The 112,779-nt window shown below is 70.7% G+C and carries 107 protein-coding genes, 5 tRNA genes, 2 pseudogenes and 1 riboswitch (1 of these 115 only partly in view); of the genes and pseudogenes, 41 read left to right on the top strand and 73 right to left on the bottom strand.

What is annotated here, in order from left to right:
• Positions 1-163: the 5' end (the start) of an SGNH/GDSL hydrolase family protein gene (locus J3P44_RS20035; protein WP_255892242.1), read on the bottom strand. The gene continues 674 nt to the left of window position 1, outside the view; 163 of the gene's 837 nt are visible here — the first part of the coding sequence; it begins with the start codon at positions 161-163; its stop codon lies off the left edge, out of view.
• A 127-nt stretch (positions 164-290) separates the two neighbouring features.
• Between J3P44_RS20035 and J3P44_RS20030 the strand changes: the two genes are divergently transcribed.
• Together J3P44_RS20030 and J3P44_RS20025 are read left to right on the top strand one after the other, a co-directional pair.
• Positions 291-1,505, top strand: a complete 1,215-nt coding sequence (locus tag J3P44_RS20030; protein ID WP_255892241.1) for a DUF2157 domain-containing protein — start codon at positions 291-293, stop codon at positions 1,503-1,505.
• Positions 1,502-1,999 carry a GDYXXLXY domain-containing protein gene (locus tag J3P44_RS20025; RefSeq protein WP_255892240.1) on the top strand — a complete coding sequence of 166 codons (498 nt, stop codon included), beginning with the start codon at positions 1,502-1,504 and terminating at the stop codon, positions 1,997-1,999. Before J3P44_RS20030 ends, J3P44_RS20025 begins: the two co-directional genes overlap by 4 nt.
• A 31-nt stretch (positions 2,000-2,030) precedes the next feature.
• Here the strand turns inward: J3P44_RS20025 and J3P44_RS20020 are convergent, their stop codons facing one another.
• The 6 genes from J3P44_RS20020 to napA form a co-directional block, all read right to left on the bottom strand.
• A complete protein-coding gene (locus J3P44_RS20020; protein ID WP_255892239.1) occupies positions 2,031-2,504 on the bottom strand; it encodes a DUF6174 domain-containing protein in 474 nt (157 codons plus the stop codon).
• A gap of 52 nt (positions 2,505-2,556) precedes the next feature.
• Positions 2,557-2,832 (bottom strand): MoaD/ThiS family protein, encoded by a 276-nt coding sequence (locus J3P44_RS20015; protein ID WP_255892238.1) that lies wholly within the window; start codon positions 2,830-2,832, stop codon positions 2,557-2,559.
• 16 nt (positions 2,833-2,848) lie between these two features.
• Positions 2,849-4,132: a threonine synthase gene (gene thrC / locus J3P44_RS20010; RefSeq protein WP_255892237.1), complete on the bottom strand. Its 1,284-nt coding sequence runs from the start codon at positions 4,130-4,132 to the stop codon at positions 2,849-2,851.
• Between the two features lie 10 nt (positions 4,133-4,142).
• A riboswitch (SAM riboswitch) is annotated at positions 4,143-4,281 on the bottom strand.
• 84 nt (positions 4,282-4,365) lie between these two features.
• Complete coding sequence (otsB, locus tag J3P44_RS20005) at positions 4,366-5,196, bottom strand: trehalose-phosphatase (RefSeq protein ID WP_255892236.1); 831 nt, start codon at positions 5,194-5,196, stop codon at positions 4,366-4,368.
• An 80-nt stretch (positions 5,197-5,276) separates the two neighbouring features.
• A complete protein-coding gene (locus J3P44_RS20000; protein WP_255892235.1) occupies positions 5,277-5,753 on the bottom strand; it encodes a LytR C-terminal domain-containing protein in 477 nt (158 codons plus the stop codon).
• A 136-nt stretch (positions 5,754-5,889) separates the two neighbouring features.
• Positions 5,890-6,195: a nucleoid-associated protein NapA gene (gene napA / locus J3P44_RS19995; protein ID WP_255892234.1), complete on the bottom strand. Its 306-nt coding sequence runs from the start codon at positions 6,193-6,195 to the stop codon at positions 5,890-5,892.
• A gap of 167 nt (positions 6,196-6,362) precedes the next feature.
• Here napA and J3P44_RS19990 point away from each other — a divergent pair, with 167 nt between their 5' ends.
• Positions 6,363-7,805, top strand: a complete 1,443-nt coding sequence (locus J3P44_RS19990; protein ID WP_255892233.1) for an alpha,alpha-trehalose-phosphate synthase (UDP-forming) — start codon at positions 6,363-6,365, stop codon at positions 7,803-7,805.
• 3 nt (positions 7,806-7,808) lie between these two features.
• Here J3P44_RS19990 and J3P44_RS19985 read toward each other — a convergent pair whose 3' ends face one another.
• Complete coding sequence (locus J3P44_RS19985) at positions 7,809-9,356, bottom strand: FMN-binding glutamate synthase family protein (RefSeq protein ID WP_255892231.1); 1,548 nt, start codon at positions 9,354-9,356, stop codon at positions 7,809-7,811.
• 123 nt (positions 9,357-9,479) lie between these two features.
• Here J3P44_RS19985 and J3P44_RS25220 point away from each other — a divergent pair, with 123 nt between their 5' ends.
• The 6 genes from J3P44_RS25220 to pdxY are packed head-to-tail and all read left to right on the top strand — an operon-like array spanning position 9,480 to position 15,873.
• On the top strand, positions 9,480-10,724 hold the full coding sequence (locus J3P44_RS25220; protein WP_305122724.1) for an alpha/beta fold hydrolase: 1,245 nt from the start codon (positions 9,480-9,482) through the stop codon (positions 10,722-10,724).
• Positions 10,721-12,070: an MFS transporter gene (locus J3P44_RS19975; protein ID WP_255892230.1), complete on the top strand. Its 1,350-nt coding sequence runs from the start codon at positions 10,721-10,723 to the stop codon at positions 12,068-12,070. The genes J3P44_RS25220 and J3P44_RS19975 overlap by 4 nt, the downstream gene beginning before the upstream one ends.
• Positions 12,067-13,500 (top strand): pyridoxal phosphate-dependent decarboxylase family protein, encoded by a 1,434-nt coding sequence (locus J3P44_RS19970; protein ID WP_255892229.1) that lies wholly within the window; start codon positions 12,067-12,069, stop codon positions 13,498-13,500. Before J3P44_RS19975 ends, J3P44_RS19970 begins: the two co-directional genes overlap by 4 nt.
• Positions 13,497-14,204 (top strand): uracil-DNA glycosylase, encoded by a 708-nt coding sequence (locus J3P44_RS19965; RefSeq protein WP_255892228.1) that lies wholly within the window; start codon positions 13,497-13,499, stop codon positions 14,202-14,204. Before J3P44_RS19970 ends, J3P44_RS19965 begins: the two co-directional genes overlap by 4 nt.
• 22 nt (positions 14,205-14,226) lie before the next feature.
• Positions 14,227-15,000 carry a dioxygenase family protein gene (locus J3P44_RS19960; protein ID WP_255892227.1) on the top strand — a complete coding sequence of 258 codons (774 nt, stop codon included), beginning with the start codon at positions 14,227-14,229 and terminating at the stop codon, positions 14,998-15,000.
• 9 nt (positions 15,001-15,009) lie between these two features.
• Positions 15,010-15,873 carry a pyridoxal kinase PdxY gene (gene pdxY, locus J3P44_RS19955; protein ID WP_255892226.1) on the top strand — a complete coding sequence of 288 codons (864 nt, stop codon included), beginning with the start codon at positions 15,010-15,012 and terminating at the stop codon, positions 15,871-15,873.
• A gap of 102 nt (positions 15,874-15,975) precedes the next feature.
• Here pdxY and J3P44_RS19950 read toward each other — a convergent pair.
• Positions 15,976-16,048: transfer RNA gene (locus J3P44_RS19950), tRNA-Thr, on the bottom strand.
• Between the two features lie 49 nt (positions 16,049-16,097).
• Between J3P44_RS19950 and J3P44_RS19945 the strand changes: the two genes are divergently transcribed.
• On the top strand, positions 16,098-17,939 hold the full coding sequence (locus J3P44_RS19945) for a glycoside hydrolase family 13 protein (RefSeq protein ID WP_255892225.1): 1,842 nt from the start codon (positions 16,098-16,100) through the stop codon (positions 17,937-17,939).
• 31 nt (positions 17,940-17,970) lie between these two features.
• Positions 17,971-19,179, top strand: coding sequence for a DUF4032 domain-containing protein (locus J3P44_RS19940; RefSeq protein ID WP_255892224.1), 1,209 nt, complete (start codon positions 17,971-17,973; stop codon positions 19,177-19,179).
• Here the strand turns inward: J3P44_RS19940 and J3P44_RS19935 are convergent.
• The 3 genes from J3P44_RS19935 to cysS are packed head-to-tail and all read right to left on the bottom strand — an operon-like array spanning position 19,163 to position 23,035.
• Positions 19,163-20,671: a metallophosphoesterase gene (locus tag J3P44_RS19935; RefSeq protein WP_255892223.1), complete on the bottom strand. Its 1,509-nt coding sequence runs from the start codon at positions 20,669-20,671 to the stop codon at positions 19,163-19,165. The genes J3P44_RS19940 and J3P44_RS19935 overlap by 17 nt on opposite strands.
• The gene (gene rlmB, locus J3P44_RS19930; RefSeq protein ID WP_255892221.1) at positions 20,668-21,633 is read right to left on the bottom strand and encodes a 23S rRNA (guanosine(2251)-2'-O)-methyltransferase RlmB; all 966 of its coding nucleotides are present in this window, start codon (positions 21,631-21,633) and stop codon (positions 20,668-20,670) included. The genes J3P44_RS19935 and rlmB overlap by 4 nt, the downstream gene beginning before the upstream one ends.
• 1 nt (position 21,634) lies before the next feature.
• A complete protein-coding gene (gene cysS / locus J3P44_RS19925) occupies positions 21,635-23,035 on the bottom strand; it encodes a cysteine--tRNA ligase (RefSeq protein WP_255892220.1) in 1,401 nt (466 codons plus the stop codon).
• A gap of 94 nt (positions 23,036-23,129) precedes the next feature.
• Here cysS and J3P44_RS19920 point away from each other — a divergent pair, with 94 nt between their 5' ends.
• Positions 23,130-24,344, top strand: coding sequence for a C39 family peptidase (locus J3P44_RS19920; RefSeq protein ID WP_255892219.1), 1,215 nt, complete (start codon positions 23,130-23,132; stop codon positions 24,342-24,344).
• 14 nt (positions 24,345-24,358) lie between these two features.
• On the opposite strand, the gene J3P44_RS19915 is transcribed toward J3P44_RS19920, so the two are convergent.
• On the bottom strand, positions 24,359-25,876 hold the full coding sequence (locus tag J3P44_RS19915) for a molybdopterin-dependent oxidoreductase (protein WP_255892218.1): 1,518 nt from the start codon (positions 25,874-25,876) through the stop codon (positions 24,359-24,361).
• A 37-nt stretch (positions 25,877-25,913) separates the two neighbouring features.
• On the opposite strand from J3P44_RS19915, the gene ispF reads away from it, so the two are divergent.
• Together ispF and J3P44_RS19905 are read left to right on the top strand one after the other, a co-directional pair.
• Positions 25,914-26,399, top strand: a complete 486-nt coding sequence (gene ispF, locus J3P44_RS19910; protein ID WP_255892217.1) for a 2-C-methyl-D-erythritol 2,4-cyclodiphosphate synthase — start codon at positions 25,914-25,916, stop codon at positions 26,397-26,399.
• Complete coding sequence (locus tag J3P44_RS19905) at positions 26,399-27,097, top strand: IspD/TarI family cytidylyltransferase (protein ID WP_255892216.1); 699 nt, start codon at positions 26,399-26,401, stop codon at positions 27,095-27,097. The genes ispF and J3P44_RS19905 overlap by 1 nt, the downstream gene beginning before the upstream one ends.
• Here the strand turns inward: J3P44_RS19905 and J3P44_RS19900 are convergent.
• Together J3P44_RS19900 and J3P44_RS19895 are read right to left on the bottom strand one after the other, a co-directional pair.
• Positions 27,078-27,506, bottom strand: coding sequence for a 2-C-methyl-D-erythritol 4-phosphate cytidylyltransferase (locus J3P44_RS19900; RefSeq protein ID WP_255892582.1), 429 nt, complete (start codon positions 27,504-27,506; stop codon positions 27,078-27,080). The genes J3P44_RS19905 and J3P44_RS19900 overlap by 20 nt on opposite strands.
• Positions 27,507-27,661: 155 nt before the next feature.
• On the bottom strand, positions 27,662-28,147 hold the full coding sequence (locus J3P44_RS19895) for a CarD family transcriptional regulator (RefSeq protein WP_255892215.1): 486 nt from the start codon (positions 28,145-28,147) through the stop codon (positions 27,662-27,664).
• A gap of 156 nt (positions 28,148-28,303) precedes the next feature.
• Between J3P44_RS19895 and J3P44_RS19890 the strand changes: the two genes are divergently transcribed.
• The 3 genes from J3P44_RS19890 to J3P44_RS19880 are packed head-to-tail and all read left to right on the top strand — an operon-like array spanning position 28,304 to position 30,237.
• Complete coding sequence (locus tag J3P44_RS19890) at positions 28,304-29,002, top strand: hypothetical protein (protein WP_255892214.1); 699 nt, start codon at positions 28,304-28,306, stop codon at positions 29,000-29,002.
• 21 nt (positions 29,003-29,023) lie between these two features.
• On the top strand, positions 29,024-29,497 hold the full coding sequence (locus J3P44_RS19885) for a copper chaperone PCu(A)C (RefSeq protein ID WP_255892213.1): 474 nt from the start codon (positions 29,024-29,026) through the stop codon (positions 29,495-29,497).
• Positions 29,494-30,237: a phosphoglyceromutase gene (locus J3P44_RS19880; RefSeq protein ID WP_255892212.1), complete on the top strand. Its 744-nt coding sequence runs from the start codon at positions 29,494-29,496 to the stop codon at positions 30,235-30,237. The genes J3P44_RS19885 and J3P44_RS19880 overlap by 4 nt, the downstream gene beginning before the upstream one ends.
• Positions 30,238-30,240: 3 nt before the next feature.
• Here the strand turns inward: J3P44_RS19880 and phoU are convergent, their stop codons facing one another.
• The gene (gene phoU / locus J3P44_RS19875; RefSeq protein WP_255892211.1) at positions 30,241-30,891 is read right to left on the bottom strand and encodes a phosphate signaling complex protein PhoU; all 651 of its coding nucleotides are present in this window, start codon (positions 30,889-30,891) and stop codon (positions 30,241-30,243) included.
• 112 nt (positions 30,892-31,003) lie between these two features.
• Here phoU and J3P44_RS19870 point away from each other — a divergent pair, with 112 nt between their 5' ends.
• The 4 genes from J3P44_RS19870 to J3P44_RS19855 all read left to right on the top strand — a co-directional run bounded on the left by J3P44_RS19870 (position 31,004) and on the right by J3P44_RS19855 (position 36,223).
• Positions 31,004-32,242, top strand: coding sequence for a sensor histidine kinase (locus J3P44_RS19870; RefSeq protein WP_372496682.1), 1,239 nt, complete (start codon positions 31,004-31,006; stop codon positions 32,240-32,242).
• A complete protein-coding gene (locus J3P44_RS19865; RefSeq protein WP_255892207.1) occupies positions 32,239-32,916 on the top strand; it encodes a response regulator in 678 nt (225 codons plus the stop codon). Before J3P44_RS19870 ends, J3P44_RS19865 begins: the two co-directional genes overlap by 4 nt.
• Before the next feature lie 125 nt (positions 32,917-33,041).
• Positions 33,042-35,138: an ice-binding family protein gene (locus J3P44_RS19860; protein ID WP_255892206.1), complete on the top strand. Its 2,097-nt coding sequence runs from the start codon at positions 33,042-33,044 to the stop codon at positions 35,136-35,138.
• A gap of 116 nt (positions 35,139-35,254) precedes the next feature.
• Positions 35,255-36,223: a DMT family transporter gene (locus J3P44_RS19855; RefSeq protein WP_255892205.1), complete on the top strand. Its 969-nt coding sequence runs from the start codon at positions 35,255-35,257 to the stop codon at positions 36,221-36,223.
• Here the strand turns inward: J3P44_RS19855 and J3P44_RS19850 are convergent.
• The 4 genes from J3P44_RS19850 to J3P44_RS25625 form a co-directional block, all read right to left on the bottom strand.
• Positions 36,220-36,711 (bottom strand): type III secretion system chaperone family protein, encoded by a 492-nt coding sequence (locus J3P44_RS19850; RefSeq protein ID WP_255892204.1) that lies wholly within the window; start codon positions 36,709-36,711, stop codon positions 36,220-36,222. The genes J3P44_RS19855 and J3P44_RS19850 overlap by 4 nt on opposite strands.
• Positions 36,708-37,964 carry a D-inositol-3-phosphate glycosyltransferase gene (gene mshA, locus J3P44_RS19845; protein WP_255892203.1) on the bottom strand — a complete coding sequence of 419 codons (1,257 nt, stop codon included), beginning with the start codon at positions 37,962-37,964 and terminating at the stop codon, positions 36,708-36,710. The genes J3P44_RS19850 and mshA overlap by 4 nt, the downstream gene beginning before the upstream one ends.
• Positions 37,965-38,041: 77 nt before the next feature.
• On the bottom strand, positions 38,042-38,413 hold the full coding sequence (locus J3P44_RS19840; protein WP_255892202.1) for a hypothetical protein: 372 nt from the start codon (positions 38,411-38,413) through the stop codon (positions 38,042-38,044).
• Positions 38,414-38,451: 38 nt separating this feature from the next.
• Positions 38,452-39,198, bottom strand: coding sequence for an RNase H family protein (locus J3P44_RS25625; protein ID WP_308212283.1), 747 nt, complete (start codon positions 39,196-39,198; stop codon positions 38,452-38,454).
• Positions 39,199-39,223: 25 nt separating this feature from the next.
• On the opposite strand from J3P44_RS25625, the gene J3P44_RS19830 reads away from it, so the two are divergent.
• Both J3P44_RS19830 and J3P44_RS19825 read left to right on the top strand, forming a co-directional pair.
• Positions 39,224-40,000 carry an SDR family NAD(P)-dependent oxidoreductase gene (locus J3P44_RS19830; RefSeq protein WP_255892201.1) on the top strand — a complete coding sequence of 259 codons (777 nt, stop codon included), beginning with the start codon at positions 39,224-39,226 and terminating at the stop codon, positions 39,998-40,000.
• Between the two features lie 20 nt (positions 40,001-40,020).
• Positions 40,021-40,710 (top strand): aspartate/glutamate racemase family protein, encoded by a 690-nt coding sequence (locus tag J3P44_RS19825; RefSeq protein ID WP_255892200.1) that lies wholly within the window; start codon positions 40,021-40,023, stop codon positions 40,708-40,710.
• Between the two features lie 55 nt (positions 40,711-40,765).
• On the opposite strand, the gene J3P44_RS19820 is transcribed toward J3P44_RS19825, so the two are convergent.
• The 5 genes from J3P44_RS19820 to J3P44_RS19800 form a co-directional block, all read right to left on the bottom strand.
• Positions 40,766-41,668 (bottom strand): hypothetical protein, encoded by a 903-nt coding sequence (locus J3P44_RS19820; protein WP_255892199.1) that lies wholly within the window; start codon positions 41,666-41,668, stop codon positions 40,766-40,768.
• Between the two features lie 8 nt (positions 41,669-41,676).
• On the bottom strand, positions 41,677-42,918 hold the full coding sequence (locus J3P44_RS19815) for a class I SAM-dependent methyltransferase (protein ID WP_255892198.1): 1,242 nt from the start codon (positions 42,916-42,918) through the stop codon (positions 41,677-41,679).
• 84 nt (positions 42,919-43,002) lie between these two features.
• Positions 43,003-43,650, bottom strand: a complete 648-nt coding sequence (locus J3P44_RS19810) for a basic helix-loop-helix domain-containing protein (protein ID WP_255892197.1) — start codon at positions 43,648-43,650, stop codon at positions 43,003-43,005.
• Positions 43,651-43,835: 185 nt separating this feature from the next.
• Complete coding sequence (locus J3P44_RS19805) at positions 43,836-45,125, bottom strand: hydroxyacid-oxoacid transhydrogenase (RefSeq protein WP_255892196.1); 1,290 nt, start codon at positions 45,123-45,125, stop codon at positions 43,836-43,838.
• Positions 45,126-45,140: 15 nt separating this feature from the next.
• Positions 45,141-46,046, bottom strand: a complete 906-nt coding sequence (locus tag J3P44_RS19800; protein WP_255892195.1) for an NUDIX domain-containing protein — start codon at positions 46,044-46,046, stop codon at positions 45,141-45,143.
• 32 nt (positions 46,047-46,078) lie between these two features.
• On the opposite strand from J3P44_RS19800, the gene J3P44_RS19795 reads away from it, so the two are divergent.
• Positions 46,079-47,101: an acyltransferase family protein gene (locus tag J3P44_RS19795; RefSeq protein ID WP_255892194.1), complete on the top strand. Its 1,023-nt coding sequence runs from the start codon at positions 46,079-46,081 to the stop codon at positions 47,099-47,101.
• On the opposite strand, the gene J3P44_RS19790 is transcribed toward J3P44_RS19795, so the two are convergent.
• The 17 genes from J3P44_RS19790 to rplJ all read right to left on the bottom strand — a co-directional run bounded on the left by J3P44_RS19790 (position 47,076) and on the right by rplJ (position 69,552).
• A complete protein-coding gene (locus tag J3P44_RS19790) occupies positions 47,076-47,873 on the bottom strand; it encodes a lysophospholipid acyltransferase family protein (RefSeq protein ID WP_255892193.1) in 798 nt (265 codons plus the stop codon). The two genes, J3P44_RS19795 and J3P44_RS19790, sit on opposite strands and share 26 nt — an antisense overlap.
• On the bottom strand, positions 47,870-49,135 hold the full coding sequence (locus J3P44_RS19785; protein ID WP_255892192.1) for a geranylgeranyl reductase family protein: 1,266 nt from the start codon (positions 49,133-49,135) through the stop codon (positions 47,870-47,872). The genes J3P44_RS19790 and J3P44_RS19785 overlap by 4 nt, the downstream gene beginning before the upstream one ends.
• A 120-nt stretch (positions 49,136-49,255) precedes the next feature.
• A complete protein-coding gene (locus J3P44_RS19780) occupies positions 49,256-53,101 on the bottom strand; it encodes a DNA-directed RNA polymerase subunit beta' (protein ID WP_308212282.1) in 3,846 nt (1,281 codons plus the stop codon).
• Between the two features lie 112 nt (positions 53,102-53,213).
• Positions 53,214-56,795: a DNA-directed RNA polymerase subunit beta gene (gene rpoB, locus J3P44_RS19775; protein ID WP_255892190.1), complete on the bottom strand. Its 3,582-nt coding sequence runs from the start codon at positions 56,793-56,795 to the stop codon at positions 53,214-53,216.
• Between the two features lie 274 nt (positions 56,796-57,069).
• Positions 57,070-57,894: a DnaJ domain-containing protein gene (locus tag J3P44_RS19770; protein ID WP_255892189.1), complete on the bottom strand. Its 825-nt coding sequence runs from the start codon at positions 57,892-57,894 to the stop codon at positions 57,070-57,072.
• Positions 57,891-58,517 carry a hypothetical protein gene (locus J3P44_RS19765; protein ID WP_255892188.1) on the bottom strand — a complete coding sequence of 209 codons (627 nt, stop codon included), beginning with the start codon at positions 58,515-58,517 and terminating at the stop codon, positions 57,891-57,893. The genes J3P44_RS19770 and J3P44_RS19765 overlap by 4 nt, the downstream gene beginning before the upstream one ends.
• Positions 58,481-59,773 carry an MCE family protein gene (locus tag J3P44_RS19760; protein ID WP_255892187.1) on the bottom strand — a complete coding sequence of 431 codons (1,293 nt, stop codon included), beginning with the start codon at positions 59,771-59,773 and terminating at the stop codon, positions 58,481-58,483. The genes J3P44_RS19765 and J3P44_RS19760 overlap by 37 nt, the downstream gene beginning before the upstream one ends.
• Positions 59,770-61,182: an MCE family protein gene (locus J3P44_RS19755; protein ID WP_255892186.1), complete on the bottom strand. Its 1,413-nt coding sequence runs from the start codon at positions 61,180-61,182 to the stop codon at positions 59,770-59,772. The genes J3P44_RS19760 and J3P44_RS19755 overlap by 4 nt, the downstream gene beginning before the upstream one ends.
• On the bottom strand, positions 61,179-62,324 hold the full coding sequence (locus tag J3P44_RS19750; protein ID WP_255892185.1) for an MCE family protein: 1,146 nt from the start codon (positions 62,322-62,324) through the stop codon (positions 61,179-61,181). The genes J3P44_RS19755 and J3P44_RS19750 overlap by 4 nt, the downstream gene beginning before the upstream one ends.
• A gap of 3 nt (positions 62,325-62,327) precedes the next feature.
• Positions 62,328-63,290, bottom strand: coding sequence for an MCE family protein (locus J3P44_RS19745; RefSeq protein WP_255892184.1), 963 nt, complete (start codon positions 63,288-63,290; stop codon positions 62,328-62,330).
• A 64-nt stretch (positions 63,291-63,354) separates the two neighbouring features.
• Positions 63,355-64,392: an MCE family protein gene (locus J3P44_RS19740; RefSeq protein ID WP_255892183.1), complete on the bottom strand. Its 1,038-nt coding sequence runs from the start codon at positions 64,390-64,392 to the stop codon at positions 63,355-63,357.
• Complete coding sequence (locus J3P44_RS19735) at positions 64,389-65,663, bottom strand: MCE family protein (protein ID WP_255892182.1); 1,275 nt, start codon at positions 65,661-65,663, stop codon at positions 64,389-64,391. Before J3P44_RS19735 ends, J3P44_RS19740 begins: the two co-directional genes overlap by 4 nt.
• A 7-nt stretch (positions 65,664-65,670) precedes the next feature.
• Positions 65,671-66,465, bottom strand: coding sequence for an MlaE family ABC transporter permease (locus J3P44_RS19730; RefSeq protein WP_305122747.1), 795 nt, complete (start codon positions 66,463-66,465; stop codon positions 65,671-65,673).
• Positions 66,466-66,496: 31 nt separating this feature from the next.
• Positions 66,497-67,282 carry an MlaE family ABC transporter permease gene (locus J3P44_RS19725; protein ID WP_255892181.1) on the bottom strand — a complete coding sequence of 262 codons (786 nt, stop codon included), beginning with the start codon at positions 67,280-67,282 and terminating at the stop codon, positions 66,497-66,499.
• Between the two features lie 6 nt (positions 67,283-67,288).
• Positions 67,289-68,245 (bottom strand): ABC transporter ATP-binding protein, encoded by a 957-nt coding sequence (locus J3P44_RS19720; RefSeq protein ID WP_255892180.1) that lies wholly within the window; start codon positions 68,243-68,245, stop codon positions 67,289-67,291.
• Between the two features lie 181 nt (positions 68,246-68,426).
• Positions 68,427-68,819: a 50S ribosomal protein L7/L12 gene (rplL, locus tag J3P44_RS19715; protein WP_255892179.1), complete on the bottom strand. Its 393-nt coding sequence runs from the start codon at positions 68,817-68,819 to the stop codon at positions 68,427-68,429.
• Positions 68,820-68,895: 76 nt separating this feature from the next.
• The gene (rplJ, locus tag J3P44_RS19710; protein ID WP_255892178.1) at positions 68,896-69,552 is read right to left on the bottom strand and encodes a 50S ribosomal protein L10; all 657 of its coding nucleotides are present in this window, start codon (positions 69,550-69,552) and stop codon (positions 68,896-68,898) included.
• Positions 69,553-69,839: 287 nt separating this feature from the next.
• Between rplJ and J3P44_RS19705 the strand changes: the two genes are divergently transcribed.
• Complete coding sequence (locus J3P44_RS19705; protein ID WP_255892177.1) at positions 69,840-70,829, top strand: DnaB-like helicase C-terminal domain-containing protein; 990 nt, start codon at positions 69,840-69,842, stop codon at positions 70,827-70,829.
• A gap of 87 nt (positions 70,830-70,916) precedes the next feature.
• On the opposite strand, the gene J3P44_RS19700 is transcribed toward J3P44_RS19705, so the two are convergent.
• The 6 genes from J3P44_RS19700 to J3P44_RS19675 all read right to left on the bottom strand — a co-directional run bounded on the left by J3P44_RS19700 (position 70,917) and on the right by J3P44_RS19675 (position 74,721).
• Entirely contained in the window at positions 70,917-71,783 is an 867-nt protein-coding gene (locus tag J3P44_RS19700) for an SCO4651 family lipoprotein (RefSeq protein ID WP_255892176.1), read from the bottom strand.
• 150 nt (positions 71,784-71,933) lie between these two features.
• Positions 71,934-72,656: a 50S ribosomal protein L1 gene (rplA, locus tag J3P44_RS19695; protein ID WP_255892175.1), complete on the bottom strand. Its 723-nt coding sequence runs from the start codon at positions 72,654-72,656 to the stop codon at positions 71,934-71,936.
• A 98-nt stretch (positions 72,657-72,754) separates the two neighbouring features.
• Positions 72,755-73,183 carry a 50S ribosomal protein L11 gene (rplK, locus tag J3P44_RS19690; RefSeq protein WP_255892174.1) on the bottom strand — a complete coding sequence of 143 codons (429 nt, stop codon included), beginning with the start codon at positions 73,181-73,183 and terminating at the stop codon, positions 72,755-72,757.
• Positions 73,184-73,398: 215 nt separating this feature from the next.
• Positions 73,399-74,253 carry a transcription termination/antitermination protein NusG gene (nusG, locus tag J3P44_RS19685; RefSeq protein ID WP_372496661.1) on the bottom strand — a complete coding sequence of 285 codons (855 nt, stop codon included), beginning with the start codon at positions 74,251-74,253 and terminating at the stop codon, positions 73,399-73,401.
• A gap of 98 nt (positions 74,254-74,351) precedes the next feature.
• Entirely contained in the window at positions 74,352-74,606 is a 255-nt protein-coding gene (gene secE, locus J3P44_RS19680; RefSeq protein WP_255892173.1) for a preprotein translocase subunit SecE, read from the bottom strand.
• Positions 74,607-74,648: 42 nt separating this feature from the next.
• Positions 74,649-74,721 (bottom strand) — tRNA-Trp (locus J3P44_RS19675).
• Positions 74,722-74,871: 150 nt separating this feature from the next.
• On the opposite strand from J3P44_RS19675, the gene J3P44_RS19670 reads away from it, so the two are divergent.
• Entirely contained in the window at positions 74,872-75,900 is a 1,029-nt protein-coding gene (locus tag J3P44_RS19670; protein WP_255892172.1) for an adenosine deaminase, read from the top strand.
• Positions 75,901-75,992: 92 nt separating this feature from the next.
• Here J3P44_RS19670 and J3P44_RS19665 read toward each other — a convergent pair whose 3' ends face one another.
• From J3P44_RS19665 to J3P44_RS19620, 10 genes are all read right to left on the bottom strand, one after another.
• Positions 75,993-77,051: a UDP-N-acetylmuramate dehydrogenase gene (locus tag J3P44_RS19665; RefSeq protein WP_255892171.1), complete on the bottom strand. Its 1,059-nt coding sequence runs from the start codon at positions 77,049-77,051 to the stop codon at positions 75,993-75,995.
• Positions 77,044-77,463: a MaoC/PaaZ C-terminal domain-containing protein gene (locus J3P44_RS19660; protein WP_255892170.1), complete on the bottom strand. Its 420-nt coding sequence runs from the start codon at positions 77,461-77,463 to the stop codon at positions 77,044-77,046. Before J3P44_RS19660 ends, J3P44_RS19665 begins: the two co-directional genes overlap by 8 nt.
• The gene (locus tag J3P44_RS19655) at positions 77,460-77,861 is read right to left on the bottom strand and encodes an FAS1-like dehydratase domain-containing protein (protein ID WP_255892169.1); all 402 of its coding nucleotides are present in this window, start codon (positions 77,859-77,861) and stop codon (positions 77,460-77,462) included. Before J3P44_RS19655 ends, J3P44_RS19660 begins: the two co-directional genes overlap by 4 nt.
• Positions 77,862-77,930: 69 nt before the next feature.
• Positions 77,931-78,101, bottom strand: coding sequence for a 50S ribosomal protein L33 (rpmG, locus tag J3P44_RS19650; RefSeq protein ID WP_056602159.1), 171 nt, complete (start codon positions 78,099-78,101; stop codon positions 77,931-77,933).
• A gap of 52 nt (positions 78,102-78,153) precedes the next feature.
• A tRNA-Met gene (locus J3P44_RS19645) sits at positions 78,154-78,230 on the bottom strand.
• Between the two features lie 38 nt (positions 78,231-78,268).
• Positions 78,269-78,341 (bottom strand) — tRNA-Thr (locus J3P44_RS19640).
• An 83-nt stretch (positions 78,342-78,424) separates the two neighbouring features.
• Positions 78,425-79,831, bottom strand: coding sequence for an amidase (locus J3P44_RS19635; protein WP_255892168.1), 1,407 nt, complete (start codon positions 79,829-79,831; stop codon positions 78,425-78,427).
• A 34-nt stretch (positions 79,832-79,865) separates the two neighbouring features.
• Positions 79,866-80,450: a DNA-3-methyladenine glycosylase I gene (locus tag J3P44_RS19630; protein ID WP_255892167.1), complete on the bottom strand. Its 585-nt coding sequence runs from the start codon at positions 80,448-80,450 to the stop codon at positions 79,866-79,868.
• 5 nt (positions 80,451-80,455) lie between these two features.
• The gene (locus J3P44_RS19625) at positions 80,456-81,397 is read right to left on the bottom strand and encodes a pirin family protein (protein WP_255892166.1); all 942 of its coding nucleotides are present in this window, start codon (positions 81,395-81,397) and stop codon (positions 80,456-80,458) included.
• A gap of 85 nt (positions 81,398-81,482) precedes the next feature.
• Positions 81,483-83,894 (bottom strand): FdhF/YdeP family oxidoreductase, encoded by a 2,412-nt coding sequence (locus J3P44_RS19620; RefSeq protein WP_255892165.1) that lies wholly within the window; start codon positions 83,892-83,894, stop codon positions 81,483-81,485.
• A gap of 78 nt (positions 83,895-83,972) precedes the next feature.
• Here J3P44_RS19620 and J3P44_RS19615 point away from each other — a divergent pair, with 78 nt between their 5' ends.
• Both J3P44_RS19615 and J3P44_RS19610 read left to right on the top strand, forming a co-directional pair.
• The gene (locus J3P44_RS19615) at positions 83,973-85,862 is read left to right on the top strand and encodes an ABC transporter ATP-binding protein (protein WP_255892164.1); all 1,890 of its coding nucleotides are present in this window, start codon (positions 83,973-83,975) and stop codon (positions 85,860-85,862) included.
• Positions 85,859-87,775: an ABC transporter ATP-binding protein gene (locus tag J3P44_RS19610; protein WP_255892163.1), complete on the top strand. Its 1,917-nt coding sequence runs from the start codon at positions 85,859-85,861 to the stop codon at positions 87,773-87,775. Before J3P44_RS19615 ends, J3P44_RS19610 begins: the two co-directional genes overlap by 4 nt.
• 11 nt (positions 87,776-87,786) lie before the next feature.
• Here J3P44_RS19610 and J3P44_RS19605 read toward each other — a convergent pair whose 3' ends face one another.
• Entirely contained in the window at positions 87,787-88,242 is a 456-nt protein-coding gene (locus J3P44_RS19605) for a group II truncated hemoglobin (protein WP_255892161.1), read from the bottom strand.
• A 39-nt stretch (positions 88,243-88,281) separates the two neighbouring features.
• Positions 88,282-89,529, bottom strand: a complete 1,248-nt coding sequence (locus J3P44_RS19600; RefSeq protein ID WP_255892579.1) for a homogentisate 1,2-dioxygenase — start codon at positions 89,527-89,529, stop codon at positions 88,282-88,284.
• A gap of 67 nt (positions 89,530-89,596) precedes the next feature.
• Between J3P44_RS19600 and J3P44_RS19595 the strand changes: the two genes are divergently transcribed.
• The 5 genes and pseudogenes from J3P44_RS19595 to J3P44_RS19575 all read left to right on the top strand — a co-directional run bounded on the left by J3P44_RS19595 (position 89,597) and on the right by J3P44_RS19575 (position 94,496).
• Positions 89,597-90,469, top strand: a complete 873-nt coding sequence (locus tag J3P44_RS19595) for a hypothetical protein (protein WP_255892160.1) — start codon at positions 89,597-89,599, stop codon at positions 90,467-90,469.
• Positions 90,466-91,701, top strand: a complete 1,236-nt coding sequence (fahA, locus tag J3P44_RS19590; RefSeq protein WP_255892159.1) for a fumarylacetoacetase — start codon at positions 90,466-90,468, stop codon at positions 91,699-91,701. Before J3P44_RS19595 ends, fahA begins: the two co-directional genes overlap by 4 nt.
• A gap of 51 nt (positions 91,702-91,752) precedes the next feature.
• Positions 91,753-92,978, top strand: a pseudogene (locus J3P44_RS19585) (glycosyltransferase); the annotation flags it as partial.
• Complete coding sequence (locus J3P44_RS19580; protein ID WP_255892157.1) at positions 92,899-93,807, top strand: metallophosphoesterase; 909 nt, start codon at positions 92,899-92,901, stop codon at positions 93,805-93,807. The pseudogene J3P44_RS19585 and the gene J3P44_RS19580, both read left to right, overlap by 80 nt.
• A gap of 8 nt (positions 93,808-93,815) precedes the next feature.
• The gene (locus J3P44_RS19575) at positions 93,816-94,496 is read left to right on the top strand and encodes a histidine phosphatase family protein (protein ID WP_255892156.1); all 681 of its coding nucleotides are present in this window, start codon (positions 93,816-93,818) and stop codon (positions 94,494-94,496) included.
• Between the two features lie 6 nt (positions 94,497-94,502).
• Here J3P44_RS19575 and J3P44_RS19570 read toward each other — a convergent pair whose 3' ends face one another.
• Positions 94,503-95,345 (bottom strand): SCO6745 family protein, encoded by an 843-nt coding sequence (locus tag J3P44_RS19570; RefSeq protein ID WP_255892154.1) that lies wholly within the window; start codon positions 95,343-95,345, stop codon positions 94,503-94,505.
• Positions 95,346-95,431: 86 nt separating this feature from the next.
• Between J3P44_RS19570 and J3P44_RS19565 the strand changes: the two genes are divergently transcribed.
• Together J3P44_RS19565 and J3P44_RS19560 are read left to right on the top strand one after the other, a co-directional pair.
• Positions 95,432-95,635 (top strand): hypothetical protein, encoded by a 204-nt coding sequence (locus J3P44_RS19565; RefSeq protein WP_255892153.1) that lies wholly within the window; start codon positions 95,432-95,434, stop codon positions 95,633-95,635.
• Between the two features lie 63 nt (positions 95,636-95,698).
• On the top strand, positions 95,699-96,622 hold the full coding sequence (locus tag J3P44_RS19560; RefSeq protein WP_255892152.1) for a hypothetical protein: 924 nt from the start codon (positions 95,699-95,701) through the stop codon (positions 96,620-96,622).
• 18 nt (positions 96,623-96,640) lie between these two features.
• Here J3P44_RS19560 and J3P44_RS19555 read toward each other — a convergent pair whose 3' ends face one another.
• The 4 genes from J3P44_RS19555 to J3P44_RS19540 form a co-directional block, all read right to left on the bottom strand.
• Entirely contained in the window at positions 96,641-97,978 is a 1,338-nt protein-coding gene (locus J3P44_RS19555) for an MFS transporter (protein WP_255892151.1), read from the bottom strand.
• Complete coding sequence (locus J3P44_RS19550; protein WP_255892150.1) at positions 97,975-98,934, bottom strand: carbohydrate kinase family protein; 960 nt, start codon at positions 98,932-98,934, stop codon at positions 97,975-97,977. Before J3P44_RS19550 ends, J3P44_RS19555 begins: the two co-directional genes overlap by 4 nt.
• Before the next feature lie 19 nt (positions 98,935-98,953).
• The gene (locus J3P44_RS19545) at positions 98,954-100,195 is read right to left on the bottom strand and encodes an AGE family epimerase/isomerase (RefSeq protein ID WP_255892149.1); all 1,242 of its coding nucleotides are present in this window, start codon (positions 100,193-100,195) and stop codon (positions 98,954-98,956) included.
• Positions 100,196-100,288: 93 nt separating this feature from the next.
• Positions 100,289-100,370: transfer RNA gene (locus J3P44_RS19540), tRNA-Tyr, on the bottom strand.
• An 83-nt stretch (positions 100,371-100,453) separates the two neighbouring features.
• Between J3P44_RS19540 and J3P44_RS19535 the strand changes: the two genes are divergently transcribed.
• The 4 genes from J3P44_RS19535 to J3P44_RS19520 all read left to right on the top strand — a co-directional run bounded on the left by J3P44_RS19535 (position 100,454) and on the right by J3P44_RS19520 (position 102,981).
• Positions 100,454-100,945: a YajQ family cyclic di-GMP-binding protein gene (locus tag J3P44_RS19535; protein ID WP_255892148.1), complete on the top strand. Its 492-nt coding sequence runs from the start codon at positions 100,454-100,456 to the stop codon at positions 100,943-100,945.
• 129 nt (positions 100,946-101,074) lie between these two features.
• Positions 101,075-101,653 carry an NUDIX domain-containing protein gene (locus J3P44_RS19530; protein ID WP_255892147.1) on the top strand — a complete coding sequence of 193 codons (579 nt, stop codon included), beginning with the start codon at positions 101,075-101,077 and terminating at the stop codon, positions 101,651-101,653.
• Positions 101,654-101,783: 130 nt separating this feature from the next.
• A complete protein-coding gene (locus J3P44_RS19525; protein WP_255892146.1) occupies positions 101,784-102,224 on the top strand; it encodes a hypothetical protein in 441 nt (146 codons plus the stop codon).
• Positions 102,225-102,450: 226 nt separating this feature from the next.
• Positions 102,451-102,981: a hypothetical protein gene (locus J3P44_RS19520; RefSeq protein WP_255892145.1), complete on the top strand. Its 531-nt coding sequence runs from the start codon at positions 102,451-102,453 to the stop codon at positions 102,979-102,981.
• On the opposite strand, the gene J3P44_RS19515 is transcribed toward J3P44_RS19520, so the two are convergent.
• Together J3P44_RS19515 and J3P44_RS19510 are read right to left on the bottom strand one after the other, a co-directional pair.
• A complete protein-coding gene (locus J3P44_RS19515) occupies positions 102,978-104,279 on the bottom strand; it encodes an APC family permease (protein WP_255892144.1) in 1,302 nt (433 codons plus the stop codon). The genes J3P44_RS19520 and J3P44_RS19515 overlap by 4 nt on opposite strands.
• Positions 104,276-104,956: a pyridoxamine 5'-phosphate oxidase family protein gene (locus J3P44_RS19510; RefSeq protein WP_255892143.1), complete on the bottom strand. Its 681-nt coding sequence runs from the start codon at positions 104,954-104,956 to the stop codon at positions 104,276-104,278. The genes J3P44_RS19515 and J3P44_RS19510 overlap by 4 nt, the downstream gene beginning before the upstream one ends.
• 71 nt (positions 104,957-105,027) lie before the next feature.
• On the opposite strand from J3P44_RS19510, the gene pdxR reads away from it, so the two are divergent.
• The gene (pdxR, locus tag J3P44_RS19505; RefSeq protein ID WP_255892142.1) at positions 105,028-106,374 is read left to right on the top strand and encodes a MocR-like pyridoxine biosynthesis transcription factor PdxR; all 1,347 of its coding nucleotides are present in this window, start codon (positions 105,028-105,030) and stop codon (positions 106,372-106,374) included.
• 47 nt (positions 106,375-106,421) lie between these two features.
• On the opposite strand, the pseudogene J3P44_RS19500 reads toward pdxR, so the two are convergent.
• Positions 106,422-107,258 (bottom strand): annotated as a pseudogene (locus J3P44_RS19500) (GlxA family transcriptional regulator); the annotation flags it as partial.
• Between the two features lie 134 nt (positions 107,259-107,392).
• Between J3P44_RS19500 and J3P44_RS19495 the strand changes: the two are divergent.
• Positions 107,393-108,028, top strand: a complete 636-nt coding sequence (locus J3P44_RS19495) for an isochorismatase family protein (protein WP_255892141.1) — start codon at positions 107,393-107,395, stop codon at positions 108,026-108,028.
• Positions 108,029-108,055: 27 nt separating this feature from the next.
• On the opposite strand, the gene J3P44_RS25620 is transcribed toward J3P44_RS19495, so the two are convergent.
• The 5 genes from J3P44_RS25620 to J3P44_RS19470 are packed head-to-tail and all read right to left on the bottom strand — an operon-like array spanning position 108,056 to position 112,484.
• The gene (locus J3P44_RS25620; RefSeq protein WP_255892140.1) at positions 108,056-108,706 is read right to left on the bottom strand and encodes a cobalamin B12-binding domain-containing protein; all 651 of its coding nucleotides are present in this window, start codon (positions 108,704-108,706) and stop codon (positions 108,056-108,058) included.
• A gap of 48 nt (positions 108,707-108,754) precedes the next feature.
• Positions 108,755-109,732 (bottom strand): sulfate/molybdate ABC transporter ATP-binding protein, encoded by a 978-nt coding sequence (locus tag J3P44_RS19485; RefSeq protein WP_255892139.1) that lies wholly within the window; start codon positions 109,730-109,732, stop codon positions 108,755-108,757.
• Between the two features lie 11 nt (positions 109,733-109,743).
• Positions 109,744-110,553 carry a sulfate ABC transporter permease gene (locus J3P44_RS19480; RefSeq protein WP_255892138.1) on the bottom strand — a complete coding sequence of 270 codons (810 nt, stop codon included), beginning with the start codon at positions 110,551-110,553 and terminating at the stop codon, positions 109,744-109,746.
• On the bottom strand, positions 110,546-111,424 hold the full coding sequence (cysT, locus tag J3P44_RS19475; RefSeq protein ID WP_255892137.1) for a sulfate ABC transporter permease subunit CysT: 879 nt from the start codon (positions 111,422-111,424) through the stop codon (positions 110,546-110,548). The genes J3P44_RS19480 and cysT overlap by 8 nt, the downstream gene beginning before the upstream one ends.
• Positions 111,425-111,428: 4 nt before the next feature.
• Positions 111,429-112,484 (bottom strand): sulfate ABC transporter substrate-binding protein, encoded by a 1,056-nt coding sequence (locus J3P44_RS19470; protein ID WP_255892136.1) that lies wholly within the window; start codon positions 112,482-112,484, stop codon positions 111,429-111,431.
• Positions 112,485-112,779: the final 295 nt, after the last annotated feature.

The raw sequence follows: 112,779 nt of genomic DNA, 5'->3' as shown, positions 1-112,779 counted from the left end.
GCTTGTCGGCCGACGGCGCCTGCTCGCCCAGGGGCTTGCCGATCGCACGCCGGGCCTGTGCGGCCTGCCGGTGCAGCAGCCCGCGCGCGCCGTACGCCGTCCCGCCGGCGATGCCGCTCACGACGGCCACCGCCACGCCGGCCCGGGTCAGGTGCTTGATCATCACCCCACCCTTCAACCACACCCACCTGAACGCCGCCGCAATCGCGGGCATCGGATGGCCCAACGGCGCGACACACCTGGGTCGACGTACTCACGACAGTCCCCGGCCGAGGGGCCACGCTGGGCCCATGACCGTCTCCACGCCCCGTGCCACCCGTTCGGTCCCACCGCGCCAGCTCGCCTGGCTGCGCTCCGAGGTCGCCGAGTGGGCCTCGCAGGGCATCATCACCGACGACCAGGCCGACCGCATCGCCACTCGGTACAGCGCCGACACCCACGCCCGCTTCAGCGTCGGGCGCGTGCTGCTCTACCTCGGTGGCGGCTTCGTCGGCATCGGCATGATCTGGCTGGTCGCCGCCAACCTCGACCAGCTCTCCCCCACCGCGCGCTTCGTCGCCGTCACCTCGATCTGGCTCGCGTTCCTCCTCGGGGGCGAGCTGATGGCGAGCAGGAAGGTGTCGGCGCCCCTCGTGGGTGCCGTACGCCTCCTCGCCGCCCTCGGCATCGGAGCCGTCCTCTTCCAAGCGGCCCAGTCCCTGCAGGTCCCCGCCTTCGAGCCACGCCTCCTGGGGCTGTGGGCGGCGGCAGCCCTCCTGCACGGCTACCTCACCCGCGCCTACGTGCCCTTCCTGGTCGGGGTCGCGAGCGGCGTGTCGTGGTGGTTCACGCAGCCGATGTGGGACGAGCCCAACGGCCTCACCGTCGTCATGCTCTTCGGTGCCGGCGCCGTGCTGGCCGCGGCGCTGGCCGTGCTCCACGACGGTCGGATCGACACCTTCGCCTGGACCTGGCGCGCCGTCGGGGGCGGCATGGCGCTGCTGGCGCTGTTCGTGGCAGCGATCCCCGACATCGGTTCGGACGGCATCGAGTGGTCCTTCTGGCTGGTGGCCGCGCTGACCCTGGCCGGAGCCGCGGCTGTTGGGGCCGCTGCCACCCGCCCCGGCACCCGCGTCCTCGAGCCGCTCGGCGCGATCGTCGTCCTGGCGGTCGCCACCGTCCTCGGCCTGTGGTCCACCGGGTCCGACACGTCGGACGTCGACACCTCCGACTGGCTCCACGCCGCCGTCTCGGTCGCTGCGTACGTCCTCCTGGCCGTCGCCCTCGTCGCACTGGGCACGGTGCGCGAGCACCCGATGCTCACGTGGATGGCGATGGTCGGACTGGTGGTCTTCACGACCTTCCAGAGCTTCGCGGTGTTCGCGCCGATCGTCACGGGCGCCTGGCTGTTCGTGGTGCTCGGCACGGTCTTCCTCGGCACCGGGTTCCTCTTCGACCGGGCCCGCCGCGAGCTGGCCCAGGCCCTCGACACCGACTCCCCCTCCGATGAAGGAGCACACCGATGAACCGCGCCATCGTCACCGGCATCATCGCCGTGGGCCAGCTGGCCCTGGTCGGCGTGGCTGTCGCCCCGCAGCTCTCCGCGCGCGTCGCGGGAGACACCTACCTCCTGCAGGTCGCGCCGCTCGACCCGATCGACCCGTTCCGCGGCGCCTACGTCGCGCTCGACTACCCCGACCTGCGACACGACGGGTCCGAGTCGTCCGGTGCTCCTGGCCTCGGCGCGCTCGAGGACGGCGAGGAGGGCGACGTCTACATCACCCTCGTCCAGCGGGGCGACGTGTGGGCGGCGGACGGGTGGACCCGCGACCGGCCGGACGAGGGGCCCTACCTCGCCTGCGACGACCGCTCGTGGCAGATCAGGTGCGGCATCGAGAGCTTCTTCCTGCCCCAGGACGCGGCGGCCGAGACCGAGGACCTGCTGCGTGACGGCGCGGTCGCCGAGGTGCGGATCGACGGTCGCGGCAACGCCGCCGTGGTCGACGTACGAGCTCCGTGAGCGCAGGGGCCCGGTCAGCTCTTCCGCAGGGTCAGTCGAGCCGGCTGAGCGAGACCGAGTAGTAGGTCTCCTCGTCGATGGCTTCCTCGATCGGGTCGATCGTGATCGACTTCGGGACTCCGCGGCGCGTGTAGGCGACCTCGACCCGGTCGGCCTCGGCAGAGGCGCTGCGGATCATCGTGAACAGCTCGTCCATCGAGTAGCCACGGCGGGCGGCCAGCCGGCGCTCCCCCTTGGTCACCCGGCGGATGGTGTCGTCGCGGACCACCGTGCGCACCGCCCCGGTGGGCGGGCAGAAGCAGGTGAGCCGCACGGTGACGACGTAGTCGTCGATGTCCTTGGACTGCCACGCCTGCCACGCCTCGGCCAGCGCGGGATCGTCGTCGCTGGCGGGCACGAAGGGCGTGATCGGGTGGGGGTCGGCGGCCGCGGAGGCCGGCGCGGCGCCGGCGCCGATCGTCAGGGGTACCAGGACCGCCAGGCAGGCACGCTTGATCGTCGTCATGGGAGTACGACGTGCAGGGACCCGCAGCCGGTTCCGCTGGCCGTCTCCCGCCTCAGCCGCCGGCGACGGCCGGGATCACCGAGATCTGCGTGCCGTCGGGGGTGGCGGTGGCCAGCTCGTCGAGGAAGCGCACGTCGTCGTTGCCGACGTAGACGTTCACGAACCGGCGCAGCTGGCCGGCCTCGTCGAGGATGCGGCCCTTGATGCCCGAGTAGCTCGCGTCGAGGTCGTCGAGGACGGCCGCCAGGGTGTCGCCCTCGGCGCTGACCTCTGACTCGCCACCGGTGTAGGTGCGCAGGATGGTCGGGATCCGTACGGAGACTGCCATGAGGTGATCTTCCCTCTCAGAGGATGCCGGACGCCAGGAAGGCGTCATAGGACGGGGCGATGGTGGCGACGGCGCCGACCCGGTCGGACACGGCGTCCAGGGTCTTGAGCCCGTGGCCGGTGTTGATGACCACTGTCTCGAGGGAGGTGTCGAGCTGGCCGGTCTCGACGAGCTTCTTGAGCACACCGACCGTGGTGCCGCCCGCGGTCTCGGTGAAGATCCCCTCGGTGCGGGCCAGGAGCACGATCGCCTCACGGACCTGCTCGTCGGTGATGTCCTCGACCGCACCGCCGGAGCGGCGGCAGATGTCGAGGACGTAGATGCCGTCGGCGGGGTTGCCGATGGCCAGGCTCTTGGCGATGGTGTCGGGCTTGACCGGGCGGATCGCGTCGGTGCCTGCCTTGTAGGCGACGGAGACCGGCGAGCACCCGGTCGCCTGGGCGCCGTAGATCTTGTAGGGCTTGTCCTCGACGAGCCCGAGGGCGATCAGCTCCTGGAACGCCTTGTCGACCTTGGTCAGCTGCGAGCCGGACGCGACGGGGATGACGATCTGGTCGGGCAGCCGCCAGCCGAGCTGCTCGGCGATCTCGTAGCCCAGGGTCTTGGACCCCTCGGCGTAGAACGGGCGCACGTTGACGTTGACGAACGCCCAGCCCTCCTCCTCGCCGGCGATCTCGGAGGCGAGCTTGTTGACGTCGTCGTAGTTGCCGTCGACTGCGACCAGGCGGTCGGTGTAGACGGCGGAGTTGACCTGCTTGGGCGTCTCGAGGTTGCTGGGGATGAAGACGACGGTGGTGATGCCTGCCCGGGCACCGGCAGCGGCCACGGCGTTGGCGAGGTTGCCCGTCGAGGGGCACGCGAACACCTTGGCGTCGAGCTCGCGCGCGGCGCTCAGCGCACACGCAACGACGCGGTCCTTGAAGGAGTTGGTCGGGTTGGTCGAGTCGTCCTTGACCCAGAGGTTGTCGATGCCGAGCTCACGCCCGAGGTTGTGGGCCTTGAGCAGGCGGGTGAAGCCCGGCTCCATGTTGGGGTTCTGCTCGATGTCGTCGGGCACCGGCAGCAGTGCCTTGTAGCGCCAGATGTTGGCCGGGCCCGCGGCGATCTCCTCGCGGGTCACGGCGGGGAAGTCGTACGCCACCTCCAGTGGCCCGAAGCACTCCGGACAGGCGTACGACGGACCGAGGGCGACCTCGTGCCCGCACTCGCGACAGGCCAGGGCGCGGGCGTTGCCGAAGGCGCCCTCGCGCAGCCCCTTCGCCGGCGTGGTGGCGGTGTTCTCGTCCAACAGGGTGCTCATGAAGTCCTCCTTCTCATCTGTCCCCGCGACTCTCGCGTGGGCCGGATTTGGCACCTGCTCCCATGACTGCCGGACGAGTCCGGACAGGAGGCTCATGGGTGGTTGCCGGGACTTCTACGGGCCGTTCCCTCAGTCCCTCGTGATGAGCAGGCTCAGCCTAGGCGGGCTGTCTCACGATGCGCACATCGAGTCCACGATGTGGATGTCGGCCGGGTGAGGGTGGATGAGGCAGATCAGCGCCGGAGGAGGAGCTGGCCGAGCAGATCGACGACACCCGCCGGGCCGTCCACCACGACGTCGGCCAGGGCGACCAGGGCGGTCTGCTCCGGGGGGCCCGAGTACACGACCAGCCCCGGCAGCCCGTCGGCGCGCAGCGCGCGGACCGCCTCGAAGGCCTCGATGTCACCGAGGTCGTCGCCCCCGAAGATCACCCCGGTGGCCTCCTGCTCGGCCACGAAGGCCCGCACGGCATGGCCCTTGTGCATCTCGCCCGAGCGGACCTCGAGGACGTTGCGACCGGGTTCGACGGTGAGGTGGTGGCGCTCGGCCAGGGACTCGATGGGGGCGACCAGCCGCTCGAAGGCGCCGGCGGGGTCGTCCATGCGCCGGGTGTGGACGGCGACGGCGAGCCCCTTCTCCTCGACGAAGGCGTCGGCGGCGTCGGCCCCGCGCAGCACCGAGGGGAGCTCGCGCTCGAAGCTCGCGAGACCTGCCGGCGGGCGCGGCGAGCGGATCCGCGGCTCGGTCGCCGACCAGCGCTCGTTGCCGTACTGACCGAACACGAACAGCTCGGCGCCGCGGTCGAGCATGGCGTCGCCGAGCGCGTCGAGGTCGCCCATGGTGATCGCCTGACGGGCGGGGCGGCCGGTGATGACGGCGACGGCGCGGACCGCCTCGGCGAGCTCGAGCAGGGCGCCCGGAGACCCCGGGTGCAGCCGGGCCGCCTCGGGGTCGTCGACCAGGGGCGACAGCGTGCCGTCGAAGTCGAGTCCGACCACGACCCCGTCGAGGACGTCGCGTACGGCGTCGTAGTGGGCGCGCGCGGCAGCGGAGGTGAACTCCATGGGACCACCCAACCACGCGACTGCGACGGCCGCGAACCGCCCCGGGCTACGCCGCGACGGCCCGACGACCACTCAGGCGATCACTGGGGGGCGTCGGTCGTGAGGATGACCGTCAGCCGGTCGCGCTTCATCACGCCGACAGCCGGGGACGTGCGCTTGATGCCGAGGTCGAGCGCGAGCTGCTTGCCGGCCGCCTGCAGACGCGGCGGGAAGTAGACCGTCGTGGTGGGGATGACGCCGTACCAGTTGTCCTCACCGACGACCGCCCAGCCGACCTGGGTGGCCTTGGCCGCCGTGGTGGCGGCCAGGCCCTTGATGCCGGAGTTGTTGAAGACCTCGACGTAGACCTCGCCGCGCTTGACCTGGGGCTCGGGCTTCGCCTCGGGCTTCGGGTCCGCGGGCGCCGGGTCGACGCTGGGCGACTGGTCGGCGCTCGCGATGGTCGCGGTGTCGACCCGGCGCTCGGTGGGCGCCTGGTCGCGGGTGGCGACGAAGGTGATCGAGGCCATCGCGACGGCGATCACCGAGAGCATCACGACGGGGGACGGGAAGGCCACGCCCCGCTCGTCACGGCGGGTCAGGAGGGACGCGAGGGAAGGGAGGCCAGGACTGGGGAAGAAGGCCATGGGGAAGGAGCCAATCGTGAGTGGTGGTCGGATCTCGCTGGGTCAGTGGCTGGGTCGGGTCGCGGGGTCAGACGTCGAAGCCGAGGCGGCGCGCCGAGCGCTGACGCTGGCGGGAGGCGCGGAGGCGACGGAGCCGGCGCACCAGCAACGGGTCGGCCTCGAGCGCCTCGGGACGGTCGATGAGGGCGTTGAGGACCTGGTAGTAGCGGGTCGAGGACATGTCGAAGTTCTCGCGGACCGCCTGCTCCTTGGCGCCGGCGTACTTCCACCAGTGGCGCTCGAACTCGAGGATCTCGCGGTCGCGCCGGCTCAGTCCGGCGGTCTCCTGCTCGGCTTCGACGTGCTTGGCCTCGACGTGCTTGGCGGCGTCCATGTGCCATCTCCTCCTCGACCCCACGTCCACCCGTGACCGAGCGGACTGGCGTCAGTCTAGGCGACGAACAACAACGATGTCATTCGCCTCCGGCGAGTCGTCTGGACAAACCGCAGAGGACACCGTGGGGTGATCTGCTCGCGATGCGTCGTCGTTAGGGTGGCGCCGTGACCTCCCCAGCGCAGGCAGACCTCGTGATCGTGGCCAACCGCCTGCCGGTGGACCGCGTCACCGCCCCTGACGGATCCCCCGCCTGGCGCCGCTCCCCCGGCGGGCTGGTGACCGCCCTCGAGCCCGTGATGCGGGCCGAGGACGGGGCGTGGATCGGCTGGCCCGGCTCCTCCGACGACGACGACTTCGAGCCGTTCGTCGAGGACGGCCTCTCGCTGATCCCGGTGCCGATGAGCGCGCAGGAGGTCGAGGAGTTCTACGAGGGCTTCTCCAACGGCACCCTGTGGCCGCTCTACCACGACCTGGTGGCCAAGCCCGAGTTCCACCGGGAGTGGTGGGAGTCCTACGTCGCGGTCAACCAGCGCTTCGCCGACAAGGCCGCCCAGGTCGCGGCCGACGGGGCGACGGTGTGGGTGCAGGACTACCAGCTCCAGCTGGTGCCGCAGATGCTGCGCCAGCAGCGGCCCGACCTGCGGATCGGCTTCTACCTCCACATCCCCTTCCCGCCGGCCGAGCTGTTCTCGCAGCTGCCGTGGCGTCGCCAGATCCTCGAGGGGCTGCTCGGCGCCGACCTCATCGGCTTCCAGCTGCCGGGCGCCGCCGCCAACTTCGTACGCCTCGTGCGCAGCCGGGTGGGCCACAAGACCCACCGCGACACGATCTACCTCCCCGACGGCCGACCGGTGAAGGCGACCGCGTTCCCGATCTCGATCGACACGGCGGGCTTCGAGGAGCTCGCCCGCTCCGAGGGGGTGGAGCGCCGGGCCAAGGAGATCCGCGAGGCGCTCGGCGACCCGCGCTGCATCTTCCTGGGGGTCGACCGCCTCGACTACACCAAGGGCATCTACTCGCGGCTGCGCGCCTTCGGTGAGCTCATCCGCGATGGCAAGCTGGACCTGGAGGACGCGGTCTTCGTGCAGGTCGCCACACCCTCGCGCGAGCGGGTCGAGCAGTACCGCATCCTGCGCGACGACATCGAGCGGCTGGTGGGCGGGATCAACGGCGACCACGGACGGATCGGGCGGCCCGCGATCTCCTACCTCCACACCTCCCACCCGCGGGAGGAGATGGCGGCTCTCTACCGCGCGGCCGACATCATGGTCGTCACGCCGTTCCGCGACGGGATGAACCTCGTCGCCAAGGAGTACGTCGCCTGCCGCTTCGACAACGACGGCGCCCTGGTGCTCTCCGAGTTCGCCGGCGCGGCGGCCGAGCTCCGGCAGGCGTGGCTGGTCAACCCTTACGACATCGACGGCATGAAGGCCATGCTGCTCGAGGCGTTCGCCGCCGACAGCAAGGAACGCGGCCGGCGCATGCGGGCCATGCGCAAGACCGTCCTGCAGCACGACGTGGCCAAGTGGGCGGAGGACTTCCTCCGCGATCTCGAGGCCGTGCCCGAGCACCACGACAAGTCCGTACGCCGTCCCCGGGCGAAGTGAGAGTCACGCCGGCCGCTGGTCGTCCTTGGGACCCAGCGCGGCCATGATCCGGGTGATCTCTGCCGCCGCCTCCGGCTCGACGGTGCCCCACCCTCGGCCGTAGCCGTAGACGTCGCGCAGTGGCCTGGACGACTGCAGGCCGTCGATCAGGTCGATGTCGTCCGCCGTGATCAGGCCCGGGTGCGCCACCCCCACCGCCTCGGAGACCTTCAGGAGGTCGCGACGCAGCGTCTTGATGTAGTTGGCGCACCGGGCGGCCTTGAGGGTGGGGTCCAGGCCGTGCATCAGCCACGCGTTCTGGGTGGCGACGCCGGTCGGGCACTCGTCCGTGTGGCACTTCTGCGCCTGGATGCAGCCGATGGCGAGCATCGCCTCCCGCCCCACGTTGACCATGTCGCAGCCGAGCGCGAAGGCGACCAGCGCGTTGTCGGGAAGTCCGAGCTTCCCCGCCCCGATGAACGTGACGTCCTCACAGAGTCCGGCCTCTGCGAAGCGCTTGTAGACCTTGGAGAACGCCACCCGGAACGGGAAGGCGACCGAGTCGGCGAACACCAACGGGGCCGCACCGGTGCCACCCTCGCCGCCGTCGATGTCGATGAAGTCGACCGCCCGGTCCTTCGACGTCTGCGCGATCAGGTCGTCCCAGAAGTCCATGTTGCCCACGGCCGACTTGATGCCGACCGGGAGGCCCGTCTCCTGGGCCACGCTCTCCACGAAGTCGAGCATCGAGTCGACGTCGCGGAACACCTGGTGCCGCGACGGCGAGGCGCAGTCGACGCCTGCTGGGATGCCGCGGATGGCGGCGATCTCGGCGTTGACCTTGACCGCGGGCAGCATGCCGCCGAGTCCCGGCTTGGCACCCTGGGACAGCTTGATCTCGATCATCCGCACGGGCGCAGACGCCACGAGGTCCTTGAGCCGGGCCATGTCGAACCGACCGTTCTCGTCACGGCAGCCGAAGTAGGAGGTGCCGATCTGGAAGACCAGCTCGCCACCCCGACGGTGGTAGGGCGACAACGCGCCCTCGCCGGTGTTCTGGAGGCAACCGGCGAGCCTGGCCCCCTCGTTGAGCGCGATCACGGCGTTCTTCGACAGGGAGCCGAAGCTCATGCCGGAGATGTTGACGATCGACATCGGCCGGAACGCATGGGTACGGCCGCGCGGCCCGCCGATGACCTTCGCGGCGGGCAGTGGGGTCTCCTCGCCGGCATGCATACCCGCGGGCGGGGCGATGTCGGAGAACGTCCGCTGCTTGATGATCGGGTAGCCGACGTGACCCTCGAGGTCGTTGTCGGTGCCGAAGCCGAAATAGTTGTTCTGGAGCTTCGCGGAGGCGTACACCCACCGTCGCTGGTCCCGGCTGAAGGGCCGCTCCTCGTCGTTGTTCGTGACGATGTACTGGCGCAGCTCGGGACCGATGGCCTCCAGCATGTAGCGGAGGTTGGCGATCACGGGGTAGTTGCGCTTGAGCGCGTGCGTCTTCTGCATCAGGTCGCGGGCCGCCACTCCGCCGACCGCGGCCACACCCAGCGCGGCGAGGGTCCTCTTCATGAATCGTTCCTAGTCCTTGCCGGTCCGGATGTCGAGGAAACTCGGGCGATCCGACGAGTTCCCCGCGGGGGGGCTCACCCCGGGGTAGGTGGGGTCGCTGCCGGGTGGTCGTAGATTCCTTCCATGGACCTGATCCCCAAGCCCGAGCAGGTGGTGTCGGCGGCCGGCAACGTCGCCCATTCCCTGCTCTACGGCGGGCTCGCCGACCTGCGCCCTATGCCGCGCACGCTGATCGACGACGGGGAGCTCCGCGAGGTCTACCACTACCGGCCCGCTCGCGACGTCCCGGAGAGCGGCGACCCCGTCCTCCTCGTGACCCCCCTGGCCGCGCCCTCCCTGTGCTTCGACCTGCGCAGGGACTGCTCGCTGGTCGAGCACCTCGTCATGCAGGGACGTCCCACCTACCTCGTCGAGTACGGGCAGGTGTCGTTCAAGAACCGCGCGCTCGGCATGGAGCACTGGGTCGACGAGGTGCTGCCCAAGGCGATCCGGACTGTGCACGAGCACTCCGGCGGACGTGGCGTGCACCTGGTCGGATGGAGCCTGGGCGGGATCTTCACGATGCTCGTCGCCGCCGACCGGCAGGACCTCCCGATCGCGTCGATCACGGTGATCGGGTCCCCGGTCGACGTGACGAAGGTGCCGCTCGTCGCCCCCGTGCGCCCGCTGCTCAACCTGACCCGGGGCACGGGCGCGATCACGCGCGCCTACCGGGCCCTCGGCGGCATCCCGACCCCGTTGGTCAACTGGGCGTTCACCGCGGCCTCGGCGCAGAAGATGGTGACGAAGCCGCTCGCGGTGCTCACGCACCTCGACGACACCGACTACCTCGCCCAGATGGAGGCCGTCACCCGCTTCAAGTCGAGCATGACCGCCTACCCGGGCCGCACGTTCGGCCAGCTCTACCACCGCTTCGTCAGGGGCAACGCGCTCGCGAAGGGCCGGATGCAGATCGGCGAGCGCACGATCGACCTCGCCGCGATCTCGGTCCCGGTGCTGGTCTTCGCGGGGAACACCGACGGCATCGCGCCGCTGCCGGCGGTGCGGGCGGTCGTACCACTGCTGAGCGGCTCCCCCCACGTGCGCTTCGAGGTGGTGCCCGGCGGTCACCTCGGCATGCTCACCGGTCGCGCGGCGCGCGGCACGACGTGGCAGGTCATCGACGAGTGGGTGACCGAGTGGTCGGCGGGGGTGGTGGCGGCACCGGCGCGGAAGGCACCGGCCAAGAGGCCCACGAAGAAGACCCCGGCCAAGAAGACCGCAGCGGGGAAGGCTCCCGCGAAGAAGTCCGCGTCGGCCGGCACGATCGGGTCGAACCCCACGCGCCGCTACGGCTCGGCGGGCTCGCGCGCCCTGGGCCAGCGGTGACCACGGCGGTCGAGCCGGCGCGACTGCCGCGCGGCGTACGGATCGGCTACGGCAGCGGCTCGGTCGCGACCGGCGCCTTCGGCACCGTGCCGGGGCTGATGCTCCTGCCCTACCTCACCGACGAGCTCGGCATCGCCGCCCTCTGGGCGGGCGTGGTGGTCTTCCTCCCGAAGGCGTGGGACGTCGTCCTCAACCCCATCGCCGGGCGGGTCAGCGACCGCACCGTCGACCCGGCGGGACCGCGCCGGCCCTGGCTGATCCGCGCCGGCCTCATGCTCGCGGGCGCCTTCGCCCTGATCTTCGCCGCACCCGACCTGGGGAGCTCGGCGCTCGAGGCCGGCTGGGTGCTCGTGTTCTTCGTGCTGGCGGCGTCGGCGTACGCGTTCTTCCAGGTCCCCTACGTCGCGATGCCCGCGGAGATCACGTCGTCCTACGACGAGCGCACACGCTTGATGACGTGGCGGGTCGCGATCCTCGCCTTCACGATCATGCTCGCGGGAGCCACCGCCCCGATCATCCGCGACGCCGTCGGCGGCCGTGACGGCTACCGCGTGATGGGCGTCGTCATGGCGCTCGTGATCGTGGTCGGCGTGGTGAGCGCGTGGTGGGGCACCCGCCGGGCCCCGGTCGGTGCCGTCGCCGCAGGCGCCGGGTCGCTCCGCGAGCAGCTGCGGATCGTCGGGCGGGCACGCGACTTCCGGGTGCTGCTGACCACCTTCGTGCTGCAGGCGCTCGCCACTGGCTGCATGCTGGCCGGCGTCGACTACCTGGCCGGCGACGTGCTGGATAGCACGGGCGCGGCCACCATCCTCTTCGTCTGCTTCGTCGCGCCGGCGCTGCTGCTCACGCCGGCGTGGGCCTCGCTCGGGACCCGGATCGGCAAGCGCCGGGGCTACGTCCTCGCCTCGCTCGTGCTGGCGGCCGGCGCGCTGCTCGCGGTCACGGCCCGGATCGCCCCGCCGGCCGTGGTGTTCGCCGCGACCGCGCTGGTCGGCGTCGGCTACGCCGGGTGCCAGGTCTTCCCGATGGCGATGCTCCCCGACGCCGCAGCGGTCGACTCCGCGCGCACCGGCGAGAACCGGGCAGGCGTCTACACCGGCGTCTGGACGGCCGGGGAGACGCTCGGGCTGGCGCTGGGGCCGGCCCTGTTCGCCGTGGTGCTCGCCCTGGGCGGCTACCTGTCGAGCGAGGGGCGAGAGATCACCCAGCCGGGCTCGGCCCTCACCGCGATCACCCTCGGCTTCTCCGTGCTGCCGGCGGCCCTGACCCTGCTCAGCCTGTGGTGGTTGCGCCAGTACGCCCTCGACGCCGCCGAGGTGGCGGCAGCGGAAGGAGCCCTCCCGTGAGCGACCCCCTCGCCCGGCTCCGGGTGATGCAGGGAGCCGACCTCCCGGTCCACGGGGGCCGCACCCTGGCCTACGTCTACGACGCCGGTGACCCCGAGATCGACCGGATCGGACGCGAGGCCGTGGCCTCCTACGCCGCGTCCAACGCCCTCGACCCCACGGCGTTCCCGTCGCTGCTGCAGATGGAGAACGAGCTGGTCGGCTTCGCCTGCGGCCTGGTCGACGCACCCGACACGGCCGTCGGCACGGTCACCTCCGGCGGCACCGAGTCGATCCTGCTGGCGGTGCAGGGCGCGCGGGACTGCCGGCCTGAGGTCGTCCGGCCACGGATGGTGCTGCCGGCCACGGCACACGCGGCGTTCCACAAGGCCGCGCACTACTACGGGGTCGAGGCCGTCATGGTGCCGGTCGGCCCCGACTTCCGGGCCGACGCCGCTGCGATGGCGGACGCAATCGACGACGAGACAGTTCTCGTCGTGGCCAGCGCGCCGTCGTACGCCCACGGGGTGGTGGACCCGGTGACCGAGATCGCGGCCGCCGCTGCCGCGCGAGGCGTCCGCTGCCACGTGGACGCGTGCATCGGGGGCTGGGTGCTGCCCTACGCGGCCCGACTGGGACGGGAGGTGCGGCCGTGGACGTTCGCCGTCGAGGGGGTCACGTCGATCTCCGTCGACACCCACAAGTACGCCTACGCACCCAAGGGAACCTCGCTCCTCCTGCATCGCGACGCCGCGCTGCGCATGCCCCAGTTCTTCGCCTCTGCCGCCTGGCCTGGCTACACGATGCTCAACGCGACGACCCAGTCGACCCGGTCCGGTGGACCCGTCGCCGGCACCTGGGCGGTGGTCGAGCACATCGGCGACAGCGGCTACATCGAGCTGGCGCGGCGTGCGTTCGCGGCGGTCGACGCGATCATCGCCTGCATCGAGTCGGAGCCGGGGCTGCGGCTCGTCGCGACCCCGGACTCGACGTTGGTCACCTTGGCCACGGATGACTCGCTCGACCCGTTCACGCTGACCGACGAGCTCGTCTCACGGGGGTGGTACGTCCAGCCCCAGCTGTCCTTCGGCACCGAGGGGCCGAGCATCCACCTCTCGGTGAGCGCCGGGACCCTGGCCCACGTGGAGGAGTTCGCTGTCGCGCTGTCCGGCTCCGTCTCGGCGGCCCGCGCGGCAGGACCGGTCGTGGTGGACGTGGGCGTGGTTGGCTTCATCGAGGCGCTGGACCCCGCCGCGCTCTCCGACGAGGACTTCGACGGCCTGCTCGCCGCCTCGGGCCTGGTCGGCTCATCGGCGGAGGGCGACCTCGAGCTGCCGACCCGGACGGCGGAGGTCAACGCCATGCTCGACGTGGCTTCTCCCGCGATGCGCGAGACGCTCCTCAAGGCGTTCCTCGACCGGCTCCAGCGTCCGGTCAGGAGCCCGGCATGAGCACCGCGGTCAGCGCGCTTGCCGGCCTCGTCGAGAAGGGCCTCGTCGCGCCGGACTGGGCGCAGGCCCTGGCGCCGGTGGACGACCGCATCGCCGCGATGGGGCGGTTCCTCCGCGAGGAGGTGGCGGCGGGGCGGGGCTACCAGCCGGCCGGCGACCTCGTCTTCCGGGCGTTCCGGCGCCCGCTCGCCGACGTACGTGTGCTGGTGGTGGGCCAGGACCCCTATCCCAACCCTAGTCATCCGATCGGGTTGAGCTTCGCGGTCGAGCGCCACGTGTGGCCGCTCCCGCCCAGCCTGGTGAACATCTACGTCGAGCTGCGCGACGACCTGGGGATCGTCCCGCCCCGGCACGGAGACCTCTCGGCCTGGGCGGACCAGGGCGTGATGCTCCTCAACAGGTCGCTCACCGTGCGCCCCAACGACTCCAACAGCCACCGTGGCAAGGGGTGGGAGGCGATCACCGAGCGCGCGATCACCGCCCTGGCCGAGCGCGGCGGTCCGTGCGTGGCGATCCTGTGGGGGCGGCACGCGCAGTCGCTCAAGCCGTTGCTGGGACCGATCCCGTGGGTCGAGTCCGTGCACCCGTCGCCGTTGAGTGCCCGCCGGGGATTCTTCGGCTCGAAGCCCTTCAGCCGGGTCAACCGCCTGCTCGAGGAGCAGGGCGCCGACCCCGTGGACTGGGCCCTACCGGAATATAATTGAATTCTGTACTATTGAGGATGTCATGAACGACTCGATGCCTGCCCTGTACATCGGCCACGGTGCGCCGCCGCTCCTCGACGACCCGGTCTGGTCCGGGCAGCTGTCGGCCTGGGCCCGCGACCTCCCGCGCCCCAAGGCCATCCTCATCGTGAGCGCCCACTGGGAGTCGGCCCCGGTGAGCCTGAGCGCCAGCCACGCGCCGCTGGTCTACGACTTCGGCGGGTTCGCGCCGAAGTACTACGAGATGACCTACGAGACGCCCGACGCCACGCTCCTGGCCCAGCGGGTGGCTGCGATGATGCCGACCGGCGAGCCGGTCCACCAGCACGCGTCGCGCGGCCTGGACCACGGCGCCTGGGTGCCGCTCAAGATCATGTTCCCCGCGGGCGACATCCCGGTCCTGCAGATGTCGCTGCCCACCGACGACCCGCACCGCCTGATGAAGCTCGGCGAGCGGCTGCGTCCGCTGCGCGACGAGGGTGTGCTGATCATCGGCTCGGGCTTCCTCACCCACGGCCTGCCGTTCCTCACCGACTGGAGCATCGACGCGGCCGTCCCGGGGTGGTCCCAGGACTTCGACCTCTGGGCCGCCGAGGCGATGGCCCGCGGAGACGTCGACACCCTGGCTGGCTACAAGGCCAAGGCGCCCGGCATGCCGTACGCCCACCCGACCGTGGAGCACTACACGCCGCTCTTCGTCACGCTGGGGGCGGCGACGACGCCCGACCAGCCGGGCATCCAGGTCATCGACGGCTACTGGATGGGGCTCTCGAAGCGGTCGCTTCAGGTGGCCTAGGTTGGGGACGTGCGCGTCCTCTCCATCCAGTCCCACGTCGCCTACGGCCACGTCGGCAACTCCGCGGCCGTCTTCCCCCTCCAGCGCCTGGGCCACGAGGTGTGGCCGGTGCTCACGGTGAACTTCTCCAACCACACCGGCTACGGCGCATGGCGCGGACCGTTGATCGCGGCGGAGGACGTCGCCGCGGTCATCACCGGGATCGGCGAGCGGGGCGCGTTCGCGTCCTGCGACGCGGTGCTCTCCGGCTACCAGGGATCACCGGAGATCGCCGACGTGATCGTGGACGCCGTCGTGCAGGTGAAGGCCGCCAACCCGGCGGCGACCTACACGTGCGACCCGGTGATGGGCAACGCGACCTCGGGTTGCTTCGTGAACCCGGCGATCCCGCCGAAGTACCGCTCCACCGTCATCCCCGTCGCCGACGTGCTGACACCCAACCAGTTCGAGCTCGGCTTCATCACCGACCGCGAGTCGCTCAGTGGCGCGTCGTCACTCGAGGACATCCTGGCCGCCGCGGACGAGGTGCGCGGCCTCGGTCCGGCCACGGTGCTGGTGACGTCGGTGGTCCGCGCCGGCGCTCCCGAGGACGTGATCGAGATGATCGCCGTCACCGGTGACGGCGCCTGGCTGGTCGCGACGCCGAGGCTGCCGATGAAAGCCAACGGCTCCGGCGACATCACCGCCGCTCTCTTCACCGCGCACCTCGACGACACCGCGTCGCCGGCGGGCGCCCTCGCCCGCACGGCCTCCTCGGTCTTCGCCGTGCTGAAGGCGACCCTCGACTCCGGCGAGCGCGAGCTGCGCCTGGTCGCGGCACAGGACGCCATCGCCTCCCCGGACTGCGAGTTCGTGGTGGAGCGGGTCCGCTGATGTTTCACCAAGGTATGTCGCTGGATGGGCACTTACCGCGATCAGTTGACGCAGGGAAGTGCCGGTTGACCGACATACCTTGATGAACAGTCACCACCAGGGAGCCGGTGACAGGAGTCGAACCCGCGACATCCATATTACAAGTATGGCGCTCTACCAACTGAGCTACACCGGCGTGCGCCCGCAGGCGCGGCGGCCATCCTAGGTGAGAGAGGATGGCCCCCGTGAGCCTCCTCCACCTCCCGCACCACGACGGCTCCCCGCTCTACGTCTCCGACGAGGCGCCACCGCTCGGTGGGACCGTGACGGTCCGGGTGCGGACGCGCGCCGAGGACCCGGTGGACGCGGTCTGGCTGCGCACGACGTACGACGCCGAGCCGGTGTTCCACCCGACGATGGCGACCCGCGAGGGTGACACGGTCTGGTGGGCGGGCGAGCTGCCGGTGCACAACCCGGTGACCCACTACCGGTTCCTCCTCGTGCGCACCCTCGCTGACGGGCAGAGCCGGCAGGAGTGGCTCACCGGTGCGGGGCTGGTCGGGCACGACCTCCCCGACACCTCCGACTTCCGGCTCGCCGCCTTCCCCGCCGCGCCGGACTGGGGCCGCGACGGTGTCGTCTACCAGGTCTTCCCCGACCGCTTCGCCCGCTCCGCGGAGGCCGGTCACCGGCCGACGCCACCGTGGGCCGTGCCGGCGGCGTGGGACGACGGCGTGATCTTCGAGGGCGAGGACCCGCGCACTCCCCTGCAGCTCTTCGGCGGCGACCTCGACGGCATCACCGAGCATCTCGACCACATCGAGCAGGTCGGGGCCGATGTCGTCTACACGACGCCCGTCTTCCCCGGGGAGAGCAACCACCGCTACAACGCCACCACCTTCACCTCGGTCGACCCGCTGCTCGGCGGGGACGAGGCGTACGCCCGGCTGAGCACGGCGATCCACGCCCGCGGGTGGCGGATCCTGGGCGACCTCACCACCAACCACACCGGCGACACCCACGAGTGGTTCCGCTCCGCGGCGGCCGACCCCGACGACCCCCACCGGTCCTTCTACTACTTCGACGACGACGGCTCCTACGCCTGCTGGATGGGTCACGGCACCCTCCCGAAGATCAACCACGCGGACCGCGACGTGCGTCACGCGATGGTCGAGGGCCCGGACTCGGTGGTGGGTCGCTGGCTGCGCCCGCCGTACGACGTCGACGGCTGGCGCATCGACGTCGCCAACATGACCGGCCGGCTGGCCGACATCGACGTGGCGCACGAGGTCGCCCGGGCAGTGCGCGCCACCGCGGCCGAGCTCCGCGAGGACCCGTGGGTGATCGGCGAGCACAACCACGACGCGACCGGTGACGTCGACGGCGACGGCTGGCACGGCACGATGAACTACTCCGGGTTCTCGTGGCCCGTGTGGTCGTGGCTGCGCGACCCCGCCTCCCCCGCGCGCCCCTTCGGCCGCCCCGTCCCGGTCCCGCGCCGTGACGGCGCGGAGGTGGTCGACACCTTCCGCGCGTGGCAGGGCACCCTCGGGTGGCGCGCGACGTCGTCGAGCTGGAACCTCCTCGGCTCGCACGACTCCGCCCGGATCCGCACCGTCGTGGGCGGGGACGCGGCCGCGCACCGGGTGGCCGCCGGCCTCCAGTTCACCCTGCCCGGAGTCCCGATGGTCTTCGCCGGCGACGAGATCGGCCTCGAGGGCGTCAACGGCGAGGACGCACGCCGCCCGATGCCGTGGGACCGCACCGGGGAGTGGGACCGGGAGACGCTGGCGACGTACGCCGACCTCGCCCGCGTCCGCCGTGCCCATCCCGCCCTCCGCCGCGGAGGCCTGCGCTGGGCACACGTCGACACCGACACCATCGCCTTCGTCCGCGAGCATCCCGCCGAGTCGGTGCTGGTGGTGGCTCGCCGCGCGCCCGGTGCCGCGTTCTCCCTCCCCCTGGGTCCGGGCCGGCACGTCTTCGGGTCCGAGGCCGCCGGCGCCGACCTGTCCGCGGTCGACGGCGTCGAGGTGCCGGCCGCCGACGGGCCGCGGGTCGACATCTGGACGCTGGGCACGGAGTAGCGGCGCCGCGCGGCACCGCTAGGGTCGTCGCATGGCCATGCGGATCGTCGCCAGCCGGCCCGACCCGGCCATCCTCGGCCTGCCGTGGGACACCCCGCTCGAGGAGTGGCCCGACGACATCGTCGTACCCCTGCCACGCGGGCTGTCGCGGCACATCGTGCGCATCGTGCGCCTCGGCGACCGGGTCTACGCGGTCAAGGAGACCCAGGACGACATCGCGTTCCGCGAGTACCGCATGCTCCGCGACCTCCAGCGGATCGGGATGCCGGCCGTGGTGCCGCAGGGAGTCGTCACCGGGCGCGAGGGCAAGGACGGCGAGGAGCTCCCGGCGGCCCTGATCACCCGGCACCTCCAGTTCTCGCTCCCCTACCGCAGCCTCTTCAGCCGCGGCATGACCGCCGAGAACGTGCCGACCCTGATCGACGCGATCGTCGTGCTGCTCGTACGGCTGCACCTGGCCGGCTTCTACTGGGGCGACGTGTCGCTCTCCAACGTCCTGTTCCGACGCAACGCCGGTGAGTTCGCCGCCTACCTGGTCGACGCCGAGACGGGCGAGCTCCACGACGCGGTGAGCGACCGGATGCGGGACTACGACATCACCGTCGGCTGCGAGAACATCTTCGCCGAGCTCATGGACCTCAGCGCCAGTGGCGCGGTCCAGAGGCCCATCGACGGCTTCGAGATCATCGACCACCTGCGCTCGCGCTACGAGGCGCTCTGGCGCGAGCTCACCGACCTGGAGGAGTTCAGCGCCGACGAGATGTGGCGGATCGAGCGGCGCGTGGAGCGGCTCAACGACCTCGGCTTCGACGTCGACGAGCTCGACATCGTCACCGACCTGGGCGGAGACACGATCCGGATCCAGCCCAAGGTCGTCGACCTCGGCCACCACTGTCGGGAGCTGCAGGCACTCACCGGCATGAACGTGGAGGACAACCAGGCCCGGCGCCTGCTCAACGACCTGGCTTCGTTCACCGCCCACTACGACCTGGGCCGCGAGGACCGGCACCTGGTGGCCAGCAAGTGGATGCACGAGATCTTCGAGCCGATCATGGGGATGATCCCGCCTGACGCCACAGGGAAGCTGGAGCCCGCCGAGGTCTTCCACGAGATCCTCGAGCACCGGTGGTACCTCTCCGAGCAGGCCGGCCACGAGGTCAGCATCCACGAGACCGCCCGCGACTACATCGAGCGCTTCCTCACCGCCAAGCCCGACGAGGCGATCACGGGGCAGGAGTGATCGGCTCCCACTCGCCGACCAGCCAGGACCCGTCGGTGCGCAGCCGCACCCACTGCAACCCGGTCGGCCGGCCGTCGGCGTAGGTGACGAGGCTGACCTCCGCGTCGCGCCGCGGCTTGCTGCCCACGGCGATGGCGTACGCCGCCCCGCCGGTCGTGCCGTTGGTCCAGGTGTAGCCGGTGGCGCCGTCCTCGCCCTCGACCGGGTCGGGCCCGGCCTGGACGTGCGTGTGCCCACCGAGGACGAGGTCGACGCAGCCGCGGCTGAGCGCCTCGCGACCGAGGTTGGCGTCGTGCACCAGGACGGTGCTCACCCGGTCGCCGTCCGCCACCGCGTCGCACGCGGCGTCGGCCAGGCGCTCGCCCACCTCCGTGAAGCTCAGCCCCGTCTCCTCGCGCCAGTTGCCCAGCCCGCTGCTGCGCGGGTCGTCGACGCCCAGGAGGGTGCCGCCCCAGGGCGCGTCGACGACCTCGCCGTCGAGCATGGTCCAGCCCTCGTCGGCGAGGTAGGTGCGCACGAAGGTGCCGTTGTCGTGGTTGCCGGCGATGCCGAAGCGGTCCCACTCGGCGAACGTCCCCGCCAGGGAGTCGAGGCTGAAGGCCTCCCACGGCTGGCCGGTGGAGGTGTCGTCCCCTGCGTCGAGCACGACCGTGGCGCCGCCCGCCTCGCCGACGGCGCGGGCGACCCGATCCATGCCGATGTTGTCGTGGCGGTCGCTGACCAGCAGCGCGACGGTCTCGCCCTCCTCGGGCTCCCGGAGGTCGAGGTCGGCCGCGGCCTCCGCGGCGGCGGAGTAGAACTCCTTGCTCTTGTCGTAGGTGTCGATCGCGCTGAGCACCAACCGCTTCGTCTGGGTGGTGACCGGCCCGGTGCGGATCTCGATGTCCCGGACCTCTTCGGGCAGCACGACGGTGGCTCCGGCGAGCTCCGCGAGGGTCTGCCAGCTGCCCCGGTCGTCCTGGGTCTCCTCGCTCGTCTCCCACGGCTGCCAGATCAGGAGCGGCAGGGCCAGCAGCAGGACGAGGGCGAGCAGTCCCTGCCTCGTCCTCAACCCGCGGAACAGCTCGCCGCGACGGTGCCGGCCCAGCAGGAGGAAGACCGCCACCGGCAACAGCCCCACGCCGAGCCCGCGCACGGCGGCCGAGACCGCCATGTCGACCACGACGCCCTGCACCTTGTCCACCTGGGCCGTGGGATCCGTGGCGATGAAGGCATAGCGATCGACGAGCTCCTCGATCGACCCGACCTCGGTCTTGCCGAGGCTGAGGGTGACCCCGACCGGCCCGACGTCGCGCAGCCGGAGGTCCGGCAGCAGCGGACCCGTCTGGATCACCGCGTCCCGCGCCATCGTCGGGCGTACGACGGTGTCGTGGCCCACCAGCACCACAGTCCGGCTGCTGTTGAGGAACAGCGACGCGGCGACCAGCAACCCGAGCGTCACGCTCACCGCAGCGAGGGCGACGCCGACCAGCAGCCGGTGGGGAAGGCTCATCCGGGGAGGCGGGCCTGCGAGATCGCGTAGAGGGCGACCGAGGCCGCCACGCCGGCGTTGAGCGACTCCAGCTGCCCGGCCATCGGGATCGAGACGATCTGGTCGCACGTCTCGGCGACCAGTCGGCCCATCCCGGTGCCCTCGGACCCGACGACCACGACGAGCGGACCCTCGGCGAGGCCACCGGGCGCCACCAGCTCGGGCAGCGAGACGTCACCGTCGGCGGCCAGGCCGACGACCATGCACCCCGCCTCCTGGTAGGCCTTGAGCTGGCGGGTCAGGTTGACGGTCTGGGCGATCGGCAGGCGGGCGGCGGCCCCGGCACTGGTCTTCCACGCCGATGCGGTCATGCCGGCCGCGCGACGCTCGGGGATCAGCACCCCGTGCGCGCCGAAGCCGGCCGCCGAGCGCACCACGGCACCGAGGTTGCGCGGGTCGGTGACCGAGTCGAGCGCCACGATCAGCGCCGGCTCCTTGGCCTCGGTCGCGCGGTCGAGCAGGTCGTCCGCGTGCGCGTACTCGTACGACGGCAGCCGGGCCGCGAGGCCCTGGTGGACGGCGCCCCCGGTCATCCGGTCCATCTCGTTGCGGGTGACCTCGAGCAGCTTGAGGCCCTGCTCGGCGGCGAGCTTGAAGGCCTCGCGCAGCCGGTTGTCGCGCTCGGCGCCCTCGGCGACGTAGATCGCAGTCACCGGGACACCACCGCGCAGGAGCTCGACGACCGAGTTGCGCCCGGCGGCCCACTCCGCGTCGGAGGCCGTACGCCGCCGGGTGCCCTGCTTGGCCTTCGCGCGCTCCGCCTTGGCCGCATCCTTGTGCGCCTGGTGGTAGGGCCGGTCCTTGGCCTTCGGCGTTGGGCCCCTGCCCTCCAGCCCACGGCGCACGCGGCCTCCGGAACCGGCGGTGGGGTTGCCCTTGCCGGTCTTCTTGATCGCGCCTTTGCGCTTGGAATTGCCAGCCACGTCACACGCTCCACTTCGGGCCGGTCGGGGTGTCCTCGACCTCGACGCCGGCCGCCTTGATCTGGTCTCGGATGGCATCGGCACGTGCCCAGTCCTTCGCCTCGCGCGCGGCCGTCCGCTCGGCGAGCAGCCCCTTCACGAGGGCGTCGACGACATCGGTGAGCTTGTCGTCCGAGCCGCCGTCGGCCCACGCCTCGTCGGCGGGGTTGAGGCCGAGCACGTCGAGCATGGCGATGACCTCGCCGAACTTCTGGCTCAGGGCGTCCGAGGCGCCGTCGGCAAGCAGCCGGTTGCCCTCGCGGATGGACTCGTGGATGACCGCGACGGCCGCAGGCGTCCCGAGGTCGTCGTCCATCGCGGAGATGAACGCGTCGGGCAGGGCCGCGAACCAGTTGCCGACCACCGGGGCGGCACGGCCGAGGAAGTCCTCGATCCGGCGGAACGCGGTCGCGGCGTCGTCGAGCGCCTCGAAGCTGAACTCGACGTGCGAGCGGTAGTGGGCCGCCACGATGTAGTAGCGCAGCTCGATCCCGCGCACCCGCTTGAGCACCTCCGGGATCAGCAGGGAGTTGCCGAGCGACTTGCTCATCTTCTCCCCGGCCGTGGTGATCCAGGCGTTGTGCAGCCAGAAGGACGCGAACGGCCGGCCGGCCGCGCGGGACTGGGCCTGCTCGTTCTCGTGGTGGGGGAAGCGCAGGTCGACGCCGCCGCCGTGGATGTCGAAGGCGGGACCGAGGTACTTGCCGGCCATCGCCGAGCACTCGATGTGCCAACCGGGGCGCCCTGGACCCCAGGGGGAGGGCCAGGCCGCGGTCTGCGGCTCGGTCTCCTTCTTCCAGCCCTTCCACAGCGCGAAGTCGCGAGGGTCGCGCTTGCCGCGCGGGTCGGCGTCGCCGGCGGGCTCCATGTCCTCGAGGCGCTGCCGGGTGAGCTCGCCGTACGACGGCCAGCTGCGCACGTCGAAGTAGACGTCTCCGCTGCCGTCCTCGGCGGGGTAGGCGTGCCCCCGTGCGATGAGCTGCTCGACGAGCTCGACGATCTCCGGGACGTGACCGGTGGCGCCCGGCTCGTACGTCGGTGGGAGCACGTTGATCGCCGCCAGAGCGGAGTCGAGCTCGCGCTTCATCGCCGCGGCGAGGGCGTACCAGTGGACGCCCTGCTCCTGGGACTTGGCCAGGATCTTGTCGTCGATGTCGGTGACGTTGCGGATGAAGTCGACGTCGTAGCCGTTGGCGGTGAGCCAGCGCCGCAGCACGTCGAAGTTGACCGCCGACCGCACGTGGCCGACGTGCGGCTCCGACTGGACCGTCAGCCCGCACACGTAGATGCCCGCCTTGCCGTCGACCAGTGGGACGAAGTCGCGGGTCTCGCGAGCAGCGGTGTCGTGCAGCCTCAGAGTCACCCGGCAAGTCTAGGGGCGGCGACGTTCCGGCCCCGATTCGCTGGACCTTGTGACTTGTGGGACGAAAGTGATCGATGAGAGTTATCGTCGGGCGGTGCTCCGACGCCCCGCCGCCTCCCTCGCCCTGCTCCTTCCTCTGCTGTTGAGCCCTGTCGCGGTCGCCCCCGCCGGCGCGGAGACGTCGTACGCCGACGCGCGCCAGCGAGCGACGCCGCAGGTCCTCCACACCTCGTGGAGCAGCTACGCCGAGCTCAAGGCGGGCACCCGCCGCGGCCTCAAGCTCGGCCGGGGCCAGGTGTCGCTCCTGGACGCGAAGCCGCGCACCGTAGCCGGCCGTGCCTACGAGGCAGGGACCTGGACCTCTCCGTGGGCCACGCCCGGTTTCGGCGCCACCTCTCTCGTCCCGAGCTGGGAGGCCACCGCTCCCGGGAAGAGCCTGGTGCGGGTCGAGGTGCGCGGTCGCAGCGCCGACGGCACCACCGGCAGCTGGGACACGGTGGCCGACTGGTCCCGCACCAACCGTCCCGTCCCCCGCACGACCTACTCCGGCCAGACCGACGACCTGGGCCAGGTCAACGTCGACACCTGGCGCGCCGCGAGTGCGGTCGCCTCCTGGCAGGTCCGGGTGTCACTGCTGCGGCCGAGGGGGTCCAGCCTCGGCGTCAGCCTGGAGCGCGTCGGCGCAGTGGCTTCGGCGGATGAGTCCGCTCCTCGACCGACCTCGAAGCCCGGACCCGCGGCCGGAACCGTGCTGCCGGTCCCGGCGTACTCCCAGATGGTCCACAGCGGGCACTATCCGCAGTGGGGCGGTGGCGGCGAGGCATGGTGCTCCCCGACCTCGACGGCCATGGTCCTCGGCTACTACGGCATCTCCCCCGCCCCGACCGGGATCACCGCCGGCCACGCCGACCCGGTCGTCGACCACACCGCCAAGATGGTCTTCGACCACGGCTACGACGGCACTGGCAACTGGGCCTTCAACACCGCCTACGCCGCCACCCTCGTCGCCGGCGACTCCTACGTCACGCGGCTGCACGACCTGCGCGAGGCCGAGGACTACATCGCCGCCGGCGTGCCGCTCGTCGTCTCCATCGCGTTCCAGCGCAACCAGCTCACCGGCGCGCCGATCTCGGCCAGCAACGGCCACCTGCTCGTCGTGGTCGGCTTCGAGGCCGACGGCGACGTGGTCGTCAACGACCCGGCCGGCGCCACCAACGCCGAGGTCCGCAGGGTCTACGACCGCGCACAGTTCGAGCGGACCTGGATCGCGGCCTCGGGCGGGACGGCGTACGTCATCCGCAACGGCTGAGGCCTCAGGCGAGGTCAGACCGCACTGATCTCGATCGTGTGGAGCCCTGTCGAGCCGTCAGGGTCGGGCGCGCGTTCGACGCTGGTCTGGGTGTCGCCGTCCTTGCCGATCGCGCGCACCCGGACCTCGTGGTCCCCCTCGGGCACGTCCAGGGTGACGGCCCACTGGACCCAGGTGTCCACTGAGGGCACGCGCCCGAGGGCGGCCGTCGCCCACTCCCCGCCGTCGACCTGCACCTCGACGGCCTCGATGCCGGTCTGCTGGTGCCAGGCGACCCCGCCGACGGTGACCTCGCCGGCCGGGACCTCGTCACCGGAGCGGGGCACGTCGATGCGTGAGGCGATCTTGACCGGCCCCTCGGCGGACCAGCCCTTGGTGGTCCAGAAGCCCACAGACCGCTCGAACGTGCTGACCTCCAGGTCGACGACCCACTTGGTGGCCGAGACGTAGCCGTAGAGGCCCGGCACGATCGTCCGGACGGGGAAGCCGTGCTCGATCGGGAGCGGACGCCCGTTCATGGCGACCGCCAGCATCGCGTCGCGGTCGTCGGTCAGGGTGGTCAGCGGCGTCGCGCAGAACCAGCCGTCGTGCGAGGTCTGCAGCACGCAGTCGGCCTCGTCGCTCACGCCGAGGCCGGCCAGCAGGTCGGCGATGCGTACGCCGCTCCAGCGCGCGTTGCCCACCAGGCCGCCGCCGACCTTGTTGCTCACGCAGTTGAGGGTGATCCACGACTCCGTCATCCGACGCGCCACCAGGTCGGTGAAGCTCAGCGTCAGCTCGCGCTCGACGAGTCCGTGGATGCGCAGCGACCACTCCTCGGGCTCGATCGTCGGCGGGGCGATCGTGGTGTCGATCCGGTAGAAGTCCTCGTTGGGAGTCTGCCAGGGGGCGATCCCCTTCACGCCGAGCGAGGTGGCCGGTGGCGCCTGGCGGCGCGTGACTCCGGGGATGCGCAGCAGCCGGCGGCTCTGCTCGACGTGACGCCGTCCCGCGCCGACGAAGCGGCCCGCGACAGCGATGCCGACGGAGGCCGCCGTGATCGCACCCGCCACCATGAGGAAGACCCGTCGCTCGTGGGACTCGAGGTCGGGGCGGCGCTGCCCGCGGTGGAGGGCGTCGGTGAGTGCGGAGTGGACGGTGATCCAGGTGAGCAGACCCACGACCACCGGCAGCGCGTCGACCACCCCGGCGCCCCGCTGGACCAGGACCGCTGCGAGGCCGAGGCCGGCCAGCGCGCACCACACCAGGACGGGTCGCCACCAGCCGCCGCGGGCCAGCAGTCCGGCTCCCGCGAAGCACACCAGCAGGAACAGGAGGATGCCGAGCACGAGGGCCGGCTTGTCGTAGTGCCCCAGGACCGCGATGGCTCGCTCGGCGACCGCGCCGGGCGTGACCTTGATCAGCTCCTCGGCCACGGCCACCACGGGGGATTCGCGGATGGTGAGGACCATCGCCGTGGCATAGCTGGTCGCCAGTCCGGCGAGCCCGGCGAGGACTCCGGCCAGCACCCAGTGCATACGGCGAGTGGTCACGCGTCCATTCTGTCTCCCCCTCGGGCATGATGCCGACGTGACCACCCCCCGCCCCGGACCCCGCATCGGCATCGGCACCGACGTGCACCGCCTGGTGGAGGGCGTGCCGATGCACCTCGCCGGGCTCGCCTGGCCGGACGAGCCGGCCGGGCTGGAGGGCCACTCGGACGGCGACGTGGCCGCGCACGCGGCGTGCGACGCGCTCCTCTCGGCCGCGGGCCTGGGTGACCTCGGCAGCAACTTCGGCACGGCCGAGCCCGAGTGGGCGGGCGCGTCCGGCGCGGCCCTGCTCGCGGAGACGGCACGCCGAGTGCGCGCCGCGGGCTGGGAGATCGGCAACGTGGCCGTCCAGGTGATCGGCAACGTCCCCCGCCTAGGGCCCCGCCGCGACGAGGCCGCGACCGCGCTCTCGGCCGCCGTCGGCGCACCGGTCAGCGTCTCCGCCACCACGACCGACGGGCTCGGTCTCACCGGGCGCGGCGAGGGCGTCGCGGCGATCGCCACTGCGCTGGTCGTCCGCTGATGTCGGCGGCTGTCGTCATCCTCGCCGCCGGCTCGGGAAGCCGGGTCGGGGCCGAGGTCAACAAGGTCCTCCTCCCGCTCCGGGACGCGCCGGTGCTGGTGTGGTCGGTGCGGGCTGCCCTCGCCCTCCCCGATGTACGTCGACTCGTGCTCGTGGTGCGCCCGGAGGACCGGGCCGACGTCGAGGCGGCGGTCGCGCCGCACCTGGGCGAGCGCGAGGCGCTCGTGGTGGACGGCGGGTCCACGCGACACGCCTCCGAATGGGCGGCCATTCAGGTCGTCGCCGACGACATCGCCTCCGGCGAGGTCGACGTCGTGGTCGTCCATGACGGAGCGCGTCCGCTGGCCTCCGTCGGCCTCTGGCAGGCCGTCATCGAGGCCGGTCGAGAGCTCGGTGGGGCGATCCCCGTGGTGCCGGTGGGGCACCTGCTCCACGCGGACCTGACCCCGGTGAGCGGTGAGGTGGGCGCCGTCCAGACGCCGCAGGCGTTCCGCGCCACCGAGGTGCTTGCGGCCTACCGGCAGGCAGCCGCAGACGGGTTCGAGGGCACTGACACCGCCGCCTGCGTCACCGCCTACCGCGAGGTCGCCGTCGCCGCCGTCCCGAGCAGCGCTCTCAACCTCAAGGTCACCTTCCCCGAGGACCTGGCGCTCGCGGTCGAGCTCAGCCTGACGGGGGTCAGCCCGGCCCGGCCGTGAGGGCATCGAGCACCCTCACGTCCTCGGGCGAGGTGACTCGTCGGCCCTCCGCGGGCGCGACGAGGGTCTCGACGGTGTGCCCAGCGGCAGCCAGGTCCGCCACCGCCGAGGCCAGGTCGGACGAAGGACGCTGCGCCAGCGCGGCCACGACGTCCGCCGGGATCACGAGCGGGGAGGTGATCGCGACGAGGCCCTCACGGTCGACCGTGTCGCCGACCAGGCCGTGCGCCACCACCTTCACCGTGTCGGTGACCGGCCGGACGCCGACGACTGCGTGCCCGGAGGTGCGGGCACGGTCGAGGCACGCGGCGATGAAGGACGGAGGCGTCATCGGGCAGAGCGAGTCGTGCAGGACGACGTGCCGGCCCGCGTCGGCGAGGCCGGACCACTCGACCGTGGCATCGACGATGTCGACACCGGAGTCCCCGAGCGCCCATGCCGCGCAGGCGACGAGGGCCTCGCCGTGGAGGAGGGCGTAGGGAAGCGACCCGCGCTCCTCGTCCAGAACGAGACCGAGGCCCCGGGGAATCTCGTCCCAGGGGCCTCGGTCACTGTCGTTGCTGCTCAGGAGGCGAGCACCTCGTCGAGGATGGCCTCGGCCTTGTCCTCGTTGGTCTTCTCGGCCAGGGCCAGCTCGGAGACGAGGATCTGGCGCGCCTTGGCCAGCATCCGCTTCTCACCGGCCGAGAGCCCACGGTCACGCTCGCGGCGCCACAGGTCGCGCACGACCTCCGACACCTTCATCACGTCACCCGAGTGCAGCTTCTCGAGGTTGGCCTTGTAGCGACGCGACCAGTTGGTCGGCTCCTCGACGTGCGCGGCGCGCAGCACGTCGAAGACGCGGTCAAGGCCCGCCTTGTCGACGACGTCACGGACGCCGACGAGATCGAGGTTGCAGGCCGGCACGCGCACGACCAGGTCCTGTTGAGCAACGATCCGGAGGACGAGGTACTGGCGGTCCTCCCCCTTGATCGTCCGCATCTCGATATCCTCGATGACTGCGGCCCCGTGATTGGGATAGACGACCGTTTCGCCAACGGTGAAAGTCATATGTTCAGTTCCCCTTCCTAGGTGACCATTCTAACACGGGTTCGAATCACCTCCGATCACGTTTGCGCAGGTCAGAGGCCACATGCGGGCTTGACAAGTCCGGCGTTCTTGTGGTGCGCGCCCCCCTGCGGCGCCCGTTCTGGGCATACTTCGCCCATGTCGACGACCCCGGCGCTGCTCCTCGCCCGTGCCGCGCACCCGCGCCAGGCAGTTGTCACCGCCGCAGCGGCCGCGGCCGCGGCCGCCGTCGCCGGACGCCCGTTGGAGGAGGTCGCGCTCGTGGGGGGCACGGTGCTGGTGGGCCAGTCGGTCCTGGGCTGGGCAGACGACCTCGTCGACCGGCGCCGCGACCTTCGGCGCCGCCCGGACAAGCCGCTCAGCCTCGGCGTGCTCGACCCCGGGACGGTCTGGTTCACGCTGACGTGCGCGCTGCTGCTCGTCGTACCCCTCGCCGTCGCCCACGGGCGCCGGGCGGGGCTGGCCTACCTCGCCCTGCTCGCCGTCGCGGGGATCGGTGACTGGTTGCTGCACGCCCGGGTGCTCTCGTTCGTGCCGTGGCTGGCCAGCTTCGCCCTCTATCCCGCGTTCCTCGCCTACGGCGGCTGGAACGGCGTCGGTACGACGACTCCCCCGACCGTGACCATGACCGTGCTGGCGGGCGCCCTCGGCCTGGGGGTGCACGTCCTCCTCTCCCTGCCGGGCCTCGTGCACGACCACGAGGAGGGTGAGAGGTCGCTCCCGCTGGTGCTGGCGCTGCGGACCGGCACACCCCGCCTGCTGATGGTCGCGGCGGTGTTCACGGGTCTCGTCGTGGTCGCGATCCTGATCGCCGGGCGGACCGTCGGACTGACGTGAGCCGACGCTAGGGTGTGGGCCATGCAGCTTCGACCTCTCGCGACCGCCGCCGCGGTTCTCGCGCTCGCCGTTCCGCTGTCCTCCTGCGGCTTCGACTACGCCACGGACCGTGACTACACCCCGGGCAGCGGCGCCAACAACCGCGACGGCGTGGTCGACGTGCTGTCGGCGGTGGTGGTCTCCGGAGGCGAGGGCTCCGGGACGTTCGTGGCCTCCCTGTCCAACGGCGACCAGGACAACGAGCAGACCCTGACTGCCGTCTCCGGCGACGACGGCGAGGCGATCACGGCCGCGGAGTTCGAGCCGATCCCGATCGAGCCCGGCGGCATCGTCAACCTCGCCGAGCCGGCGGCGGGCATCGTGCTCACGGGCGACTTCGCGGCGGGCGACTTCGTGCCCCTGTCCGTCGACTTCGGCGACGGCGAGCGCGTCACGCTCAACGTCCCGGTCGTCCCTGACGACACCGGCTACTGGGAAGGCATGGACGCCTCATGACGCACACGCTGGTCCTGCTCCGCCACGGAGAGAGCGACTGGAACGCCAAGAACCTCTTCACCGGCTGGGTCGACGTCGACCTCACCGAGAAGGGCCGCGCCGAGGCCGTCCGCGGCGGCGAGCTGCTCGTCGGCGCCGGGCTGCTCCCGGACGTCGTCCACACGTCCCTGCAGCGCCGCGCCATCACCACCGCGCACCTGTCCCTCGACGCCGCCGACCGCCACTGGATCCCGGTGAAGCGATCGTGGCGGCTCAACGAGCGCCACTACGGCGCGCTCCAGGGCAAGGACAAGAAACAGACGCTCGAGGAGTACGGCGAGGAGCAGTTCATGCTCTGGCGCCGCTCGTTCGACACCCCGCCGCCGCCTCTCGACGACTCCTCGGAGTTCTCCCAGGCCCACGACCCTCGCTACGCCGACCTGGGCGACGACCTCCCGCGCACGGAGTGCCTCAAGGACGTGATCGCCCGGTTCCTCCCCTACTGGGAGTCCGACATCGTGCCCGACCTCCGCAGCGGGAGGACCGTGCTGGTCGCCGCCCACGGCAACAGCCTGCGCGCCCTTGTCAAGCACCTCGACCAGATCAGCGACGAGGACATCGCCGGGCTCAACATCCCCACCGGCATGCCGCTGCTCTACCGCCTCGACGAGGACATGCGTCCGACAGTCGCGGGTGGCGAGTACCTCGACCCCGAGGCCGCTGCCGCCGCTGCCGCAGCCGTCGCCAACCAGGGCCGGTAGGTATCAGTCCCGCGCCGGCTGCTCGCCGGTGACCACGAAGACCACGCGGTTGGCCACCGACACGGCGTGGTCGGCGATGCGCTCGTAGTAGCGGCCCAGCAGTGCGATGTCGACCGCGGCCTCCACGCCGTGGTGCCAGTCGGTGGAGAGCAGCTCGGTGAAGCTGCGGCGGCGCAGCTGGTCCATCACCTCGTCGGCACGGCCGAGCTCGATGGCCGCGTCGACGTCGCGGTCCACGATGATGCTGCGCACCCGTCGCACCATGTCCTCCGCCGTCTCGCCCATCCGCTCCATGGTCGGGCGCAGCTCGTCGGGCACCGCGACGGCCGGGACGCGCAGGCGGGCGATCTTGGCCACGTGGACCGAGAGGTCACCCATCCGCTCGAGCTCGCTGACCATCCGCAGCGCTGAGACGATCATCCGCAGGTCGCCGGCGACCGGCTGCTGCAGCGACAACAGGGCGAAGGACGTGTCGTCCACCCGCTCGCGCGCGGCGTCGATCGCCTTGTCCCCGCTGATGACCTGGTCGGCGATGTGGATGTCGCCGGTCATCAACGCCTTGGTGGCCTCACGGACAGCGATCTCGACCTGTCCGCAGATCTCGGACAGGTCGGCGAAGATGCCGTCGAGCTGGTCATGGAAAGCCTCACGCATGCGGCGCACTGTAGGCAGCCGAAGCGAACAGCAGTCCGTGCTCGATGAACGCCACATGAACACTCGACGCCGGGTGTCCACCGGGGCTGGCCGAGGTGGCCGGATGCGTACGATGGTGAGCGTGGATCCGACGCTGCAGGCTGGGTTGGCCGCGATCGTCGGGGCCATCGTCGCCGGGGGTGCGGTCCTCGCGTGGCACATCAGCGACCGCCAGCGGCACACGCCGCCGGAGGCGGAGGAGCCGGTCGTCCAGGCCGGGGTGACGGCGGTCCTGAGCATCCTGCGCTCCAGCGCGGTGGTGGTCGACGAGGCCGACCACGTCCTCAAGGCGTCGGCGCCGGCGTACGCCTTCGGGCTGGTGCGCGGCGACACCCTGGTCGTGCCCGAGCTGCTGGACCTCGTCGCGCAGGTCCGCCGCGACGGACAGATCCGCGAGAGCGAGCTCGACCTCCAAGCGCCCGACGGCGGCACCACCCGCACGCTCACCGCACGTGTCGCGCCCCTCGGTGCGCGGCTGGTCCTGGCCCTGGTCGAGGACCGCACCCGCGAGAAGCGGGTCGAGGCGGTGCGCCGCGACTTCGTCGCCAACGTCAGCCACGAGCTCAAGACCCCGGTCGGTGCCATCCGGTTGCTCGCTGAGGCGGTCATCGACGCCTCCGACGACCCCGAGGCCGTCCAGCGCTTCGCCGACCGGATGCGCACCGAGAGCGACCGGCTCTCCCGGCTCGTGCAGCAGATCATCGAGCTGTCCCGGCTGCAGGGCCACGACCCGCTCGAGACGCCCGTGATGGTGGACCTCGACGCCGCGGTGGCCACCGCCGTCGACACCAGCGCCATGGAGGCGGCCGCGAAGGAGATCACCGTCGAGTCGCGCGGCGAGGCCGGCCTGGAGGTCTTCGGCTCCCAGGAGCAGATCGGTGCGGCGGTCAGCAACCTCGTGGCCAACGCCGTCGCCTACTCCGGCGCCGGGTCCCGCGTCGTCGTGACCACCCGGTCCGACGGCGAGAAGGTCCAGATCTCGGTCGTGGACCAGGGCATCGGCATCCCCGCCGGCGAGATCGACCGCATCTTCGAGCGGTTCTACCGCGTCGACCCGGCCCGTCACCGTTCGACCGGGGGCACCGGCCTGGGCCTGGCGATCGTCAAGCACGTCGCGGCCACCCACGGCGGGGACATCGCCGTGTGGTCGGTCGAGGGCCAGGGCTCGACCTTCACGCTCACGCTCCCCCGCAACCCCGAGCCGGGCCAGGGCCACACCACCACCCCGGTCGAGGTCATCGTCCCCGCACGGCCGGCGGCCGCTGCCGCACCCACGAAGCGCACCACGAACACGCAGGAGGCACGCCAGTGACCCGGGTACTCGTCGTCGAGGACGAAGAGAGCTACAGCGACGCGCTCGCCTACATGCTCCGCAAGGAGGGATACGAGGTGGCCATCGCCGCCGACGGCAACACCGCCCTCACCGAGTTCGACCGGTTCGGTCCGGACATCGTCCTGCTCGACCTGATGCTGCCCGGCGTGCCCGGCACCGAGGTGTGCCGCCAGATCCGGCAGACCTCGTCGGTCCCGGTGATCATGGTCAGCGCGAAGGACGACGAGGTCGACAAGGTGGTCGGGCTCGAGCTCGGCGCCGACGACTACGTCACCAAGCCCTACTCCCCCCGCGAGCTGGTGGCGCGGATCCGCGCCGTGCTCCGCCGCGGCCAGGAGCCCGACCTGATGCCCGACACCCTCGAGGCCGGACCGGTGCGGATGGATGTGGAGCGCCACGTCGTCACCGTCGACGGCACCGAGCAGCGCCTGCCGCTCAAGGAGTTCGAGCTGCTGGAGATGTTCCTGCGCAACCCCGGCCGCGTGCTCACCCGCGGGCAGCTGATCGACCGGGTCTGGGGCTCGGACTACGTCGGCGACACCAAGACCCTCGACGTGCACGTGAAGCGGCTGCGCGCCAAGCTCGAGCCCGACCCCAGCGAGCCGAAGTACCTCGTCACGGTGCGAGGGCTGGGCTACAAGCTCGACCTCTGAGGTCGTTCGGCCACGGAGACCGTCATAGCGGGCTACGGTCCACGGGACGGTAACTGTTGATCAACGTCTCGTCCGGGGTTCCGGAGGGACGGCGAGAGTGCCGCGACCTAAGGGCGCACTCTCTGATGAGTCCCAGCCGACCTGCCCAGCTCCTCACCCGCACCACGACGGCACGGTTGGCGGTGGCGGCCACGGCCCTCATGGTCGTCGGTCCTCTCGTGACCGCGACGTCCGCGGCAGCTGCCGCGCCGACCGTCGCCGGCAGCGTGGCCCTCGGCCGCGCCGCGGGGTTCTCCGCGCTCGCCGGGCCCAGCATCACCAACCCTGCCACCGCCACCGGCACCGTGCTCGCGCTCGACCTCGGAGTCACCGGCACCCTGACCGGGTTCCCGCCCGGCACGGTGAACGGCACGACCCGCGTCGGGACCGATGAGGTCGAAGCAGCACACGAGGACCGCCAGGCGGCGTACGACTCGGTCGTCGCCCAGACCGGCGGCACCGCCTTCGGTGGCGACCTGGTCGGCAAGACCTTCACGCCCGGCCTCTACTCCACGGCGGCGGCGGTCACCAACACCGGCACCATCATCCTCGACGCCGAGGACGACCCGAATGCCATCTTCGTCTTCCAGATCGGCGCCGCCCTCAGCTCCGCGGCGTCCACCAAGGTCGTCCTGACCAACGGCGCGCTGGCCAACAACGTCTACTGGCAGGTGGTCGGCGCCGTGGCCCTCGGGGCCAATGCCAAGTGGGCCGGCACGATCCTCGCCGAGGGCGCGATCTCGTTCGGGGACGGTGCCTCCCTCAAGGGCCGTGCCCTCACGTCGAGCACCATGGCCCTGGCCAACAGCCCCATCACCAGGCCGATCGACGACCTGGTCGCCCCAGTGGTCGCCCTCAACGGTGGACCCTCCCGCTCGACCCGGGACACCACGCCGCCCGTCTCAGGCACCACGGACGAACCGGGGACCCCCGTGGTCACGGTGACCACCGGCACCCTGGTGCTCACCACGCGCGCCCACGCAGGGGCGTGGACGCTGAGCACCCACGCCCTGGCTCAGGGGTCACACACGGTCGTCGCGTCGGTCACCGACCCGTCCGGCAACACCGGCACCGCCACTCAGCAGCTGACCGTCGACGCCGACGCACCGGGCGTCACGGTCCTCGGCGGCACGAGTGCAGCAACCTCCGACACGACTCCGAGCATCTCGGGCACCACGACCGAGCCTGATGCGACGGTGTCGGTCATGGTCGGCGACCAGACCCTGACGACGGTCGCGAGCGCCGGCACCTGGACCGTGGAGGCGGCGGCACTGACCGAGACGGCGCACCTCGTGCTGGCGTCCGTCGACGACGCGGCCGGCAACACGGGCTCGGCGAGCCAGGTCCTGACCGTCGACCTGACCGTGCCCGTCGTGGTCATCGACGGAGGCGCGAGCCGCTCGACGACCGACCTCTCCCCGTGGACCTACGGCACGACCGCCGAGCGCGCCGGCACGGTCGTGGACGTCAATGTGGACGACCAGCTCCTCACCGCCACCGTGAACCCCGGCGGCACGTGGGGCGTCAGCGCCGAGGACCTCGCCCCCGGCACCTACGAGGTGGTGGCCTCGATCACCGACGCTGCGCTGAACGAGGGCAGCGCCCACCAGACGCTGGTGGTCGCACCTCCTGGGGAGGTCCCGGCACCCACCCCGACCACCACTACGACCACGACCACCACCACGTCGACGCCGACCAACCCGACACCCACGGCCACCCCCACGCCGAACCCCACGGATGTCCCGCCCACCGCAGCGGCGTACCGCCCCGATGCGGAGATCCGCCGCGGCAGGGGCCGCTTCGTCGGCGCGGAGGTCTACACCCTCGCCGACCAGCGCGTGGCCGCGACGCTGCGCGGTCGCGCCCGGCAGGTGAGCTTCCAGGTCCGGGTGACCAACCAGGGCGACACAGCCGAGAAGCTGAAGCTCGCGGGGACGAGGTCCAACCGTGCCTTCAGGTTGACCTACGTCGCTGGTGGCAAGGACGTCTCGGCTGCCGTGATCGACGGCCGCTACCGCACCGAGACGCTGGCCGTCGGCCGGTCGGTCACCGTGACCGTCACGGTCACCCGGCTGAAGCGGGCGAAGCCGGGCACCGCGACGACGATGACGGTCCGCACCGTGTCGACGCATGCACCGAGCAAGGTGGACGCTGTCGCCGCCCGGGTGACGGTGGCTGGCTGAGCCGTGCTTTCGTGACGGGACTTCGTCCCTCCTCAACCTGCGGCGACGGCGGGATGTCGGCGTACGCCGTCCGAAAAGCGCTCGCGGCGCGTCATCGGCGTCCCTAGCCTTGACCCGTGACCTCGACCAGCCCCCCGACCGCCCCCACCACGACGGGGCCGGGGGCGCCCAGCCGGGCCTGGCTGCCGCTCGCCGCGGTGGCGCTCACGCTCGTCCTCTGGGCCAGCGCGTTCGTCGGGATCCGCCACCTCGGTGAGAGCGTGCCGCCCGGCACGCTGTCGCTGGCCCGGCTGGCGGTCATGACCCTGGCCGTGCTGGCGCTGATGAAGGGGCGCATCTCACGCCTGCCCGACCGCCGCGAGTGGCCGCTGATCCTGGCCGGTGGCATCTCGTGGTTCGGCGTCTACAACCTCGCGCTCAACGAGTCCGAGCGTCGCATCGACGCCGGCACGGCCGCGCTGATCATCCAGATCGGCCCGATCCTGGTGGGCCTCCTCGCGGCGTTCTTCCTCGGCGAGCGGCTGACCCGCAACCTGCTCATCGGGATGGCGGTGGGCTTCGCCGGCGTCGTGGTCATCGGCCAGGCGTCGTCCCGCGGCGCCAACGGCGACCTCGTGGGCGTGCTCCTCTCCCTGCTGGCGGCGCTCACCTTCGCCGTCGGTGTCCTGACCCAGAAGAAGCTGCTGCCGACGATCTCCCCGCTGGAGCTCACATTCTGGTACGCCGTGGTCGGCACCGTCGTCTGCCTGCCCTGGACGGGCGAGGCCGTCGGCGTGCTGGGCGACGCGTCCGCGGACACGATCTGGTGGATCCTCTACCTCGGTGTGTTCCCGTCGGCGATCGCGTTCGTCGCCTGGGCCTACGCCCTCTCCCACGCCGACGCCGGGAAGTTCGCCCAGTCGACGTTCCTCGTCCCGTTCATCACCGCGCTCATGGCCTGGCTGCTGCTCGACGAGGTGCCGCCCGCGCTGGCGTTCGTCGGCGGTGCGATGTGCATCGCGGGCGTCCTCGTGGCGCGTCGTACGCCGAAGGTGAACAGTGTCGTGACGGGCGCCGGGGCGCCCTCCTCGACCAGCGACGGCTAGGACTCGAGCCAGCCGCGGAAGGCGTCGAGGTTGCGGGTCGACTCGCCGCGCGAGATCCGCCACTCCCACTCCTTGCGGATGGAGGAGGCGAAGCCGAGCTCCAGGATGGCGTTGAAGGACTCGTCGGCGTTGGCCAGCACCGAGCCCAGGATCCGGTCGAGCTCGTCGTCGCTCACCGAGGACAGCGGCAGCCGCGCCTCGAGGTAGATGTCGCCGTGCCGGTCGACGGCGAAGGAGACGGCGTACATCCGCAGGTTGCGCTCCAGCAGCCACCGGTAGACGCGGGCGTGGTTCTCGTCGGGGTTGCGGCACACGAAGGCATGGACACCGAGGGCGTGGGGGCCGACGTCGAGGCGGACCGGTGTCTGGAGCTTCTTCTCTCCAGGCAGGCTCAGCGAGAACGACGTACCGCCGATCTCCTCGTGCTCGATCCCGTTCTCGACGAGATGGGCGCGGACGGTGTCGACTGCCCGGGAGGTGTCGGTCATGTGGCCATCTCAGCACGCATCCGGCCGGCTGCCCGTGCGTAGGCCTCCAGGGTGCGCTCGGCCGTGTGGTCCCAGGAGAACTCCTGCGCGTGTGCCACGGCCCCCTTGCCGAGCTGCTCGACGAGGGCCGGGTCGTCGATGAGTCGGCGCAGAGTGGCCGCCCAGTCGCGTGGCTCATGGGTGTCGACCAGCAGACCGCTCACGCCGTCTCGCACCACGGTGGTGAGCCCACCCACGGCGGCCGCGACCACCGGCGTGCCGGTCGCCTGCGCCTCGACGGCCACCAGGCCGAAGGACTCGTTGTAGGACGGGACCGCGACGGCGGTGGCGGCGGAGGACCAGACGGCCAGCTCGGTCTGCGTCACCGGCGGCACGAAACGTACGACGTCGCTGATGCCGAGGTCGGCGGCCAGGTCCGCCAGTGCGGTCGGGTGCTCGAGTCCGGAGCCTGACGGACCGCCCACGACGGGTACGACGAGTCGTCGCCGCAGCGACGGGTCCTGCTGGAGCAGCACGTCGACGGCGCGCAGCAGCACGTCGGGCGCCTTGAGCGGCTGGATCCGGCCCGCGAACAGCAGGACGACCGCGTCCTCGGGCAGGCCGAGCTCGCGCCGGGCCTCCGCCCGGCCCCGGGGTGAGAAGACCGACAGGTCGACGCCGGGATGGATCACCTCGACCGCGTCGGGACTGGCACCGTAGAGCTCGACGAGCTGCTGTGCCTCGGTGTGCGTGTTGGCCACGAGGAGGTCGGCGGCGTCCACCACCTGCTCCTCTCCGATGATGCGGGACAGGGGCTCGGGGGTGTCCCCCTCGGCGAGGGCCTCGTTCTTGACCTTCGCCATCGTGTGCATCGAGTGCACGAGCGGCACGTTCCAGCGGTCGCGGGCGAGCGCCCCGACCTGCCCGGAGAGCCAGTAGTGGGAGTGGACGGCGTCGTAGTGGCCGAGCGGCTGGATCGCCTCGGCACGGAGCACCTCACGCGCGAAGGTGCACAGCTGACCGGGCAGCTCGCCCTTGGTGAGTCCCTCGAAGGGGCCCGCCGCGATGTGGCGCACCAGCACCCCGTCCGCCGCCTCGACGACCTGGTGCAGGGCCGACGACGTGGCCCGGGTGAAGACATCGACCTCGATGCCCTGTGCCGCCAGCCGCTTGGACAGCTCGATGACGTAGACGTTCATCCCGCCCGCGTCGCCCGTGCCCGGCTGGTCCAGGGGGGAGGTGTGCAGGCTGATCATGGCCACCCGCTCGCCCACACTGCCTCCTTCGTCCTGGCGCCCGACGTGGGCACCTCAGGACACAACCTCGCGAGAGGCTCCGGGATTCCCGACGGTCAGCGTGCGTGCGCGCCGGCAGCCGGACGGCCGGAGGGCCTGCCCCGACCACGCAGGAGCGCGAGCCCGCCGATCAGTGCCGCCACGATGCCCCAGAACCCGTCGTACCAAGGGGTGTCGCTGAGCCGGAACGCCTCGATCAGCGACAGTGCCAGGAGGGCGGAGGCCAGGGCGACCAGCACGCGCATGGCGGTCGCATCGCTCTTGACCAAGGTGCTGCCGAACAGGGCTGCGGCCACGAGCAGGCACGCGAGCCCGACGAAGTGGAGCGTGCTGGTGAGCGGGCCACTGCCGCCGCCGAGCAGCGCGTGGAGGATCCACAGCACGCCGCCGAGGAGAGCCGCGGCGGCGGACGTCTTCGCGGGAAGCATCCGGGCAGTCTGCCACGACCCGCCCGGCGGGTCCCAGCTCAGGTTTCGTCGGCGCCCGTGCCCGAACGCGCCTGCCACTGGCCACCTGTACGCACCCACAGCGTGCTGCGGACGTGGGCAGGGGGATCGGTCGAGGCGTGCCACCCGAGACGGATCGTGTCGGCGTCGAGGAGGTCGAGCGAGACGACCTCGACCTCCACCTCTGGCTCCACCGTCCTGGCCGCCGGGCGAACATCGGCCGGCGCCGCGACCGGCTCCAGCCCGGAGAAGAGGTCCGGCTCGGGCTCGACCTGCCCGACCGTGGCGTGGGGATGGGCGACCACGCTCTCCGCGAAACCTGGCCCCGGCTCAGGCTGCTTGCCTTCGCGGTAGGCCGTCGCGGCGGCGTTGGCGAGCTTGTCGGCGGCCTCGTTGAGCTCGTGGCCGGCGTGGCCCTTGACCCAGACGAAGTCGACGTCGCGCCCCTGCATGGCCGCGTCGAGCGCCTTGACCAGCTCGACGTTCATCACCGGCTTCCCGTCGCCCTTGCGCCAGCCGCGGCGCTTCCAGCCCGCCATCCACTTGGTGACGGTGTTGATGACGTAGGTGCTGTCGCAGTAGACGCGCAGCGGCTCGTCGAGGTGCGCCGTCTGCTGGAGGAGGTCGAGCACCGCCATGAGCTCGCCCATGTTGTTGGTGCCGTGCGGCCATCCTCCGGAGGCCCAGCAGCCGTCATCGACGTACCACGCCCATCCGGCCGGGCCGGGGTTGCCGAGTGCCGAACCGTCGGCCGCCGCGATGATCATCGGGACATCTTGGCAGGATGGCTTCATGACCCAGGACCGGACCCAGGACCAGGCCCACGACCGAGCCCCGACCCGCACCGCGGTGGTCACGGGCGCCTCGAGCGGCATCGGCGCCGCGACCGCCCGTGCCCTCGCCGCAGTGGGCTTCCGCGTCGTGTGCGCTGCGCGGCGTACGGACCGCATCGAGCAGCTGGCGGCGGAGATCGGCGGCGAGGCGGTCACCTGCGACATCAACGACGCCGCCTCGGTGGCGGCCCTGGCCGCTGCGGTGCCCACCTGCCACGTGCTGGTCAACAACGCCGGCGGCGCGGTCGGGGCCGACCGGGTCGAGGACGCGGACCTCGACGACTGGCGATGGATGTACGACGTCAACGTGCTGGGCCTGGTCCGCGTCACCCAGGCACTGCTCCCGGCCCTGCGCGCCAGCGGCGACGGCGTGATCGTCAACGTCGGGTCGACGGCGGGGCGGTGGGCCTACGAGGGCGGGGCCGGCTACACCGCCGCCAAGCACGCCGTGAAGGTGGTCACCGAGACGCTGCGGCTCGAGCTCAACGGCGAGCCGATCCGGATCAGCGAGGTCGCGCCGGGCATGGTCCGCACCGACGAGTTCGCGCTCGTGCGCTTCGGCGGCGACCAGGCCAGGGCGGACGCCGTGTACGCCGGCGTGGACGAGCCGCTGCTCGCCGAGGACGTCGCCGACGCGATCGCCTGGGTCGCCACGAGGCCCTCCCACGTCGACATCGACGAGCTGGTCATCAAGCCTCGCGCCCAAGCAGCGGCACACAAGGTCCACCGCACCTGAGGCGTGGCAGACTGCCGCGCGTGAAGACCATCGGACTCGTCGGCGGCATGAGCTGGGAGAGCAGCGCGGTCTACTACCGCGACCTCAACCTCGGGATGCGGGAGCGGCTCGGCGGCCTCTCCTCCCCCAAGCTGGCGTTGACCACGGTCGACTTCGCCGAGGTGACGCACCTCGAGGACGACGAGCGCTGGGACCAGGTCGGCGCGCTGCTCGCCGACGCGGCCCGTGGGGTCGAGCGCGCGGGCGCCGACTTCCTGCTGCTCTGCACGACCACCTTCCACAAGGTGGCCGACCAGGTCGAGGAGGCCGTCGACATCCCGCTGCTCCACCTCGCCGACGTCGTCGCCGCTGCGGTCAAGGCCGCGGGCGTGCAGACGGTGGGGCTCATCGGCACCAAGGTCGCCATGTCCGAGTCCTTCTTCGTCGAGCGGTTGGAGAGCAGCGGGCTGGCCGTCGTGGTGCCCGACGAGAGCCACCACGACTTCCTCAACGACGCGATCTACGAGGAGCTGGTGCACGGGGTGGTGCTGCCCCGCACGCGCAGCCGCGTCGTCTCGATCATCGAGGAGCTCTGGGACGCCGGGGCCGGCGGGGTGCTGCTCGGCTGCACCGAGCTCGAGCTGCTGGTCAAGCAGGCCGACGTCGAGCTTCCCGTGTTCCCGTGCACGACGCTGCACGTGCAGGCCGCGCTCGACGCGGCGCTCGCCTGAGGTTTCGTGACGGTCGCTGGGCGACCTCCTCAACCAGCGGGCGGCTGGGACCTCCTCAACCAGCAGGTAGTGGCACACCGCGGGCGGTCGCGAGCCAGCGCAGGCTCGTCCAGGCCGGCGAGCGCAGGTCCGTGGCCCGCGCCTCGGATGGAAGCGCGAGCCGGAGCACCTGGGACCGCGCTCCCTCGCTGCTGACCAGCAGCTGACGTCCGGCCAGCGCGATCCCCTCGCCCTGGTCCTGGCGAGGCAGGTCCCACGACGACACGGGCTGCCAGGACGGGAATGCCACGAGGTGGGCGCTCGAGTAGGTCCTCATCACGACGCCGCCACCGCCGGGCAGGAAGGTGGCGTCGGTGACGATCCCCGGCGCCTCGCCCACCTCCTCGAGCAGGTTCGTGTCGCCCTGCCTCAGCTGCCTCGGTGCGGCATAGACCGTGCCGGCGAACACCCCCTTGGTGATCACGAACAGCTGGCCCGTCACCGGGTGGCTCACCAGCGCCTCCGCGTCGCGGGCGCCGTCGGGGTAGGTGAGCTCGTACGTCTCGGGCGAGGTCTCGAGGCGCCCTCTGCCGACGGGGACGCGGAGGACCTCGACGGACTCCCGCACGTGCTGGTTGTCCCCGATGTCGCCGACCCAGACGTGGCCCGGGCCTGCCGGGGCCAGCGCCTCCACGTCCCGCGGCTCCGGGGTCCACGCGGTGACACCCACCGTGCTCCCGGTGCCCGGGTCGACCGTGAACACCCGCCCCGAGTCGCCCGAGTCGTTGGTGGTGACGACGAGGCCCCCTGGCGAGGCGTCGGTGACGACGAGCCCGCTCGACTCCACGATGTCGGGATCGGTGAACCGGAAGGCGGCCCCACCGTCGGCACTGTCGGCACCGGGTGCTCCGGCCGCCGCGCCGATCAGGAACGGCGCGATGACGCACACTCCCACTGCGATCCGGCGCGCGTCAGGCATGGCTCACGTCACGAACGCTCGAGGAGCTCGCCCAGCCGCGGGTGGACGCCCCACGCGGCCACCAGGTCGTCGTACTCGCTCCGGGCCCCGTTCGCCCGTCCCGCCGCCACCCTGACCGCGCGGATCAGGGTGTTGCGGGGCGTGTGGGCGCTCTCCACGAACTGCACGACGTCGACCCGGTAGCCGAGACCGCGCAGCAGCTCCGCGCGCAGGGCGTCGGTGAGGGTGTCGGCCAGCCGCTCGCGGAGGATGCCGTCGCGTGTCAGCGCGGCATAGGGAGGAGGCGGCGGCGCCTTCCTGAGCTGGGCCGCGATGTCGTGGTGACAGCAGGGAGCGGCCAGCACCAGCGGCGCGCCCCACTCCACGGCGCGGGCCAGGGCGTCGTCGGTGGCCGTGTCGCAGGCGTGCAGGGCGAGGACGACGTCCGGCGCCTTCTCGAGCCGGGCGTCGGAGATCGAGCCGACCACGAAGTCGGCCTCGATGCCGAGCTTGGCCGCGATCGCGGAGTTGTGGTCCGCCGACTGCTGCCGGACGTCGATCCCGGTCATGCGGACTGGCAGGCCGCGACCGCCCTCGCTGACCGGAGTGGTCAGGAGCTGGTGGGCGGCGAAGGTGAGGTAGGCGTTGCCGCAGCCGAGGTCCACGACGCGCAGCGGGTCCTCGGGCGTGGGGCTGCGCAGGTGGCCCTTCGCGAAGCCGTCCGCGAGGCTGGAGTCCAGCAGCCGGAGGAACTCCTCGACCTGGCGGTACTTCGCCTGACGGCTCGGCTTGACCCTCCCCTGCGCGTCGCTGATGCCCAGCGCAACCAGTGCCGGGTCGTCCTCCCGCAGCAGCCGACCCTTGTCCCGGTCGTGGCCGTGCGACGTCTCGACGGCCTCCTTGCGCGCCGAGGCGTGCACCAGCACCGCACCCTTCTTCGTGACCCGTGCCTGGTGCGTGTGGGTCGTCGTGTCGACGTGCCAGTTGGCGAAGGGCTGGGCCAGCAGCGCGTGCACGGCCGCCTCCGCCTCCTCGCCCGGCGCATGGTTGGCGATGTAGGCCTGCGTGTCGTCGTACGACGTCACCTGCAGGTGGCGTCCCGCCTTGAGGTCGACGGGCCGGATCTCGACGCGCCGCACCTCGCGACCCTCGACGACCGGCAGGGGCTGGCCCTTGCGCCGACCGCTGGCCAGGGCCCGCACCAGCTGGTCGGCGTCGAGGATCGCCGACCTGAGCCGATCGAGCTCGTCGCTCGCGGCGCCCGAGCTCACAGGACTGCGGCGAGGACGACGATGAGGATGAGAGCCCCCAGCGCCACCGGGATGACGAGTCGGCGGTGGTGGGGGTTCATGACCTCATCCTAGTGACCGGCCCCTTGACGGCCGGTCTCGCGGCGTGCGCTCCCACGGCGCCCGGTCGTGCAGCGCCCACACCCGCAGCGCTGCGCCTCCCGCCTGCGACGGCAGCTGCTGGCCACTCCACGCCGCGTACCACTGCCCCGGCGATCGCAGCTCGAACCGCGTCAGCAGCGGGGAGCCCGCGGGATCTCCCGGCTCGAGACCTTCCCGACCCGCCCACTCCGCGCCCACGATGTCAGCACCGGCCACCACGAAGCCGCCCAGCGTCACCAGGAAGCCGGCAGGCTCGCCCCCGGCGGCGACGACGCCGCGGCACAGCGCGCGCCACTTCGGTGACATCCGCCAGCCGTCGGCCAGCCGGTCGAGCTGGTGCTGCGCGGTGGCTCCCAGACGGACCCGACCGTTCCCGACCCGGACGACGACCAGGTTGCGATCAGGCACCGGGAGGGGCGGTCGGTCCCGGAAGCGGGCGACGAAGGCGTCGATGTCGTCTCGACGGTGGAACGAGGCGAGCGACGTGTTGCGCGGAAGCCCCATCGCCCCGGCGACCAACAGGCGGCGGGCGGTCTCGCGGTGGATCCCGATGTCCTCGTGCAGCACCTGCGCTGCGGCTCGCTGCGTGAGCCAGTCGTGTGGGTCGTGCATGTCTCCGACGCTAGGCACCCGCGGCAGGCGTCGGGGCGTTGTCCACAGCTCGGGGCGGAACGAACTTCGCCCTCACTCCGCGCAGTCGGCCCACCGCCCCAGCTTCCTGCGATCGGGGGTGGTCGATCGCAGGAAGCTGCCGCCCAGGACCGAGCACGCTCACGCGGCAGGGTGGTCGCCCGGCGTCACCAGTGCTCGAGCGAGCTCCGGAAGACAGTGGCGAGGTCGTCAGCGGTGACGTCGATGGGCGCGGTGGCCAGCAGGCGCTGCTGCTTCAGGGCGCCGTCGACCAGGTCGTCGACGTCGTCGGAGCCGTAGCCGATCTCCCCGAGGCCGCTCGGCAGGCCCACGTCGCGCATCAGACCGCGCAGCACCCTCGGTAACACGCCCGAGCCGCCGTCGGCGGTGTCCCTGGTGTCGGCACCCAGCAGCTCTGCCGCGCGCAGGTGTCGCTCGGGGGACGCCTCGAAGGTCCGGGCGAAGGCCGCCGGGGCCGTCATCACCACCGCCATCCCGTGCGGAACGATCGGCTCGTCGTCCGGGTAGCCGGGCGGCCGGTAGTCGCGCACCCGGCCGGCGATCGGGTAGGCGCAGGCGTGCGGCACGTGGACGCCCGCGTTGCCGAAGCCGAGCCCGGCGAACGTCGCGGCCAGCGCCATCTGCTCGCGCGCCTCGCGGTCGGAGCCGTCGCCCACGGCCCGGCGGAAGGCGCCGGCGAGGAGGGACAGGGCCTTCTCGGACCACATGTCGGCGATCGGGTTCGCGCCGCAGTAGGGCACGCGTTGCTCGGGCCGCTTGGCCTCGAAGTCGGCGAACCAGCGCGCCGTGTAGCTCTCGAGCGCGTGGCAGAGGATGTCCATCCCGCTCGAGGCGGTCACCATGGCGGGTTGGGTCATGGTGAGGTCCGGGTCGACCACCGCCAGCGTGGGACGCAGCCGCGCGTGCGAGATGCCGGTCTTGACCTTCAGCGCAAGGACGTCGAGGACGCAGATCGTCGTGGACTCGGCGCCCGTGCCGGTGGTCGTGGGCACCGCCACCAGCGGCAGCAGCCGGTGCTCGGGAACGCGCCCACCCCCGACCGGGGGATTGACGTAGTCCATCAGCTCGCCGGCGTTGGTCAGCAGCAGGTTCACGGCCTTGGCCGTGTCGATGGACGAGCCGCCGCCCACCGCGACGACGGCATCGAAGGGCCCGCAGTCGCGGGCGAAGGCGATCGCCTCCTCCAGCGAGGCGTCCGTCGGCTCCACCCGCGCTCCGGCGAACAGGGTCACGTCGAGCCCGTTGGACCCCATGGCCTGCGCGATCCGCTGGGGATGGCCGGTCGCGGCCACCCCGGCATCGGTCACCAGCAGGACCCGGCTGGCGGAGCCGCCGGCCGTGGCGACGAGCTGCTGCACGTCCCAGCCGATCTCGTCGCTGGCGCCGCGGCCGAACTTCAGGCCGGGCGCGGCATAGGTGAAGACGCTCTCTGTCATCTCATGCCTGTCATCTCAAGCCCCCGTCGATCGGGCGGAGTCGAGCCCCAGCGCATGACGCACCAGGTCGAGGACCTCCACGCCCCCCGACTCCACGTCGGCGACGGGGACCCAGGCCACGGCATCGGTCGTGCCGTCGACCTCGCGGACGTAGGGCTCACCGTCGCCGACGGCGGCGCTGAAGATCAGGTGGACCCCGTGGTAGTCCTCGATCCGGCCGGAGGGGGCGTTGCCGAAGAAGTGGGTGTCGTGGACGCCGATCAGTCCGGTGACCTCGCAGGGCAGCCCGGACTCCTCCTCGACCTCCCGCGCCAAGGCCACCGAGGGGTGCTCGCCGTGGTCGATCCCGCCACCGGGCAGCGTCCACCTGCCCGGGTGCGCGGCACGGGACGACAGCCGGGTGAGCAGCACCTCGCCTGCCCGGCGCACCACGGCGTACGCCGCCACCCGCTGGAGCCGGAACGGCAGGTGGTCGACCAGCGCCTCCGTCACGAGCCCCGCGACGGGGACGGCACCGGAGACCACGTCGTCGAGCGGCTTCCACGCGGCCTCGATCGTGGACCCGTCGACCTCGAGGACGCGCGGCGTCGGCGCGTCCGGAGCTGCCCACCCGTCGTAGACGATGCGGATCGCGTGGGCGTCGACGAGCAGTCCGTCCCGCGAGGCGCGGGGCAGGTGGGCGCTGTAGACGTGAGCCGTCTCCCCCACCGTCGCCTCGAGCCCGGTCTCCTCGCGGATCTCCCGGATCACCGCCAGTCGCGGGTCCTCCCCGTGATCGATCCCGCCGCCGGGAAGGGTCCACAGCTCCGTGCGCGAGACGCGCGCCGAGAGTCGGCTGAGGAGGACCTCGACCCGACCTTCGTGCTCGCGGAGCATGACGGCGTACGCCCCCACGCGTTGACGCCTCGGCAGGGAAACCATGGCCCCCAACCTAGTGAAGTACGGTGAGCGCCGTGGTTCCCCCGTCCCGCGACCCGTGGCTCGACAACGTCAAGATGGTCCTCGTCACCCTCGTCGTGATCGGGCACTCCATCGGGCTGGTCGAGGCCACCCAGGGCAGCCACTGGCTCTACGACTTCATCTACCTCTGGCACATCCCGGCGTTCGTCTTCGTCAGCGGCTACCTCTCGAAGTCCTTCGAGTGGGACCTGCGCAGGATGAAGGGCCTGGTCTACACGCTGGCCATCCCCTACCTCCTCTTCGAGCCGGCGCTGTTCTACTTCCGCCGCGCTGTGGTCGACGAGAACGTGACAGGCCCGCTCTGGCTGGAGCCGCACTGGACGATGTGGTACCTCATCGTGCTGCTCATGTGGCGCCTGGTCACCCCGATCCTCAAGCTGCACTGGCTCTTCCTGCCCCTGTCGGTGATCGTCAGCCTGGCCGGCGGCCTCTGGAACACCGACGCCCTGATGATTCCCCGGTTCCTGGGCCTGCTGCCGTTCTTCGTGCTCGGGCTCTACCTCAAGCCGCGCCACCTCGCACACCTCGACGACGTGTGGGTCCGCCTGGCCGCGGTGCCGATGCTCGTCGGCATCGGCATCATGGCGCTCTACACCGACACGTGGGCGGAGACCGCGCTGCTCTGGTACGACGCGGGCTACTCCGAGATCCCGATCGACGACGAGATCGTCTTCCAGACCCGGCTGACGGTGATGATGGTCGGGCTGGTGGGTGCCTTCGCGGCGATGTCGCTCGTGCCGCGCCGCTCGCTCGGGCGGTTCACCACGATGGGCACCGCCACGATGGTGATCTACCTCTTCCACGGCTTCGTCATCAAGACCGTCAAGGCGCTCGGCTGGCCGGAGTTCACGACCGCCCACGAGGTGCTGGGGCTGGTGCTGACCATCCTGGGGTCGATCGCGCTCACCCTGCTGCTGGCCTCTCCTCCCGTACGACGCGTGCTGGCGCCGTTCACCAACCCGCTCGGCTGGCTCGAGGGCCGGCGCAGGCCTAGGCCGGCCCCCACGTCGGCCTGACGGCTGAGCGCGGCACCACGTCGAGGTGCGCCGCCTCCGCGCGCGTGGGCGCGTGCCCGCCCAGGTGCGCGGGGTACCACGGCGCGTGCTCACCCGGTCGGGGCAGGTGGTGCGGCAGGCGCTGCAACGCCTCGAGCTGGTCGGTGAGCCGTGCGCCGAGGCGACAGGTCCACTCGGTGAGGTCCTCCTCGGGACCGATCGTCAGCGGCTCGCCGAACGACACGTCGACCCGCCGCCCGCGCGTGAGGTCCGGCCGCGGCTGAAGGCCCCGCTCGTCGGGCACCCCGACCGAGTAGACGCGCTGCGCGCCCCACAGCGCAACCGGCACGACCGGCGCACCGGTCTCCCGCGCCAGACCGGCCACGCCACGCATCAGGGACCGGACGGTGTAGGAGTAGCTGATCCCCGCCTCGGGGAACGAGAGCACCGCCTCACCGGCATGCAGCAGCCGCCGCGCCCTCAGGTACGCCGCTGCCGGGGCCTGCCGGTCGACCGGGATGTGCCCCATCGCGTCCATCGGTCTCGCCAGCCCGCGGACGTGCCACACGTCGTGTCGGGTCATGAAGCGGACGTAGCGGCCCGTGGGACGAGTCGCGGCCTGGATGAACAGGAAGTCCGGGTAGGAGACGTGCGTCGCCGCGAGCAGAACGGGTCCGCTGGCGGGGACGTTCTCCCACCCCGAGCCCACGACCTTGAGGTCGAGCGCCCGCAGGCCGACCCGGCCCAGCACGACGGCGGCCCGGTAGGTCCGCTCGTCCCGTCGGCCCCTCAACTGAAGGGGGGCCGCGCGTCCCGGGCCATCGACTGCCGGCCGGCCCAGCGCCACACCCGCGCCGCCCGGTCCCGGTCGGCCTCGTCGACGAGGTTGCCCATCCAGCGCAGGGCGAGCGTCATCAGCCAGTCGGAGCGCATCCCCGCGGGTCCGAGGGCCGCGACGACCTTGGGTCGCGTGGCGATGCCGGCGAGGCGACGGGCGATGGAGAACGACTCGCCGTAGTGCTCGACCAGGGTGGCACGCCACGCCTCGCCGAGACCGGCGCCGCTCGAGATGTGCTCGGCGACGAACCGGCCGGTCTCCAGGCCGTAGTCGATGCCCTCGCCGTTGAGGGGGTTGACGCAGGCCGCGGCGTCACCGATCAGCGCCCAGTTGGGGCCGGCGACGTTGGTGACAGCGCCACCCATCGGCAGCAGCGCCGAGGTCGCCATCCGCAGCGGGCCCGCCAGCCCGAAGTCGTCGCCGATGGTGTCGGCATAGGTTTGCATGAGCGGCTTGATCGCCACCTCGGCCGGCCGGCTGCTGGTCGCGAGGGTGCCGGCACCGAGGTTCACCGTCCCGTTGCCCAGCGGGAAGATCCAGCCGTAGCCGGAGACCAGCTCACCCTGCTCGTCGCGAAGCTCGAGGTGGGAGCTGATCCAGGGGTCGTCGGACATGTCGGAGTCGACATAGGCTCGCCCGGCCACCGCGTAGACCGTGTCGCGGTGCCACTCACGGCCCAGCAGCTTTCCGAGCGGGGAGCGTACGCCGTCCGCGACGACCAGCCACCGGCAGGCGATCTCCGCCTCGTGGCCCGGCCGGGCGGGGTCGAGCCCGCGGAACCTGACCGCAGCCACCCGCCCGCCCTCACGCCGTACGCCGACCGCGCGGGCGCCGTCGATCGCCTGGGCACCGCTCTTGATCGCCACCGTGCGCAGGTGGTCGTCGAGCTCGGTGCGAGCCACCGCGGACCCCCAGTCCGGCAGGGCGGAGCCCGGCGACTGCGGCCCGGGCCAGGGCAGCAGCAGCGTCTGGCCGAAGCCGTGGGCGCGCAGGCCCTGGTTGACCGTGTGGGCGCGCAGCCAGTCCTCGAGGCCGAGCTTCTGCATCTCCCCGATCGCCCGCGGGGTCAGGCCGTCGCCGCAGGTCTTGTCGCGCGGGAACATGGCCGCGTCCGCGAGGACGACGTCGAGCCCGGCACGCGCTGCCCAGGCCGCCGCCGCCGACCCGGCGGGGCCGGCGCCGACGACGAGGACGTCGGTCGAGGTGGGGGTCGTCACGTCCGGATTCTCTCAGGTGGGCAGCGTGACACCGAACTAGGCCTGACTTTCGGCTGCCGCCGAAATGCGCCGAGCCCCGGCCTCCCACGAGGGGAGACCGGGGCTCGGTGTGCGACTCGATCAGTTCTGGTAGGAACCAAAGTCGAAGTCGTCGAGCGCGACGGCCTGCGACGACGGACCGAAGTCGTAGTCGTAGGAGTCGTAGCCCGTCACCGAGTAGGCCGCGGCGCGGGCCTCCTCGGTGGGCTCCACCCGGATGTTGCGGTAGCGCTCCAGGCCGGTGCCGGCCGGGATGAGCTTTCCGATGATCACGTTCTCCTTCAGGCCACGGAGGCTGTCGGAGCGGCCGTTGATCGCGGCGTCGGTGAGCACGCGGGTGGTCTCCTGGAAGGAGGCCGCCGAGAGCCACGACTCGGTCGCGAGCGAGGCCTTGGTGATGCCCATGAGGACCGGGCGACCCGAGGCCGGCTTGCCTCCCTCGGAGACCACGCGACGGTTCTCCTCCTCGAACCGCACCCGGTCGACCAGGTCGGACGGGAGCAGGTTGGTGTCACCGGACTCGATGACCGTCACGCGGCGCAGCATCTGCCGCACGATGATCTCGATGTGCTTGTCGTGGATCGACACACCCTGCGAGCGGTAGACCTCCTGGACCTCGTCCACGAGGTGCTCCTGCGCCTTGCGGACACCCAGGATGCGCAGGACGTCCTGCGGGTCGGGCGTACCCGAGGTGATGTGGTGACCAACCTCGATGTGGTCGCCGTCCTCGACGTTGAGGCGCGAACGCTTCGACACCGGGATCTCCTGGACCTCGGAGCCGTCGTCGGGGGTGACCACGACGACGCGGGCCTTGTCGGTCTCCTCGATCTTCACGCGACCGGCGGACTCCGAGATCGGCGTACGACCCTTGGGCGAGCGGGCCTCGAAGAGCTCGACCACGCGGGGCAGACCCTGCGTGATGTCGTCGGCGGAGGCCACACCACCGGTGTGGAAGGTGCGCATGGTCAGCTGCGTGCCGGGCTCACCGATGGACTGGGCGGCGATGATGCCGACCGCCTCACCGATGTCGACCAGCTTGCCGGTGGCCAGCGAGCGGCCGTAGCACTTGGCACACGTGCCGGTGCGGGCGTCGCAGGTCAGGACCGAGCGGACCTTGACCTCGGTGACACCGGCAGCCACGAGCTCGCCGATCTTGACGTCGCCGAGGTCCTCCCCGGCGACGGCGAGGACCTCGCCGGTCTCCGGGTGGGTGATCTCGACGGCGGAGGCCCGGGCGTAGGCCGAGGTCTCCACGTGCTCGTCGTCGATGCGCTTGGGCAGGCCACGCTCGGTGCCGCAGTCGTCCTCACGGATGATGACGTCCTGCGACACGTCCACCAGACGACGGGTCAGGTAGCCCGAGTCGGCGGTGCGGAGCGCGGTGTCGGCCAGGCCCTTGCGAGCACCGTGGGTCGAGATGAAGTACTCGAGCACCGAGAGGCCCTCGCGGAAGTTGGCCTTGATCGGGCGCGGGATGATCTCGCCCTTCGGGTTGGCCACCAGACCACGCATGGCCGCGACCTGCCGGATCTGGTTCATGTTTCCGGAGGCACCCGAGTCGACCATCATGTAGATCGGGTTGGTGCGGTCGAAGTTGGCCTCCATCGCGCGGCCGACCTCGGCCGCAGCCTGGGTCCACAGCTCGATGAGCTCCTGACGACGCTCGTCGTCGGTCATCACACCGCGCTCGTAGTTCTTCTGGACCTTCTCGGCCTGAGCCTCGTAGCGACCCAGGATCTCGACCTTGCTGTCGGGCGTGGTGACGTCGTCGATCGAGACGGTCACGCCGGAGCGGGTGGCCCAGTGGAAGCCGGCGTCCTTGAGGGCGTCGAGCGACGCAGCGACCTGCACCTTGGTGTAGCGCTCGGCCAGGTCGTTGACGATCGCGCCGAGGCGCTTCTTGCCGACCTCCTCGTTGACGAAGGGGTAGTCGGCCGGGAGCGTGTCGTTGAAGTAGACGCGACCCAGGGTCGTGTCGAGCAGGATCGCGGTCCGCTCCTCCCAGTCGGCACCCAGCTCGAGGTCGAGCGGGGGGACGATGTCGTCGAGGCGGATCCTGATCTTGCTCTGCAGCCCGATCTCGGCACGGTCGTAGGCCATGATCGCCTCGGCCGGCGACGAGAAGATGCGGCCCTCGCCGACCTCGCCGTCACGCTCCGCGGTCAGCCAGAACAGGCCGATGATCATGTCCTGCGAGGGCATGGTCACCGGGCGGCCGTCCGACGGCTTGAGGATGTTGTTGGTCGACAGCATCAGGATGCGGGCCTCGGCCTGCGCCTCCGCGGACAGCGGGAGGTGGACGGCCATCTGGTCCCCGTCGAAGTCGGCGTTGAACGCGCCGCAGACGAGCGGGTGGATCTGGATGGCCTTGCCCTCGATCAGCTGGGGCTCGAAGGCCTGGATGCCGAGGCGGTGCAGGGTGGGCGCGCGGTTGAGCAGCACGGGGTGCTCGGTGATGACCTCTTCGAGGACGTCCCACACGACGGGGCGGGCGCGCTCGACCATCCGCTTGGCGGACTTGATGTTCTGCGCGTGCGACAGGTCGACGAGGCGCTTCATCACGAACGGCTTGAAGAGCTCGAGCGCCATCTGCTTGGGCAGACCGCACTGGTGCAGCTTGAGCTGCGGACCCGAGACGATGACCGAACGGCCGGAGTAGTCCACGCGCTTGCCGAGCAGGTTCTGACGGAAGCGACCCTGCTTGCCCTTGAGCATGTCGGACAGCGACTTCAGCGGACGGTTGCCCGGTCCGGTGACCGGACGACCACGACGACCGTTGTCGAAGAGGCTGTCGACAGCCTCCTGCAGCATCCGCTTCTCGTTGTTGACGATGATCTCGGGAGCACCGAGGTCGAGCAGACGCTTGAGGCGGTTGTTGCGGTTGATGACGCGGCGGTAGAGGTCGTTGAGGTCGGAGGTGGCGAAGCGGCCACCGTCGAGCTGGACCATCGGACGCAGGTCCGGCGGGATCACCGGAACCGCGTCGAGCACCATGCCGATGGGCTGGTTGCCGGTCTTGCGGAAGGCGTCGACGACCTTGAGCCGCTTGAGGGCGCGGACCTTGCGCTGGCCCTTGCCGTTGGCGATCGTGTCGCGCAGCGACTCGACCTCGGCCTCGACGTCGAAGTCCTGGAGGCGCCTCTGGATCGCCGTGGCGCCCATGTGGCCCTCGAAGTACTTGCCGAACCAGGTCTTCATCTCGCGGTAGAGCAGCTCGTCGCCGAGCAGGTCCTGCACCTTGAGGCTCTTGAACGTGTCCCAGACCTCCTCCAGCCGCGCGATCTCGCGGTTGGCGCGGTCACGGAGCTGGTTCATCTCGCGGTCGGCACCGTCGCGCACCTTGCGCTTGGCGTCGGCCTTCGCGCCCTCGGCCTCCAGGGTGGCGAGGTCCTCCTCGAGCTTCTTGGCACGGTCCTCGACAGCGGAGTCGCGGCGCTTCTCGAGACGCTCGCGCTCGAGCCCGACCTTGTTCTCGAGGGACTCGGAGTCGCGGTGACGCGCGTCCTCGTCGACCGAGGTGATCATGTAGGCGGCGAAGTAGATGACCTTCTCGAGGTCCTTCGGCGCCAGGTCGAGCAGGTAGCCCAGGCGCGACGGGACGCCCTTGAAGTACCAGATGTGGGTCACGGGAGCGGCGAGCTCGATGTGGCCCATGCGCTCACGGCGGACCTTGGAGCGGGTGACCTCGACGCCACAGCGCTCACAGATGATGCCCTTGAAGCGCACGCGCTTGTACTTGCCGCAGTAGCACTCCCAGTCCCGGGTGGGACCGAAGATCTTCTCGCAGAAGAGGCCGTCACGCTCGGGCTTGAGCGTGCGGTAGTTGATGGTCTCCGGCTTCTTGACCTCGCCGTGGCTCCACGTGCGGATCTCGTCCGCGGTGGCCAGGCCGATCTGAAGCTGGTCGAAGAAGTTCACGTCGAGCACGATGGCTGCAACCCTTCAGTTGTTACGAAAAACGGTGAGTAGGCGACTGAGGTCCGCCGCCGCTGGTCGCGAGGGACGACGTCCCTCGTGCGACCAGCGGCAGCGGCATCACTCAGACTTCTTCGACGGAGCTGGGCTCGCGGCGCGACAGGTCGATGCCGAGCTCCTCGGCGGCCCGGAAGACGTCTTCCTCGGCATCCTTGAGCTCGATGGTCGATCCGTCGTGGGTGAGCACCTCGACGTTGAGGCAGAGGGACTGCATCTCCTTGACGAGCACCTTGAACGACTCGGGGATCCCGGAGTCGGGGATGTTCTCGCCCTTGACGATCGCCTCGTAGACCTTCACGCGGCCCGGCACGTCGTCGGACTTGATCGTCAGGAGCTCCTGGAGGGCGTACGCGGCGCCGTAGGCCTCCATCGCCCAGACCTCCATCTCGCCGAACCGCTGGCCACCGAACTGGGCCTTACCGCCCAGGGGCTGCTGCGTGATCATCGAGTACGGGCCGGTCGAGCGAGCGTGGATCTTGTCGTCGACGAGGTGGTGGAGCTTGAGGATGTACATGTAGCCCACGGCCACCGGCTCCGGGAACGGCTCGCCGGAACGACCGTCGAAGAGCGCGGCCTTGCCGTCCTCCTTGACCATCCGCTCACCGTCACGGTTGGGAAGCGTGGCACCGAGCAGGCCGGTGATCTCGTCCTCGCGGGCACCGTCGAACACCGGGGTCGCGACCTTGGTGTTGGGCGAGGCCTTCTCGGCGCCGATCGAGATCAGGCGCTTCTTCCAGTCGGCGTTGCCCTTCTCGCCGGACAGGTCGAGGTCCCAACCCTGCTTGGCGAGCCAGCCCAGGTGGAGCTCGAGGATCTGGCCGATGTTCATCCGTCGCGGCACACCCAGCGGGTTGAGCACGACGTCGACCGGCGTGCCGTCCTCCATGAACGGCATGTCCTCGACGGGCAGGATCTTGGCGATGACGCCCTTGTTGCCGTGGCGACCGGCGAGCTTGTCGCCGACCGAGATCTTGCGCTTCTGGGCGACGTAGACGCGGACCAGCTGGTTGACGCCCGGAGGCAGGTCGTCGCCGTCCTCGCGGTCGAAGACGCGGACGCCGATGACCGTGCCGGACTCACCGTGGGGCACCTTCATCGAGGTGTCGCGCACCTCGCGCGCCTTCTCGCCGAAGATCGCGCGGAGCAGGCGCTCCTCCGGGGTCAGCTCGGTCTCGCCCTTGGGCGTGACCTTGCCGACGAGGATGTCGCCGGTGGTGACCTCGGCGCCGATGCGGATGATGCCGCGCTCGTCGAGGTCGGCCAGGCCCTCCTCGGAGACGTTGGGGATGTCCCGCGTGATCTCCTCGGGGCCGAGCTTGGTGTCACGGGCGTCGACCTCGTGCTCCTCGATGTGGATCGAGGTGAGGACGTCCTCCTGGACCAGGCGCTGGCTGAGGATGATCGCGTCCTCGTAGTTGTGACCCTGCCACGGCATGAAGGCGACGAGCAGGTTGGTGCCCAGCGCCATCTCGGCGTCGTCGGTGCAGGGACCGTCGGCGATCGGCGTACCGACCTCGAGACGGTCGCCGGCCTTCACCAGCGGGCGCTGGTTGATGCAGGTGCCCTGGTTGGAGCGCTTGAACTTGGCCAGCTTGTAGGTCTGGTAGGTGCCGTCGTCGTTCATCGTCTCGATGGCGTCGGCGGACACCTCCTTCACCACTCCGGCGTTGTCGGCCACGACCACGTCGCCGGCATCGACGGCGGCGCGGTACTCCATGCCGGTGCCGACGAGCGGGCTGTCGCTGACGACCAGCGGGACGGCCTGGCGCTGCATGTTGGCGCCCATGAGCGCGCGGTTGGCGTCGTCGTGCTCGAGGAACGGGATCAGGGCCGTCGCGACCGACACCATCTGGCGCGGCGAGACGTCCATGTAGTCGACCTCCTCGGCCAGGATCGCGTCGACCTCACCCTTCTGCTGGCGGACCAGGACGCGGTCCTCGACGAACTTCATGTTCGCGTCGAGCGGCGCGTTGGCCTGCGCGATGACGTAGCGGTCCTCGTCGTCGGCGGTCAGGTAGTCGATCTCGTCGGTGACGACACCCTTGACCACGCGGCGGTAGGGGGTCTCGACGAAGCCGAACGGGTTGATCCGGCCGTAGGAGGCCAGCGAGCCGATCAGGCCGATGTTGGGGCCTTCAGGCGTCTCGATGGGGCACATGCGGCCGTAGTGCGACGGGTGGACGTCACGGACCTCCATGCCGGCACGGTCACGGGACAGACCACCGGGACCGAGCGCCGACAGCCGACGCTTGTGCGTCAGGCCGGCGATCGGGTTGGTCTGGTCCATGAACTGGCTCAGCTGCGAGGTGCCGAAGAACTCCTTCAGCGCCGCGACCACGGGACGGATGTTGATCAGGGACTGCGGCGTGATGGCCTCGACGTCCTGGGTCGTCATCCGCTCGCGCACCACGCGCTCCATGCGGGCCAGGCCCGTGCGGAGCTGGTTCTGGATGAGCTCACCGACCGTGCGCATACGGCGGTTGCCGAAGTGGTCGATGTCGTCGGCCTGGACCTTGACGACGGCGCCGTCGAGGCCCACCACCGGGTTGCTCGCGGCGTCGACCAGGTCAGGAGCGTCGCCCTGGACACCCGCGGCGTGCAGCTGCACGACGTAGCGGATGGCGGCCACGACGTCGTCGATGGTCAGCGTCTGCTGGTCGAAGGCCTCGTGCAGGCCGAGCTTCTTGTTGATCTTGTAGCGGCCGACCTTCGCCAGGTCGTAGCGCTTGGAGTTGAAGTAGTAGTTGTTGAGCAGCGTCTGCGCGGCCTCGGCCGTCGGCGGCTCGCCCGGGCGGAGCTTGCGGTAGATGTCGAGCAGCGCGAGGCGGGTGACCTCGAGGTTGACCTGCTCGGCGGTCGGGGCCTCGCCCCGCGCCTTCTTCTGCAGCTCCTCGTGGACGACCTCGTAGCGGACGCTGTCCTTCTCGAGGGTCAGCATCATGGACTCGTACTGACCGAACTCCTCGCGGATCTGGTCGGTGGTCCAGCCGAGCGCCTTGAGCAGGACGGTGACGTTCTGCTTGCGCTTGCGGTCCAGGCGCACACCCACCAGGTCGCGCTTGTCGATCTCGAACTCCAGCCACGCGCCACGGCTCGGGATGAGCTTGGCGGTGAAGATGTCCTTGTCCGAGGTCTTGTCAGGGGACGACTCGAAGTAGACGCCGGGCGAACGGACGAGCTGGGACACGACGACCCGCTCGGTGCCGTTGATGATGAAGGTGCCCTTCTTGGTCATCATGGGGAAGTCGCCCATGAAGACCGTCTGGCCCTTGATCTCGCCGGTCTCGTGGTTCATGAACTCGGCCGAGACGTAGAGCGGGCGGGAGTAGGTGAAGTCCTTCTCCTTGCACTCCTCCTCGGTGTACTTCTCGTCGAGGAAGACGGGGTTGTCGAAGGACAACATCATCGTCTCGGAGAAGTCCTCGATCGGGGAGATCTCCTCGAAGATCTCCTGCAGACCGGTCTTCTCGGAGACGTCCTCACCGTTGGCCCTGCGGGCCGCGACGGTGGCCTCCCAGCGCTCGCCGCCGACCAGCCAGTCGAAGCTGTCGGTCTGGAGCGAGATGAGGGGGGGAACCTCGAGAGGTTCGGTGATCTTTGCGAAAGAGGTGCGACGGTGGTTACCAGCGGAGCTGCGCGCGGCCAAGAGGTGTCCTCACAAATGAGCAACTGATCGGCGCCGGCCGACCACCACGACAGCCGTCCGGAGGGCGTCGGGCATCTGAGGGCAGGCGCAAGGAGACACGATAGCGCAGATCAGGACACGCCTCAAACGCGGGGTCGATTTCCCAGAGGGAAGAGTGCCACGCGTTGCCGACGATGATGAACGCCCGAGCGCTCCTGGTCAAGCAGGGCGCGCCGCAAACATTCCTCCGGGGGCTTCGAGTGCAGCCCTTGTCCAAGGTTGAGCACCCAGGGCGCTACCCCTGGACGGGCGAGGTGATCAGGTCGTCGACCAGCCACTCGCCGTCGACGAGCTGCATCGCGAGCGTCACCTGGTCCTTGTAGACCACGGGTTCGGCGCTGAGCTTGTTGGTGGTGGGACGGTCCACGAAGACCAGCACCTGCACCCGCTCCTCGCTCGCACGGACGATCCCGGAGGCGATGACGGAGGCGGTGACCTTCGTCTGCGTCTGGGGGGCGTTCTCCTCCAGCACCGTGAAGAGCTTGTCGTACTCCTCGCGGTAGTTGCCGGTCATCAATGCCTGCGCGGCCTTCTGGTCGGCCTCGAGGTGCTCGTAGTCGTAGGACAGCACAGGTACGACGGCGCGCTCGGCGGCGACCTGCGCGTCCCGGGCGGCGGAGTCGTCCCCGCCGTCCTCCCGTGCGGTCCACATCCAGATCGTGGCCACCACCAGCCCAGCGGCCAGGACGCCGAGACCGGCCAGCAGCCACGAGGGGACACCGGCGCCACCGCCGGTCGAGGAAGGCGCTCCGGCGCCACCGCTGGTCGAGGAAGGCGCTCCGGCGCCACCGCTGGTCGAGGAAGGCGCTCCGGCGCCTGTCACGAGACCCGGCTCCTCACCGTCGGTCGGGTCCGTGTCGTCGCCCCGCGGGAGCCCGGCGTCGTACGCCGCCCGGGCCTCGGGATCGAGCAGGACCTTCGCGGCACGGTTGAGGGCGTCGAAGCGCCGATCCCCCGGCTCGAGGTCGGCGATCTGGGTCCGCCAGGCGGCCCGGATGTCCTCGGCGGAGGCGTCGCGGGAGACGTCGAGGAGGTCGTACCAGGTGGGGGCGTCGCTCATGGCGTGCTCCCCTCGTCAGTGCCGGCACCGCTGCCGGCGGCGTCGTCGGGGTTGCTCACGGGCGAGAAGTCGTCCACGAGCCACTCCCCCTCGATCATCACCAGGTCGACGGTGAAGCGGAACGGCAGCGGCTCCTGGTCGATCGTCCGGGCCTTCTCACCGGTGCCCTGCTCGTAGCTGTCGGTGAACGCTCCGGCCACCAGGACCCGTGCGGAGTCGTCGTCGATGGAGGACACCGCGGTGGCGAAGACGTCGGCGGAGCGGGTGATGCCTCCCTGGGCGACGAGCTGCTCGGCGGTGGCGACCTCCTTGTCGAAGTCGGCCGCGAACTTCGGCGTGATGACCTCACGGACCTGCTCGCGGTAGGCCGGCATCTGCCCCGAGTCGTCGAGCATGTCGGGGCTGTAGGTGCCGAGGCGCTTCACGAACTGGTCGGTCAGGCTCATCACCTGCTCGCGCTCGTCGGGCAGGTTCAGGCCACCGTCGGCAGCTGCCCGGCCGGCGACGGACATCCAGATCAGCAGCGCGACGCAGGCGGCCACGACCAGCGCCAGCACGGCGGCGGTCGCGATCCGGACCCTGGGGGTCAGTCGCGCGCCAGCAGGGGCTGGAGGTAGAGCCACTTCCACGTCTCCTCTCCGAGGCTGCGGGGAGCCACGCTACCGGCTCGCTCCAGGCGTTGGACGAGCGCGGGATCAGAGGTCAGCGTGCCCGTCTCGGGGTCGTAGGCGAAGTCCGCGGGTCCCCCCCATCCCGTCGCGGCACGCGGGGCCTGGATGTTCTGTGCGCCTCGGGCGTTCGTCTTCGCCGCGGGGGCCGTGCACCTCGCCGCCTCGTTCATCGGCCGGCTGCTGCCGTCGAGGGGCGAGCGGCGATCGGTGCCCTCGTAGCCCTCGAGGCACACGTGGGGGTTGTCGGTCATCACCATGCCGAAGTGGGCGTCGTACAGCCCGGTGCCGGGCGACTTGGACACCACGGTGAAGCCACCCTCGACGACGTAGGGATAGAGCACGAGGAGCTGCTCGACGCCGTCGAGGTGCTTGACCACGACCTCGCCGGTCGTGACGAGGTTGTTGATCAGCTCCCCGAGCTCGATCTCGTTCTCCTCCAGGAAGACGCGGAGCTCGTTGGCGCCGAGCGAGCCGTCCTCGATGAGCTTGCGGAGGTCCTGGTCGTGGTTGGCCACCGTCGTGGAGAAGGTGGACATGTCGCGAGCGAACCGGCGGAACGCGCGCTCGGAGTCGATCTGCCCGTTGAGGACGGTGTTGCTGTCGCGGATCAGGTCGACGGTGACCTCGAAGTTCTCCTCCGCCGCGGTGATGAAGGCGTTGCTGCTGTCGAGGATCGTCTGCAGGTCCTCGCCGGCGCCGTCGAAGGCCAGTCCGAACTCCGAGGTGACCGTGCGCAGGTCGTCGGGGTCGACGCTGCGGACGGTCTCGTCGAGGTGCGTCAGGAGGGTGTCGGTCTGGATCGGGGTCGTGGTGCGGTCGCGGGCGATCTCGGAGTGGTCCCGGAGGAACGGCCCCTTCGTGCTCTGCGGCTGGAGCTCGACGTACTGCTCTCCGACCGCCGAGCGGTTGCCCACGAGGGCGTGCGCGTCGGCGGGGATGTCGTCGAACTCGTTGTCGATGTCGAGGAGGATGTCCACCCCGTCGTCGGTGAGGACCAGCTCCTCGACCTGACCGACACGGACACCGCGGTAGGAGACCTCCGCGCCCTCGAACGCACCGCCGGAGTCGGCGAAATGGGCCACGACCGTGTAGCTCTGGTCGAGGAACACGCGGTCGAGGCGGGCGTAGCGTGCGCCCACGAAGCTGACGCCGACGAGGGTGATGATGGCGAACACCAGGAGCTGCAGCTTGGTCCGACGGGTGATCATCGCTGCACCATCCCCGGGATCAGGAGGCTGACCAGCGCCGGGTCGTAGAGGTCCATCAGGTCGCGCACCGTCGGATTGCCGGGACGCGGCCGCTCGTCCGTGCCGGCCCGCGGCAGCCCCGTGGGGATCAGGGTGGTCGGCAGGACCGTCGGAAGCGTCGAGCTGGGCAAGGGGACCGGCGGGGACGGCAGGCCGGGGATCGCGTTGAGCTCGCGGCACACGTCCTTGTCCTTGTTCTCCGGCTTCGCGCACTCCTCGCGGAGCTGGGCGAGCTTCTCGAGGTTGGCCAGGACCTTCTTGCAGGCCTCACTGGCGAGCGACCCGCTCTGGAGGCAGGCGAGGACGTCGTTGACGATCACGGTCGGGTCGATCACCGTGGGCAGGTTGGTGGGCAGCGACGGGGTGGCGCTCGCGCCACCGGCGATGTCGACGTCGAGGGTGATGGAGAGGTTGGTGTAGTCGCCCATGTGCAGGTTGCGGGCCACCTGCGGGTCGCGACCGACGACGTCGTCGACGAACGGGTAGGTCAAGAAGACGTGGAACGCGTTGGTGAAGTCGTCCCCGGAGGCGGCCAGCTGGGTCAGCACGGGGTTGAGCCGCTTCAGCGAGGTGATCGTGGCGTCCTTGGACTTCGCGATGACGTCGACGGCGACCGACGAGAGCTGGTCGAGGGCCGTCAGCATCTCGACCAGGTCGTCGCGCTGCCGGTTGATCGAGTCGAGGGCGCTGGGCAGCTCCTCGAGGGCCTTGTCGATGATCGGCAGCTGCTCCTCCGCCGCGATGGCGAGGCGGTTGAGCGACTCGATCGCGTTGACGATGTCGGCCTTGTTCTCGTCGAGCTGCGCCGTGAAGACCCGCAGCTGGCGCAGCACCGACCTCGCCGAGTCCTCCCGGCCCTCCAGCGCCAGGTTGAGCTCCTGGGTGATGGTCTTGAGCTGTGCGACACCTCCGCCGTTGAGCAGCAGGCTCAGCGCGCCAAGGACCTCCTCGACCTCCGGGTTGCGACCCGAGCGCCCGATCGGGATGGTGTCGCCGTCGGCGAGCGCGTTCGCGCTCGCGCCCTGCTCGGGAGCGCTCAGCTGGACGAACTTCTCCCCGAGCAGGCTGGTCTGGCGCAGCTCGGCGACGGCGTTGTCGGGGAGCTCGACGTCACGCCGCACCTGGAGCGTGACGAGGGCCTGGTAGCCCTCGAGGTCGATGGCGGTCACCTTGCCCACGCTCACGTCGTTGACCTTGACCGTCGACTGGGGAACCAGGTCGAGCACGTCGGCGAACTCCACCTTGACGGTGATCGGATTCTCCCCGACGTCGGGGCCGCCGGGTAGCGGCAGGGAGTAGACGCTGGCGTCGCACCCGGAGAGCACGATCGCGGTGAGCGCGCCGAGCACGAGTGCCTTGAGGCCCTTCATCGCTCCACCTCCACGAGTCCGCCGAGAGTGGGGTCGAAGACGTCCTGCGCCGGCAGCACGACGGACGTGCCCAGCGCGCCGGGACGCGACCGGGCGAGGAGGTCGGTGATCCGGTCGCAGACCCGGCCCGAGCGCTCGACCTGTCCCACGAACCCGCAGAGGAGCGCAGCGGGATTGGCCTCGAGCTGGTTGATCGACTCGCCGAAGTTGGAGCGGGTGTCGAGGGTGCCTGCCTGCGGGTTGTAGGTCAGGGCCAGGTTGTTGAGGGCCGTCGGCGCCACGTGCAGGATCTCGTCGAGCGCGGCACGCTGGCGGACCAGGACCTTCGAGACCCGGTTGAGGCCGGAGATGTTGCGGCTCAGCGAGTCCTTGTTCTCCTCCACGAAGCCCTTCACCGCGGTCAGCGCGACGGAGAGGTTCTTGGTCGCGGCGACCAGCTCCTCCCGCTCGCCGGCGAGCATCGTCGAGACGTCGGCCAGCGACTGGTTGAACTGACGGACTGTCTGGTCGTTCTCGGCCAGGGTCTGCATGAACCCCTCGAGCGCCTCGACCGAGCCGAAGAGCTCCTCCTTGTTGTTGGCCAGCGTGGCGCTGAAGCGCGAGAAGTCCTTGATGGTCTGGCGGAACGTCGTGCCCTGGCCGCCGAAGTTGTCGGCGGTGACCGAGAGGAGGTCGGACAGCGCCCCCGTCTTGTTGGCCCCCTGCGGGCCGAGCGCGACGTTGAGCCGGTCGAGGCTGTCGTAGATCTGGTCCAGCTCCAGCGGCTGCGAGGTGTCCTCGACGCTCAGCTCGGCGCCGTCGGTCAGCACGTCGCCGGTGCCGGAGTAGGCCGGCGTCAGCTGGACGTAGCGGTCACCGACGACGGACGGCGCGATGATCACGGCCTTGGCGTCGGCCGGCAGCTTGACCGTGTCGTCGTAGGCCATCGTCACGGTCACGTCGGTGCCCGTGGGCTCGACGCGCGTCACGGTGCCGACGGGCACGCCGAGCACGCGGACGTCGCTGCCCTCGTAGACCGAGATGGCCCGCGGGAAGTGGGCGACGACCGTCTTGGTGCTGTCGCCGCCGAAGACGCTGACGGCGGCCGCGACGACGAAGCCCAGCACGATGAGGGGGACGAGGAGGCGCTTCACGAGGTCCATGGGTCAGCCCACCTGCGGAACGGGAGGGAAGTTGGCGATCCACGTGTCGAACCAGGGACCGGTGCCGAGCGTGTTGGCGAAGACGCGGTAGAACGGGGCCATCAACCGCAGGCTGCTGTCCAGGTTGTCCTCGTTCTTGTTGAGCACCGCGATGACGTTCTCCAGGTGCGCCAGCGCCGGGGCGAGGTCATCGCGCGACTGCCGGATCAGCGCAGTGAGCTCCTGGGAGAGCTTGGTGCTGGAGACGAGCAGGTCGTGCACGGCGTCACGTCGGGCGACCAGGGCCCGGAACAGCACGTCGCCGTCCTGCATCAGCTTGATGATGTCCTCGTCGCGCGCATCGAGGACCTTCGAGACCCGCTCGAGGTTCTGCAGCAGCGTGTTGAGCTGCTCGTCCTTCGCGGCCACGTTGGCCGAGAGCCGGCTGAGGCCGGACAGGGCGCCGCGGAACTCCTCCGGGGTGTTGCGCGTCAGGTCGGCGAGCGTGGTCAGCGACTCTGCCAGCTGGTCGGTGTCGATCTGCTCGGACGTGGAGGCCAGCCCCTCGAACGCCTCGACCACGTCGAAGGGGGAGGACGTACGCTCCGCCGGGATGGTCGCGTTCTCCGCGAGCTGGCCGCTCCCGGCGGGCTCGAGGGCCAGGAACATCGAGCCCAGGACCGTCTTGACCTTGATCGCGGCCCGGGTGTCGGCGCCGAAGTCGGCGGCGTCGTCGACCTTGAAGGTCACCTTCACCTCGTCACCGGCGAGCTCGACCTCGTTGACCTTGCCGACGCGGACTCCGGCGATTCGTACCTCGTCGTTGACCTTCAGCCCGCCGGCCTCGGTGAACATGGCGTGGTAGGTGTCGCCGCCGCCGATGATCGGCAGGTCATCGGCGCGCAGCGCGGCCACCATCACCATGGCGAGGACGACGAGGCTGACGGCACCCACGATGACGGGGTTGCGCTCCCTGAACGGCTTCATCTCGGGGTCCCCTCGGCGTTGTTCGGAGGAGCGCAGCGGGGGAGAAGAACGGCGTGGGGTGAGTTCATCCGAGATCACACCTGTCGGACCCGGTCTGGTACTTGACCGGCAGCGAGACCCCGCCGGGCAGGTTGACCCGGCCCTGGAACTCGCAGAGGTAGAAGTTGAAGAACGAGCCGTAGATCGCGGTGCGACCGATCTTGTCGAGCTTGATCGGCAGGACCTGGAGGGCCCGGTCGAGCTCGGCCTTGTTCTTGTCGATGTTGCCGGCCACCGCCCGCAGCTCCTTGATGTCCTTGACGAACGGCTCGCGGATGCCGTCGATGAGGGACGCGGTCTCCACCGACAGCGCGGAGACGTCCTCGAGCGAGTCGAGGATCGCGAACCGGTCCTTCTTGAGGCCGCCGACGAGGGTGCGGAAGGACTGGATCAGCCGCGTCAGCTGCTCGTCGCGGTCGGCGACGTGGTCGAGGACGAGGGACAGGTTGTCGATCAGGTCGCCGATCACCTCGTCGCGGTCGGCGAGGGTCGAGGTGACGGACGCGGTGTGGGCGAGCAGCCCCTCGAGCGTGCCGCCCTCGCCCTGGAACACCTGGATCAGCTCGTAGGAGAGCTTGTTGACATCCTCCGGCGAGAGCGCCTGGAAGAGCGGCTTGAACCCGTTGAACAGCACCGTCAGGTCCAGCGCCGGCCTGGTCCGCGAGACCGGGATGGTGGTCCCGGCGGGCAGCCGCTGGGTGTCGCCCACCTCCTGGGTGAGGGAGATGTAGCGCTGGCCGACGAGGTTGCGGTAGCGGATCGAGGCGTTGGTGCCACCGTTGACCGACGTGTCCTCGTCCACGGAGAAGGTGACCAGGGCCCGGGTGCGGTCGATGATCTCCACCTCGCTCACGGTGCCGACCCGGACACCGGCGACGCGGATGTCGTCGCCCTTGGTGACGCCCGTCGCGTCGGTGAACTCGGCCTTGTAGTCGCGCGAGTCTCCGAAGCCGATGTTGCCGATCGTCACGATCAGCACCGTGGTGGCGAGCGAGGTCACCACGATGAAGACCAGGAGCTTCACCAGGTCGACGGAGGTCTTCTTGTCCAGCAGCTGGCTCATCGAAGCGACACCTCCGCCCCGCGTGCCATGGGACCGACAAGCAGCACACCCAGGTCGGGTACGTCGTCGGCACTGACGCCTAACCCTGGCGCGAGCAGCGCCTTGAGGAGCGCGGCCTCGTCGCGGCCGCCGACGAACCCGGCGGCGGTGCCGGACCATCCGGGCCCGACGCGGCTGGTGCCCTTGCCGGTGGGCTCGTCGATCCCGTCGACGAAGTCGGGCTGGTGGGTCACGGGGTTGCTCTGCGACCACGGCGGGTTGGGCAGCCGGCCGCAGTGATATCCCCGCGTGTCGCCGTAGATCGGGGCGTCCTGGGGTCCGTAGGCGCGGGGTTGGTGGGGCAGGGTCTCGAGCACGATGTGCAGGGTGAAGCCACGGAACGCCTCGGCCTGGAGCTTGCCGGCACCGACGATGCCGCCCAGGAGGCAGGGGTAGCCCGGCGCGTAGCGCGCGAACACCTCGAGCTGGGCGGCACCCAGCTCCCCGAGCCGAACCAGGTTGTCGCCGTTGTTGCGGGTGAAGCGCTCGGCGACGGCGGAGAACTGGGAGACGTCGTTGAAGAGCGCCTTGAGCTTCTCCTCGCGGTCCTCCAGCGTCGTGGTCGTGGTGATCGTGTTGCGCAGGATCGTCGCGACCTCGGGCAGCACGTCGGCGTACGTGTCGGAGACCTCCGCGGTCAGCCGCAGGTCCTCGATCAGGCCGGGCAGCTCGGGGTTGAACCGGGTCAGGTAGTCGTCGAGCGTCTCGAGGCTCTCGCCGAGCTGCTCGCCGCGGCCCTCCAGCGCGGTGGCGATCGCGTTGAGCGTGGTGTTGAGGTCGGCCGGTTGGACGGCGCGCAGCAGCGGGTAGAGGTCGCTGAGCACCTTCTCGACCTCGATCGACAAGTTGGTCCGCTCGATCACGTCACCGGCCGCGATCGGGGGAGCGGACGAGCCACCCTCGGGGACGATCAGCGACACGAACTTCTCACCGAACAGCGTCTTGGGCAGGATCGACGCGGTGACGTCCCTGGGGATCGCGGTGGTGCGGTCCTGGAAGAGGCCGAGGGTGATCTCGGCGCCCTCGGCGGTGGGCCTGAAGTCGAGCACCTCGCCCACGATGACGCCCTTGATCTTGACGTCCGCGCGGTGCGGGAGCTGCAGCCCGATCTTGGACGCGTGGACTGTGACCTCGTCGTAGTCGGTGAACTTCTTGGTGAAGACGCCGTAGGTGACCCACACCGACGCCAGCATGAGCACCAGGAACAGCACTCCCAGGGACTTCGTCCTCATCAGTCGCTCACCCCGCCAACCGCACAGTGGTGGACGCGCCCCAGATGGCCATCGACAGGAACAGGTCGAGCACGTTGATCGCGACGATGCTCGTGCGCACCGCACGACCCACGGCGACGCCGACGCCGGCGGGACCGCCAGAGGCGTTGTAGCCGTGGTAGCAGTGGATGAGGATGACGGTGACGGCGAAGACCAGGACCTTGCCGAAGGACCAGAGCACGTCGCCCGGCGGCAGGAACGCGTTGAAGTAGTGGTCGTAGGTGCCCGACGACTGGCCGTAGACCTGCGTCACCACCAGCCGGCTGGCGAAGTAGGACGACAGCAGCCCGACCACGTACAGCGGGATGATCGCGATCAGTCCGCCGACCACCCGGGTGGCGACCAGGAAGGGCATCGAGGGGATCGCCATCACCTCGAGGGCGTCGACCTCTTCCGAGATCCGCATGGCGCCGAGCTGGGCGGTGAAGCCGCAGCCGACCGTGGCGGCGAGTGCGATGCCGGCGACCAGCGGCGCGATCTCGCGGGTGTTGAAGTAGGCGGAGACGAAGCCCGAGAAGGCGGCAGTGCCGAGCTGGTTGAGCGCGGCGTAGCCGGAGAGACCGACCTGGGCGCCGGTGAAGAACGTCATGCCGATGATGACGCCGACGGTGCCACCGATGACCGCCAGCGCGCCGGAGCCCAGCGTGACCTCGGCGAGGATCCGCAGGATCTCCCGCGGGTAGCGGCGGACCGAGCGGGGGATGGCCTTGAGCACGCCGATGTGGAAGGCGAGCTGTTGGCCCATGGTATCGAGCGAGGCCATGGGCTTGACGTAGACGTCCTTGAGAGCCACGTCATCCGCCCTTCGGGGGGACGACCTGGAGGTAGATCATGCTGAGGACGAAGTTGGCCACGAAGAGCAGCAGGAACGTGATGACGACCGACTCGTTGACCGCGTCACCGACGCCCTTCGGGCCACCGTTGGCGTTCATGCCCTTGTAGGAAGCGACGATCGCGGCGATGAGGCCGAAGATCAGCGCCTTGATCAGGCCGATCCACAGGTCGGGAAGCTGGGCGAGGGCGGTGAAGCTGGCCAGGTAGGCGCCGGGCGTGCCGTCCTGGAGGATCACGTTGAAGACGTAGCCGCCGGCCACCCCGACGACACTGACCATGCCATTGAGGAAGAACGCGACGAGCATGCAGGCCAGGACGCGGGGCACGACGAGCCGCTGGATCGGGTCGATGCCGAGCACCATCATCGCGTCGAGCTCTTCGCGGATCTTGCGGGCACCGAGGTCGGCGGCGATGGCCGAGCCGCCGGCGCCGGCGATCAGCAGGGCGGTGCCGATGGGCGCCGCCTGCTGCACCACGGCCAGCACCGAGGCCGACCCGGTGAAGGACTGCGCGCCGAACTGCTTGATCAGGCCGCCGACCTGCAGCGCGATGACGGCACCGAACGGGATGGCGACGAGCGCGGTGGGAACGATCGTGACCGAGGCGATGAACCACGCCTGCTGGATGAACTCACGCAGCTGGAACGGACGCCGGAAGAGCGCCCGGAACACATCGAGCGCGAACGCGAACAGGTTGCCCGCGACCCCGATCGGAGCGAGCGCGCGCGAGGACAATGTCGTGGCCACGGGTCGTCAGGCTCCTGGGGCCAGGCCAGCGTTGCTGGTCTCGAAGGAACCCGGAGGCGGGGTGACGCCGTGCTCGCGGCACCACTCCCCCGGCGGCCGCTGGCTGCGCCGCGGGATGCCGTTGGACGGCTCCTGCTGGAGCGGGATCGGCGGCAGCGGGGGCAGGTCCTGGTCCTTCTCCGCCGCGAGCTCGTCGGCGTCCTTCTCCTCCGACATGCCGATCGGCCCGACCCGCTGGGCGTTGAGGAACTGGCGCACCACCGGCTCCTCCGAGCTCAGCAGCATCTCGCGAGGGCCGAACATGGCGAGGTGCCGGTGGTAGAGCAGGCCGATGTTGTCGGGGACGGTGCGCGCGGTGTTGACGTCGTGGGTGACGATGAGGAAGGTCGCGTCGATCTGGGCGTTGAGGTCGATGATGAGCTGGTTGAGGAACGCCGTACGCACCGGGTCGAGGCCGGAGTCGGGCTCGTCGAAGAGCACGATCTCCGGGTCGAGCACGAGGGCGCGGGCCAGGCCCGCTCGCTTGCGCATGCCCCCGGAGATCTCGCCGGGCAGCTTGTCCTCGGCGCCGAGGAGGCCAACGAGGTCCATCTTCTCCATGACGATGTTGCGGATCTCCGACTCGGACTTCTTGGTGTGCTCGCGCAACGGGAAGGCGACGTTGTCGTAGAGGTTCATCGATCCGAACATGGCGCCGTCCTGGAACAGAACGCCGAAGAGCTTGCGGATCTCGTAGAGCTCCCGCTCGGAGCAGCTCGCGATGTCGGTGCCCTCGATGAGGATCGAACCCTTGTCGGGCTTCAGCAGTCCGATGAGCGTCTTGAGGAAGACCGACTTGCCCGTGCCGGAGGGGCCGAGCATCACGCAGATCTCGCCGGCCGGGATCGTGAGGGTCACGTCACCCCAGATCAGCTGCTTGCCGAACGACTTGGAGAGGTCGCTCACCTTGATCTCGACACCCATGGACGCGGACTTCCTCCCTCGCTACTACTGAGTAGATCAACGGCGAACTGCGCGAGAGGTTACGCCCTGGCGAGACTGTCGTCACTGAGGCCGGAAAACGAGCAGGGCGGTCACCCCGTGGTCCGGGGTGACCGCCCTGAGCGGTCGACGGCGGGCTCGCGAGGAGCCCGCCGTCAGCGAGTCACTTGACGGTGACGGTGGCGCCGGCGGCCTCGAGAGCCTCCTTCGCCTTGTCGGCCGCAGCCTTGTCGACCTTCTCGAGGATCGGCTTCGGGGCCGCCTCGACGAGGTCCTTGGCCTCCTTGAGACCGAGGGAGGTCAGCGAGCGGACCTCCTTGATGACGTTGATCTTCTTGTCACCAGCGGCCTCGAGGATGACGTCGAACTCGTCCTGCGCGACGGCCTCGTCGCCACCGGCAGCGGCGCCACCGGCGGCCGGGGCGGCGGCCACGGCGACGGGGGCGGCGGCGGTCACGCCGAAGGTGTCCTCGAACTGCTTCACGAACTCAGAGAGCTCGATCAGGGTCATCTCCTTGAAGGCGTCAAGGAGCTCGTCGGTGCTGAGCTTCGCCATGGTGGCGTTTCCTTCCGTGTGTGGCGCGGTCGCGTGGTGCGGCGCGCCGGGTTTCAGGTGGTGTACGTCGGCCCGGTCAGGCGTCGGTGGACTCGGCGGCCTGGTCGGCAGCCTCGTCGGTCGCCTCGGGCTCGGCGGCCGCGGGGGCCTCCTCCACCGGGGCGTCCTCGGCAGCGGGAACATCCGGCGTACCGGCACCACCTGCGAGGATCGTGGGGTCCTGCTCGGCCTTCGCTTGGAGCGCACCCGCGAGACGGGCGGCCTGGGCGAGCGGCGCATTGAGCAGGTAGACGGCCTGGGAGAGGCTCGCGAGCATCGCGCCCGCCAGCTTGCCCATCAGCACCTCGCGCGACTCGAGGTCAGCCAGCTTGGCGACCTCGGCAGCGTCGAGGGTGTTGCCGTCCAGGACTCCACCCTTGATGACAAGGGCGGGGTTGGCCTTGGCAAAGTCACGCAGACCCTTGGCGGCCTCGACCACGTCTCCATTGATGAAGGCGATGGCGGTGGGGCCGGTCAACAGGTCGTCGAAGCCTTCGATTCCCACCTCGGTGGCGGCAATCTTGGCGAGCGTGTTCTTGACCACGGCGTAGTTGGCGTTCTCGCCGAGGGAGCGCCGCAGGTCCTGCAGCTGCTTCACGGTGAGACCGCGGTACTCGGTCAGCACAGCGCCGGCGGAGTCGTTGAAGGACTCAACGATCTCTGCAACGGCGGCAGTCTTTTCTGGCCGCGCCATGGGTCTCCTTCCGGGGTGGACCACCGGCGTCCGGCCCACAGACGACGAACGCCCCGAGCACAGGCTCAGGGCGTGGATGCGGCGAGGGCCGCTGCTCTGTCACCTGCGCCGGCCGTCCGCTGCTGCGAACCTTCGGTCACGGGCGAGGAGCTCGTGACCACCTGCGGTCTTGGGTTTCGAGACGGAACAGTACGCGTCCACTGCCGGACCCGACAAATCGGTGCGACCTCGAGCGATTCGCTGCATTCGGCTCCCGCGGGTGGCCCAAGACTGGTTCGATGGTCGGCGTGGATCAACAGCTCACGACCGTCGGGGCCTCGCTCGCCCGCAGCGACGAACGCATGCTCACCGGACGCAACGCTGCCGGGCGGGTCTGGAAGACCGGTTTCGGCGGGCTCGACCCGCTGATCGGCGGCGGCATGCGCGCGGGATCGCTCATCCTGCTCGCCGGCCCGCAGGGCTTGGGCAAGTCGACCTTCGCGCTCCAGATCGCCCGCAACAACGCCGCCTCCGGTCGACCGGTCCTCTATTTCTCCTACGAGCACGACGCCGAGGACATGACGCAGAAGCTCCTCGCCATGGAGGCCGGCGAGCTGGACGAGTCCGACCAGGTGCGACTGAACAGCATCCGCTCCATCTTCGACGACCTCTGGGTGAGCTCGCTGGACCACCGCCTCGAGTCGGTGCCGTCCGGCGTCGAGGCCCTGGCCAAGGTGTCCCACTACTCGGAGATGCTCTTCCTCCACCGCTCGACCGGCACCCGCACCGACCTCGCCGCGATCCAGTCTGCCGTCGAGGCCGTCCGCGAGCTGGCCGGGACCACGCCGCTGGTGGTCGTGGACTACATGCAGAAGGTGAAGTCGTCCCACACCGACGACGACGCGCGCTCCACCGAGGTGGTCGAGGGCCTCAAGGACCTCGCCATCGACATCAGCGCCCCGGTGCTGGCCATCGCCGCCGCCGAGAAGGAGGCACTACGCTCCGGCCGGCGGATGCGCTCCAACGACCTGCGCGGCTCGAGTGCGCTGGCGTACGAGGCCGACGTGGTGCTGGTGCTCAACAACAAGTTCGACATCGTCGCGCGGCACCACCTGACGTACGACGTCGGCAACGCGGAGCGCTTCCGTGACTATGCGGTCCTCTCGATCGAGAAGAACCGCTTCGGTCGGGACGGAGCGGTCCTGCAGTTCCGGACCCGCTTCGACCAGGGCCGCTTCGACGCCGAGGGCACCGACGTCCAGGAGCAGCTGATCGACGAGCGGATCTTCCGCGAGTGAGCAGCGGTGCCTGATCAGCGGTGCTGATCAGGCGGCGCCGGCGCCAGGGACCAGTGCCACTGTCCGCGGCACCGCCCCGGACGTGGGTCACATTCCCGGCGCCTCGGTGACCTGGGCGGCCGGCGGGGCCTCGATCTCGACGTCCGTGCCGAAGTCGGAGTAGGTGCCCTCGGTCGTGGTCGAGGTGGGCGCGCCACCGGCCGTGGCGGGGACCTCGATGGTCTGCGTGAACCTGCGCGGCAGGCTGTCGCCGTCCACCCACATCTCGGTGACGAGCTCCTTGGGCAGCATGTCCGCCATGGCAGCGGGGAACTCCATCGCCTTGAGGTACTGGCTCGGGTCCATCGTGATCCGGTAGTGGTTGGTGGGCACGCCGTCGACGTCCTCGGTGCCGAGCAGCTCGAGCTTCTTCGGCGACTCCATGGCCTTGAACATCACCTCAGGGTCGGCGGCCTTGCCGATCATGCCGAACAACGAGTCGGGGTCGCTCAGGTCGATCTTGATCCACTTGTCCCCCGTGCCGAAGTCGGGAGACTTCATGTACATGGCCTTGCCCAGGAGGATCATCTCCATGGCCTGTGCCCCGGTGCTGGAGGCCATCATCTCGATCCCCGCGTCGCTGAACCGGGCCTGACCGGCCATCTTCTGCTCCTGCCCGGCGACGCCGGCGACGGTCTCGAAGTTGAAGCTCTCGGCCTCGCGCATCGCGGCCATCACCGACGGGTAGAAGTCGTCGCTGGTCAGCTCGGCCAGCGATGCCTCGTCGGGCGTCTCGGACTCGTCCTCGCTCGGCTCCTCGGTCGACTCGTCGGCGCTGTCGTCCGTGCCCTCGTCGGTGGCCGAGCTCGAGGAGTCGGTGGTACCCCCGTCGTCGCTGCAGGCGGTGAGGCTCGCGCCGATGGAGAGCACCAGGGCGGCGGTGCCGAGACGGCGAGCGAGGGACGTGACGCGCATGGGTGTCTCCTGGGACAGAACGACTGGACGACGACTGGACGTGCGGGATCGTGCGGACTTCCTACCCGATGCTTCCACACCGAAACGGCCGTCCGAGAAGCAGTTCGGCCCGGCCACCCCAGAGGGGCGACCGGGCCGGAACGGCAAGGCTCAGGCCTGGACGGCCTCGTCCTCCGACGCGACGTTCTTGACGCGGTTGGGGTCGACCTGGATGCCGGGGCCCATCGTCGTCGAGACGGTGATCTTCTTGATGTAGCGGCCCTTGGAGCTGGCCGGCTTGAGACGCAGCACCTCGTCGAGGGCGGCAGCGTAGTTCTCCGCGAGCTGCGTCTCGGAGAACGATGCCTTACCGATGATGAAGTGCAGGTTGGCGTGGCGGTCGACGCGGAACTCGATCTTGCCGCCCTTGATGTCCGTGACGGCCTTGGCGACATCGGGGGTCACCGTGCCGGTCTTCGGGTTCGGCATGAGCGAGCGGGGGCCGAGGACGCGACCGAGGCGACCGACCTTGCCCATCATGTCGGGCGTGGCGACGACGGCGTCGAAGTCGAGCCAGCCGCCGGCGACCTTCTCGATCAGCTCGTCGCCACCGACGAACTCGGCGCCGGCCTCACGCGCGGCCTCGGCCTTCTCGGCCGTGGCGAACACCAGCACGCGGGCAGTCTTGCCGGTGCCGTGCGGGAGGTTGACGGTGCCGCGGACCATCTGGTCGGCCTTGCGCGGGTCGACACCCAGGCGCATGACGACGTCGAGGGTCTCGTCGAACTTCTTCTTGGAGCCGCCCTTGGCGATCTTGATGGCGGCCAGCGGGGCGTAGAGCTCGTCCTGGTTGAACGTCTCGGCCGCCGCGCGGTAGGTCTTGCTGCGCTGCATGGTCTTCTCTTTCGTTTGCTGGACGCGGCGAGCGCGTCCGAGAGTGGAGTGGTCGGCGAGCCAGCGCGGCTCTCCCACATGCCTCCGGAGAGGCGTTGTCAGTCGGTCGTGACGCCCATCGAGCGCGCAGTGCCCTCGACGATCTTCATGGCCGCATCGATGTTGTTGGCGTTGAGGTCAGGCAGCTTGGTGGTCGCGATCTCGCGGACCTGGTCCTTGGTCAGCTTGCCGACCTTGTCCTTGTGCGGGACGCCGGAGCCCTTGGACAGTCCGGCGGCCTTCTTGATCAGCTCGGCGGCCGGAGGGGTCTTGGTGATGAAGTCGAACGAGCGGTCCTCGTAGATGGTGATCTCGACGGGGATCACGTTGCCGCGCATGGACTCGGTCTGGGCGTTGTAGGCCTTGCAGAAGTCCATGATGTTGACGCCGTGCGGGCCGAGCGCCGTACCCACCGGCGGAGCCGGGGTGGCCGAACCGGCCTGCAGCTGCACCTTGACCAGTGCGGCGATCTTCTTCTTCGGAGGCATTGCCTTCTCTTTCTCTCTTGTGGTCACGACGAGGGCACTCGCCCTCTGCCACGGGTTGTTGCTACTTCATTGTCGCCCGGGCTCGTCTTCTCTGTGAAATCGAGCCTTCAGGGTGGGTTTCGAGACGCGTCACACATCCCCTCGCTTCGCTCGGGTCCGTGCCGACGCTCCTCAACCTCTTCGCTGACCAGGACCGAGCAAGCTCGGTCCTGCGCTCAGACCTTCTGAATCTGGCTGAAGCTCAGCTCGACCGGGGTCTCCCGGCCGAAGATCTCGACGAGGGCCTTGACGCGCTGCGACTCGGCGTTGATCTCGGTGATCGTCGCGTGGAGCGTGGCGAACGGACCGTCGACCACCATGACCGAGTCGGACACGTCGAAGTCGGCGACCTCGACCGGCTTGCGCGGGGTGGTGGACGCGCCCTTCTCACCGGAGGCGGCGGCCTCGGCCTCAGCGACGGCCACGACGGCCGGGGCCAGCATGTCCTCGACCTCGCTCATGCTGAGCGGGACGGGCTGGTGGCTGTGGCCCACGAAGCCGGTGACCGACGGCGTGTGGCGCACGGCCGACCACGACTCGTCGGTGAGGTCCATGCGGACCAGGACGTAGCCGGGGAGAACGGTGCGCGTGACCATCTTGCGCTGGCCGTTCTTGATCTCCGCGACCTCCTCGGTGGGGACCACGATCTCGTGGATGTAGTCCTCCATGTTGAGGGAGATGATGCGGTTCTCGAGGTTGTGCTTGACCCGCTTCTCCATGCCCGAGTAGGTGTGCACGACGAACCAGTCGCCCGGCTTGGCCCAGAGCTCGCGGCGGAAGGCCTCGAGCGGGTCGTTCTCGTCGGCTGCCTCGTCGGCAGCCTCGTCGACGGGCTCCTCGGCGTCGGCCTCGTCGGACTCGTCGCCCTCGGCGTCGTCACCGGCGCTCTCGCCCTCGACGGCGGCCTCGTCCTCGACAGTCACGTCGGCGGTGGTGTCCTCGACGGAGTCCACGTCGGCGTCCTCCGGGGTCGCCTGGTCGTGCGACTCGACCTGGTCCTCGACCTGGTCCACGTCATTGCTCTCCGACACGTCTCACTCCGTACATCGTTTGCTGGGTCCGGTCACCGGGACCGGGGCCGGGCTGGCCCGGCGGGGATCAGAGCAGTGGATTCACCGCTCCGTCGTGGTTACTGGGTGCTGCCACCGGTGAAGATCTCGAAGACCAGCTTGCCGAACGCCAGGTCGAGCATCGAGACCAGCAGCATCACGAAGATGACGAAGACCAGCACCACGAAGAAGTAGGTCACCAGCTGCTGCTGGGTGGGCCACACCACCTTGCGGAGCTCTGCCACCACCTGGCGCAGGAACGTGACGGGGCTGGTGCGCCCACGGTCGTCGCCGCGCGAGTCGCGCCGGTCCTGAACCGCGTTGCCGTCGGCCACGTCTTCCACCTTACTCGTTGTCGCTGGTGCAGTGATTCTTCGCAGGGCACGAGGGACTTGAACCCCCAACCTTCGGTTTTGGAGACCGATGCTCTGCCAGTTGAGCTAGTGCCCTCCGGTGGTCGATCACCCATTTCTGGGGGCATGCCGAAGCATCTGGCGCAACCACCAATCGGGAAGCATACGGGCCCGATCCAGCCTCCGTCGAACCGAGGCGCCGAACCGCAGCACGCCTCGCTCTCGGCCGCCCCCTACGATCCCTCGCATGGCGGGTGAGGTGGAGCGGCATCGCGACGTGTCCCGCCTCCCGAAGGCCCACCTGCACCTGCACTTCACCGGCTCGATGCGGCACGAGACCCTGCTCGAGCTGGCCGAGCGCGACCGGATCGCGCTGCCCGACTCCCTGGTCGAGGACTGGCCGCCGCAGCTCAGCGCCGCCGACGAGAAGGGCTGGTTCCGCTTCCAGCGGCTCTACGACGTGGCGCGCTCGGTGCTGCGCACGCCCGACGACGTACGCCGCCTGGTGCTGGAGGCCGCGGAGGACGACGTCCGAGACGGTGGGCGTTGGCTGGAGATCCAGGTCGACCCGAGCGGCTACGCCGCCCGCTTCGGCGGCATCACCGAGTTCACCGACCTGGTGCTCGACTGCGTCCGCGACGCCTCCGAGCGCACCGGGCTGGGGATGGCCGTGGTGGTCGCCGCCAACCGCACCCGCCACCCTCTCGATGCCCGCACCCTGGCCCGGCTCGCGGCGCAGTACGCCGATCGCGGCGTCGTCGGGTTCGGGCTGTCCAACGACGAGCGACGTGGACGCACCGAGGACTTCGCAGGCGCCTTCCGGATCGCCGAGCGCGCCGACCTGCTCCTGGTCCCGCACGGTGGCGAGCTCCGCGGGCCCGACCACGTCCGCGCCTGCCTGGACAGCCTCGGCGCGCAGCGGCTGGGGCACGGCGTACGGAGCGCCGAGGACCCCGAGCTGCTCGACCGCATCGTGGCCGCCGGTGTCGCGCTCGAGGTCTGTCCGGTCTCCAACGTCTCGCTCGGCATCTACTCCGACCTCACGTCGGTGCCGCTCCCGCAGCTGCTGGCCGCGGGGGCGACGGTCGCCCTGGGCGCCGACGACCCACTGCTGTTCGGCTCGCGCCTCGCCGGGCAGTACGCCACGATGCGCGCGGCCCACGACCTCGACGACGCGACCCTGGCCCGGCTGGCCGAGATGTCCTTCGAGGCCTCCCGGGCGCCGAGCGACGTGGTGGAGACCGCGCGTCGCGACATCGCCGCCTGGCTGGCCTAGCGGCGCTCCCGGGGCTATCTAGGGACGTTCTGGTAGGCGATTTGGCTGGATCCCCGACCAGAACCTCCCTAGATACCGAACGGTGGTCGCGGTCAGAGGGCGCAGCCGACCGTCACGGGCTCGTTGACCAGGCGGACCCCGAACCGGGACTCCACGCCGTCGCGCACCTCGCGGGCGAGGGTGAGCAGCTCCTCGGTGGTGGCGCCGCCGCGGTTGGTGAGCGCGAGCGTGTGCTTGGTCGACAGGCTCACCCGCTCCCCCGCGGCCGCGCTGGCGTAGCCCTTGCCGAAGCCGGCCTGCTCGATGAGCCACGCGGCGCTCGACTTCACCGTGCTGTCGGCCTGCTCCCAGCGTGGAGCGCCGTCGGGCAGGGTGGCGGCCTGGGCCGGCGTCAGGAACGGGTTGGTGAAGAACGAGCCGGCACTCCACGTGTCGTGGTCGTCCGGGTCGAGCACCATCCCCTTGCCCGACCGCAGCGCCAGCACCGCGTCGCGGACCGCGGTCAGCGGGGCCCGCTGCCCGGGCTCGACACCGAGGTGGCGCGCGAGCTCGGCGTAGGTCACCGGGTCGGCCAGGTCTCCCTGGCGCAGCTGGAAGGTAACCTCGAGGACGAGGTAGCGCCCGGGCTCGGCCTTGAACCTGCTGTGCCGGTATCCGAAGCCGCAGTCGGCGGCGGCGAAGGTGCGCTGCGTGCGGTCGACCCGGTCCCACGTCCGCACCCGGGCGATGGTCTGGGAGACGTCCTGGCCGTAGGCGCCGACGTTCTGGATGGGCGTGGCGCCCACCGCGCCGGGGATCCCGGACAGGGCCTCGATGCCGGCCCAGCCCTGCGCCACGGCGTACGAGACCAGCGCGTCCCAGTCCTCCCCCGCCGCCACCGTGAGCACGACCCCTCCGCACTGGGCGAGGGTGTCGACGTCGCAGGCGTCGGTGTCGGCCCGCACGCCCGAAGTCGCGACCTGCACGACCCGGCCGTCGAACCCCTCGTCGGCGACGACCAGGTTGGACCCGCCGCCGAGCACGAGCACGGGTGTCCCGGCGGCGTCGGCCTCCCCCACCGCGGCGACGAGGTCGGCCTCGGAGGTGGCGCGCACCCACTCACGGCCGGGGCCGCCCAGACGCAGGGTGGTGTGGTCGCGCAGGTCAGGCACTGACCGTGCCCTCGCGCACGACGGCCCTGGGCATGCCGAGCACCTTCTGGCCGCCGCAGGTCACCTCGAGCGCGAGGGTGACGAGTCCGTCGGCGACCGACTTCACGGTGCCGCCCACCACCACCTCCGCACCGCCCTCGGCAGGTACGACGACGGGGCTGGTGAACTTCGCGCCGATGTCGACGACCTCCGCACCGCCGGTCCATTCCGCGACCGCCCGACCGAGGAGCGCGAGGGTGTACATCCCGTGGGCGATCACGCCGGGCAGGCCGACGCTGAGCGCGACCTGCTCGTCCTGGTGGATCGGGTTGTGGTCGCCGCTGGCGTGGGCATAGGCGACCAGGTCGGCGCGCGTCACGGTGAAGACCTTCTCGGTCAGCGTGTCGCCGACAGCCAGGGCGCCGCCGCTCATGCCGCACCCCCGTGGACGAGGGTGGCCTTGCCGGTGCAGACGACCGCGCCGGTGGCGTCGGTGATCTCGCTGGCGGTCGCGATGATGTCGGCGCCGCCGATCTGGCGTACGCCGGTCACGGTCAGCGTGGCGCTGAGCTCGTCGCCCACCACGAGCGGACGGACGTAGGCGAAGCGCTGCTCGCCGTGCACGATGCGGTGCAGCTCGACCTGCTCGGCGTCGAGGAAGGCCTGCATGGCGTCGAAGGCGAGCACGATCGGGAAGGTCGGCGGGACCACGTCACCCGCGGCACCGGGGTGGCCGACAGCGGCGGCGAAGGCGCCGACGCGCTCTGAAGTGACGGTCAGGGGTGCCGGCGCGGGGAACCGGCGCCCCACCAGGGAGGGGTCGACGGGCATGTCACGACCCTAGAACACAACGACCCGGCCGAGCGGACTCGGTCGGGTCGGGTGCGATGAGGAGAGACGTCAGCGGGTCTCGCGGTGCGCCGTGTGAGCACGGCAGCGCGGGCAGAACTTCTTCAGCTCGATCCGGTCGGGATCGTTGCGACGGTTCTTCTTGGTGATGTAGTTGCGCTCCTTGCACTCCGTGCACGCGAGCGTGATCTTGGGGCGAACGTCAGAGCTCTTGCTGGCCATGGGAGATCCTTGGGTTTGCGGGTGGTGCGGAGTGAGGCTGGTGAGATGTGGGTGGTAGCGGGGGCGGGACTCGAACCCGCGACACCACGATTATGAGCCGTGTGCTCTAACCACCTGAGCTACCCCGCCGCGGAGGCCGGACGACCCCGGGGGGGAATCCGATCCAGAGCCCCTTTACGGAATCGAACCGTAGACCTTCTCCTTACCATGGAGACGCTCTGCCGACTGAGCTAAAGGGGCAACGACGGAGAACGATACACACGGCCCACCACGGATGAGAAATCGGCTCAGATCGCCCCTCTGACACCCCTTCAGAGCCCTCTTCAAGCGGCGTGGATCCGCGGCCAACCGACCGCCTCCTCCAGCTCGTAGGCCAGCCCCAGGAGGCGGGCCTCGCGACCCGCACCGGCGCCCAGCATCATGCCTTGCGGGAGCCCGCTGGAGGTGGTCGCCAGGGGCAGCGAGATCGCCGGCTCACCGGTGGCGTTCTGCAGGGGCGTGAAGGCCACCCAGTCCATCAGCCGGCTCATGATCTCGTCGTAGTCCTGGTCCGGGCGCAGGTGCCCGACGCGCGGCGTCTCGGTGGCCAGCGTCGGCGTGAGGGTGACGTCGTACGACGCGCGGTGGTGGGCGGCGAGCCGCTGGGACCTGCGCAGGACGGCGATCGAGAACGGCTGCTTGTGCAGGTTGCGGAGCGCGTGCTTGGCGAGGCCGAGCGTGAGGTTGTCGAGCTTGGTCGGGTCCCAGCTCGCGCCGAAGTCCTTCTTCCCGCGCCGCGCGATGACCAGGGCGAGCATCGACCAGAAGCGCACGAAGTGCTCGGGGAAGCTGTCCGGGACCGGGTTGGCGATCTCCTCGACCTGGTGGCCCAGCGACTCCAGCAGCGCAGCGGTCTTCAACGTGAGCTCACGCACCTCGGGACTGCAGTCGCGCCCGATGCCGGTGGTGACGACGGCGACCCGCAGGCGGGCGCGGCCGGGCCGGGTGACGTCGCCCACCGGGGCCAGCAGCGGGTTGCGCCAGACCTTCTCGGCCTCGCGGTAGAAGGCGGCGGTGTCGCGGACGCTGCGGGTCAGCACCCCGTCGGACACGATGCGCACCGGCATCTCACGCATGATCCGGTCCTGTGCCAGGCGACCGCGGGTGGGCTTCAGGCCGACCAGTCCGTTGACCGCGGCCGGGATCCGGATCGAGCCGCCCCCGTCGTTGGCGTGCGCGATCGGCACGGCGCCGGCGGCCACCAGTGCGGCCGAGCCCGCGGAGGACGCGCCGGCGTAGTGGTCGGGATTCCACGGCGAGCGGACCGGGCCGAGGCGCACGTGGTCGGCGGCGCCGGAGAAGCCGAACTCCGAGAGCTGGGTCTTGCCCAGCGGGATCAGTCCGGTGGCGAGGTACATCCGGGCGAAGTCACCGTCGGCCTGCTGGGGCGCAGCGGTGAACGCGTCGGCGCCGTGCTGGGTCGGCATGCCGGCCACGTCGACGTTGTCCTTGACGAACGTGGGTACGCCTGCGAACCACCCGCCGCGGGGATGCCTCGCCTCCTCACGGGCACGGTCGTAGGCGGCGTACGCCACGGCGCCGAGGGCCGCGTCGACCTGCTCCGTGCGGGCGATCGCCGCCTCGACGACCTCCGGGACCGAGACCTCGCCGGCCTGCAGGGCGGCCACCAGGCCGGTGGCGTCGAGGTCGGACAGGGCATCGTCGGGCGAGAAGGCGTGCACGCGCGTCATGGCGGGAGGCTAGCGGTAGCCGACGGAGCATGGGTCAGACAGCGCAGCCGCGGCGGTGGCACCCTTCGAGGTGGTCGTCGACCAGGCCGACGGCCTCCATGAGGGCGTACATCGTGGTCGGCCCGACGTGGGCGAAACCGGCCTTCTTCAACGCCTTGGACAGCGCGATCGACTCGGGCGAGCTGGTGGGCACGTCGGCGGTCGTCAGGGGCGCCGGGCCCGGCTCGGGGCGGAAGGACCAGAGGAACGCCTCCAGCCCGCCGTGCTCACGCAGGGCCACGGTGGCGCGAGCGTTGGTGACCGCGGCCTCGACCTTGCGACGGTTGCGCACGATGCCGGGGTCGGCCATCAGGCGCTCGACGTCGTCGGGGCCGAAGGCCGCGACCGCGTCGGCGTCGAAGTCCGCGAACGCCGCCCGGAAGTTCTCGCGCTTGTTGAGGATGGTGAGCCACGACAGCCCGGACTGGAAGGCCTCCAGCGTGAGCCGCTCGAGGTGCGCGGCCTCCCCGGAGACCCGCATCCCCCACTCGGTGTCGTGGTAGGCGAGGTTGATCGGGTCACCGGCACCCCAGGGACACCTGCCCAGGCCGTCGTCGCCGACCACCGCTGCTGACGCCACCTGGGTCAGTGCCTGAGCTTGAGCCGGACGTTGGGGAGCTCCGGCGCGGGGATCGGTGCCAGGTCGAGGTCGACCCTCCCGAAGCGTCCCTCCGCGACGGAGGTGCCCGCCTCGACGATCCCACCATCGACGGTGATCTGGTCCTGCCACTCCTGGCGGAAGCCGACGATCTCCTCGTGGGTGCGGCCGATGAAGTTCCACCACATGACGATGGGCTCGCCGAACGGCGGGCCTCCCAGGAGCAGCACCCGAGCTTCCTCGTGCGCCGTCACGGTGAGGGTGGTCCGACCCGAGGACACGTAACCCAAGTCGCTCGGCTTGAGCTGCTCGCCCCCGACCTCGACCACTCCGACGTCGACCAGGACACCGTGCTCGAAGGTCTCGTCGACCTCGATCTCGAGGGACTTGCCCGTCGCGAGCATGATCTCGGCGCCCAGGAGCGGGGTGTGGGTGGTGACTGGCGAGCTGGCCCCGAGGACGGAGCCGATGAAGACGCGCGCCTCCCAGCCCGGGCCACGCACCGGGGCCGGCGCGAAGTGCTCGAAGCCCGGCTCGACGTGGCGGCTGGCACCGGGCAGGGCGATCCACAGCTGGGCGCCGTGCAGGACGGTCGTGCCGGGCGTGGAGACCTCGGTGTGGCTGATGCCGCGCCCCGCGGTCATCAGGTTGAGCTCTCCGGGCCGCACCGTGGCGAGGCTGCCGATGGAGTCCCGGTGCTCGAGCTCGCCGTCGAAGAGCCAGCTGGCGGTCTGCAGCCCCGTGTGGGGATGGGCGGGCAGCACCATGCCGCCGGACTCGTCGACCTCGTCGGGGCCGTAGTGGTCGACGAAGCACCAGGCGCCGATCAGCGATCGGTGCCGCTGCGGGAGCGTGCGTCGTACGCGCATGGCCCGGGGACCGCCCAGCGGGACCTCGCGCGAGGTGAGCACGTCGATGTGGGTGGTCATCGCTCGCCACGCTACCCCGAGGGGTGAACCCGCGGGACCAGAGTCCTCAGGCGCGGGACTCCATTCGGACGACCACCGGCCTGCGTCAGCTCAGGTGGTGCGGGTCGTCGTCGCGGTGCGAGCCGGAACCCTGGTCGGAGGAGCCGTGCGAGGAGCTCACCCGGTGGCCCGTCTCTCCGGGACGGTCCAGCCTGACCACGATCGACTTGTAGACCGGCTGGTTGCTCTTCTCCGCCGTGGAGTCCAACGGGACGAGCGCGTTCGCCTCCGGGTAGTAGGCCGCCACGCACCCACGCGGCTGGTCGTAGGGGACCACGCGGAAGGAGCGAGCCTCCCGCTCGACGCCGTCGCGCCACTCGCTGACCAGGTCGACGACGTCTCCCTCGGCGTACCCGAGGTCGCGCAGGTCGTCCGGGTTCACGAAGACGACCCGCCGACCGCCCTTGACACCTCGGTAGCGGTCGTCGAGGCCGTAGATCGTGGTGTTGAACTGGTCGTGCGAGCGCATCGTCTGCAGCAGGAAACGACCCTTCGGCACGTCGAGCACCTCGAGCGGCGTCGACGTGATGACGGCCCGACCACTCGACGTCTCGAACACGCGGTTGTCGCGTGGTGGGTGCGGCAGCACGAAGCCACCGGGCTCGTTGACCTTCTCGTCGTACGACGCACAGCCGGGGACGACGCGAGCGATCCGACGGCGGATCTCGGTGTAGTCGTCGCGGAAGGCGGCCCACGGGACCGGCGAGTCCTCGCCGAGGGTGGCCAGGGCGAGGGAGCAGACGATGTCGACCTCGGAGCGCAGGTGCTCCGACGGCGGGTCGAGGGGACCGTGCGAGGCGTGCACGGCCGACATCGAGTCCTCGACGGTCACCCGCTGGACCCGACCGCCGGTGAGGTCCTTCTCGCTGCGGCCCAGGGCAGGCAGGATCAGCGCCTCGCCGCCGTGCACGACGTGGGAGCGGTTGAGCTTGGTGGAGACGTGCACGGTCAGCGCTGCGTTGCGCATCGCCGCCTCCGTGGCCTCGGTGTCGGGGGCGGCACCCACGAAGTTGCCGCCCATCCCCATGAAGACCCGGATCTTCCCGTCGCGCAGCGCCTCTATCGAGCTGACGGTGTCGAGCCCGTGCTCGCGGGGCGGGTCGAAGCCGAACTCGTCGCGGATGGCGTCGAGAAAGTGTTCGGGCACGCGCTCCCAGATGCCCATCGTCCTGTCCCCCTGGACGTTGGAGTGGCCGCGCACCGGGCACACGCCTGCACCGGGCTTGCCGATGTTGCCCTGCAGCAGGGCGACGTTCACGATCTCCTTGATGGTGCCCACGGCGTTGTGGTGCTGCGTGATGCCCATCGCCCAGCAGGTGATCGTGGCCGGCGACTCCGCGATCATGCGGGCCGCAGCGGTGACCTGCTCACGGGTCAGGCCCGTCGAGGCCTCGACCTTGCCCCAGTCGAGGTCGGCGACGTGGGCGGCGTAGGCGTCGAAGCCGGTGGTGTACTGGTCGAGGAAGTCGTGGTCGAGCGCATCCCACTCGACCAGCAGCGCGCCCACCGCCTGGAAGAAGGCGAGGTCGCCGTTGAGCCGGATCGGCAGGTGCAGGTCGGCGAGCGCGGTCCCGACGGTGAGTCCCCTGGCGTTCTGCGGGTTCTTGAAGCGGACCAGGCCCGCCTCCTGGAGCGGGTTGATCGAGATGATGCGGGCACCACGGGACTTCGCCTCCTCCAGCGCGGAGAGCATGCGTGGATGGTTGGTGCCCGGGTTCTGCCCGACGACCAGGATGAGCTTGGCCTGGTGGATGTCCTCGAGGCTGACCGAGCCCTTCCCGATGCCGATGGTGTCCACGAGCGCGGAGCCGGAGGACTCGTGGCACATGTTGGAGCAGTCGGGGAGGTTGTTGGTCCCGAAGGCTCGCACGAAGAGCTGGTAGACGAACGCGGCCTCGTTCGAGGTCTTGCCGGAGGTGTAGAAGGTCGCCTGGTCAGGGTGGTCGAGACGGCGCAGGTGGTCGGCCATGGTGACGAAGGCGTCGTCCCACGAGATCGGCGTGTAGTGGGTGGCGCCCGGGCGCAGGACCATCGGCTCGGTGATGCGACCCTGCTTGCCGAGCCAGAACTCGGTGCGCCCGGCGAGGTCCTCCACGGAATGGGTCGCGAAGAACTCGCGGTCGAGCAGCTGGCGGGTCGCCTCCTCGGCGACGGCCTTGGCCCCGTTCTCGCAGAACTCGGCCGCATGCCGGTGCCCGGGCGCCGGATCCGGCCATGCGCACCCCTGGCAGTCGAAGCCGTCGACCTGGTTGAGCCGCGTCAGCGTGGCCGCGGTGCGGCGTACGCCCATCTGTCCGATGGCCCGCCGCATGGCGACGGCGACGGCGGTGGCACCGGCGGCGGCATGGGCGGTCGACTCGACCTCGACTCTCCGCTCGTCGATGTCGCGGGTGGGAACCTGCCGGGACTCGTTGCGGAGTCGGGCGGGAACGTCTCGCAGCTGGGAGAGAAGCCTCACACGGCCATCCTGCCCCGAACGCCCTGAACCCTAAATGCTTCGTGCCGGAGCGCCGAGGACGCCTAGGGTCGAGGTGACATGCAGGACTTCCCACCCCGGATCGCGACGTTCTTCACCGGAACCGACGACGCACCCTCGCCGGACCCCGACACCCGGTCGCCTGCGGCGTTCCCGAGGTGGATGCTGCGCCAGCAGTGGCAGGTGATCGCGCTGTCGACCCTCGCCTGCCTGCTGTGGTTGATGCCCGTGACGTTCGGCCCCTACATCTTCGGCCGTGCCGTCGACGAGGGCATCCTCGCGGGCTCACGCAGTGCGTTGCTGGGCTGGGCGGCCGTGATGCTCGGCGTGGTCCTGGTCGGGGGCGTGTTCGGGGTCGTCTTCCACACCCTGGTCGTACGCAGCTGGCTGATCAGCCTCTACGGCACGACCCAGATGGTCACCCGCAAGATCGCCCAGATGGGCCACGTGCTGCCGCGCCGCTCACCCACGGGCGAGGTCCTCAGCGTGGCGTCGAGCGACTCCGACGAGTTCGGTGCGCTGACCGAGATCCTGGCGCGGGGCGTGGCGCAGCTCGTCTCCTACCTGACCGTCGCGGCGATCGTGCTGTCGATGTCGTGGCAGCTCGGCGTCGTCGTCCTCGTGGCCGCTCCAGTGCTCCTCGGGGCCGCACTTCCGCTGCTTCGACCACTGCACCGACGCCAGCAGGTGGAACGCAGCCGCAACTCCGAGCTGACCTCGATGGCCACCGACATCGTGGCGGGGCTGCGCATCCTGCGCGGCATCGGCGGCGAGGAGACGTTCGGTCGCAACTACGCAGACCAGTCGCAGCATGCACGCCGGGCCGGTGTCTCGTCGGGCATCTGGCAGGCCGCCGTCGAGGCGGTCGGGGTGCTGCTCTCCGGGGTCTTCCTGGTCAGCCTCGTCTGGCTGGGCACCCGGCAGGTCAACGCGGGTGAGCTGACCGTCGGGCAGCTGGTGAGCTTCCTGGGCTACGGGCTCTTCATGGTCGGGCCGATCCGCACCTTCTTCGAGCTCGCCCAGAAGTTCACCCGGGCCCTGGTGAGCGCGCGCCGGGCGGTGGCGATCTTCGAGCAGCGCCCGCCCTGGCGGGAGCCGGGCGAGCCGCAGCGGCTGGACGGCCGCCGGGAGATCGTCGACGAGCTCAGCGGCTTCACCGCCCAGCCCGGACTCCTGACCGTGGTCGTGAGCGCCGTGCCGGAGCAGAGCTCGGCGCTGGCCGACCGCCTCGGCCGCTACCTCCCGCCCGACACCGACCCGGTGGGCGAGGACGACGGCGCGGGCCTCAAGGGCCGCGCGGCCCGTCAGGCACGCGCCGACCGGGAGCGCCGCCGGCAGCGCATCGCGGCCCGGGACGAGGCGGCCGCGACCAGCGCGTGGGGGGTGCGGCTGGGCGGGGTCGACCTCTCGGCGGCCCGCCTCGACGACGTCAGGCGACAGGTGCTGGTCAGCGACACCGGGAGCAGCCTGTTCGCCGGCACCCTCCAGGACGCCATCGACCCCCACGGTCGGCTGACCCGCGAAGAGGCCGAGGCGGCGCTGCGCGTGGCCAACGCCGAGGACGTCTACGACGCGCTGCCCGAGGGCTGGCAGGGCCAGCTGGACGAGCGCGGCCGCGGGCTGTCCGGCGGCCAGCGGCAGCGGGTCGTGCTCGCACGGGCGCTCGCCGCCGACGCGCCGATCCTCGTGCTGGTCGAGCCGACGTCCGCGGTCGACGCCCACACCGAGGCCCGCATCGCCGAGCGGGTCGCCGAGCTGCGGAGGGGGCGTACGACCGTGGTGTGCAGCGTCTCCCCGCTCTGGCTGCACCACGCCGACCGGGTCGTGCTCCTCCAGGACGGACTGGTCGTCGCCGAGGGCGAGCACGCCGACCTGCTCGAGAACGACGCGGCATACCGCGACGTCGTGGTCCGGTCGCTGGACGACGTGGACGAGGGGGTCTCGTCGTGACCGACCTCCTCGCGACCTCCCCCGACACCTGGCGCAACCGCACGCTCGATCCGCCGGTCATCCCGCCCGAGCTGGTCCCTCCGGTCGGCGGCACGTGGCGTGAGCGTACGCACGCGTTCTGGGAGCGCCACGACCTGCGTCGGCAGCGAGCGGAGGACGTCTACACCGCGTCCCGCAACCCCGAGCGGGGGTGGCCGGTGGCCGGCAACCGGGAGGTGCTCGCCTTCTTCCGCGACCTGCTGTCCAGCCGTCGCAAGGCGTTCGCGGCGCTCGTGGTGCTCAACGGCCTCGCCGCCGTCGCCGGGCTCATCGTGCCGCGCCTGCTCGGCGAGCTGGTCAACACGACCGTCGACGGGACGGGACGGCCGCTCGGCCAGCTCGCGCTCGTCATCATCGTCGTGGTGATGGCGCAGGCCGCGTTCACCTTCGTCGCGCAGCGGACCTCCACGCTGTTCGGCCAGGACCTGCTGTCGACCGCGCGGGAGTTCATCGTCCGGACGATCCTGCGGCTCCCGCTCGGAGCCGTCGAGAGCGCGAGCACCGGCGACCTCGTCACCCGGGTCACGCGCGACGTCGGCACCATGAGCCGCTCGGTGCAGTACGGCGTGCCCATGGCAATCATCTCGCTGCTGACGGTGGTCCTCTCGATCGGCGCCATGCTGCTCAACTCGGTGGTCCTGGCCGTGCCCGCGCTGCTCACCTTCGCCACGTCGGGCTGGGCGGTGCGTACCTATCTCCGGCGCGCACCGAAGGGCTACATCACCGAGGGGTCCACCTACTCACGGATCAACACCACGCTGACCGAGACGGTGGAGGGCGCCCGCACCCTCGAGTCGCTGGGCCTCTCCGGTCTGCGGGTCGGGGCGGGCGACGACGACATCGAGGTGTCGGCACAGGCGGAGCGCTACACCATGTCGTTGCGCAACATCCTCTTCGCCGCCCTCAACTTCGCCTTCCAGACGCCGCGCGTCATCACCCTGCTCGTCGGCGCCTACGCCTACTCCCGAGGCTGGGTCGACCTCGGGCAGATCACGGCGGCCGTGCTGTACGTGGAGGCGCTGGCCGATCCACTGGACCGGCTCATCGGTGAGGTCGACCGGCTGCAGGTCGGAGCAGCGTCGACCAGCCGGCTGCTCGGGATCGCCGAGGTCGAGCCCGACCGCACAGCCGGCGACCGCCTGCCGGACGGCGTCGACCTCGTCGGCGAGGACCTCCGCTTCGCCTACCGGGAAGGACACGACGTGCTGCACGGCGTCGACCTCCGCCTCGGCCCGGGCGAGCGCTTGGCCATCGTCGGGCCCAGCGGGTCGGGGAAGTCGACCCTCGGACGCCTGCTGTCGGGCATCAACCGTCCCCGCACCGGATCGGCGAGGGTCGGCGGCGTCGAGCTGGTCGACCTGCCCCTGGAGGTGTTGCGCACCGAGGTCGCGCTCGTCACCCAGGAGCACCACGTGTTCATCGGCTCGGTGCGCGACAACATCGTGCTGGCCCGGGAGGACTCCACCGACGAGGCCGTCCACGAGGCCCTGAGCGCAGTCGGATCGCTGCTCTGGGTCGAACGCCTGCCACAGGGCCTCGACACCATGATCGGCTCCGGACGCTTCGCGCTCACCCCGGCACAGGCGCAGCAGGTGGCGCTGGCCCGCCTCATCATCGCCGACCCGCACACGCTCGTGCTCGACGAGGCCACGTCCCTCATCGACCCGCGGACCGCCAGGACGCTCGAGGGATCGATGAACAACCTGCTCGAGGGTCGCACCGTCGTCGCGATCGCCCACCGCCTGCACACCGCCCACGACGCGGACCGCATCGCGGTGGTGATCGACGGACGCATCGTCGAGCTCGGCAGCCACGACGAGCTCCTCGACCTGGACGGGGAGTACGCCGCGCTGTGGCGCGCCTGGACCTCCTGAGCGCCTACCCCCTATTTCACGAGGCCCTGACGCGTCCACCGCGGGATCGGCCCGGGGTCGCCCAGGTCGGTGCCGACCGGCTCCTGCGACACCTGCTGGGCGATCGCGGTGCCCCACCCGAAGTAGGCCATGAGGGCATCGCGCACCACCGGCTGCCCGGGCAGCACCTCGTCGACGGCCTCCCCCATCAGCTCGAGCCACCGGGTCCGGTGCTCGTCACGGATCCGCAGGCCGAGGTGGCTGCGCAACAGCGCCTGGTGGCCGCCGTGGGCCTCGGTGAACCGCGCCGGGCCGCCGAACACCTCGCCCAGCCAGATGGCCACGTGCTCGACGTGGTCGGGAGTGAACGTGGCGAAGACGGGGGCCAGAACCTCGTCGGCCAGCACCCGTTCGTAGAAGCTGTCGCTCAGCCTCCGCAGTCCGTCCGTGCCACCGATCGCGTCATACAGAGAGCCCCCGTCGTCCATGATTACATCATTACACTCTCGGGCGCGCTGGACGAGAGGTCACGAGTTGCTGAACACCGCGGGCCCGCCGTCGTCCCGGCCGACGTCGTCGGAGGCGTCCGGTCCGCGACCAGCCCAGGTCCAGGCGTACGCCGGGTCCTCCACCGCCAGGCCGCCCTCGCCGAGCTCCAGCGGCGCGAACGTGTCGACCATGACGGCCGACTCCTCGAAGTACTCGACGCCGAGGCTGGCCTCGATGGCGCTGGGCTGCGGACCGTGGGCGTGCCCGCCCGGGTGCAGGCTGATGGAGCCGATGCCGATGCCCGAGCCCTTGCGCGCCTCGTAGTCACCGCCGACGTAGAACATGACCTCGTCGGAGTCGACGTTGGAGTGGTAGTACGGCACCGGGATGGCGAGGTCGTGGTAGTCGACCTTGCGCGGCAGGAAGTTGCAGATCACGAAGTTCCAGCCCTCGAAGACCTGGTGCACCGGCGGCGGCTGGTGGACCTTGCCGGTGATCGGCATGTAGTCCTCGATGTTGAACGTGTAGGGGTAGAGGCAGCCGTCCCAGCCGACCACGTCGAACGGGTGCGTGGCGTAGGTCAGCCGGGTGCCGACGATGCCGGCGCTCGTGCGGTGCTTGACCAGCACCTCGACGTCCGTGACGTCGCGGCTCCGCTCGACCAGCGCCTCGAGGTCGGTCGGGCCGTGCAGGTCGCGCTCGCAGTAGGGCGCGTGCTCGAGGAGCTGGCCGAACCGCGAGAGGTAACGCTTGGGGGGGTGGATGTGGGAGCTGGCCTCGATCGCGTAGAGCCGCGAGGGCTCGGCCGGGACCCAGCGGTGGTCGGCCGCGCGCGGGACGAGGACGTAGTCGCCGGCCCGGTAGGGCACGACGCCGAAGACGGTCTCGACCGTGCCGCTGCCGGACTCGACGTAGACGCACTCGTCACCGATGGCGTTGCGGTAGAGCGGCGAGGCGTCGGTGCCGGTGACGACGTAGCCGATCCGCACGTCGTTGTTGCCCAGGACCAGCCGGCGCCCCTCGACGGGACAGGTGCCCGTCGCGAGGTCGTGGAGCTTGAGGTGACGCGGCTTGAGCGGGTGGTTGGGCGTGCGCGACTGGTCGGGGAGGTCCCAGACCGTGCTGTCGGTGATCGCGCTCGGCACCCCGCGGTGGTAGAGCAAGGAGGAGTCGGAGGAGAAGCCCTCCTCGCCCATCAGCTCCTCGCGGAACAGGTGGCCGTCCTCGTCACGGAGCTGGGTGTGGCGCTGGCGCGGCAGCCGGCCGAGTGCTCGGTAGTGGGCCATCACGTTCCCTTCCATTTGTCCGATCATCGGACACACATGTCCGCTATCTGGTGGTTAGAGTATCCCCGTGGCTCCCCCTCCCGCACCTGTCAGTCCCACCCCGTGGCCAGATCAGTGGCGCGGCCTCGTCGACGACGCCGCGATCTTCCCGCCCGGCAACGCCGAGCTCCTACAGGCACTGCAGGCCTTCCTCGACCGCCGTGCCGAGTGGTACGCCGACCTGGTGGGCTCGTTCGTGGTGACCGACACGCAGCTCGGGTCCGTCCCCGCAGGCCTCCCGGTCTCGGTCGTGCTGACGACCGGCGCCGGGGCCGTCGAGGGGGTGGCTGCGCTCGCGGCCCGCAAGGACCTGCGGCTGACCGGCCTCGAGGCGGCGGTCCGCGACGTCGACGACCCTGCCGGCAACGTACGCCGCATCGACGCTGCTGCACGCGCGGCGGAGGTCGACGTACCCGTCTTCGTCGAGATCCCCGGCCCGGTCACCCCCGCCTGGCTCACGGCGGCCGACGAGGTCGCTGCCTGCGGCCACCGGCTCAAGCTCCGCCTCGGCAACGTCGACCACGACCTGATCCCCGACGCGGGCACGGTCGCCGCGTGGATCGACGCGGCGCTCGACCGGGAGACCCCGTTCAAGGCCACCGCCGGACTGCACCGCGGGGTGCGCCACGACCCGGAGGGCGGTGGCGCGCACGGCTTCCTCAACGTCATGGCCGCCACCCAGTCGCTGTGGGACGGCGGATCCGCCCATGACGCGGCCGATGCCCTCGAGCAGCGTGACGGCGTTGCCCTCGCCGGCGCCGACCTCTCCTCGGCCCGGCGCTGGTTCACCTCCTTCGGCTCCTGCTCGGTGACCGAGCCGCTGGACGACCTGGTCGCGCTCGGCCTCGTCTCCCCCGACCCCAGCCCTCTTGCGAGCCCTGCCCTGGAAGAGCACCCGTGACCGACACGACCTGGGTCGAGGGCGCCGCCGGCTCCCTCTTCGACCTCGACAACCTCCCCTACGGCGTCTTCTCCCGGCCCGGCGAGCAGCCGCGCGTGGGGGTCCGGATCGGCGAGCACGTGCTCGATCTCGCCCCGGTCGCGGAGCTCGCCTCCGCGGAGGGGCAGAGCGCCGCCTCCGGGCTGGCCGCGGCCTGGCGCAACCCGACCCTCAACGCCTTCATGGCCCTGGGCCCCGAGGAGTGGCGGGCGGCGCGCGAGTGGATCATGGAGGTGCTGGGCAACGACGTCCACGTGGCCCGCACCACCCTCCACCTGCACCCACTGACCGATGTCGAGCTGCACCTGCCGGTCGAGGTCGGTGACTACGTCGACTTCTACGCCTCCGAGCACCACGCCTCCAACGTGGGGCGGATGTTCCGTCCTGACCAGGAGCCATTGCTGCCCAACTGGAAGCACCTCCCGGTCGGCTACCACGGACGCTCCGGCACGGTGGTCGTCTCGGGGACCGACGTGGTCCGGCCGATGGGCCAGCGCAAGGCACCCACCGAGGAGCGGCCGGCGTACGGCCCCTCCCAGCGGCTCGACATCGAGGCCGAGCTGGGCTTCGTCGTGGGCGTCGGGTCGGCCATGGGTGAGCGCGTCGCCACTGCCGACTTCGCCCAGCACACCTTCGGTGTCGTGGGTCTCAACGACTGGTCGGCGCGCGACATCCAGGCGTGGGAGTACGTCCCGCTCGGGCCGTTCCTCGGCAAGTCGTTCGCCACCTCGATCAGCGCATGGGTCACACCGATGGCGGCGCTGGACGCGGCATGGACCGAGCTGCCCGGCCAGGACGACCCCGAGGTCCTCGACTACCTGCACGTCCACGGACCGGCCGGCCTCGACATCGAGGTCGAGGTGGTCCTCGACGGCGAGGTCGTCACCCGACCGCCTTATCGCACCATGTACTGGTCGCCGGCCCAGATGCTCGCGCACACCACGGTCAACGGCGCCAGCATCCGGACCGGCGACCTGTGGGGGTCGGGCACCATCTCCGGCCCCGAACGCGACCAGCGCGGGTCACTGCTGGAGCTGAGCTGGGGCGGCAAGGAGCCGTTCACCGTGGCTGGCCGCGAGCGGACGTTCCTCGAGGACGGCGACGAGGTGACGCTGCGCTACACCGCCCCCGGCACAAGCGGCGGCCGCATCGCGCTCGGCGAGGTCACCGGGCGCATCCTCCCGGCCCACTGACGGCCGGCCCGGCTTAGACGTCCGTTCACCTGGCTGCGCCACCGTGCGGCCATGCGCATCGCCCAGCTGGCCAACTTCGTCGGACCTGCCTCGGGAGGGATGCGGACCGCGCTCCGTGCCCTCGGTGCGGGATATGCGGCGGCGGGGTGCCGTCGACTCCTCGTCGTGCCCGGACCTGAGGACACCCGCACGACCACACCCCTCGGCGACGTCGTCCAGCTACGCGCCCCCCGGGTGGGCGGCGGCTACCGGCTGATCGTCGAGCCCTGGCGGGTCACCGAGGTGCTCGATCAGTGGCAGCCGACCTCCGTCGAGCTGAGCGACAAGCTCACGCTGCTGCCGGTCGCCCGCTGGGCCCGGCGCAACGGCGTCGGCTCCGTGCTGCTCTCCCACGAGCGGCTCGACGACATGCTCGCGCTCCGCACCGGTCTCGACGCCACGTCCAAGGTCTCCGTCGGGCTGCTCAACCGCCTGCTGGTGCGCAGCGTGGACTCCGTCGTGGTGACCTCGGCCTACGCCCGGGACGAGTTCCAGGACGTGGCCGACACCGCCGGCTGCCCGGTGGTACGCGTCCCGCTCGGGGTCGACCTCGACACCTTCCGCCCGCACTCGCGCGGCCCTGTCGCGGTGCTCCGCCTGGTGCACGCCGGCCGGCTGTCGCGTGAGAAGAGCCCGCACCTCGCCGTGGCCACCGGCGTGGAGCTGCACCGCCGTGGTGTCCCGGTGCGGATGGACGTCTACGGGGTCGGCCCGCACCGCGACGAGCTGGTCGAGATCGCCGCGGGCGCGCCGATCCGGTTCCGGGGGTACGTCGACTCCCCCGCCCGACTCAGCCGGGCGCTGGCGTACGCCGACGTCGCGCTCAGTGTCTGCCCGGGCGAGACCTTCGGACTCGCCGTGCTGGAGGCGCTGGCGTCCGGGACGCCGGTGGTGACCGCGGACCGCGGCGGCGCGCGGGAGCTGGTGGACGAGACCTCAGGCGCGTGGGCGGACCCCGAGCCCGGCGCCCTCGCCGACGCGGTGCTGGACGTCGCCTCCCGACCGACCGCGAGCCGACGTACGGCCGCCAGGGAGCGCGCGGAGCGCTATCCGTGGTCGGCCACCGTCGAGTCGATGCTCGAGGTCCACGCGTCGGTGACGATGCCGGCCGACCGCGCGCGGGCCCGGAGGGTGCCGGCCGTCTCCTAGGCTGGCGCCGTGAAACAGCTCGGTCAGTACGTCGCCCCACGGCACGCCGTCGCGCACCTCTCGGACCCGCACCTGATGGGCAGCGGCGGGCTTCACCACGGGGTCGTCGACAACACCGCCAACCTCCGTCGCGCGCTGGACCGGCTCGCGGTCGTCGTTCCGGCGCCTCAGGCCCTGGTCTTCACCGGCGACCTCGCCGACCGGGCCGAGCCCGACGCCTACGAGACACTGCGCTCGATCGTCGAGCCGGCGGCGGCGGCGATGGGCGCGATCGTCGTCTGGACGATGGGCAACCACGACGAGCGAGCCCCCTTCGCGCGGGGCCTCTTCGACTCCGACCACGACGGCTTCCAGGACCGGGTGCACGAGGTCGACGGCCTGCGGATCGTCGCGCTCGACACGAGCGTGCCCGGCTACCACCACGGCGACCTCCGGCCCGAGCAGCTGGCCTGGCTGGCCGACGTGCTCGCGACCCCCGCCGAGCACGGCACGCTGCTCGCGATGCACCACCCTCCTCTCCCGCTTCCCATGCTGCGCGCGGCGGAGCTGATCGAGCTGCACGACCAGCAGGCGCTCGCCGACGTCATCTCCGGCACCGACGTCCGCGGCATCCTGGCCGGCCATCTCCACCTGTCGACGTGGTCGACGTTCGCCGGCGTACCGGTATCCGTGGCCTCGGCCAGCTGCTACACCACCGATCCGGCACCGGTCGACCGCTTCGTCTCCGGGGTCGACGCCGCTCAGGCGTTCACGATGGTGCACACCTACGACGACCGGCTCGTGCACACGCTCGTCCCCCTGGAGCGCGGCCCCGAGGTGACCCACGTCGGCACCGATATCACCGAGGCCCTCGAGAGCGTGCCGCTGGAGCAGGCGCGCGAGCTGGCCTCGTCCAAGACCTCCCAGTTCAACACCTAGGACTCCACGTGCGACTGCTGCTGATGCGCCACGGCCAGACCCATGCCAACGTGTCCGGTGAGCTCGACACCGCGCACCCCGGCGTCGACCTCACCGACCTGGGCCGCGCCCAGGCCGTGGCGGCGAGCCGGGCCCTGGCCGATGAGCCGATCGACGCGATCTACGTCTCCAGCCGGGTGCGTACGCACCAGACCGCGGCACCGACCGCCGAGGATCGCGACATCGAGCTCACCCAGCTCGACGGCCTCGAGGAGATCCAGGCCGGCGACTTCGAGATGCGCAAGGACCACGACGCGGTCGCCGGCTACATCGGCTGCGTGGCGACGTGGCTCGAGGGCGACCTGACGCACCGGATGCCCGGCGCCGAGACCGGCGAGGAGTTCCTGGAGCGCTTCGACGCCGCGGTCCGCCGGATCGTGGACGCCGGCCACGACGCGGCGCTCATCGTCAGCCACGGCGCCGCCCTGCGGACCTGGGTCTCCACCCGGATGGAGCCGCACCCCGATGCCCCGCCCGCCCACCAGCCGCTCCACAACACCGCACTCATCGTGCTCGAGGGGGACCTCGACGCGGGCTGGCGGATGGTCTCCTGGCAAGGACACCCGGTCGGCGGGGCGTACCTCGAGGACGCGGCCGCGGAGGACCCGACCGGCGACCTGGACTCCGACGGGGATGGCGAGATCGGCTGAGCGCGCCTATCTCGACCCTGTGGCCCGCAGCCTCGTGGCGACGGGCTCGAGCAGAGCGATCAGCTGGTCGACCTCGAGCGGCTCGAGGCCGCCGTAGGGAGCTTCGGCCAGTGCGTCAGTGAGGGACTCGATCCGATCCTTCGTCGCACGCCCAGCGTCCGTGAGGTGGCCCGCGTCATCGAGGAGGCCGCGGGCCCGCAGGCCGTTCATGACCTCAGCGAGCCTGGCCCGCGGAAGGTGGTGGATCCGGCCGAACGACTCTGCCGGGTAGATGCCCATGTCGAGGGCGCTGAGCACGTGGGCCTCCGTCCCGCCGATCTGCTCAGACATGAGAGCGACGACATGGCCGTCCCCGCGGTGCTCGCGAAGCGTGTTGGCCGCGTGCCAGAGCCGGGCCACCGGCTCCTGCGGCATCGGGAGCACGCGTAGTGCGGCGTACATCACCCGTCCTTCCGTCGGGGCACTGGTCGCGGCCCTGGCGAGGAGATCGGCGGCGCGTGAGAGCCCAGGACCGTCCACGAGGTCACCGAGGATCCGCCGCAGCGCTGCCACGCACCCCTTCTCGCGCGCCGCGTGCGCCGCCTCCGGCGTGGTCGTGTCCCAGACCTGGGGAATGTGGCGCGCCACCTCACCCTCAGCGAAGCTGTAGAAAGCGGCGTGGACCACCTCGGCCGAGACACGCCCCAGCGGAGCAGCGCGTCCGGCGAAGTAGCCGTCCCAGTAGTTGTTGAAGCCGAGCGCCGCCATGGCCTCGTGGGGCTCCTCGGCGAAGAAGTTCACCAACGTGATCGGCTCTGTCAGGTCGAAGAGTCGGCGGGCGACCGGCTGCACGTGCGGCATCTGTGTCATCTCCTGTTCCTGACGGCGCCTACCGGGCAGCCTCTCGACATGCGCGGCAGTTCGCCCGTTTGCATCGTCAGCATATGCTGACACTCGTGAAGACCTCAGTGGATGCGGACGACGACGGCGGCGTGATCCCCGAGCTGGCCGCCGTGCGGGAGGCCAAGCGCGACCTCGCACGGCGCGAGGAGGTCGCCGTACGCCGGGCGCGCCACGCCGGACTGAGCTGGGCCGAGATCGGCACCCTCCTCGGCGTCACCCGGCAGACGATGCACCGGAAGTACCGCAAGGTCGGCTGACCGGCTCACAGCGAACGGTGCGCCGCCGTCCCGACCCACGTCGGAGCGGCTAGGTTCGCCTCCATGACTCGGGGGACTCGGGCGCGCGTCGCCGCGCTCATCACGACACTGCTGACCATCCCGCTGCTCACCGCGTCGCCGCCGTCTGCGGCAGGACCTGTGCCTGCGTCCGCGAGCACGGCCGAGCGCACGGTCACGTGGCTGCCCGGCGGTGGACAGACCGTCTTCGGCAAGCAGCGGTTCCTGACGGCCTACTACGGCACTGCCGGCACCGGATCGCTCGGCGTGCTGGGAGAGACCGACCCGGACCAGGCCTTCCAACGGATCAGTCGTGCCGGCGGACGGTTCCTGCGCGGCAAGGAGCGACTGCTCCCCGTCTACGAGCTCATCGTCACCGTGGCCGACGGCGAGGACCACCCCGGCACCGACGGCGACCATGCGCACGACGTCCTCCACAGTCGCGTGCAGTCCTACATCGACGCCGCCCACCGCAACGGGGCGCTGCTGGTGCTGGACCTCCAACCCGGCCGCAGCGACTTCCTCACCGTGGCCAAGCGGTGGGAGTGGGCGCTGCAGGACCCGTGGGTCGGCCTGGCCCTCGACCCCGAGTGGCGCGTGGGGCCTGCCGAGTTCCCCGGTCAGACGATCGGGTCGGTCTCGGCCCGGGAGATCAACCGCACCGCCGGCTGGCTGGCGCGTCTCACCCGCGACCACGGACTCCCGGAGAAGCTGTTCGTCGTCCACCAGTTCACCCACGGGATGGTCCCCGACATCCGCAAGGTACGCCGCCGCGAAGGCCTGGCGATGGTCCAGCACATCGACGGGTTCGGCAACCCCGCGGACAAGATGATGACCTACCACGGGGTCGCGGTGCCCCGGAAGTTCACGATGGGGTTCAAGATCTTCTACGACGAGGACGTCCCGCGCATGCGCGCGGGGCAGGTCCGGCGCTCGCTGCCGGACGTCCGGTTCGTCTCGTTCCAGTGAGCGGTAGGCCGTAGACGCCTACACACCCTCGGTGCCGATGCCTGGGTGGACGAACGGTCGGCCGGCCTTCATCTGCTCGATCGAGCCCGGGTGCACGCGGGCGAGGTGGGCGAGCCCGCGCCGCCGGTAGCGCAGCGTCTGCACGACGCCGAGTGCCCAGAAGACGTACTGCACGGCCATCGCGAGCTTGAAGTCACCGAGCGTGTAGGCGTCCATGCCGCGCGGCTCGGACAGGTCGAGCACCACGCCGATCAGGGCCATGGTCAGCAGCGAGGCCGTGAAGCCGCCCACGTTGACGAGACCGTTGGCCCGGCCGATGGCCTGGGTGGGCGTGAAGGAGCGCGCGAGGTCGAAGGCCACCATCGCCGCGGGACCGCCGCTCGCGGTGGCGAATGCCATCGCCACCACCAGCCAGTCCGGCGCCGCGCCCGGCCACAGCAGCACCGCGGTCCACGGCACCACCATCGTGATGACCACCCCGATCACGATCCACGAGCGGTAGTAGGGCAGCCGCGCCACCAGGCGGGCGAGGACCAGCCCGCTCACCACGGCCCAGGCCGTCATCGCCATCAACAGCGTGCTCGCACCGCCCGTCGTCCAACCGAGTCCTTGGACGAGGAACGGGTAGCCCCACAGCAGCGTGAAGACGGTGGCGGAGAACTGGGAGACGAAGTGGGACCACATGCCCAGCCGGGTGCCCGGGTTTCCCCAGACCGTACGGACCGACTCGGCGAGGGCGCGGAGCTTGATCGCCACCACCTCGTCACGGCGGTAGGGCGAGTCCTTCACCAGGACGAGCACCGCGACCAGCAGGACGACGCCGACGCTCGAGGTCAGCGCGAACGCCTGCGTCCAGCCGAGCTCGTGCAGGAGGTAGGACAGCGGCGCGGCCGCGGCGATCGCGCCGATCTGGCCGGAGAGCCCCGTCAGCTGGGTCACCATGGGTCCTTGCCGCACGAGGAACCACGCCGTGACCAGCCTGATCACGCTGACGAACACCATCGCGTCACCAGCGCCCACCACCGCGCGGGCCACGACGGCGCCGACGAAGGACTCGGAGAAGGCGAAGCCGAGCTGTCCCGCCGTCATCAGCACCAGGCCACAGACCAGCAGCGCGCGCGAGCCGAAGCGGTCCAGCAGGACGCCCACCGGCACCTGCATCCCGGCGTACACGACGAGCTGGAGCACGGTGAACGTCGCCAGGCTGGTGGCGCTGATGTCGAACCGTTCGGAGGCGATGATCCCGGCGACGCCGAGCGAGCTGCGGTGGAAGACCGCCAGGATGTAGACCGCGAGCCCGACGAGCCAGATCACCCAGGCCCGGCGCCTGCCGATGTCGTGGATCTGCTCGGTCACTCCTCGCCCTCGGGACCTGCACCTGCGCCCAGGGCGGCGCTGAGCTCGGCCCGGTGCGGCGGGTCGGCGCCGGGACGCGAGACCGTGATCGCGGCACCGATCGCGGCGGTGCTGACGGCGTCGAGGACGTCGCGGTCGGAGAGCGCGCGCAGAGCCGCGGCTCCGGCGGCGCCGCTCACCCCGAGGGAGAGCAGGGTGTCGATCAGGACTCCGCTGAAGGTGTCGCCGGCACCGACGGTGTCCGCCACGAGCACCGGGACCCCTGGCACGTCGAGCATGGTGCCGTCAGGGCGTACGGCGACGGCACCCTCACCGCCACGGGTGACCACGACGAGGCCGGGCCCCTGCGTCGCCCAGCGGGTGGCGGTCTCCACCGGGTGGTGCCCGGGGAACAGCCAGGACAGGTCCTCGTCGCTCACCTTGACCACGTCGGAGAGCCCGACCAGCTCCTCGATCCGGGCGACAGCAGCGCGCCGGTCGGGCGTCAGCGCGGGTCGGGCGTTGGGGTCCAGCGAGACCAGGGTCCGGCCGTGCCGCGCTCGGACCGCGTCGAGGACGACGTCGGCCCCCGGCTCGAGCACCGTCGCGATCGAGCCGACGTGGAAGACGTCGCAGTCCTCCTGCGGCACCTCACTGAGGTCCCAAGCGAGGTCGAAGTCGTAGGTCGCGGCACCGGAGGCGTCGAGGGTGACGGCCGCGCTCGACGTACGTCCGCTGGCGGGCCGCTGGGCGAGCACCGTCACGCCGCTCGCCTCGAGCCAGGAGGTCACCAGCTCCCCACGGGCGTCCTCTCCCAGCACCGTCGCCAGCCGCACGTCACGCCCGAGCCGGCCAAGCGTGATCGCGACGTTGGCGGGACTGCCGCCGGGGAGGTCCTGGGGCCGGCCGTCCAGGTCGGGGACGACGTCGACGAGCGCCTCGCCCACGACGAGGACCCGCGGCTGTGCGTCCGTCATGGGCCCATCATGCCGTTGCTCACGCCCAGGCGGACGAGGCCACCGCTCGGGCGAGACCCGGCGCCAGCGGGAGACGCGGGAGGAGCGTGGCCTGTACCGCGTGGTAGAGGTCCGGCTTGCCCGGCCACACCGACGCCTGCGGGTGGTTCGTGGTGTCGAGCTCGTGGTGCCACGAGCCTCGTGCCGCGTCGCGGACGTGCTCGACGACGTAGCTCCACCACTCCGCGTACCGCTCGGCGAAGGCTCCCTCCCCAGTGCGTCGGTGGAGCGCGGCCGCGGCCGCGATCCCCTCGGCGGCCACCCAGTGCATGCGCGCACGTACGACCGGTGTGCCGTCCCAGTCGGTGGTGTAGACGAACCCGGGCGCGCCGTCGACCTGCCAGCCGTCGGCGACGGCCCGGTCGAAGAGGAGGCGGGAGGCCTCCAGCAGGCCGGCTGGCGCGTCCGTGCCGAGGGTGGCCTCGACGTGCAGCAGTAGCCGCGACCACTCCAGGCCGTGGCCGACGGTCGCGCCGAACGGCTTGAAGGGGTCGTCGGGGCGGTCCCGGTTGAGCTCGAGGTGGGGCGTCCAGTCCGGCCCGAAGTGCTCGGGGAGCCGGCCGTCATACGCCGTCGCGAGCCCGACGACGAACTCCGAGATCCGCCCTGCCCGGTCGTGCCAGACGGCCTCGCCGGTCGCGTCGCCCACCGCCAGCATCGCCTCCACGGAGTGCATCGCCGCGTTGAGCCCGCGGTAGGGCGCTGGCGCGGTCCAGGCCCGGTCCCACTCGTCGAGGACCCGGCCTCGTCCCTGGTCCCAGAAGCGCTGCTGGAAGACCTGCGTCGCCTCGCCGATGAGCTCTTCGGCGCCCGGCAGCCGGGCAGTCAGGGCGGTCGAGCCCGCCAGCATGACGAAGGCGTGGTCGTAGCAGGACTTGCCCGTGCCGACGGGTGCGCCGTCGGCGTCAACGGCACCGAACCAGCCGCCGTGGGTGTCGTCGTGCAACGTGGTCCGCAGCCCGGCGAGCGCCGCGGTCGCGATCGGCGTACAGCCCTCCACGCCCAAGAGGGCGCCCAGCGCGTAGACGTGGACCGTACGACTGGTGATCCAGGTGTGGACCGGGCGGCCGAGGTCGGGCGATCCGTCCTCGCCGAGCCACGCGGCACCGCCGAGGGGGTGGATGACACGGCGACCGAACTCCAGCAGGCGTCGGCACTCCAGGTCGAGCCACTCGGCGTCCGGTCCGGCCCCACCGCTCGGGGTCGACGTCACGTCACTCACCCGGGAAGTCACGCAGACCGGCGGCACCGGGTCAAGGAATGTGTCCCGAAATGACCACTCCCGGACCCGCTGCGCGAGTCCGGGAGTGAGGTGTGGCAGGTAGAGGATTCGAACCTCTGTAGGCGTTGCCGGCTGATTTACAGTCAGCTCCCTTTGGCCGCTCGGGCAACCTGCCGGGCCGTGCGGAACAATAGCAAGGCACGGACACCGCTACGAATCGCCGGGTCACCCGGCAGCCCCACACGAAGGAGGCACAAGATGGCTGACTCGAGCTTCGACATCGTGAGCAAGCTGGACCGCCAGGAGGTCGACAACGCTCTGAGCCAGGCGGCTCGCGAGATCGCCAACCGGTTCGACTTCAAGGGCACCGGTGCGAGCATCGAGTGGAAGGGCGAGAAGGCCATCGAGATCACCGCCTCCGCCGACGAGCGCGCCAGCGCGGTGCTCAGCGTCTTCCAGGACAAGCTCATCAAGCGCAACCAGAGCCTCAAGATCCTCGACGCCTCCGAGCCCCGCCAGTCGGGGCAGGTCTCCAAGATCGACATCGTGCTCAAGGAGGGCATCACCTCCGAGGACGCCAAGAAGATCTCCAAGCTGATCCGCGACGAGGGCCCCAAGGGTGTCAAGGCCCAGGTGCAGGGAGAGGAGCTCCGCGTCTCCTCCAAGAAGCGCGACGACCTGCAGGCGGTCCAGCAGCTGGTGAAGTCGCAGGACTACGACTTCGCGGTGCAGTTCACCAACTACAGATGATCCACGCGTTTCTGAGCGTGGAACGGCGGGCAGTTCGCGGGTTCATCGAACAAGCGGCTTCTCGAATGTCCGGATGTGCCGAGGTCAGGCGGGCGTAGGCCTGGCGGCGGCCCTGCTAACTTCCGCGCCATGACAGCTGATGTTGGTCGGGAGCCTGAACTCATCGCGGTGGAGAGCGCCGTCGTCTACGAAAACCGGTGGATGACTGTGAGGGAGGACAAGACTGTCTCCCTCGACGGTCGGGCGGGCATCTTTGGTGTCGTCGAGAAGCCTGACTTCGCGTTGGTGATCCCCTACGCGGACGGTGGATTCCACTTGGTGGAGCAGTACCGGTACCCCGTGCAGGGCCGGTACTGGGAGTTCCCCCAAGGGTCGTGGGAGACCGAGGAGGACGTGGCGCCCCTGGAACTCGCCCGGGGCGAGTTGCGCGAGGAAACGGGGCTGCGCGCCGGGTCGATGAAGATCATCGGGCACCTGTTTGAGGCATACGGCTACAGCAACCAGGGGTTCCACGTCGTGCTGGCCACGGACCTGATCCCGGGAGAGCAGGCACTCGAAGACACCGAACAGGGTCTCGTGACGCGCTGGGTCGCGGAGGACGAACTCTGGGAGATGGTGGCGACTGGCAGCTTCAAGGACGCACCATCTCTCGCTGCGCTTGCCCTCTTTGGTCGCTATCGCCGCACAAGCGACGGAGGGGTCGAGTAGGCGTCGAGTTCTTGGTAGGGACGCGCCAGGGTGGCGAATTCCGGGCACTTCACTACCCGAGGTGTTGCAACGACCGCCTGAGCCCGCACCGATGATCGTCGCTTTCGGTGTCCGCTCATAGGATCCCAGCGTGGGCGTTCTCTTCGACTACTTCATCGCCACCGACGACGGTGCAGCCGCGGCAATCATCGATCGCGACGGCGGACCGGGCTCCTTGCCGACAGTTGTTGACGCGGGATTCGACCCGCTAGTACAAGCAACCACGCTCGAGGAACTTCTCACCGGCCAGGCCTATGACGACATCAGTGATCAGATCGGGTGGGGACGGGTCGTTGCATCGCGGGAGGGTGGCGAGAGGACCGTTGTTGTGGTCTCCAGCGGGCTCGTCGACGCGCTGGCCTCGGCGGATGACACAACCCTCGCCGCTGCGATGGTTCCGTGGGTGCGTACAGAGGAGTTCTGGGGCGCAGCCGACCCTGACGAATTGCTTCAGGTCGTCCGCGACCTAGCTGCCCTTGCACAAGAAGCGAAGCGAACGAACCAAACGGTCTACTGCTGGACCTGCGTCTAGAAGCGCGCCCATCTGCCGCGACCGGAACTCACGCCGAGGTAGCGTCCCTGCCGTGTCGCCGGCGGACTCCACCCACTCCGTCTTCGACCGTCTCTTCAGCGACGCGGTCCCCGCTCTCCTCAGTGGGAGACACCGTCAGGACGAACCCCCCGTCGATGGTGGACGCTGGCCGGTCAGTGTCGTCTGTCTCCCGGGCGAGCGATCCCGCGGTGTCCTCACAGAGGTGATGGACGAGGCGTTGGTCCATGCCGGTCCGGGCCACTTCGAGACTGGTCGGGCGGATGCGAGTCACTTCACGGTCCGCGCGCTGGAGCCCTACCGAGAAGCCGCCAGCCCTGCAGACGAGATCAGCGCGGCCTGGGTCGCGGCACTGGAGCACGTGGGCAGGGAGTCGCCGCCCATCCGACTGCGCCTCACCGGAGTGACGCTGTCAGTCAGCGCGGTCATGGTGCAGGCCGAGCCCGTCGATGAGGCGCCATGGGAGCTCATGCGCCGACTAAGCGACGCCCTTGGCCCGCTGGCTTGGTTCGAGGAGTTGCAGCGTGACATCTGGTATGCGAGCGTCGTGCACTTCGCCGCGCCGATCCTCGACTCGCGGGGTCTCGTCGACTGGGCGGAACAGCGTCGGCGATCTCTCTCACATGACGTGGTCCTCGACTCGCTGACACTGACCCGCTTTCGCTACTGCGCGAACGGCGGGCGGCGTCACATGGCCACGGAGCCTTGGCACCGCGTCGACCTCGCCGGCTCCGGCTAGGTCGGGTCACCCGCTGACGGCACCGGCACCGGCAGTCCGACCGTCACGCTCGCCCTCGAGGATCGGCGCAGCGTCCAGCACAGCCCGGCCAGCCCGGTCGCGAGAGGCAGCAGCACGGCAGGGCCGGTCAGCACGACGAGCCCGACCGACGCGACGAACGACACGATCGCCGCTGCGCGGGGCCAGCCGCCGGGCAGCAGTCGTACGGCGGCCGCCGTCCCGACGACGTAGACCAGGGCGAAGGTCCCCGTCGTGACCAGCAGCGTGGCGTCGGTCGGCTGCCCGAGCGCGGCCTCGCCCACGGTCACCATTAGACCCAGGCCGGCGACGAAAGCCAGCGCGTGTCGCGGCGTACGACGGCCGTCGCCGACGTCAGAACCCAGCCACCGCGGCGCCGCGCCGGCGATCGCCAGCGACACCCCCAGTCGGGAAGCACCCGCGAAGTAGGCGTTGATGGCGCCGACGGTGAGCAGTACGGCGACCACGGTCGTCAGTGGTCGCGCCCAGTCGCCGAAGGCCCCGGCCAGCAGGTCGGCCAACGGGGCCCGCCCGGCCGCGCCGCCCAGCACGGCGACGGTGACGAACGCGATCCCGAGGTAGAGCACCGTGACCACCGCGAGCGTGGTCGCGGTGGCGCGGCCGATGTCGCGGCGGGGGTCGCGGTACTCCGCGGACAGCGAGCTCACGATCTCCCACCCCGCGAACGCCCACACCAGCAGCGCGGCCGCCGCGCCGACTCCCGACCAGCCGTGCGTCAGGAACGGCGTCAGGTTGTCGACGTCGACCCGCGGCAGCGACACGACGATGGCGACGAGCAACAGGGTGGCGATCACGGCGGCGATGCCGAGCTGCACCCGTGCCGACACCTGGATGCCCACCCAGTTCAGGACGGCGACGACCGCGATCACCGCGGCGGTAACCGCGACCTCGGTGTTCCGTCCGCCGCCGGCCGCGTCGGCGACGTACGAAGCGGCGAAGCCGGCCGCGACCGGTGCCCCGATCGGGATCGCGAGGAAGAAGCCCCAACCGACCATCGTCGCCACGCGCTCGCCGAACGCGAGCCGGGCGTACGTCGACACGCCTCCTCCGTCGGGGTGACGCGCCCCCAGCGCCGCGAACGTCGCCGCCAGCGGCACCGAGACCAGCAGCAGCGCCGCCCACGCGACGAGCGAGGCGGGACCCGCCGCGTCGATGGCGAGGGCGGGGAGCGAGATCACGCCGGTGCCCAGCACCGCCGCGAGGGTCAGTGCGGTGCCCTGCAGGACCGACAGCGAGCCGCTCCCGGCCGGCGCCTTCATCCGAGCGCCTTCGCGCGCGAGACGACGTCCGCGGGGACCTCGTCGTGGGAGTCGGACGCGCTGACCGGCGGCAGGGCGATCCGGCGCAGCGGGATGTGACCGGCCCAGACGCCGGTGGCCACGTCGTCGGGTGTGTCCTCGGGGCCGCCGGCGCGCTCCTTCATCGAGGCCTCCCGGAGCGGGAGGGCGAGGACGGCGGTCGCCGCCAGCTCCTTGCGCGTCGCGGCCCGCAGCGTGGCGGCCCGTCCCGGGACCATGTGGTCGATGATCCGGTCGAGTGCGTGCTGACGCTCGGCCGGGTCGTCGACGACGCGCACGCGGCCGATGACCACCGCGGACCGATAGTTCATCGAGTGCCCGAACCCGCACCGAGAGGCGACCAGCCCGTCCAGCTCGGTGACGGTGACGCACACGTCGGTGGCGATGGCCGCACGCAGCCAGCCGGCACCGGTCGACCCGTGCAGGTAGAGGGTGCCGTCGTCGTCGGGCCCGTCGGGATCGACCGCGAACGCGGTCGGCAGCACCACGGGGTGGGTCGTCCCGTCGCGCGTCACCACCACACCGAGGTGGGCGACCAGGGCGTCACCGACCAGCGCCAGCATCCGGCTCCGTTGGCCGACCGCGCGCTCCGACTCGCGGGTCGGAGTGGTCCTGGGGGTGGGCGACAGCTGGGACATGGCACTAGCCTGCTCAACTATTGGCCCGTGGTCACGAGCCACTTTCCGACGATTTCTACAGGACACTTCTGATGAAGACGCTGCCCGTCCGGCTCGACCGCGACCGACGCGAGCCGCTCGGCGTACAGCTGTCGACGCAGGTCCGCGACCTCGTCGTCGCCGGGTCCCTCGCGCCCGGCGACCGGCTCCCGAGCACCCGCGCGCTGGCGGCCGACCTCGGGGTGGCCCGAGCGGTCACCGAGCAGGCCTACGACCAGCTGCTGGCCGAGGGCTGGGTCACCACCCAGCAGGGCGCCGGCACCTTCGTGGCCTCGGGCGGGGCTCCCCCGGCTGCCGCCCGGCGCCGCCCGCACCGCCCCGTCACCCCTGACCTGATCACCCTCGACCTCGGCTCCCCCTGGATCGACCCGAGGCACGCTGCGGGCTGGCGACGCGCCTGGCGGGAGGTGTCGGCGGCGACGCCGCCGGCGGGCTATCCCGACCCGCGCGGCATCGTCGAGCTCCGGGTCGCGATCGCCGAGCGGTTGGGCCGCACTCGAGGACTGACCGTGGACCCGGACGAGGTGCTCCTCACCTCAGGCACGACCGACGGCCTCCGCCAGCTGCTCCCCCACCTGCCGGGCGGGCCGATCGGAGTGGAGGATCCCGGCTACCGCGCGGCGGTCGAGTGCGTACGCGTCGCCGGCCGCGAGGTCGTCGACCTGCCGCCTTCCAGGCCGATCGCGATGCCGGGGCTGGCCGCGGCCTACGTCACGCCCGCCCACCAGCACCCGCTCGGCCACGTCATGCCAGCCACCGACCGGCTCGCCCTCCTCGCCGCAGCGCGCGAGCACGACGCGTTCGTCGTGGAGGACGACTACGACTCCGAGTTCCGCTACGACGTCGCGCCGATCCCGGCGCTCGCGTCCCTCGACCGCACCCGGGTGGCCTACCTCGGCACCGCGTCCAAGTCGGTCGGACCTGGCCTACGGGTGGGCTGGATGGTGCCGCCGCCGGCACTCCTCCCCGCCCTCGTCGCGCATCGCGAGCACACCTACGACATGCCGTCCTGGCCCGCCCAACGCGCGCTGCTCGCCCTGCTCCGCGAGGGCTGGGTCGACAAGGTGGTCCGCACCGCTCGCCGGGTCTACGCCGACCGGGCCCCGCGCGTGGCCGCGGTGCTCGCGCCGTACGGCGAGCCGGCCGGCCCCGCCGCCGGCATGTACTCGACCTGGCTGCTGCCCGCCGCCGCCGTCCGCCGCGGTCGGGCCGCCGCCGGCGACGCCGGCTTCGACGTCTCGCCGATCTCGGCCTACTGCCGCACCGCCCGGATGAGCGGGCTGGTCGTCGGCTTCGGCGGCGTGACCGACGCCGAGCTCGACCGCGCGCTGGCGGCGATGGCCCGCGGCCTCGCGGACGAGGTGAACCTCTCACGGTAGGAGCTCGGCGTGGTGGCGTACGCCGAGACGAAGTTCTGCCGGAACGTCACCACGCTCTGGAAGCCGCATGCGACAGCGATACGTGTCATGGACCAGGACGTGGTCTCGAGGAGGCTGCGGGCCTCGTCCAGTCGGCGAGCGAGCACCCATCTCGCAGGCGTCGTGCCGGTGACCTCGGCGAACCGACGCGTGAAGTTCCGACGGCTCATCCCGGCGTGGTCCGCGAGCTCTGCGACGCCGAGGTCGCGGTCCAGGTGCACGAGCGCCCAGTCCAACGTCGGACCCAGGTGACCGACGCCGCCGGGCTCCGGCATCGGCCGATCGACGTACTGTGCCTGGTTGCCCTCCCGGTGCGGCGCGATGACGAGGTGCCGGGCCACCGTCGTGGCAGCGGCGGCGCCGAGGCGCGACCGGACGATGTGCAGACAGGCGTCCAGCGCCGAGGCGGTCCCGGCGGACGTGAGGACGTCGCCATGGTCGAGGTAGAGCGCCACCGGGTCGACGACGACGCCTGCCTGCCGCTCCGCGAGCTGAGATGTCACGGCCCAGTGGGTCACGACACTCCTGCCTGCGAGCGGCACGGAGTCCACCACCGGGAAGGCTCCCAGACAGAGGCCGGCGATGGTGGCTCCGCGCGCATGGGCCGCGCCGACGAGGGACGTGAGCTCAGGGCCGGCGGGTGGCAGGTCGCTCGGCCAGGACGGGAACACCAGGAGGTCGGCGTCGGCGACGCTCGCGGGACCACGGACGTCGTCCACCAGGAGGCCCTCGGCAGTCCGGATGGCCCGCCCGTCCTCGGTCCACACGGTGGTGTGCCACCCCGCCGCCAGCCCGAGGCGGGCGACCTCGCCGAACACGAGCAACGGCGCGGCGAGGTGGAACATCGTCATGCGGGGGAAGGCGTGCACACCGATCTGCATCCTTGGCCCAATCTCATCGAAGGTGGTCTCGACAGCCGCTCACGCTACCTGTCGATGGCGCGTCAGGCTGTCCCTGACCCCCACCACTGAGGAGAACCATGAGCAGCCCCCGCCGAGCCCTCGTTGTCGTTGATGTCCAGCAGGAGTACTTCGAGGGTCCCCTGCAGATCCAGCACCCGCCGCGGGACGAGGCCCTGGCCAACGTGACTCGCGCGATGGACCTCGCGCTCGACCACGACCTGCCCGTCGTGGTGGTGCAGCACGAGTACCCCGAGGGCGCTCCCCTGTTCGGGGCCGGTTCGGTGGGCTGGGCCTTGCACCCCGAGGTCGAGAAGCGGCTCCAGCCGTCGTGGAAGAGGATCAGCAAGGTCAACGGCAGCGTCTTCGCAGGCACCGACGTCGCCGAGTGGTTGGCCGGCCAAGGAGTCGACACCATCACCATCGCCGGCTTCATGACCAACAACTGCGACTTCGCGACCGCCGTCGAGGCCGAGGGGCTCGGCCTGGCCGCCGAGATCCTCTCCGACGCCACCGGTGCCATCCACCTGGCCAACGAGATGGGCAAGGTACGTGCCGAAGTCCTCCACGAGGCCCTCATGGTGCTGCTGCACTCGAACTTCGCCGCTGTCGGCACGACCGAGGCATGGGCAGCCGCCGTCCAGGGCGGCCAGTCACTGCCCAAGAACGACCTCGTCACCTCGGCCGTGCAGGGACGCTCCGCCTTCGCGGGCTGAGACGGGGCGACGCCGGATCCTCCGCGCTCACCAGCTCCCGGTGATCTCGGTGAGCGCGCCGACGAGGAACACCACGGCGCGCACCGGTTCGTCCGGTAGGGCCGTGGCCCCGATCTCGGCGACCGTCTGCTCGTCCGCGCCCCGGCCCGCGACGTAGAGGGCGTGGTCCTGGGCCAGTCGTCGCAGCGTCGTGGTGTGGGCGGTGAAGGCGGTGGACCGGGTCGCCGCCAGCACCACGGCGTCCGCATGGGCGGCACGTGCGGCCGTGAGGACCGCCGGGATGGGCGTGTCGGCGCCGAGGAAGCGGACCCGAGCTCCCCGCTCGCGCAACATCAGGGCCACGCAAAGCAGCACCATGTCGTGGCGCTCACCGGCGGGGCAGGCCAGGAGGACGACCGGTGACGGAGCCGACGCCTTCTCGAGGAGCTGCTGGGGCGGCATGGAGGAGAGCGTCGAGAGCTTGCGCCGCAGCATGTCGATCACGAAGTGCTCGTGCGCGACCGAGAGGGTGCCCGCCTCCCAGCGGTCACCGACCTCCTTGAGGAAGGGCAGTACGACGCCGGCGACTGCCCCCGACAGGGGGACGTCCCACAGGAGCTTGGCCATGGCCATCTCCGCGGCCTCCGCGTCGAATGCCTCGACCGCGGCCCAGAGCTCCTCCTTGGTCGTCGTGTCCACCCTCGAACGCTAGTCGGTCGGACCCGGGGACGGGGCCCCTTCAGCGGCTCAGCCCACGGCAGCCATGCGGGGAATCACGGTGGCCCCGGCCGCAGGTGTGAGCCAGACGGTGCTGCCCTCGGCGATCCCGAGGGATCGCGCATGGGTGCGCGACACCACCACGGACACCTCCTCGCCGTCCACAGTGAGGACGGTGAGGCGCACTTCGAAGCCGATCCGCAGCATGCGCGAGATCGTGCCCTCGACGCCTCCAGCAAGCCGGGGCGCCGACTCCAGCTCGATGTCGTGCGGGCGCAGGGAGATTCCGCTCAGGTGCGTGACCTCGCCCAGGAAGGACATGACGAAGTCATTGGCCGGCTCGTCGTAGAGCTGGTCGGGGCTGCCGACCTGCTCCACTCGTCCGTTGTTGATGACGACGATCTCGTCGGCGACCTCGAGGGCCTCCTCCTGGTCGTGCGTCACGAAGACGGTCGTGACGTGCACGTCGTCGTGGAGGCGACGCAGCCAGTCGCGCAGCTCCTTGCGGACCTTCGCGTCGAGCGCGCCGAACGGCTCGTCCAGCAGCAGCACCGAGGGCTCGACAGCGAGCGCCCGGGCGAGGGCCATGCGCTGGCGCTGACCGCCCGAGAGCTGCGAGGGCAGCCGATGGGCGAACTGCGACAGGTGCACCAGCTCGAGGAGCTCCTTCACCCGCCGTTCGACCTCGCTCTTGGGCCGCTTGCGGATCTCGAGGCCGAACGCCACGTTCTTGGCCACGGTCATGTGCTTGAAGACGGCGTAGTGCTGGAAGACGAAGCCGACGTTGCGCTTCTGCGGCGGCAGCCGGGTTGCGTCGGTGCCCTCGATGTTCACCGAGCCCGAGTCGGCGTTGTCGAGCCCTGCGATGATGCGCAGCAGGGTGCTCTTGCCACCTCCGGACGGGCCGAGAAGAGCGGTGAGCTGCCCCTTGGGCAGGGACACGGACACGTCGTCGAGGGCGACGAAGTCCCCGAACTTCTTGGTGACGTTCTTGACGTCGATGCTCATGGTGTTGGTCCTCAGATCTCGTGCTGCGGGCGGAGGAAGGCGACGACGACGAGGCAGGCGATGCTGACGAAGGCCAGCAGGAACGCCACGGAGTACGCCGTCGTCTGCTCGAAGTTCTGGTACTTGGCTTCCACGATCAAGGTGGCGGTCTGGGTCCGACCGGTGACGTTGCCCGAGACGACCTTGACGGCACCGAACTCGCCGAGCGAGCGCGCCAGGGACAGCACGACGCCGTAGATGACAGCCCACTTGATGGAGGGCAGGGTGATGCGCAGGAAGGTCTGCCGGCCGCTGGCGCCGAGGCTGCGCGCCGCCTGTTCCTGGTCGTCACCGATCTCGGTCAGGACCGGCACGACCTCACGGATGATGAGGGGCAGCGCCACGAAGCACGTCGCCATGATCATGCCGGGCGAGTCGTAGATGACCTGCCACCCCGCCGACTCGATGGAGGGTCCGAACCAGCCCGTGCGGCCGCTGTAGACCAGCAGCAGGGCAAGGCCGACGACCACGGGTGAGACGGACAGCGGGATGTCGATGAGCGCCGAGAGCGCCCGCTTGCCGGGGAACTCGTAGCGTACGAGCAGGATCGAGATGGTCACACCGAAGATCAGGTTGATGACCACCGCCCACAGGGCCACCATGAGCGTGAGCTGCAGGGCGGCCACCGTGTTCTCGTCGCTGAAGATCCCCACGAAGTTCGAGAAGCCGTCCTCGAAGGTCTGTACCGCCACCAGGGAGACCGGCCAGGCGACGAGCAAGAACACATAGCCCACCGCCACGGTGCGCAGCAGCCAACGGACGGGAGTCGAGACCCTAACCACGGTTGGCCACCCGCCTCTGCACGATGTCGAGTGCGACGATCACGAAGAGGGCCACCGCGAGCATCACCGAGGCCAGTGCCGCGGCCGACTGGGTGTTGCCGTTCTCGATGAAGCTCAGCACCCGGACGGAGACGACCTCTGTGCGGAACGGCAGGTTGCCGGACAGGAGCACGAGCGATCCGTACTCGCTGATCGCACGCGCGAAGGAGAGCGCCGCGCCTGCCGCGATGGCCGGGGCCAGGCTCGGCAGGATGATGCGGCGCACGATGGTGCCCCGGGTCGCGCCGAGCGAGGCGGCCGCCTCCTCGACGTCGTGGTCGAGCTCCTCGAGGACGGGCTGCACCGTCCGGACGATGAAGGGCAGCGTGACGAAGGCGAGCGCCAGCATCACCGCCCGCTCGGTGTTGGCCCACTCGAGCCCGAGCGGGCTCTGCGGGCCGTAGAGCGAGAGGAGGACCAGACCGGCCACGATCGTCGGCAGCGCGAACGGCACGTCGATGATCACGTCGAGCACCGACTTCCCCCAGAACCGGTCCCGGACCAGCACCCAGGCGATGGTCGTGCCGACGACGACGTTCACCACGGTCACGATCAATGCCTGGGTGACCGTCAGCTTGACGGCCGCCCAGGTCTGGTCGCTGGCGAGCACGTCGACGTAGCTGCTCCACCCGCCCTCGCCGGCGGTGACGATGATGGCGGTGAGCGGGATGAGCACGAGCAGGCTGAACCAGAGCATCGCCAGGCCGAGGCCGAGCCCGGCACCCGGGGTGAGCGTGTTGCGCGGCCCGGCGGTGCGACGCCGCCGGGGAGGGCGTCCGGTGGACGCCTCCCCAGCGATGTCGGCAGGCGGGCCCAGAAGGGCTGACGTCATGTCGTCACTCGCCGAGCTTCCCGGTCTCCTGCTGCACCTCGGCCACGAGCCCGAGGGGTTCGCCGTCCTCGCCGTCGGCGAAGAACTTCTCGGAGGCGGCCGGCCAGCCGCCGAAGTCATCAGCGACGGTGAACAGCGTGGTCGGCGTGGGGAACGGGTCCGCCGGGTCGTTCGCGCCCTCGACCTCGCCGGTCACCCCTTCGACCACCGGGCGGTAGCCGTACTTCAGGAAGCTGGCCTGCGCCTCCTCGGTGTAGAGGTGGTCGAGGAACGCCTGCGCCTCGGGCTCGGACTCCTCGGTGACCGCGGCGGGAGTCTCGATGAGCAGCGTCGAGTCGGGGACGACGTAGTCGAGCTCCTCGCCGTTCTGCCGCGCGAGGATGGCCTCGTTCTCGTAGGAGATCAGTACGTCGCCGACCCCGCTCGTGAAGCTGGTGAGGGCGTCACGGGCCGATCCCGGCAGCGCGACGGCGTTGTTGAAGAAGTCCACCAGGTACTGGCGGGCTGCCTTCTCGTCGCCGCCGCTGGCCTCCAGGGCGGCACCATAGGCAGCAAGGACGTTCCAGCGGGCACCGCCGGAGGAGCCCGGGTTGGGCGACACGATCTCGACGCCCTCCTCGACGATGTCCTCCCAGCCCTCGATGCCGAGCGGGTTGCCGGGACGGGTCACGATGACGACCACCGAGTCGGCGACGATGCCCTGGTGCTCGCCGGTGTTCCAGTCATCGGCCACGAGGCCGGCGTCGACCAGCCGGGTCACGTCGCTCTCCAGCGAGAAGTTGACGAAGTCTGCCGCCTGACCGCCCTCGACCGCCCGGCTCTGGTCACCGGAGGGGCCATAGGACGTGCTGAACTCGACGCCCTCCCCCTCCTCGGTCTCGGCGAACGCGGCGGTGATCTCGTTGTACGCAGTCTCCGGCGTCGAGTAGGCGACGAGGTCGATCGAGACGCCGCCGTCCTCGCTCGCGTTCGAGTTGACGGAGCAGGCGGAGAGGGCCAATCCGAGGAAGGTGGCCCCGGCCAGAGACGCCGCGAGCGCGGCACGTGAACGGATCTGCATGGGGGGACTCGACTTTCTTGATCGGTGAGCAATGTCGAGAAAGATACATGACTTTATGGACACCAAAGACATTCGTCTCGCGTGTCGTCGCTCACGGCGTGCGGATGAGTCGTCCATCACGTGGGGACAGGCGTGGGTGCGCCCGTCCCACGGTTAATGTGGGGTGTTGGGAGAGGACTCTCGAGACACGTAGGAAGCAGGCAGCAGGTGACTCCATCCGTGAAGCAGGTCAAGCAGCTGGATCGCGTGATCATCCGGTTCGCCGGGGACTCTGGTGATGGGATGCAGCTGACCG

The organism is Nocardioides astragali, from assembly GCF_024436375.1.
GTDB classification, from domain to species: domain Bacteria; phylum Actinomycetota; class Actinomycetes; order Propionibacteriales; family Nocardioidaceae; genus Nocardioides; species Nocardioides astragali.
The sequence above is the reverse complement of the archived record's forward strand: the minus strand, read 5'-3'. Positions and strand labels throughout refer to the sequence as shown.

Coding starts and splice junctions, on each gene's coding strand:
- J3P44_RS19905 (WP_255892216.1), top strand. CDS start 26,399: ATGTCGGCGGCTGTCGTCATCCTCGCCGCCGGCTCGGGAAGCCGGGTC.
- J3P44_RS20015 (WP_255892238.1), bottom strand. CDS start 2,832: ATGGCAGTCTCCGTACGGATCCCGACCATCCTGCGCACCTACACCGGT.
- J3P44_RS19570 (WP_255892154.1), bottom strand. CDS start 95,345: ATGACACAGATGCCGCACGTGCAGCCGGTCGCCCGCCGACTCTTCGAC.
- J3P44_RS19960 (WP_255892227.1), top strand. CDS start 14,227: ATGAACGACTCGATGCCTGCCCTGTACATCGGCCACGGTGCGCCGCCG.
- J3P44_RS19740 (WP_255892183.1), bottom strand. CDS start 64,392: ATGAGCCAGCTGCTGGACAAGAAGACCTCCGTCGACCTGGTGAAGCTC.
- J3P44_RS19810 (WP_255892197.1), bottom strand. CDS start 43,650: ATGCACGACCCACACGACTGGCTCACGCAGCGAGCCGCAGCGCAGGTG.
- J3P44_RS19940 (WP_255892224.1), top strand. CDS start 17,971: ATGGCCATGCGGATCGTCGCCAGCCGGCCCGACCCGGCCATCCTCGGC.
- J3P44_RS19850 (WP_255892204.1), bottom strand. CDS start 36,711: ATGACCGACACCTCCCGGGCAGTCGACACCGTCCGCGCCCATCTCGTC.
- J3P44_RS19510 (WP_255892143.1), bottom strand. CDS start 104,956: ATGTCCCAGCTGTCGCCCACCCCCAGGACCACTCCGACCCGCGAGTCG.
- rplA (WP_255892175.1), bottom strand. CDS start 72,656: ATGCAGCGCAGCAAGACCTACCGCGCGGCGGCCGAGACGTTCAACCAG.
- J3P44_RS19535 (WP_255892148.1), top strand. CDS start 100,454: ATGGCTGACTCGAGCTTCGACATCGTGAGCAAGCTGGACCGCCAGGAG.
- phoU (WP_255892211.1), bottom strand. CDS start 30,891: ATGCGTGAGGCTTTCCATGACCAGCTCGACGGCATCTTCGCCGACCTG.
- J3P44_RS19470 (WP_255892136.1), bottom strand. CDS start 112,484: ATGCAGATCCGTTCACGTGCCGCGCTCGCGGCGTCTCTGGCCGGGGCC.
- pdxR (WP_255892142.1), top strand. CDS start 105,028: ATGAAGACGCTGCCCGTCCGGCTCGACCGCGACCGACGCGAGCCGCTC.
- J3P44_RS19880 (WP_255892212.1), top strand. CDS start 29,494: ATGACGCACACGCTGGTCCTGCTCCGCCACGGAGAGAGCGACTGGAAC.
- J3P44_RS19670 (WP_255892172.1), top strand. CDS start 74,872: ATGGCGGGTGAGGTGGAGCGGCATCGCGACGTGTCCCGCCTCCCGAAG.
- J3P44_RS19730 (WP_305122747.1), bottom strand. CDS start 66,465: ATGGCCTCGCTCGATACCATGGGCCAACAGCTCGCCTTCCACATCGGC.
- J3P44_RS19600 (WP_255892579.1), bottom strand. CDS start 89,529: ATGGCCCACTACCGAGCACTCGGCCGGCTGCCGCGCCAGCGCCACACC.
- J3P44_RS19760 (WP_255892187.1), bottom strand. CDS start 59,773: ATGATCACCCGTCGGACCAAGCTGCAGCTCCTGGTGTTCGCCATCATC.
- J3P44_RS19495 (WP_255892141.1), top strand. CDS start 107,393: ATGAGCAGCCCCCGCCGAGCCCTCGTTGTCGTTGATGTCCAGCAGGAG.
- rplJ (WP_255892178.1), bottom strand. CDS start 69,552: ATGGCGCGGCCAGAAAAGACTGCCGCCGTTGCAGAGATCGTTGAGTCC.
- J3P44_RS19885 (WP_255892213.1), top strand. CDS start 29,024: ATGCAGCTTCGACCTCTCGCGACCGCCGCCGCGGTTCTCGCGCTCGCC.
- J3P44_RS20030 (WP_255892241.1), top strand. CDS start 291: ATGACCGTCTCCACGCCCCGTGCCACCCGTTCGGTCCCACCGCGCCAG.
- J3P44_RS19560 (WP_255892152.1), top strand. CDS start 95,699: ATGACTCGGGGGACTCGGGCGCGCGTCGCCGCGCTCATCACGACACTG.
- J3P44_RS20020 (WP_255892239.1), bottom strand. CDS start 2,504: ATGACGACGATCAAGCGTGCCTGCCTGGCGGTCCTGGTACCCCTGACG.
- J3P44_RS19870 (WP_372496682.1), top strand. CDS start 31,004: ATGGTGAGCGTGGATCCGACGCTGCAGGCTGGGTTGGCCGCGATCGTC.
- cysT (WP_255892137.1), bottom strand. CDS start 111,424: ATGACGTCAGCCCTTCTGGGCCCGCCTGCCGACATCGCTGGGGAGGCG.
- J3P44_RS19700 (WP_255892176.1), bottom strand. CDS start 71,783: ATGCGCGTCACGTCCCTCGCTCGCCGTCTCGGCACCGCCGCCCTGGTG.
- J3P44_RS19720 (WP_255892180.1), bottom strand. CDS start 68,245: ATGGGTGTCGAGATCAAGGTGAGCGACCTCTCCAAGTCGTTCGGCAAG.
- J3P44_RS19520 (WP_255892145.1), top strand. CDS start 102,451: ATGGACGAGGCGTTGGTCCATGCCGGTCCGGGCCACTTCGAGACTGGT.
- J3P44_RS19800 (WP_255892195.1), bottom strand. CDS start 46,046: ATGGTTTCCCTGCCGAGGCGTCAACGCGTGGGGGCGTACGCCGTCATG.
- J3P44_RS19965 (WP_255892228.1), top strand. CDS start 13,497: ATGAGCACCGCGGTCAGCGCGCTTGCCGGCCTCGTCGAGAAGGGCCTC.
- J3P44_RS19745 (WP_255892184.1), bottom strand. CDS start 63,290: ATGAAGCCGTTCAGGGAGCGCAACCCCGTCATCGTGGGTGCCGTCAGC.
- otsB (WP_255892236.1), bottom strand. CDS start 5,196: ATGGAGTTCACCTCCGCTGCCGCGCGCGCCCACTACGACGCCGTACGC.
- J3P44_RS19605 (WP_255892161.1), bottom strand. CDS start 88,242: ATGGACGACGGGGGCTCTCTGTATGACGCGATCGGTGGCACGGACGGA.
- rplL (WP_255892179.1), bottom strand. CDS start 68,819: ATGGCGAAGCTCAGCACCGACGAGCTCCTTGACGCCTTCAAGGAGATG.
- J3P44_RS19985 (WP_255892231.1), bottom strand. CDS start 9,356: ATGAAGAGGACCCTCGCCGCGCTGGGTGTGGCCGCGGTCGGCGGAGTG.
- J3P44_RS19735 (WP_255892182.1), bottom strand. CDS start 65,663: ATGAGGACGAAGTCCCTGGGAGTGCTGTTCCTGGTGCTCATGCTGGCG.
- J3P44_RS20025 (WP_255892240.1), top strand. CDS start 1,502: ATGAACCGCGCCATCGTCACCGGCATCATCGCCGTGGGCCAGCTGGCC.
- J3P44_RS19860 (WP_255892206.1), top strand. CDS start 33,042: ATGAGTCCCAGCCGACCTGCCCAGCTCCTCACCCGCACCACGACGGCA.
- J3P44_RS19750 (WP_255892185.1), bottom strand. CDS start 62,324: ATGGACCTCGTGAAGCGCCTCCTCGTCCCCCTCATCGTGCTGGGCTTC.
- thrC (WP_255892237.1), bottom strand. CDS start 4,132: ATGAGCACCCTGTTGGACGAGAACACCGCCACCACGCCGGCGAAGGGG.
- J3P44_RS19550 (WP_255892150.1), bottom strand. CDS start 98,934: ATGACGGACGCACAGCCGCGGGTCCTCGTCGTGGGCGAGGCGCTCGTC.
- napA (WP_255892234.1), bottom strand. CDS start 6,195: ATGGACGCCGCCAAGCACGTCGAGGCCAAGCACGTCGAAGCCGAGCAG.
- J3P44_RS19635 (WP_255892168.1), bottom strand. CDS start 79,831: ATGACGCGCGTGCACGCCTTCTCGCCCGACGATGCCCTGTCCGACCTC.
- J3P44_RS19820 (WP_255892199.1), bottom strand. CDS start 41,668: ATGCCTGACGCGCGCCGGATCGCAGTGGGAGTGTGCGTCATCGCGCCG.
- J3P44_RS19655 (WP_255892169.1), bottom strand. CDS start 77,861: ATGCCCGTCGACCCCTCCCTGGTGGGGCGCCGGTTCCCCGCGCCGGCA.
- J3P44_RS19530 (WP_255892147.1), top strand. CDS start 101,075: ATGACAGCTGATGTTGGTCGGGAGCCTGAACTCATCGCGGTGGAGAGC.
- J3P44_RS19840 (WP_255892202.1), bottom strand. CDS start 38,413: ATGCTTCCCGCGAAGACGTCCGCCGCCGCGGCTCTCCTCGGCGGCGTG.
- J3P44_RS19830 (WP_255892201.1), top strand. CDS start 39,224: ATGACCCAGGACCGGACCCAGGACCAGGCCCACGACCGAGCCCCGACC.
- J3P44_RS19485 (WP_255892139.1), bottom strand. CDS start 109,732: ATGAGCATCGACGTCAAGAACGTCACCAAGAAGTTCGGGGACTTCGTC.
- J3P44_RS19755 (WP_255892186.1), bottom strand. CDS start 61,182: ATGAAGGGCCTCAAGGCACTCGTGCTCGGCGCGCTCACCGCGATCGTG.
- J3P44_RS19935 (WP_255892223.1), bottom strand. CDS start 20,671: ATGAGCCTTCCCCACCGGCTGCTGGTCGGCGTCGCCCTCGCTGCGGTG.
- J3P44_RS19515 (WP_255892144.1), bottom strand. CDS start 104,279: ATGAAGGCGCCGGCCGGGAGCGGCTCGCTGTCGGTCCTGCAGGGCACC.
- J3P44_RS19890 (WP_255892214.1), top strand. CDS start 28,304: ATGTCGACGACCCCGGCGCTGCTCCTCGCCCGTGCCGCGCACCCGCGC.
- rpmG (WP_056602159.1), bottom strand. CDS start 78,101: ATGGCCAGCAAGAGCTCTGACGTTCGCCCCAAGATCACGCTCGCGTGC.
- J3P44_RS25625 (WP_308212283.1), bottom strand. CDS start 39,198: ATGATCATCGCGGCGGCCGACGGTTCGGCACTCGGCAACCCCGGCCCG.
- J3P44_RS25220 (WP_305122724.1), top strand. CDS start 9,480: ATGGACCTGATCCCCAAGCCCGAGCAGGTGGTGTCGGCGGCCGGCAAC.
- J3P44_RS19625 (WP_255892166.1), bottom strand. CDS start 81,397: ATGACCACCCACATCGACGTGCTCACCTCGCGCGAGGTCCCGCTGGGC.
- J3P44_RS19770 (WP_255892189.1), bottom strand. CDS start 57,894: ATGAGCGACGCCCCCACCTGGTACGACCTCCTCGACGTCTCCCGCGAC.
- J3P44_RS19805 (WP_255892196.1), bottom strand. CDS start 45,125: ATGACAGAGAGCGTCTTCACCTATGCCGCGCCCGGCCTGAAGTTCGGC.
- rplK (WP_255892174.1), bottom strand. CDS start 73,183: ATGCCTCCGAAGAAGAAGATCGCCGCACTGGTCAAGGTGCAGCTGCAG.
- J3P44_RS19615 (WP_255892164.1), top strand. CDS start 83,973: ATGCAGGACTTCCCACCCCGGATCGCGACGTTCTTCACCGGAACCGAC.
- J3P44_RS19660 (WP_255892170.1), bottom strand. CDS start 77,463: ATGAGCGGCGGCGCCCTGGCTGTCGGCGACACGCTGACCGAGAAGGTC.
- J3P44_RS19895 (WP_255892215.1), bottom strand. CDS start 28,147: ATGACTTTCACCGTTGGCGAAACGGTCGTCTATCCCAATCACGGGGCC.